Origin of the sequence: Massilia sp. YIM B02769 (assembly GCF_030411995.1) — a bacterium.
Taxonomy (GTDB): domain Bacteria; phylum Pseudomonadota; class Gammaproteobacteria; order Burkholderiales; family Burkholderiaceae_D; genus Telluria.
The window spans coordinates 395767-496602 of sequence record NZ_JASNRC010000003.1 but is presented as its reverse complement, the minus strand read 5'-3'; the positions used below and the strand labels follow the sequence as shown (position 1 = coordinate 496602).

At 60.6% G+C, this 100836-nt stretch carries 78 protein-coding genes and 5 tRNA genes (1 of these 83 only partly in view); 43 read left to right on the top strand and 40 right to left on the bottom strand.

Translation table 11 applies throughout. The features are described 5' to 3' along the window. Positions 1–578: 578 nt before the first annotated feature. Positions 579–2084, bottom strand: coding sequence for a patatin-like phospholipase family protein (locus QPK31_RS07300; protein WP_290422270.1), 1506 nt, complete (start codon positions 2082–2084; stop codon positions 579–581). A gap of 300 nt (positions 2085–2384) precedes the next feature. Between QPK31_RS07300 and QPK31_RS07295 the strand changes: the two genes are divergently transcribed. The 4 genes from QPK31_RS07295 to QPK31_RS07280 all read left to right on the top strand — a co-directional run bounded on the left by QPK31_RS07295 (position 2385) and on the right by QPK31_RS07280 (position 10053). Continuing rightward, positions 2385–5999: an AAA domain-containing protein gene (locus tag QPK31_RS07295; RefSeq protein WP_290422269.1), complete on the top strand. Its 3615-nt coding sequence runs from the start codon at positions 2385–2387 to the stop codon at positions 5997–5999. Between the two features lie 6 nt (positions 6000–6005). Further along, entirely contained in the window at positions 6006–7841 is a 1836-nt protein-coding gene (locus QPK31_RS07290; RefSeq protein ID WP_290422268.1) for a phospholipase D-like domain-containing protein, read from the top strand. 575 nt (positions 7842–8416) lie between these two features. Next, the gene (locus QPK31_RS07285; RefSeq protein ID WP_290422267.1) at positions 8417–9388 is read left to right on the top strand and encodes a tyrosine-type recombinase/integrase; all 972 of its coding nucleotides are present in this window, start codon (positions 8417–8419) and stop codon (positions 9386–9388) included. Between the two features lie 431 nt (positions 9389–9819). Beyond that, the gene (locus QPK31_RS07280) at positions 9820–10053 is read left to right on the top strand and encodes a hypothetical protein (protein ID WP_290422266.1); all 234 of its coding nucleotides are present in this window, start codon (positions 9820–9822) and stop codon (positions 10051–10053) included. Between the two features lie 681 nt (positions 10054–10734). Here the strand turns inward: QPK31_RS07280 and QPK31_RS07270 are convergent. From QPK31_RS07270 to QPK31_RS07260, 3 genes are all read right to left on the bottom strand, one after another. Next, positions 10735–11826: a hypothetical protein gene (locus QPK31_RS07270; protein WP_290422265.1), complete on the bottom strand. Its 1092-nt coding sequence runs from the start codon at positions 11824–11826 to the stop codon at positions 10735–10737. After that, positions 11783–12307 carry a hypothetical protein gene (locus QPK31_RS07265; protein WP_290422264.1) on the bottom strand — a complete coding sequence of 175 codons (525 nt, stop codon included), beginning with the start codon at positions 12305–12307 and terminating at the stop codon, positions 11783–11785. The genes QPK31_RS07270 and QPK31_RS07265 overlap by 44 nt, the downstream gene beginning before the upstream one ends. 1117 nt (positions 12308–13424) lie before the next feature. Then, positions 13425–14660 (bottom strand): site-specific integrase, encoded by a 1236-nt coding sequence (locus QPK31_RS07260; RefSeq protein ID WP_290422263.1) that lies wholly within the window; start codon positions 14658–14660, stop codon positions 13425–13427. Between the two features lie 952 nt (positions 14661–15612). Between QPK31_RS07260 and QPK31_RS07255 the strand changes: the two genes are divergently transcribed. After that, complete coding sequence (locus QPK31_RS07255; protein WP_290422262.1) at positions 15613–16620, top strand: ParM/StbA family protein; 1008 nt, start codon at positions 15613–15615, stop codon at positions 16618–16620. Between the two features lie 13 nt (positions 16621–16633). Continuing rightward, the gene (locus QPK31_RS07250; protein WP_290422261.1) at positions 16634–17077 is read left to right on the top strand and encodes a hypothetical protein; all 444 of its coding nucleotides are present in this window, start codon (positions 16634–16636) and stop codon (positions 17075–17077) included. 295 nt (positions 17078–17372) lie between these two features. Here QPK31_RS07250 and QPK31_RS07245 read toward each other — a convergent pair whose 3' ends face one another. Beyond that, complete coding sequence (locus QPK31_RS07245; protein ID WP_290422260.1) at positions 17373–17876, bottom strand: VUT family protein; 504 nt, start codon at positions 17874–17876, stop codon at positions 17373–17375. A gap of 502 nt (positions 17877–18378) precedes the next feature. Here QPK31_RS07245 and QPK31_RS07240 point away from each other — a divergent pair. From QPK31_RS07240 to QPK31_RS07210, 7 genes are all read left to right on the top strand, one after another. After that, entirely contained in the window at positions 18379–19344 is a 966-nt protein-coding gene (locus QPK31_RS07240) for a hypothetical protein (RefSeq protein WP_290422259.1), read from the top strand. Beyond that, entirely contained in the window at positions 19337–20461 is a 1125-nt protein-coding gene (gene dbpB / locus QPK31_RS07235; RefSeq protein ID WP_290422258.1) for a DGQHR domain-containing protein DpdB, read from the top strand. The genes QPK31_RS07240 and dbpB (QPK31_RS07235) overlap by 8 nt, the downstream gene beginning before the upstream one ends. Continuing rightward, positions 20458–21756, top strand: coding sequence for a tRNA-guanine transglycosylase DpdA (dpdA, locus tag QPK31_RS07230; protein WP_290422257.1), 1299 nt, complete (start codon positions 20458–20460; stop codon positions 21754–21756). Before dbpB (QPK31_RS07235) ends, dpdA begins: the two co-directional genes overlap by 4 nt. Continuing rightward, on the top strand, positions 21753–22865 hold the full coding sequence (gene dbpB, locus QPK31_RS07225; protein WP_290422256.1) for a DGQHR domain-containing protein DpdB: 1113 nt from the start codon (positions 21753–21755) through the stop codon (positions 22863–22865). The genes dpdA and dbpB (QPK31_RS07225) overlap by 4 nt, the downstream gene beginning before the upstream one ends. 7 nt (positions 22866–22872) lie before the next feature. Further along, positions 22873–23580, top strand: a complete 708-nt coding sequence (gene queC / locus QPK31_RS07220) for a 7-cyano-7-deazaguanine synthase QueC (protein WP_290422255.1) — start codon at positions 22873–22875, stop codon at positions 23578–23580. Beyond that, entirely contained in the window at positions 23577–23936 is a 360-nt protein-coding gene (locus tag QPK31_RS07215; RefSeq protein ID WP_290422254.1) for a 6-carboxytetrahydropterin synthase, read from the top strand. The genes queC and QPK31_RS07215 overlap by 4 nt, the downstream gene beginning before the upstream one ends. A gap of 175 nt (positions 23937–24111) precedes the next feature. Next, positions 24112–24522 (top strand): hypothetical protein, encoded by a 411-nt coding sequence (locus tag QPK31_RS07210; protein ID WP_290422253.1) that lies wholly within the window; start codon positions 24112–24114, stop codon positions 24520–24522. A 175-nt stretch (positions 24523–24697) separates the two neighbouring features. Here QPK31_RS07210 and dpdD read toward each other — a convergent pair whose 3' ends face one another. The 15 genes from dpdD to ybiB all read right to left on the bottom strand — a co-directional run bounded on the left by dpdD (position 24698) and on the right by ybiB (position 51711). Then, on the bottom strand, positions 24698–26944 hold the full coding sequence (dpdD, locus tag QPK31_RS07205; protein ID WP_290422252.1) for a protein DpdD: 2247 nt from the start codon (positions 26942–26944) through the stop codon (positions 24698–24700). Next, on the bottom strand, positions 26931–27476 hold the full coding sequence (gene dpdK, locus QPK31_RS07200; RefSeq protein WP_290422251.1) for a phospholipase D-like domain-containing protein DpdK: 546 nt from the start codon (positions 27474–27476) through the stop codon (positions 26931–26933). Before dpdK ends, dpdD begins: the two co-directional genes overlap by 14 nt. After that, positions 27473–32029: a protein DpdJ gene (dpdJ, locus tag QPK31_RS07195; protein ID WP_290422250.1), complete on the bottom strand. Its 4557-nt coding sequence runs from the start codon at positions 32027–32029 to the stop codon at positions 27473–27475. Before dpdJ ends, dpdK begins: the two co-directional genes overlap by 4 nt. Positions 32030–32038: 9 nt before the next feature. Beyond that, on the bottom strand, positions 32039–32746 hold the full coding sequence (locus QPK31_RS07190; RefSeq protein WP_290422249.1) for a hypothetical protein: 708 nt from the start codon (positions 32744–32746) through the stop codon (positions 32039–32041). After that, positions 32737–35868 (bottom strand): protein DpdH, encoded by a 3132-nt coding sequence (gene dpdH, locus QPK31_RS07185; RefSeq protein WP_290422248.1) that lies wholly within the window; start codon positions 35866–35868, stop codon positions 32737–32739. The genes QPK31_RS07190 and dpdH overlap by 10 nt, the downstream gene beginning before the upstream one ends. Positions 35869–35870: 2 nt before the next feature. Beyond that, positions 35871–36761, bottom strand: a complete 891-nt coding sequence (gene dpdG, locus QPK31_RS07180) for a protein DpdG (protein ID WP_290422247.1) — start codon at positions 36759–36761, stop codon at positions 35871–35873. Then, positions 36758–39331: a protein DpdF gene (gene dpdF / locus QPK31_RS07175; protein WP_290422246.1), complete on the bottom strand. Its 2574-nt coding sequence runs from the start codon at positions 39329–39331 to the stop codon at positions 36758–36760. The genes dpdG and dpdF overlap by 4 nt, the downstream gene beginning before the upstream one ends. Continuing rightward, the gene (dpdE, locus tag QPK31_RS07170) at positions 39328–42624 is read right to left on the bottom strand and encodes a protein DpdE (RefSeq protein ID WP_290422245.1); all 3297 of its coding nucleotides are present in this window, start codon (positions 42622–42624) and stop codon (positions 39328–39330) included. Before dpdE ends, dpdF begins: the two co-directional genes overlap by 4 nt. Before the next feature lie 947 nt (positions 42625–43571). Then, positions 43572–43650 (bottom strand) — tRNA-Ile (locus tag QPK31_RS07165). 132 nt (positions 43651–43782) lie between these two features. Then, positions 43783–46038, bottom strand: a complete 2256-nt coding sequence (gene rpoD, locus QPK31_RS07160) for an RNA polymerase sigma factor RpoD (protein WP_374045786.1) — start codon at positions 46036–46038, stop codon at positions 43783–43785. A 240-nt stretch (positions 46039–46278) separates the two neighbouring features. Beyond that, positions 46279–48075, bottom strand: a complete 1797-nt coding sequence (gene dnaG / locus QPK31_RS07155) for a DNA primase (protein ID WP_290422243.1) — start codon at positions 48073–48075, stop codon at positions 46279–46281. A 101-nt stretch (positions 48076–48176) separates the two neighbouring features. After that, on the bottom strand, positions 48177–48626 hold the full coding sequence (locus QPK31_RS07150; RefSeq protein WP_290422242.1) for a GatB/YqeY domain-containing protein: 450 nt from the start codon (positions 48624–48626) through the stop codon (positions 48177–48179). A gap of 133 nt (positions 48627–48759) precedes the next feature. Continuing rightward, positions 48760–48972 carry a 30S ribosomal protein S21 gene (rpsU, locus tag QPK31_RS07145; RefSeq protein WP_005665410.1) on the bottom strand — a complete coding sequence of 71 codons (213 nt, stop codon included), beginning with the start codon at positions 48970–48972 and terminating at the stop codon, positions 48760–48762. A gap of 442 nt (positions 48973–49414) precedes the next feature. Next, positions 49415–50623, bottom strand: coding sequence for an NAD(P)/FAD-dependent oxidoreductase (locus tag QPK31_RS07140; RefSeq protein ID WP_290422241.1), 1209 nt, complete (start codon positions 50621–50623; stop codon positions 49415–49417). A 128-nt stretch (positions 50624–50751) separates the two neighbouring features. Beyond that, on the bottom strand, positions 50752–51711 hold the full coding sequence (gene ybiB / locus QPK31_RS07135; protein ID WP_290422240.1) for a DNA-binding protein YbiB: 960 nt from the start codon (positions 51709–51711) through the stop codon (positions 50752–50754). Positions 51712–51821: 110 nt separating this feature from the next. Between ybiB and QPK31_RS07130 the strand changes: the two genes are divergently transcribed. Beyond that, the gene (locus tag QPK31_RS07130; protein ID WP_290422239.1) at positions 51822–52883 is read left to right on the top strand and encodes a 3-deoxy-7-phosphoheptulonate synthase; all 1062 of its coding nucleotides are present in this window, start codon (positions 51822–51824) and stop codon (positions 52881–52883) included. Between the two features lie 59 nt (positions 52884–52942). On the opposite strand, the gene QPK31_RS07125 is transcribed toward QPK31_RS07130, so the two are convergent. Beyond that, positions 52943–53236: a BrnA antitoxin family protein gene (locus QPK31_RS07125; RefSeq protein WP_290422238.1), complete on the bottom strand. Its 294-nt coding sequence runs from the start codon at positions 53234–53236 to the stop codon at positions 52943–52945. Next, positions 53223–53489, bottom strand: coding sequence for a BrnT family toxin (locus tag QPK31_RS07120; protein ID WP_290422237.1), 267 nt, complete (start codon positions 53487–53489; stop codon positions 53223–53225). The genes QPK31_RS07125 and QPK31_RS07120 overlap by 14 nt, the downstream gene beginning before the upstream one ends. 266 nt (positions 53490–53755) lie before the next feature. Here QPK31_RS07120 and tsaD point away from each other — a divergent pair, with 266 nt between their 5' ends. Then, on the top strand, positions 53756–54796 hold the full coding sequence (tsaD, locus tag QPK31_RS07115; protein WP_290422236.1) for a tRNA (adenosine(37)-N6)-threonylcarbamoyltransferase complex transferase subunit TsaD: 1041 nt from the start codon (positions 53756–53758) through the stop codon (positions 54794–54796). Positions 54797–54905: 109 nt separating this feature from the next. Continuing rightward, positions 54906–55748 carry an endonuclease/exonuclease/phosphatase family protein gene (locus tag QPK31_RS07110; RefSeq protein ID WP_290422235.1) on the top strand — a complete coding sequence of 281 codons (843 nt, stop codon included), beginning with the start codon at positions 54906–54908 and terminating at the stop codon, positions 55746–55748. A gap of 266 nt (positions 55749–56014) precedes the next feature. Here the strand turns inward: QPK31_RS07110 and QPK31_RS07105 are convergent, their stop codons facing one another. The 3 genes from QPK31_RS07105 to QPK31_RS07095 form a co-directional block, all read right to left on the bottom strand. Beyond that, a complete protein-coding gene (locus tag QPK31_RS07105; RefSeq protein ID WP_290422234.1) occupies positions 56015–56677 on the bottom strand; it encodes a DsbA family oxidoreductase in 663 nt (220 codons plus the stop codon). An 85-nt stretch (positions 56678–56762) separates the two neighbouring features. Further along, entirely contained in the window at positions 56763–57383 is a 621-nt protein-coding gene (plsY, locus tag QPK31_RS07100; RefSeq protein WP_290422233.1) for a glycerol-3-phosphate 1-O-acyltransferase PlsY, read from the bottom strand. A 69-nt stretch (positions 57384–57452) separates the two neighbouring features. Then, positions 57453–57944, bottom strand: a complete 492-nt coding sequence (locus QPK31_RS07095) for an aminoacyl-tRNA deacylase (protein ID WP_290422232.1) — start codon at positions 57942–57944, stop codon at positions 57453–57455. 51 nt (positions 57945–57995) lie between these two features. Between QPK31_RS07095 and QPK31_RS07090 the strand changes: the two genes are divergently transcribed. The 3 genes from QPK31_RS07090 (at position 57996) to QPK31_RS07080 (ending at position 63698) form a co-directional block, all read left to right on the top strand. Next, complete coding sequence (locus tag QPK31_RS07090; RefSeq protein ID WP_290422288.1) at positions 57996–58970, top strand: endonuclease/exonuclease/phosphatase family protein; 975 nt, start codon at positions 57996–57998, stop codon at positions 58968–58970. Between the two features lie 366 nt (positions 58971–59336). Continuing rightward, entirely contained in the window at positions 59337–60575 is a 1239-nt protein-coding gene (locus tag QPK31_RS07085; protein ID WP_290422231.1) for an efflux RND transporter periplasmic adaptor subunit, read from the top strand. A gap of 3 nt (positions 60576–60578) precedes the next feature. Further along, positions 60579–63698 (top strand): efflux RND transporter permease subunit, encoded by a 3120-nt coding sequence (locus QPK31_RS07080; RefSeq protein ID WP_290422230.1) that lies wholly within the window; start codon positions 60579–60581, stop codon positions 63696–63698. A 263-nt stretch (positions 63699–63961) separates the two neighbouring features. Here QPK31_RS07080 and QPK31_RS07075 read toward each other — a convergent pair whose 3' ends face one another. From QPK31_RS07075 to QPK31_RS07065, 3 genes are all read right to left on the bottom strand, one after another. Then, complete coding sequence (locus QPK31_RS07075) at positions 63962–64141, bottom strand: hypothetical protein (protein ID WP_290422229.1); 180 nt, start codon at positions 64139–64141, stop codon at positions 63962–63964. Positions 64142–64223: 82 nt separating this feature from the next. Further along, positions 64224–65126, bottom strand: coding sequence for a site-specific tyrosine recombinase XerD (gene xerD / locus QPK31_RS07070; protein WP_290422228.1), 903 nt, complete (start codon positions 65124–65126; stop codon positions 64224–64226). Then, positions 65099–65623, bottom strand: coding sequence for a methylated-DNA--[protein]-cysteine S-methyltransferase (locus tag QPK31_RS07065; protein ID WP_290422227.1), 525 nt, complete (start codon positions 65621–65623; stop codon positions 65099–65101). Before QPK31_RS07065 ends, xerD begins: the two co-directional genes overlap by 28 nt. A 124-nt stretch (positions 65624–65747) precedes the next feature. Here QPK31_RS07065 and QPK31_RS07060 point away from each other — a divergent pair, with 124 nt between their 5' ends. Beyond that, positions 65748–68642 carry an EAL domain-containing protein gene (locus QPK31_RS07060; protein WP_290422226.1) on the top strand — a complete coding sequence of 965 codons (2895 nt, stop codon included), beginning with the start codon at positions 65748–65750 and terminating at the stop codon, positions 68640–68642. Between the two features lie 496 nt (positions 68643–69138). Here the strand turns inward: QPK31_RS07060 and QPK31_RS07055 are convergent, their stop codons facing one another. From QPK31_RS07055 to QPK31_RS07045, 3 genes are all read right to left on the bottom strand, one after another. After that, positions 69139–70419, bottom strand: coding sequence for a TRAP transporter large permease (locus QPK31_RS07055; protein WP_290422225.1), 1281 nt, complete (start codon positions 70417–70419; stop codon positions 69139–69141). Further along, on the bottom strand, positions 70416–70985 hold the full coding sequence (locus tag QPK31_RS07050; RefSeq protein ID WP_290422224.1) for a TRAP transporter small permease: 570 nt from the start codon (positions 70983–70985) through the stop codon (positions 70416–70418). Before QPK31_RS07050 ends, QPK31_RS07055 begins: the two co-directional genes overlap by 4 nt. Before the next feature lie 85 nt (positions 70986–71070). Then, complete coding sequence (locus tag QPK31_RS07045; protein ID WP_290422223.1) at positions 71071–72063, bottom strand: TRAP transporter substrate-binding protein; 993 nt, start codon at positions 72061–72063, stop codon at positions 71071–71073. A 112-nt stretch (positions 72064–72175) separates the two neighbouring features. Between QPK31_RS07045 and QPK31_RS07040 the strand changes: the two genes are divergently transcribed. From QPK31_RS07040 to QPK31_RS07030, 3 genes are all read left to right on the top strand, one after another. Continuing rightward, positions 72176–74203, top strand: coding sequence for a sensor histidine kinase (locus tag QPK31_RS07040; RefSeq protein ID WP_290422222.1), 2028 nt, complete (start codon positions 72176–72178; stop codon positions 74201–74203). A 21-nt stretch (positions 74204–74224) separates the two neighbouring features. Further along, on the top strand, positions 74225–74806 hold the full coding sequence (locus QPK31_RS07035) for a response regulator transcription factor (RefSeq protein ID WP_290422221.1): 582 nt from the start codon (positions 74225–74227) through the stop codon (positions 74804–74806). 384 nt (positions 74807–75190) lie between these two features. Then, the gene (locus QPK31_RS07030) at positions 75191–75544 is read left to right on the top strand and encodes a DUF3052 domain-containing protein (RefSeq protein ID WP_290422287.1); all 354 of its coding nucleotides are present in this window, start codon (positions 75191–75193) and stop codon (positions 75542–75544) included. A 96-nt stretch (positions 75545–75640) separates the two neighbouring features. Here QPK31_RS07030 and queG read toward each other — a convergent pair whose 3' ends face one another. Further along, entirely contained in the window at positions 75641–76741 is a 1101-nt protein-coding gene (gene queG, locus QPK31_RS07025) for a tRNA epoxyqueuosine(34) reductase QueG (protein ID WP_290422220.1), read from the bottom strand. 67 nt (positions 76742–76808) lie between these two features. On the opposite strand from queG, the gene tsaE reads away from it, so the two are divergent. Then, positions 76809–77288, top strand: coding sequence for a tRNA (adenosine(37)-N6)-threonylcarbamoyltransferase complex ATPase subunit type 1 TsaE (gene tsaE / locus QPK31_RS07020; protein WP_290422219.1), 480 nt, complete (start codon positions 76809–76811; stop codon positions 77286–77288). Beyond that, positions 77258–78646 carry an N-acetylmuramoyl-L-alanine amidase gene (locus QPK31_RS07015; protein ID WP_290422218.1) on the top strand — a complete coding sequence of 463 codons (1389 nt, stop codon included), beginning with the start codon at positions 77258–77260 and terminating at the stop codon, positions 78644–78646. The genes tsaE and QPK31_RS07015 overlap by 31 nt, the downstream gene beginning before the upstream one ends. A gap of 18 nt (positions 78647–78664) precedes the next feature. On the opposite strand, the gene QPK31_RS07010 is transcribed toward QPK31_RS07015, so the two are convergent. Next, positions 78665–79411: an SDR family oxidoreductase gene (locus tag QPK31_RS07010; RefSeq protein ID WP_290422217.1), complete on the bottom strand. Its 747-nt coding sequence runs from the start codon at positions 79409–79411 to the stop codon at positions 78665–78667. Between the two features lie 99 nt (positions 79412–79510). On the opposite strand from QPK31_RS07010, the gene QPK31_RS07005 reads away from it, so the two are divergent. Both QPK31_RS07005 and QPK31_RS07000 read left to right on the top strand, forming a co-directional pair. After that, entirely contained in the window at positions 79511–80428 is a 918-nt protein-coding gene (locus QPK31_RS07005; RefSeq protein WP_290422216.1) for an AraC family transcriptional regulator, read from the top strand. A 64-nt stretch (positions 80429–80492) separates the two neighbouring features. Continuing rightward, complete coding sequence (locus QPK31_RS07000; protein WP_290422215.1) at positions 80493–81287, top strand: D-hexose-6-phosphate mutarotase; 795 nt, start codon at positions 80493–80495, stop codon at positions 81285–81287. A gap of 179 nt (positions 81288–81466) precedes the next feature. Here the strand turns inward: QPK31_RS07000 and QPK31_RS06995 are convergent, their stop codons facing one another. Next, positions 81467–82648, bottom strand: coding sequence for a carbonic anhydrase family protein (locus QPK31_RS06995; protein WP_308633695.1), 1182 nt, complete (start codon positions 82646–82648; stop codon positions 81467–81469). Between the two features lie 188 nt (positions 82649–82836). Next, complete coding sequence (locus tag QPK31_RS06990) at positions 82837–83481, bottom strand: VTT domain-containing protein (protein ID WP_290422214.1); 645 nt, start codon at positions 83479–83481, stop codon at positions 82837–82839. 168 nt (positions 83482–83649) lie between these two features. Here QPK31_RS06990 and QPK31_RS06985 point away from each other — a divergent pair, with 168 nt between their 5' ends. The 7 genes from QPK31_RS06985 (at position 83650) to QPK31_RS06955 (ending at position 88125) form a co-directional block, all read left to right on the top strand. After that, positions 83650–84585 (top strand): peptidylprolyl isomerase, encoded by a 936-nt coding sequence (locus QPK31_RS06985; protein WP_290422213.1) that lies wholly within the window; start codon positions 83650–83652, stop codon positions 84583–84585. A gap of 45 nt (positions 84586–84630) precedes the next feature. Beyond that, a complete protein-coding gene (gene mutL, locus QPK31_RS06980; RefSeq protein WP_290422212.1) occupies positions 84631–86550 on the top strand; it encodes a DNA mismatch repair endonuclease MutL in 1920 nt (639 codons plus the stop codon). Positions 86551–86553: 3 nt separating this feature from the next. After that, on the top strand, positions 86554–87516 hold the full coding sequence (gene miaA, locus QPK31_RS06975; RefSeq protein ID WP_290422211.1) for a tRNA (adenosine(37)-N6)-dimethylallyltransferase MiaA: 963 nt from the start codon (positions 86554–86556) through the stop codon (positions 87514–87516). 91 nt (positions 87517–87607) lie between these two features. After that, positions 87608–87684 (top strand) — tRNA-Met (locus QPK31_RS06970). A 70-nt stretch (positions 87685–87754) separates the two neighbouring features. Then, positions 87755–87831: transfer RNA gene (locus QPK31_RS06965), tRNA-Met, on the top strand. A gap of 70 nt (positions 87832–87901) precedes the next feature. Next, positions 87902–87978 (top strand) — tRNA-Met (locus QPK31_RS06960). A 70-nt stretch (positions 87979–88048) separates the two neighbouring features. After that, positions 88049–88125 (top strand) — tRNA-Met (locus QPK31_RS06955). Positions 88126–88443: 318 nt separating this feature from the next. Here QPK31_RS06955 and QPK31_RS06950 read toward each other — a convergent pair. From QPK31_RS06950 to QPK31_RS06930, 5 genes are all read right to left on the bottom strand, one after another. Then, on the bottom strand, positions 88444–88752 hold the full coding sequence (locus tag QPK31_RS06950) for a putative signal transducing protein (RefSeq protein WP_290422210.1): 309 nt from the start codon (positions 88750–88752) through the stop codon (positions 88444–88446). Positions 88753–88826: 74 nt separating this feature from the next. Next, positions 88827–90095 (bottom strand): DUF445 domain-containing protein, encoded by a 1269-nt coding sequence (locus QPK31_RS06945; RefSeq protein WP_290422209.1) that lies wholly within the window; start codon positions 90093–90095, stop codon positions 88827–88829. 33 nt (positions 90096–90128) lie between these two features. After that, complete coding sequence (locus QPK31_RS06940) at positions 90129–91280, bottom strand: CaiB/BaiF CoA-transferase family protein (protein WP_290422208.1); 1152 nt, start codon at positions 91278–91280, stop codon at positions 90129–90131. Positions 91281–91351: 71 nt separating this feature from the next. Further along, complete coding sequence (locus tag QPK31_RS06935; RefSeq protein WP_290422207.1) at positions 91352–92497, bottom strand: acyl-CoA dehydrogenase family protein; 1146 nt, start codon at positions 92495–92497, stop codon at positions 91352–91354. Between the two features lie 10 nt (positions 92498–92507). Continuing rightward, positions 92508–93689: a lipid-transfer protein gene (locus QPK31_RS06930; protein WP_290422206.1), complete on the bottom strand. Its 1182-nt coding sequence runs from the start codon at positions 93687–93689 to the stop codon at positions 92508–92510. Between the two features lie 175 nt (positions 93690–93864). Here QPK31_RS06930 and ybaL point away from each other — a divergent pair, with 175 nt between their 5' ends. The 9 genes from ybaL to QPK31_RS06885 all read left to right on the top strand — a co-directional run. After that, positions 93865–95565, top strand: a complete 1701-nt coding sequence (ybaL, locus tag QPK31_RS06925; RefSeq protein WP_290422205.1) for a YbaL family putative K(+) efflux transporter — start codon at positions 93865–93867, stop codon at positions 95563–95565. 196 nt (positions 95566–95761) lie between these two features. Continuing rightward, on the top strand, positions 95762–95956 hold the full coding sequence (locus QPK31_RS06920; RefSeq protein WP_290422204.1) for a hypothetical protein: 195 nt from the start codon (positions 95762–95764) through the stop codon (positions 95954–95956). A 73-nt stretch (positions 95957–96029) separates the two neighbouring features. Next, complete coding sequence (locus QPK31_RS06915) at positions 96030–96221, top strand: hypothetical protein (RefSeq protein WP_290422203.1); 192 nt, start codon at positions 96030–96032, stop codon at positions 96219–96221. 68 nt (positions 96222–96289) lie between these two features. Continuing rightward, positions 96290–96481 (top strand): hypothetical protein, encoded by a 192-nt coding sequence (locus tag QPK31_RS06910; RefSeq protein WP_290422202.1) that lies wholly within the window; start codon positions 96290–96292, stop codon positions 96479–96481. A gap of 63 nt (positions 96482–96544) precedes the next feature. Next, the gene (locus QPK31_RS06905; protein ID WP_290422201.1) at positions 96545–97552 is read left to right on the top strand and encodes a RimK family alpha-L-glutamate ligase; all 1008 of its coding nucleotides are present in this window, start codon (positions 96545–96547) and stop codon (positions 97550–97552) included. Then, on the top strand, positions 97540–98406 hold the full coding sequence (locus QPK31_RS06900) for a hypothetical protein (protein ID WP_290422200.1): 867 nt from the start codon (positions 97540–97542) through the stop codon (positions 98404–98406). The genes QPK31_RS06905 and QPK31_RS06900 overlap by 13 nt, the downstream gene beginning before the upstream one ends. After that, positions 98403–98915: a MauE/DoxX family redox-associated membrane protein gene (locus tag QPK31_RS06895; RefSeq protein ID WP_290422199.1), complete on the top strand. Its 513-nt coding sequence runs from the start codon at positions 98403–98405 to the stop codon at positions 98913–98915. The genes QPK31_RS06900 and QPK31_RS06895 overlap by 4 nt, the downstream gene beginning before the upstream one ends. Next, positions 98915–99550 (top strand): hypothetical protein, encoded by a 636-nt coding sequence (locus QPK31_RS06890; protein WP_290422198.1) that lies wholly within the window; start codon positions 98915–98917, stop codon positions 99548–99550. The genes QPK31_RS06895 and QPK31_RS06890 overlap by 1 nt, the downstream gene beginning before the upstream one ends. Beyond that, positions 99547–100836, top strand: partial view of an ABC transporter ATP-binding protein gene (locus QPK31_RS06885; RefSeq protein WP_290422197.1) — the 5' portion only. 477 nt of this gene lie beyond the right edge of the window; 1290 of the gene's 1767 nt are visible here — the first part of the coding sequence; the start codon lies at positions 99547–99549; its stop codon lies beyond the right edge, outside the window. The genes QPK31_RS06890 and QPK31_RS06885 overlap by 4 nt, the downstream gene beginning before the upstream one ends.

Here is a 100836-nt window from a genome sequence, read left to right as displayed (position 1 = left end):
GGAACGTAGCGTCATTGTCTCAGGTTGCGGCACCGGCGGGAACCGGAGCGGCCGAATTAATCAGCGTCTCCCTAGCAAATGCTCAAAACATTAACGAATCGCTGCTTGTAACGGAAGCAACTCCAAGTGTGCTCAGTTCTTATCGATACAAGCCATAAGAGTAACGAAACCTGTGCCTCTTTAGCCATACCATATTCCGCCTTCGATTCCATGTACTAACTCGAAAACGCCTTATCGCAACGGAAATCATCGACACAGCCAATAAGCGCCAGCTCGAGCAAACCTGGAGGCACCCAAGGGATCTCACATGCTAAATTTAGGGATTAGGAGCGGCTTTGATATCAACGCCTAATTAGCTATTATGGGCGAACCGAATTCCATAATCAACTACTTACGGCAATGTCAAAATATTCTAAATCGCTCATCGTATTTTAAATTGCCGCGACAAACATATCGCCTAACTCAAGCCCTCTCTATAAAAACCCTCCATTTATAACGCAAAAATCTGAGCAGCCAGTACAACGATCTCTGCGTTGTACTGCTCAGAAAACGTCAACTGGCATAACGCACCAATTATTTTAGATACTAGCATCAAGCAACCAGCTTGAATGTTCAGAGATTTTCGTAATCTGAGATTTGCTCAACACATCATAACCTCGATCACGTATCAATGCTGGAGATGCCCATATCAAATCTTTGCAAAGATTATCAACGTTGAGAGCCTGCAACTCCATTCCTTGTTCAGGAGTAGGTACCAACGAAAACAGCTCAGCAATTAAAACTTCGTAGCATTTGAAGTAATCAGACCAACGTACACCCTCAATCCGAGTACCAATTCGCTCGAAGGCAGGAGCCCTAAATTTCTCTGCCGATAAAATTTTTGTCTCAATTAATTCTTCATAAAATTCTCGCCAAGGCGAGGTTTCTCGACCAGTCCCTTCCAAGTACCACTGTAAGAAGGGCACTGTAGCCTTCCAAGGCACCATTACCCGCAGATCGCCCATGCTGTCGGGATCTATTGGAAATTTTTCGTCGTCCTTGATCCCTAGTTTTTTGAGCTTGGCTTTAGCATCACGATAAATTTTCAAAACGCCGCCAACAGGCTGAAATTGATCAATCCTACGCCCTTTTACCAATAAAAATTTGTCGTCCATTTCTATTCGCACCAATGCTGAAATAGAAAATCTCACATCGACGGCATCGCTCAGACCCTTTGGTATGGAAAGATTAATCTTACTAAGCTCACCAGTTACCGCAAGCTGGGTGCCTTTATCAGCGTTTCCCTCATTAAGGAAAAATTTGCTCGCCGCCGAAACGCCCCTTTCAAAAAGATCGTCTTTTTCTTTCCGGCTAAGGCTGAATTGTGTTGTTGATACTGAGCCAGGATCAATCTCGATCAAACCTCCTACAACACTTGATTCGACGTCATAGTTATCTCGACCATCAAGCATGGCCCCCACCATGCCTGCGATATAATTTTTAAGTCCATCCGGTGCAAAGCTCATCGAATCGGGATTTGATCGAAGCCGAAGTCCAAGCGTCTCACTCACGTCAAACAATGAGATAGGAAAGTTGCTCAAAACACCACCATCTACCATAAGATGCTCCCCAAGCCGCTTAGGCTCGAACAGGAATGGAATGCTCATCGACATTCGAACAGCCTCTGCCACCTCCATTTGAGGATAATTATTAGCATCAAACACAACAAGAGTACGTTCGGTCAAGTCGGTTGCAACTATGCGCAACGTTTTCTTACAATCTTTAAAGAGGCGAACTTTCTTCCTTTTAAGCAGATCATGAATCCAATCTTGAAATTTCTGCCCTCGATAAAGCCCCCTTTTCCGATAGAGCGCCCATGGGCCCCAGCCAGCGCTGTCAAGAAAACTATTAAAGTCAACACTCTCTAAGATGACCCTCATTTCCGAAGCTGAATATCCGGCCGCATATAGAGCGGCCACAATTGCGCCAGCTGATGCGCCGCCAACTGCCTCAAAACCTATCCCCTGCCCTTCTATTACTTCTAGAGCTCCAACAAGCGCAATCCCTTTAACCCCACCACCCTGAAAAACCGCATTGCGATACATAATCATTCCTTTTAACTATTAATCCCGATTGGCATCTCAACAACCAAAAGAATACTTTCAATGGTTTCTCAATCCGTAGGCGTCCAACAGAAAACTTTAGCAATGCTTGCAGAGCCGGTTCCCGGCTACCACCTTCGATTAGACTCACATTGAGAACCAAAGAACCGCCAATTCCTATTTTAACATCGAAGACTCAGAAACTAATTTACGGCGGGAAAAATTTCTGGCTATGAGCACGGCATCCAAGTATCATGCTCCTGTCGCGACTACGAACGTCGCCATGCATACCTGAGAAGAGATATGGCAGAAATTTTCACAACTGGATTACGATTACTAAACTCGCGGTATCGCCTTACAGCACGTGTGGCTGCAAATAAGAGCTGCGAAACCTGGATCGCTCGTGATGAGGATGAACACCCATTCCTGATGAAAGCCTGGTCAGCAGTGCAGCATGACCCACTGCTGAGAGCAGTATGGGACCAAGAGTTGCGGATGTTATATCGAGTTTCGAGCTCACCAGGTGCCGACGAGTGTCTCCTTGTAATTAGGGAAGCACAGCTAGACAGTGACATCGGAGCATTCGTTCTTCTGGCCGAAGGCCCGGGATATGACTTGTTATCCGCCCAAATTCACGCGCGCTCCTCATGCGAATGGCTTAAGCCCTCTGCTATGAAACAGCGAGAGCCCCGACAAGAACTATGGAAAGGTTTCAAGAGAATAGCGCAGGCAATTCATGCACTGCATGCCCAGCAAATTATTCATCGAAACGTCTCGGCGGATAGTATTTTTCTCGCTGCCACTGAAGGACCGGCGACGATGCGCCTTGGTGCATTTGAATGGAGTGTCCGTGTTGGTGCAACACCAAATACCAGCCCAGATCACGGTTGGGCCGTCCCACCCGAAGTGGCCGAAGGCAAGAGCGGATATATTTTCGATAGCGACTGGTATGGTTTTGGTACCCTGCTAGCACGTTCATTTTTAGAGGTAGAAGGTTGGCGCGATCGGTCATCAAAAGAATTGAGCACTCTGCTAGAAACAGAACTATTCAGAACCTCAATTTTGACAGTAAAAGAACGTGAGCTTATTAGGCGATTGCTCACGAAAAAACCAAATGAACGGCTTCGGTTTGGTGAAGAAGTGATTCGCCTTATTGTAGAGATAACACGCGATCTTGCAATGCCAGTTGGATCTGAAAACTTACGATCGCCATTACAACTTGTTGTCTCGCCAACGCACTCATCAGTCATAAACGCCATCTCGGCTCACGGTTTTCGCGCAAATCCGGAAGATCCCTCTCAGGAGTATAGCCCAAGGAATCTTGCTCACGTTGCGCAACTAAAAGATTTTATTCAGAACGATATAGCGGAAGGGTTGCTTTATCCATCTTTAACAAGAGATCACTGCATTTTGATGGGTCGGCAAGTTACGTACCGAATCCGACAATATAAAGACAACGATGCTAGCGCCGCGTCGTGGGATTTTGCGCAGATCTCACAAGTCACATCACTATCTATCGGTGATCAAATGGGGCAACCAAGTTCTTTGCTTGGACGGCCACTTAATGTATTAATACCACGTGATGTAATGCATGCGCGCGGCCATCCAAAACAGTCTTGGGAGAAAATAATTCCGTATCTTGAGGAGGGCTCAAAATTAGCAAAAGGGATATCCAAGTTTCATGATTTCTTGCGCGCAACAAATCAACTTGAACTGTTGTTCCGAGATGGCGAGATTTGCGCCTATGAACTGATAGAGCACTTACCTGCTGCGGCAAATTTCGAAAGAATCGCACTACGGGAGCGCACCCGAGATCGGCCAATTTTACCCTTCTGCAAAGTTGATGGAGGAATGGTAAAAATGCTTCAGCGGGAATTTGACAGCGGAAAAAAGAACAGTAAGCAAGTTATTCTCTCGGACACGGACTCGCTACTTGTACCTGGCGTAAACACTCGTATTGACCCATGGACAATCGAATCGATCGACTTTGACAACAACATCGTTACTTTAGAGCGCGCGAAGGCACCTGATCAGAAGCCATTTGTGTTGCTGGGGTACCTTCGCACATATGGACAATATGCCCAGGTAACGTTGATACGACGTAGAACAGGGGCAATCGAACGTTTACATGAACATTCATATCTTTTGCGCGCGTTAGTTCAGCCGGGCATGGTTTATATGGACACTGCCGCTGCTTCATTGCCATATATGGATGGGGTAAAAGAACTCGACGAAAGTAAGCTTGCAGTTATAAAGGATGTCCTAAGAGTAAGGCCGATATATGCGCTTCAAGGGCCTCCCGGCACAGGAAAAACAACACTCGTTGCTCATCTTCTTCGCCAGATTCTCGAAGACGATCCTGTCGCGCAAATTTTAGTAACTGCGCCGGGGCATAGTGCCGTGGATGTTTTACGAGCAAAAGTGCGTGACGAAGTATTTGGCGGCGATCTGCTACAAGAACGTCCAATCTCTGTTCGCCTTCGGTCGGAGAAGCAAGATGGCAGCGTGCCTGAAGGGTCGGCAAAACAAGTTGCGAATGATATGCTTACTGGACTTGCGGCCCAGTTGGGAGATTTGACATCTCGAACCCAAGTTCAAGACGAGTGGCTCGAGCTTATAAATCGCCTAACATCGATGCCTTTAAACGAAAACGACCAGCGCGCGTTGTCAGATATTGAAGAATTGGTCAAGCGAAGCGCGAGCATTACTTATTGCACAACAAGTGCTGCTGACTTAGAAGCGCTCGCGGACGGCAATCAGTCGTTTGATTGGAGTATTGTAGAAGAAGCCGGCAAGGCGCATGGATTTGACTTAGCTTTACCTCTTAATGCTGGGCATCGTTGGCTCCTGTTAGGCGACCAAAACCAGCTTTTGCCCTATCAATTCAAAACATATTTACTTGGGATTGATCATCTTGCGGATGTGGCGCAAGCATTGAGCAAGTTGCCAAGTAGAGAACTAGTTGATATGGAATGGATACGGAGATGGAGCGACTATCCGGATTCCGAACGTGATGAGTTTCAAAATCTTTGCAAAAGCTGGCTTCCTACCTTTTCCACACTTTTAACACAACTACGCGATCAAATTCACGGGGAACCTCGGCTTACTGTTGCTGAATCCATTGGCGCCTCTGCAGGCCGATTAGCGGTTCAATATCGGATGCACCCAGCTATTGGCAAAATTATTTCTAATGCTTTTTATCCCGACTTCGAAGGCATTCGAAATGCCACGGAAGACGAAGACGGAAAGCCTACCTCCGAAGTAATTCATGACTTAGTTTATCCTGAAGGATTAGCTGGTAAAGCCATTTGCTGGATTGACACCCCCTGGAGTCAAAGGAACGGAGACTATCAAGAGTGCGGACGCGATGATGGCCGCCCACGATATACAAATCCAATGGAAGCACGAGTCATTAGCGCGTTTCTTGAGAGCCTAAAGCCGATTGCACAAGAGGAAATTGCTGTTCTATCTCCGTATAGTGCACAGGTTTCGATATTGAATTCTGATGCAGAAATTCGGAGAATTCGGGACGCTCGTCGCTTAAGATTCCGCCAAAGTATTCGAGAAGAAGATGACGACACGAGAGAAGATCGTGTAGCGCATACTGTCGACTCATTCCAAGGAAACGAATCTGATTTTGTAATTGTTTCCTTGGTCCGCAACAACTCCGATTTGCCTGGACAAGGGTTAGGCTTTCTTGCTGACTCGAACAGGCTGAACGTGCTATTGTCTCGTGCTCAAAAGTTGTTAGTTCTCGTTGGAAGCTGGCAGTTCTTTTACGAACAAGTATCACTCGTTAATGAAGACAATACTTATGATCATCTTTGGCCTTTGCATAAAGCGATTAAATTAATAGAAGAGAGCTTTTCCGATGGGACAGGTATAAAAATAAAAGCCGAAGATATTTTACGAAAGTGAATCGAGATGGACGTTTTAGTTCCCGTTGACCGGTATCGTGTGGATTACGAAGTTGGAAGTGGATCACCATTTTCCGAGCTTGATTTTATTGTACTAAAAGCGATTACTCTTGAAGGTAACCAAGATCTAGAAGGTTTAGCTTCAAAATTATATTTGCCTAAACGCTTACTGATTGAGTCATTAGTGGGGTTAGCGCGCGCCGGAAGGATTGCAATTGGCGGTGCTGGAGCTAGTTTTGTGGCAACTCAACAGGGGATTCAAGCTGTAAAAGATGACTTGTTGCCAACTCCGGAAGAAATTGACTACAGACGTGGATATGTGCTCGTCGATAAGTTAGCAGGGCGGATTTGCTCGACACGCGATGTTACTTATGTTACGGCCAGAAGACTAATGGATGACGGAATTTGGGATCGCGCGATCAGACTCGAGCGGTCCCCGCATCTTCCACGACTTGATGGAGGTCAAGTAAAACATCTGTTGCAGCGCGACAAGAGAAAGGAGTGGATACGATGGGTTGGCGATCCTTTGCCTCAACAGCAGGCGTGGCTTCACATTCATATTGATGAGGTAGAAGGCAGAGCAAGTGGCATACCTGAGATATGGAGAAGTGGCCTAACTCCTTACATTGAAAATATTGCTCGCTCTAAGCTCCCCGCTTGTACTCTTGACGCAACAGGGCAATCATCAAAAGAAAGTGATGGCGAAATAAAATTTGCCTGGCCAGCGAGTCTTAAAGATTTAAAGTTAATAAGGACTCACAGCGAGCACGTCGAACTGCTGTTTACAGCACTGCGCGAAGCAAAAAGCCAAGTCCTAATTGCGTCTGCTTTTGCGAACGCCGCTGTAATATCAGGCGAACTAGCGGAGTCGATTAAGTCTGCTGTTAGTCGAGGTGTCCGAGTGGATTTACTTTGGGGCTACTCCACGGGAAAAACAGCAGACGAACAGAACCGTACTCTTGCTGCGTTAAAGACTCTACGAAAAGAGTGTGCGGGACAAGATTCTTTACGGTTTAATGATACTCCAACTGGATCCCATGCTAAATTGCTTGCTTGGGACGATGATGTTGGATTTAAGGTTTCGATCGGCTCGCACAACTGGCTCTCGAAAAAGATATTGCCGCGAGACGGCGAACCGCCTTCGGCCGAGCTTTCCATTGTTTGCTCACACTCTGGTATCGCTTCTGAAGTTTGTACAACGATTGCAGGACTTTGGTCTGCGCCGCAAAGTTCGTATAGCTCAATCTCCGACTTATGGCATCATACCGCCGCCTCCCTAGAGCGTCAGACAATAACATCTCCGCTTTCGGTAGGCGAGCCTGATCTGCAGAATGAGGGGGCCTCTGTATGCTCATATCTCGAAAATATAGAGAACGTTTACTTACGACAAGTGCGCGATCAGGAACATGAGGTCCTTATGCGGGACCTGATACTTGGAGCAAAAAACCGAATAGCTATTACCTCTCATAAAATTGGAGCCAAAGCAAAGATTCGCATCGAGCCTCTCCCTATTTACTTAGAAACCCCTCTTGAAAAAAACTTAGAAATTTTAGTTATTGGTGACGAGAACTTAATTGAGGATCCTGAGATCCTTAAATCCATTCAAAAACGTGTGGAACTCGCGGGCGGTAAGTTTTTTATAAAATCTAGCATTCACGCAAAGGTTATAGTTGCTGATGATACAGTGATAATTAGCAGCTATAACTTTCTTTCTGCCGATCCTTTTAGCAACGCGTCAGACTCGCGTGAAGTTGGTCTCTATATCAAAAGTAGAGAAATGGCTGACATCATATGGGCTTGGATAGTGCAAGAGTCCGTTCGAGGTGGGAGTGGGCCGATTTAACTTGTCTCGTTTGGTTGCGATCGCTGCGACCTAGCGGTACTCATAAGCAGCTATGCACACCGTACTTCAGCGTAAGGCATAGGTATAAAGCTCCTGCCATAAGATCTTCGTGCCTCTCTTCTCCCCGTGCAGGCGTGTCGTCTCAACGATGTCTTCCTAGAGGCTCTGCTAGCCGTTCATAAGCAAAAATATGGCGGCTAGGCCAAACTGTTTCTGGTGTGGCTGTTTCGCTGTCCCTTTACTATTGATAAAAAGCGTTATCGCTAGTACGGCCGAGCTCGAGACATGCAAAGCGACGCAACTCGAGTCACTGGTCGTGGAAAGGTACAGCCGCAGCGGTCGCGGCCACTACCTGCGGTTGCGTGCCCTTTTCGTTGCTACATACTAGGAACATTGACTCTAGCAGTAGCGGATCTAAACGAGCAAAGGCTACGCAAAGCTAGCAAGCACCTATTGGAGGACATCGGCGGTTGAGCTGAAAGTACGCGTCCCTGTCCTGCAGCACCGCATATCGTTATCTGTCTGCTGTCCCGTCTCGTCCCGGTTGCCTTTAACGGCATATTGAAAGGTGTTCAGTGACATCCAAGCTCCCCCTGACTGCGTGCCAGCCTGCTCCATCGAGTTGCCTTACCCCTGTCCAGTTCCAACAGTTGGCTGAAGTGCCTGCGGCGACTGCCTGGTTCGCTAACATCGACAACGCACGTACGCGTCGTGCATATGAAAGCGACCTGCGCGAGTTCATGACCTTTACCTGCATTGACGATCCGGCACACCTCCGTAGTGTCAGCCGCGGCCATGTGCTGGCTTGGCGTCACGAACTTGAACGACGGGCTCTGAGCGGTGCGACGATCCGCCGCAAGCTGGCTGCTCTATCGTCACTGTTCGACTATCTATGCGATTCCAATGCCGTGACGGTCAATCCGGTCGAGGGCGTAAAACGCCCAAGGATAGAAAGCACGGAAGGAAAGACCCCAGCGATCGGAGATCATCAGGCGCGCGCTTTGTTGAATGTGGCAGATGCATGTACTCTTCGCGGTAAGCGCGATCGCGCGATTCTGGCCACCCTGCTGTACCACGGCCTACGTCGCGCCGAGCTGTGCGCTTTGCGCGTGGGCGACATCCAAGAGCGCCGCGGCGTGAAGCATTTGCAGGTCCGAGGCAAGGGCAGCAAGATTCGTTATGTGCCGCTGCATCCAGGCGCGGCCGGGGCAATCGCGGCATACCTCGAGTTCGCTGGTCATAGCGGTGACGTGAACAGCGCACTATTCCGCTCAATCAGCAACAACACACGTAGCCGGACAGCGTCGATCACACCTGATGGCGTCTACAAGATGCTGGCAAACTATGCGAAGGCGCTGCAGATCGACGTTGCCGGCTTCGGGCCGCACGCACTGCGTGCGACGGCGGCGACCAATGCCCTCGACAACGGGGCGGATATCGCCAAAGTCCAGGAATGGCTGGGTCATGCGAACATCGCAACAACGCGCGTCTACGACAGGCGCCAGAGCCGTCCCGAGGACAGCCCGACGTTCAAAGTTACTTACTAAGGCAGCGCTAGAGCGTGAAATTCAGGCCGCATTCTTCCAGTCATCAACCTCCCAGCGCCTCACCTCGACTGTTAGTATTTCGCTCAAGCCTTACCGCCCACCCACAGTCCTCGACACAAAGACATGACTCACATGACTCGGAAAATCCTTGGGAAGCGCGATTGCTCCTGCGCAATCGGCCAAGGCAGTTGACCGAAACGTCAAGTCCGCAATGCTCCAAGGTTCGGTGCAATACATCGTCCCTGCCTGCCGAATCTGTCCAGTCATCCCATAAACGCCCATTGTTTGAGTCGCCGTCATAGGCAATGCTGGCCACGCTGACTTTGCATCCCAGCTGGAAAGCGCTAAACTGATTTGCGACCGAAACGACCCCACATTGCTTAGTAATAGCTGGCTGCACTTGTGGCACAATGGAACCACTCGAGGAAACTATGACCCTACCCGCCCAACTCAGACGTATTGGACGTCTTGCTATCGCCCCGATTAAAGGCTTTTTCTGCTTGAAGACGAGGACTACTCCTCTTTACTTTGATCCTAAGCGCACCACCTTCTTGGCTCACTTGAAAGAGCTAGCTCGCCAAGATACCATCCTTTATTTTGAGCCCTTCACCAACGCAATCCAGTGCTTTCGTGAAGAGCGCGCCAAAAATTGGGAAATTAAGTAATACTGCTAATCTCTGCTTTCTACTGGATGCATTCCATGCGAGCACCTAGAGGTCGGGAGCGTCCGGCACGGAGATTAGATTTCCTATATTCGTTAACATATTTTATGCGCGAGTTGTAAGGCACATGCCAAGGTGTTGGGGCACTTAAAGTGCCGCCAACTCAGCCAGCTAAAAAATTAGTGGCGGATGATGGCGGCATTCCAATCTACATAAACAGCAATTTCATGATACCTACGCGCCAAGTTCGTGGAATGCTTAAGTTGTAATTTCAAGTTCGCAGAACTCGACGGATTTCTGCTACCGGCCAGGCTAGTCGACCGTTGACCCGCACCGGTCGCAAAGGTCCATTTTCGGAACAGGCCCATGCTCGCAATGTTTGCGGCTTTCGCCCCAAATGATAGGCCGCACATGCAGTATCTACATGGGTTCGTCGCTCGAACTCAAGCGACGTAAAGGCCACCATGTATGAACGTTCATCATACTCATTTTGTGTAGCCCCCTTTTGTTGCTGATTCATTTATTACTCCTGTAATTCACGTGCAGCAACGGTTCCGTAAGGTGAGAACAATGTCGCGCCAATACATGCCTTAAAAGCACCAAGCTGAGGACGTCAACTTCACGATTTGAACATAGAGTCACTTGAAACGATACGCTTCGTGCTCAGCCTGGTCCCGACAGCTTTTACATAACCTGTCTAAGTTGACGCTCCAGCCAACGCTTAAACATAGCGCGCTCCGATACATCGGCAAAATCGTTAGTCGTTACGTTCAAGGATTTGGAAAACAGGACTCCTTCGCCAGCGATGTAAACGCGCCGATACTCTTTTAGCTCCTCCAATGACATGGTTTTAATCTTTTGTTGGATTGCCGCAAATATTTTTGTATCTTTGGGGGCTCGATCCGGATATTGACTCAGATAACCCCTTGTCTCTTCTGTATTGTTTGGCTTTTCAGAATTAATTAATTCTTTATATACTCGCGACGCGAGAGGACGTGCCCCGCGTGCTTCTACCTTATTAGCAGCCAACTTGACTTTCTCCGGTCCCCAGCGGCTCATCATATCGTGCGCCTTTACTCGATCGTTGCCGTCCCAGCATAAAACCCCTCCTTCGTTCGTAGGGCGTGTCAACGCTTCCTCCTGCGGAGCTCCAGCCTGAGCACCCTGCAGCGTTAGAGGCGTAATTTCAACGTTCTCAGAGGTATCTCTGCTTCTACTCTTTTGAAAAGGTATTTGCTTGTTCTTTGCTTTAGGTGGCGAAATTCCGCCATGTTCGTGGCTGAATCTCCCCAAATCAATGGCATTTTCTTGCCATTCAATTGGTTGAAAATCGCCTTTAACTGAGGCCAGCTCCTCTGACCAGTCTTCGACCAGCTTGAGATTGACCCGATAATAAAGTCGTTTTCCCACAAGCTTCTCCTCTATGAAGCCACGCTCACGCATTACAGCTCGAGCAGTTTCTTGAGCCGATCTGGATAAGCCTGCCTCCCATTCGAAACTTTGCTCAGCCCGGCTGCACGGCGGTAGTAATTTACCGTCTGGTCCACGTTTGGCATCTCGACGCTTGTACCACCACTCTCCCGGCCCTTTTATATTTTGCCAATAGGCAGCTACTGCCAAGAAGGTCGCCGCCTGCAACCCAACTTCTCTAATCCAGTTCCCGTAAAGAGGAATAAAGAACCCTTCGATATTTTTTCGAGCGTGACTCCGCTTGCTATCTTTATCTAGCATTTCATTTCTTACCAAAGTTGAGCTGAGTTTGAAGGCGTACGCCATCGTCTTCTCGCAATTTTTGCAAGATTTGGCGGACTCGACGCGGAGTTACGTTCAAACGTTGGGCGAGGTGGGAAACAGACTTTCCACTGACAAAGGCTGCAATATCCAGAAGTTTTTCTGCGCCTGAAGGAGCTAGCACGGATGTTTCATGCTCAAACTCATCCTCAACAGGTACGTGCAAAGCTTCAGCAAGGCGACGCGTTTCCTCACCTACAGCATCGCTGCGGTCGAGGGAAACTGCATAACGATGTGCACCGATCTGTCTACGCATTCGCTTTCGTAGGTGACCGAATACGAATTGGAGGAGTGACGCCCTCGCCTGGTCGTACTCGTTAAATTTCTCTAAAATTATGAGACGTGCTTCTTGGACGATATCGTCCAAAGGCATGCCGACCTGGCTAGCAAGGGCGGCAAGTCGATCCATATGCTCGTCAGGAAATTTGACGGCGAGATCGTTCAGTTCATCTGGTTCAGTGGACATATGTTCCTTCTCGACAAAGGGTAGCTATCGCTAGGAAAACGTAATTACTGGCTCTGCGCGATGAAGCGGACATGCCACTCCGGCCCGGTCGCACGCCGGGTAAAACGATTTGTCGAAGGTGAACGCAGTCGCGGAGCCGATCGCGGATGAGTTGCTGGCAGGGATGGGTCGAGAAAAGGAGACGAGAACGTCCGTAGAAGCACTCTAGAAGCGCTAGCTCTTTGTCGCTGGCGTTATAAGCAGGCTGAGCAAAGCCCAGTAGCCGGCAAATAGGCGACTTACTTGTAGATGCAGACACTCAGCATAAAGTGTCTAATTCCGAAGCTTTGCGGGCAGGCGCCTATGAAACATTAAAGAACCTGCCCGATTGATGGGAACAACAATGCCGCAGAGCGACGGGTAAAGTTTAAAAGAAGGAACCATAAAAAGCAATAGTATTTTTTATCAGGAAATACTCTTTATGCTTTGGGAACCCATTTAATCTACGACTTCGTAAAGTCGGCCTGCATGTCAGTTCATCAAAAGCACGACCGGCAGGCCGAATATCCGTATAGTTACTCCGTTCGATTGGCTGGCTTATAGAACGAAAGCGACGCCGGATCGTTGCCTAAGTACGATCGGTCTTCCAGGAGTGCTTCGAGCGACTCTGGATTCGAGACTCGCGCCCTTCTCTCCATGATGATCTTCATCCCCTCCCGAAGCAGGTCCGGCCAAATTACTGGTATAAAAGTGTCGCCCAGCCAAGTCCTGAGAGAGTAAGTTTCTCGTTCGCCTGCTGCTCTGAAACAAATGGCTGACATAGGAAAAACAATACCGTCACTGTTAGGGACAAATTTATGATGCCTAAGTGGATGATGACAGTACATCCAACTGAACATGTCCGAGATGTGCCAACGACTCGGGAACGCGAAATACACATCGCTTGAGCCAAACTCAAAATCTACCCCCCTCAGCCAAATGTTCCCCACCATTCCCTCATGAAAAGATTCACTCAACAGCCCTTGTGGAATTGCATATGAATCCGTTCGCACTACAGGGCATCGGTTTTTAAAATGCTCTAAAGCAACATGATCGACAGCCGTTTTTTTATTCCAGTCCAATCTACTTCTCCTCTGGTTCACAACAAAACATCGTTTAATAAAGCCTCGGCGGAGGCGCGTAAAACAAGCGGGATTTCATGCTCTGGGGTCATCCACTCCACACCATTACGACGAGAGTTCTTCGCCCACAGCATATGAATCTGCTCTTCGGACATGGCTAAGCCGAACCGGGCCATTGCGACCCGAATTGCTTGACAATCGCTCACCCGTTCAGGGGGAACCGTTGGCAATCCGACAATCTCAAGAAATCGCAGAACTTTTTGGATCGCTTCAAGGTCCAGATCGTCGGTCAGGTCGGACCCATCAGAACTAAAAGATCCAATGTAGGCGCTGGTCACAGAGGGACGGTTGTGTCCCAACGCTTGGGCCACCTTCACCTTCAGGACGCTCTCGTCCGCACTACCCCGTTGCCCCGCTTCGCCACCCATCGTGGGCGGCATCATTCCGAGGAGAAGCGCATAGTTCTCGGCGAACTGAGCGCGCAGCCCGTGTCCGGTTACACCGGCATCCGCCTTGGTGAAGCCAAATGAGGCCATCAGATTCTCGTAACGGCGAATGTTCTGCTCCAGGCTGGCCGCCTCGCCTGCCCGGGTATAGTCCCACCCAAGGGGTTTGTTCTTTGGTACGCGAGCCTTCACGTAGTCCAGTAGCTCGCGCTGAGCGGTTGAGGCGATAGGAATGTTTCGCCAACGGCCGCCCTTCCCCATGCCTGGAAAAATCTGCAAATAGTGGCCATAGTCCTGTGCATGCGGATTACATTTCAAGACCTCTTCGCGTCGAAGTCCGAAGCCGAGCTCAAGGCGTAACATTAGCCCGAGCCGCGGCTGACGCTCGTCGACCTCGCGAAGCTTCGCGACCAGGTCAATTCCGTTCCCGGACCAGGATTTGGTCGTTTTCGTAGCTGAACGTACCGTCAGCAGTTTGGGATCCACATCCGGCAAATATTTTCCGACAGAGTCGACCATGCCGGGCTTGCCGAGCATTTCGCAAACCACGCGCAGCCTCGATAGATCGTTCTGGATGGTCTTAATTTTCTTTTTCCTGCAGTACCACCAGTCTTTCACTAGCACTTGGATATGACGTTCGCCTAAATTCTTTGGATCTTGAATCCTGTAACCGAGCTGGTGCAGTCTGCGGATTGATGCACATAAGACCTCTTTCGTGAGCGTCTTGGTTCGCTCGGACGCTTTCCTGCCGTTGACCCGGAAAGCGCCTTCGGACTTCATAAATTCGTTCACTTTCTGCTGCCACATATGTCCCTCACAAGGAATATCGATACCTCTTATCGCCATAGGCGGAAGCGCGACGTGCTGAACTGGCGAGGGTAAGGCTCCCGTCTTAAATAAACCGGTTTCGCGTCAGTGGGCCTTACTGCCAACCACAGACACGCCGAAACCTCGCGGTGATCGGTCTCTCTTCCGCGGAAGAGAACTGAACGTTAAAGCGGTTTCTCGCTGCACATTTCCGGACTAGTCCGGTCTTGAGGATGTGCGCCTCTACGTTGCGGGGATACCAGTAAAAGCTGGCGTGACGGTCGTAGGCGCCGTGCCAAGAAGCACATGCGGCCTAAGGGGTAACTACCCCGATCACGATGTTTGCAGTCGAGATGTGGATGGAGCGCGCTCAGGAGCAAAAAGCGGCTGTAGAGATGGGCGGACGCACGGAAGGCGCCAACGGCTCAGCTAGGGATTTCGATCTGTGATCGAGTTTTCCCTGCCAATTCGCTGGAACAACGATGGCGGCATGCTTGTGGGATCACTCTGTACCTGTCTGTGGAGCCTCGTAAGGAGACTTCAGCCACGTAAGAGCTAGATTTTTTAATGGGATGGGTATCCGCTATTGAGAACAATGGCGAATGGTGCCAAAAACTGGCTTTTCAAAAGCTGTTCTCTCTTAGGAGACAGAACAATTACTATTGGCGGGTACAAAAATGCCGGTGACCGACGAGTGACGACCGACAAGTGACGACCGACGGCCGAAATATACACAAGAAAACTAGTCGTGTCAAACGGCAACGCTAGCTGAAGATTTGTCACGATTTCCGCCCTTCGTGATAGGTAGTGACGGCGCAATTTGAAACCTGATTTTCCGACACGGACGAAATCCAGGTCCAGATTGCAGCTCGGTGTCGCAAAACCAGACCTGATTTGCGCACGCCGACTTCGTCGTTACCGTTGAATCTTTAACCTACACCTGGAGTCATCAGTGGAAAACCTCTCGATCGCAATTGACGGCGGCCATTCAATGTTCAAAGTGCGCGCCGCCTCGCTGGCTTCGCCCGACAAGCGCTTCTCTTCCCATATCCCGACCGTCGTGATGCCGGCCATCGTGCTGACGAACGAGCAGACCCGACAAAAAGCCGAGCTCGAGACTGTCGAGTTGGACGGTCGTCGATACTTCTTCGGAGAGACCGCTCTTCGACAGGGCCGATCCGAAGTCTATACGGGGCAAAACGCGGACTGGATTGAGAGTCCTCAGCACGACGCACTGGTACTGGGCGCATGGAGGAAGGCCATGCAAGCGTTTGGCAATCCCCCCGCCCGGGTTCATTTAGTGATGGGCTTGCCGGCGAAATTCGTCGGGCCGCAGCGCGACACGCTTCGCAGTCGCATCGAGCACTTGCTCACGCCGCGTCTCCTGCCAGGCCAAACACTCAGAGTGATGGTGCAGAGCCAGGCAGACGCGCCGCTGCAGTGGCTTTCGATCCAAAGTAATGGTAGCCCGCATCCGCAGCGAGACCTCGACAACGAGGCCTGGGGCGTAATTGAGATTGGGCATTACACTACCGACTTTGCCCTGTCCGATCGGGGTGCGATGATGGAATACGCGGCCGTTTCGTGCGCGGGAATGCATCTGGTCTACGATGGCATGTCTAGCGCACTGGCGCAGGCCAAGCTGCCGACGTCCCTGGACGTGGTGGAGGCAGCAGTACACAGCGGCGGCATCAAGCACTTCGGCGAACGAGTCGATGTGTCGCATCTGCTGCGGCAAGCGAAAGCTGGCTTTGAAGCAGTGGTGATGGACGAGGCCAATCGGGTGTTTGGCCAGAAGGCTGCGGCCCTCGACGGGATCATCGTTGGCGGTGGCGGCGCCGATCTACTGCTCAACGGGCTGAAACAGCGGTACCCCAATGCTGTTTCCAGCGACGAGCCGCGGATGATAGTGGCGGAAGGCTTCTGCCGCCTTGGCTTACTGTCCCTGCTCCAGTCCTGATACCAGAAGCTCCATGACGGAACAAGCGGACAAGCCGTTGAAAATCGGTACCGAGATCACCATTCGAATCAGCCTAACTTTTCAGGAGGCGCCAGACGTTCATACGCTATTGGCGATGACGCCGGTACGCGAGCGAGGGAAGCTCGTGCGTCTGGCGCTTGAACGATACATCGTTGAAACAGGCCATCCTGCTGGTGACGTAGAACAGCAGATTATCGCGATCTCGGCTTGGCTGAGATCGCGGACTGCGCCTACAGAAATAACTATGAATGTTACTAGCCGACTTGAAGTGGATCGTGCCACAGATGATGGGCGCGCGCTGTGGTTCCACAACGTCCAAGCTCCCCTGCGGACGAGCAGTGATTCTGCTCCTGCGGGAGTGCTGGGTGGAAGCGGCTCTGTTTCCGAAGAGGTAAAGGCTCCGTCGTCACCCATCAAGCGGTGGCTCCAGACGTAAGATGAGACGACCCGGTGGTACGAGCCTTCATGCTCATTACCACCGGCTATTCAGACGTTGGGTTTCCCTGCGCACCGCTTGCATCTTGCTCGACCGGTACTGCGTTCCATTTATCAACTTCTTCTGGCTCAGATGCCTAACAAATCTCGCCCATATGCCGGAGCAACGACATCGTGCACAAAGAAATTTTGATCATTTTCTGTAGGCTCTTGATCAGTTCAAAGTTCGTGCACTGTCACTAATTTGTACTTCCAATTTACCCACCAACGCGGAACGGGAGATTACTACCAGACGCTCACGCTGCGCGCGACTTTAGCAAGCTCCTAACCCTGACAATGAGCAGCGCCCAAAACATGCCACCCACGACCTTCGCCACCAGTTGCCCCAGCACGATGGATGGAAACGCGAACCCAAATGCCATTACGGGAAAAACCAGTGAATCGACTGTAGCACCGATTAGGTTGGAGCCATTGGCACGTATAGACCAAGAGCGCCCTGCCAACAAATGATAGACAGCAGCGTCTGCGAGCGACGCCAGGCTGAACGCGACTACCGATGCGACGGCAATGGGACCACTGACGGGGTTAAGAAGATAGGACACCACACCTGCAGCGACGATTAAACCGAACATACGTGGCCAAAGCTGGCGCCCACGCCAGAGGTCGTGCAAGCGGTCGCGCAACGTTAAATCGAGCCCGATGAGCAGGAACGCGATGATCGGCATCGCCTCCGGCCCGAGCCAAGCGACGGCTAAGTTGGCACCGACCAGAGTAGCAATGTAGATTGTAACGTACAGCAAAACAACTCCTTCGTTTGATGGTTAGTGAGTGCCGCCAACGGTTTGAACCCGGCGTGTCCGGCCGCAATCTCCTACTCTTTGCAGTCCGAGTCCGCCGCGCCGCTTGTATGCCTATCATGGCCGGCCACTCCTTTGGACAAGCCATCCGTCAGAACAGGACATACGTGCGCAGCGACTTGACGGCGCGCAAATGTGCAGAGTAACAGACTGACGAGCTTGGCACACGGGCCTGGAACCCTTCACGCGGTTAGCCACTACAAACCGTCACAACTCGGCACTAGCTCCCTTACGTCGTCAGATGCCGCACGTACCGCACTTTCGTCAGTATTCTATAGTGCCCCCTCCTTGCTGCTGGGCTCAGTTGTTAAGTTGCTTCTTTCAAGAATCCGAAAATAACTGCACAGGATGGCGAAGCCAACCTAGCAATTAACTGCAGTAGATGCGAAAATACCGTTGTGCTCTTAGTACACAATTTTGCAAATTCCCGCTTATCGGCTCTCGGATGAACCCAGTACACGACGTGATCGTCATTACAAGTTGCACAAGCCGAAAAAAGAAGGTTGGCACCGTTCTGCAACTCGAAACTGCGCACGACACGGACTCGCTCAGTAACTTGGCGCACCAGTGGTGGCAGAAAGTACAGGCTATCCCCGAAAGCGACTTGCTGGCGGCGAGTGATCTCTACGCTGGGCGCTCAATTAGTGAAGCCAAACAAACGGCCAGCACGCTCTCCTCTCCCCTGTACATTGTGTCTGCTGGACATGGTGTCCTACGCGCAGACGAACTGGTTCCAGCTTATGACGTGACGGTGTCACCAGCACCCGACAACAAGTTGCACTGCTGTTTGCTGCGCTTAGGAAAATCGCCGGCCGATTGGTGGCAAGCCCTCATCGAGGCATTTGGACCACAGCGCTCGCTCGCCGAACTGATCACCGGATCGACTCACGCCATCGTCCTGCTGGCTGTACCATCGGTATACTTACGGTTGTTGGAACCAGATCTGGTCTGCCTGAGCGATACAGACATCCAACGCTTACGTGTGCTGACCTCTTGTCATGGCGCCACGCGCCTTGCCCCACGTTTACAGCACCTTGTCATGCCCTATGACGAGCGCCTGGAAGGGTTACCGACCTATGCCGGAACACGTAGCGACTTTCCTCAGCGTGCGTTACGTCATTTCACGACGGTCCTACAAGGACATGAACTGTCGTTAGAGAGTGCGCGTGAACAAGTATTGCAAGCCATGTCAGCCTTACGGAAACCGGTCTTGCCTGACCGTCAGCGCAAGACTGATGACGACATCGTGTCGCTGCTGTGTCAGAACTGGGAGCGCCTACAAGGCTCTTCCACTGCTCTACTACGCTACCTGCGCGACGACGCGTTGATTGCTTGTGAACAATCGCGTTTTCGGACGCTACACCGGCGCGCCCTCTCTGAACTCAACAAAGACCTTGATCACCATGGATAAGCAAGAACTCGTGGTGCGAGCTTTACACACGACCCAAGGGCCGGGGCTGGATGTCTACGCCTTCTTTATTCGTGGCGGCGACGTCATGAAGATCGCCGACATCTCGCGCGTGGAACGTGACGAACGTGATGCCCTTAAAGGGTTCCAGCGTCCCGAAATTCAGCAGCACGTCAAGGAAATCGTCGAATACCTCGACCAGGGCAACGTACTGTTCCCGAATTCACTGATCCTCGCGATGGCGCCTGATGTGCGTTTCACAGCCTCACGCGGCACCCGTCCAGCCAACGACGAAGGCGTTGGGCAGACCGGTACACTGACTATTCCAGTTTTTGAGGTCGGGAACCGGGTCGCTTGGATCGTGGATGGACAGCAGCGCTCGCTTGCTCTGTCACGCTCGACGAATCAATCCTTCCCCGTACCGGTAGTAGCGTTCGTTTCAGACAACCTCGAAGTGCAACGCGAGCAGTTTGTCTTAGTCAACAAGGCAAAACCGCTGCCGCGCCGACTCATCGACGAATTGCTCCCAGAGACCCGTAACGTCCTGCTGCCACGCGACCTGCGCAAGCGAAAAGTGCCGAGCGAACTGTGCAACTGGCTCAACCGCAACAATAAATCGCCGTTCTATAACCTAATCAAGCGTCCGTCTGACAAGAAGGATAACGCGACGGCCGTGATCACGGACACTGCTGTGGTTGAGATGATCCGACAGAGTTTATCGAATCCACTAGGAGCGCTAGCGCCCTATAAACCGTCGGATACCGACCCTGGTGATGTTGACGCCATGTGCACAATTCTCGTCACCTATTGGTCCGCGGTGCGCGACGTGTTTCCAGAGGCGTGGGGAAAAGACCCGCGGCAAAGCCGCCTTATGCATTCGGCCGGGATCTTGGCCATGGGCATGCTGATGGACCGAATCTATGCGCGCCTCTCTGGCGCCAATGAATCGTACACGGCAGTGCGTAAGGAAGTGGAAAAAGTGGCGCCGTTGTGTCGTTGGACCTCAGGGGTATGGGAATCCATCGGCGTGCGCTGGAACGACATCGAAAGTACGCCCCAAGACAAAAAGCGTCTGCAAGAAGCATTGATCCGCGCCTACATTACTGAAGCAAGAAAATGAAGTTTCTTTACTCTGACACTCAGGACTACGTTGATCCTGAGTATGACTTTATCAACGATCGGAACGCACCGACGCGGCAGCGCTACTGGGATGACCGGTATGCGCATGAGATCATGCAGCCAACGCCGTATGACGGCTTACTGGTCGCGATGAGCGCAGTAGTCCCGGCGCCCGGTGTGGCTTCGTCCAAGGTTCGTTACTCGATCGCAGAGCGGCGTAGCATGTTGCGCGATGGCGGCGGTGGTGTCCGCGAATTCTTGCGCTTGGATGGTCCGCAATACAAGAACGCGATGGTCATGGGCGATTGCGGTGCGTTTGCGTACGTCCAGCAAGAAAAGCCGGCGTACTCGCCGCAGGAGGTATTCGAGTTTTACGCTGCCGCCCGATTTACGCATGGAGTGTCACCCGACCATATTATTTTCGCGTGCGACACTGACAACCCACCTCGCGAAGCGGTGGAGGAAGATATTCGCTTCCGATTTGACTTGACCTTGGAAAATGCACGCGAGTTCATGCGTGTTTGCAAGGCTAACAGCATGCCCTTCGAACCTATGGGAGCTGTGCAAGGGTGGTCGCCGAAGAGCATTGCTCAAGCAGCGAAACAACTCGAGGACATGGATTACCGCTACCTCGCGATCGGTGGCCTTGTGCCGCTGAAAGTCGATGTGATCCACAAGGTACTGCGTGCGCTGCGCGACACGATCAAACCAGAGACGAAGATTCACTTGCTAGGCTTTGCCAAAGCCGACTCTATCCAGCATTTCACGGGCTACGGCATCACCAGTTTTGACTCGACCTCGCCTTTGATCCGGGCGTTTATGGACGAGAAGGCGAATTATTATGTACCGAAACTCGATGGCAGCCTGGAGTACTACGCGGCCATCCGCATTCCGCAAGCCATCGAAAACAGCCGCTTGATGCATGGGATTAAAGAAGGGATTTTCAATGCAGAGGATTTGGTCAAGCGCGAAGAACGCGCACTGACGGCCTTGCGCAGTTTTGATAAGGGTCAAGAAACGCTGGAGGCAACAGTTGAAGCGGTCATGGATTACCAGCAGTTCTTGACGCTGGGCGGGGATAGCGACAAGCACACGAAAAGCTTAATTAAAACCCGACTCCAGATAGAGCGGACATTGGCAGCAGCGCCTTGGAAGCACTGCGGCTGTGATATCTGTGCTCACATCGGCGTCGAAGTCATCATTTTCCGGTCGGCCAACCGCAATCGCCGCCGTGGCTTCCATAACCTCGGCGTGTATCACCAACACGTTCAACGCATCCTGGAGAAGTCCGAGTGAAAACTTTCCAATTCAAAGCCATCCGTGCTAAACAAGCCGAGGGGCACGACATCTTTTGCTTCGCTGCCGAACCAGCCGATGTGCTGGGCTTCTCCGAAATCGACCGCGTTGGGCGCCAAGATAACGGCGAACTGAAAGGTTTTCAGCGCCATCAAGTAGCGCCACACATCAAAGAAATTCGTGATTATCTGGGACGCGAAGATGCGCTGCTGCCGAACGCCGTCATCGTAGCCTTCCTGGACAATGTCGAGGTCCGCGACCTGGGCAATGGGATTGCCGATGTCAGCATTAGCGTACCGGACGGTCAGAATCGACCGGGCTTCGTGGTCGATGGACAACAGCGCTTAACGGCCCTGTCCGGGATTCGAAAGCCTGGTTTTCAAGTCTTTGTTTCAGCCTTGGTGTGCAAGGACTATAACGAATTGCGCCAGCAGTTCGTCTTGATCAACAACACGCGTCCGCTGCCCAAGGCACTGATCTATGAACTGCTACCGACCGTCGAAGGGTTGCCCGAGCGGTTTACTGCGCGTAAATTTGCCGCGCGCCTAGTCGATCGCCTGAACTTCCGTAAGGACTCGGCCTTGCGAGGAGAGATCCGCCAACATACGAATCCAAAGGGAGTGTTGAGCGACACCGCGATGCAAAAGATGGTTATGAATTCGGCGTCCCACGGTGCGGTACGCCGTCTAATGCAGGAGTGCGGCCGCGCCCCTGAGGGGCTGGTGGCAGTCGAAGAAAATGCATTTAAGCTCTTCAATGATTACTTCCGTGCCATCAAGTATGTGTTTGGTGTCGAATGGGAAGGAATGAATCCGAAAACTTCGCGCTTGCGTCATGGTGCCGGACTGGTTGCAATGGGTTTCGTTATGGAGGAACTGTGTTCAACGAACTTAACGGATTGCGCGAGCGACTATGACAAGTTCGTTGTTGGACTTGAAGCATTGAAACCGCATACCGCCTGGACACGCGGCAGTTGGCAACTGAACGACGTATTGGTAACGCCCTGGAACGGCATCCAAAACACGCCGACCGATATCAATTTCTTAACCGAATACTTGGTAAGTACGCTCAATCGAAGTTTACGCGCTCTCGAGAAAGCCGCGGCATAAGGAGACGATGATGACGACTGCATTGGTGCTGTTTTCGGGCGGCCAGGATTCGGCCACTTGCTTGGCATGGGCGCTGCAGCGCTACAACCACGTCGAGACGATCGGGTTCGATTATGGCCAGCGCCACGCCGTGGAACTCGCCTGTCGCCAAGATATTCTGACGGCGTTGCGCGCGCAGTTCCCAGCGTGGGGTGCTAAGTTGGGCGAGGACCACATGCTCGATATGCGACTGCTGTCGACGATCAGCGAAACGGCGATGACGTCGGGTCGCGCCGTTGAGATGGAGAAGAATGGCTTACCAAATACGTTCGTACCCGGCCGCAATCTGCTGTTTTTCACGTATGCAGCCGCCGTGGCTTACCGGCGTGAACTCAAGGTACTGGTCGGCGGCATGTGTGAGACTGACTATTCGGGCTATCCAGATTGCCGTGATAACACCCTTAAAGCCCTGCAGGTGGCGCTCAGCTTAGGAATGGAGCACCCACTGGTGATCGAGACGCCGCTCATGTGGTTAGACAAGCGCCAGACCTGGGCCTTGGCGCAAGAGCTTGGGGGCGCGGCCTTACTCGAGATTGTGCGTGAAAAGAGCCATACCTGTTACCTCGGCGATCGCCAGACTTGGCATGACTGGGGCTATGGTTGCGGTCACTGCCCCGCATGCGAGTTGCGTCGTAGCGGTTACGAGGGTTTTGTGAAGACTGCGGTGCCGCAGTGAAGTACGAGCTCAGCCAGAAGTTCTTCTTTGAAGCGGCCCATACTTTAGAACGTACCGTCGACGCTGAGGGCAGTCGCCGCATTCATGGGCACACCTACCATGCGGAGATCACGCTTGCCGGTACGCCTGACGCGAACGGGATGGTGGCGGACTTGGGCTTCGTGCGCCGAGAGATCGCGCGCGTGCGCGATTTGCTTGATCACCGATTTCTCGATGAGGTGGCGGGCTTGGGTCCAGCGACGCTGGAAAATTTGTGCCGGTTCATCTTTGTCCAGTTGGCCGACTTTCTGCCCGCCTTGACGAAAGTGTCGGTGGAGCGCCAGGCAAGTGGGGACCGCTGCTCTCTGTCGAAGTAGCGGCGGCGCTCGAGGATCAAGCGCGTCGAGTAGGCGCTGACGAACCGGTTAGAGGCTCAGCTTGAGCTACAATGGCGACCGGTTTCGTAGCACGATTCGATCGTTGCTGCCCGCTTGGCCAGGCTGATTGGTTGGTCAGATTCTTTTACTAATGACTTTTCCGAACGGAGCATCGATGCAGCACACTATGGCAACCCAAGCGTTCTCTTCTGATGAGTCCGTTCGCGAAATTGCGCTGCAAGTCATACGGATGTCGGAAGCTATCCACCACGTTTTGCGCAAATACACGTCGGCATCGCCTGCAGACCCTAATACGACCTCCGCGTATGCACTGCTTACGGAAGAGTACGCTCTGCGGGCTCGGGCTAGCATGCTGCTGATCGAAGCGAAACGCTTGGCACGGCCGGATTTTCCGGTGAGCCAGACGGACGTACTCGCGACGCTGACGCAGGTTGAAACAAAGCTATTGCAGTCGTCTTCGCTCAATGAGTTGGGCGAACTGATCACGGGCCTGCTGCTATTCACCAGTTCGGTCATATCGCGCAATAATCAAGTAATCTTGATGTTGTTCAAGAACTTGGAGTGATGTCCAGCAATGGCACGAATTTGATGGGGCGCGTGAGTATGGCTGCTACCGTAATTAATCAGATGAAATGAGGTGGACGAACATCTTTATCGATAACCTCGAGAAACTTGCTTACGCTCACAGGTTGCCATTATGAAGATGATGAGTCGCTTGAGAGCAAATGATTTCACTAATGTTAGTTAAGTAGGAGCGCTGCAATCACTACCAATGCGGCGTGGACGATGCTTGCTGCACCTTTACCGGCGGGCATACTCAATGAGCGATTTCCGCGGTTCTCCTTTACGCAATAATAGGCTTGGTGCTTGCTGCTGCGCCAGGCGAAGACAAACACATCGGCTTTGGACGATAAGTGACGCAGGCGGTCGGTCGCCACAGTGTCGGACGTAATCTCGATTTGGGCGTTGGGTGCGATACTGCGCAGAACCTCGCGCGCGCGCTGTGCGGCGGGTTCGGTGAGCGTGTACAGGGCGATGAGGCCGGCGAAGGTAGCGAGCTGGGTCGTTTCAGCCGTTGCCGGCTCTGGCAACCCAATGAGTAGGTTCTCGCAGCCGTAGTCGTGTGCAAGCAGTTGCAGTACGCGACGTTGCGCTACGCTGATGCGGTGACTATTGGCGCGCACTAGGTCCAGCGCCAACACGAAAAAGCGCAAGCGCGCTTCCGGGTCGGGCGTGGGGTAAATCGCAAGGAGTTCAGCGATGTTGAGCGTCCAGTCGATTTGTGTAGCAGCCCGGTTTGCGGCAAGGATCTCACCGAGGTCATCCACTGTGTCGACGTAGGTCTGCTTGTCTGGCACTGCGCCCAGGAAGTTGAGCGCCAGGGCGGCTACCAGTTCGAGTTCGTCGGCGGAGGCGCCGCCATTCCACGCTACCATTTTGATGAGCATAGCGTACAGCGGGACGAAGCCGCGTACGGGGCTCGCCGTACGGTTGACGAAGAACTCGACAAATGGCGCAAACGCGTGTCTGAAGACCATATCGGCCTTACCGTCCGCATTGGTGACGATCGCGGCTAGGTCCTCGCACTTTACGGGGTCGTGGACGTAATCTTCGATGGTCCAACGCGATACTGAATCGTTGAGCACGGCGAGATCTTTGCCGGCGTAGCGATGGGCGGCCACATCCTGCGCCCACTCCAGCCAGCCAGGCGCTGACGTCCGCACAGGCGCAGGGGACCGCGAAGATGCAAGCCGCTTGCGGTCACGCTCACTCAGTTGCTCGGCGAGTGATTTCGGCATAGCGTCCAACTGGCCACGCACGGTCTCGGCGAGTGCGAGATCGTCTAATTGGGGGAAGCAGCGCAGCAGCCCGCTGTAGGCCGATAGTGCCGGCAACATCTGCAGGTAGAGCATTGCAGCTGTCTCGTATTCGTCGTCCAAAATCGCTTTGCTTGCCGCTGCTGTACGGTCAAGCGTGAATGGCTCTGGTTGGGCTGATTGTAGGAGTTGTTCGCGCCACTGCTGCAGTAGCAGTTTTCCTTGCGAATCGTCGGGGTAGGCCGATTCGATCACGTTTAGGCGCGTCTGGTCGGGATCTTCGCGCGTCGCTTCGTACAGGAAGAAGGCCTTTAGTACGTTCGGCTGACGCACACCTTTGCGTTCTTCAAACAGTGCGCCGAAGTGCTGGCCGATGTGGCGTTGGAAGGTTGCTGCGACCTCATGCGGCGGCGCGGTCTCGATCGCGGCTACAAAGGTCTCGTAGACCGCACCGATCAAGTCAGCAATGGTCTGCGGCGGCAAGGACAAGTCCATGACCACTTTGAGCAGGGACGAGTTGTGGGCCAATTCTTGTTGACGACCCAAGCCAGCGAGTAAGCGAATCTCAAGGAATTTGCGCTGCTCGGCATTGACACGTCCGCTGGCGCACAGGGCTTCCAGCAACTGCGACGCCGTGGCTTCGTTCCCCGCCAACAACGCACGGTCGAAATCGGCGCGTAACTTACCAAATGGCTGCTGGGTGCGGTCTGGCGTGGGGGGACGGCGGCGCAGCAGTCCCAAGTACAAGTTCAGCGCGCGCGTAATCTGCGCGCGCGCTGGCTCGTCCTGGGGCGCGAGGCGGTACACATGTTCGCCAAAGCGTTCTCGTAGTGCCGCTTCGATCGGGTTGTTCGGGTCGCAGCGATGGGGGTGACCGAGAAAATCGCTGTAGCTCGGTCCAATGAAGCTGGCCAGTTCTTCGCCCAGGGCCGCGGCCTGATGGGCGCTGTTCGCGGCCGCGTACCACATACAAGGGCCCTGCTCGTCAAACACCGGCAGCACGATCGGCACGCGGTTGGCGCGCTGCACGAACAAGTCTAACCATGGCGTGACCTGGGCGAGCCAGGCGGGCGGAGCCGACCGGTGGTTGAGGGCATCCCAGGTCAAGGCATTGGGCGCCGCAAAATAGCGCTCTAACCAGGCGCGTTCCGCTGCCTCAATACCCTGCATGTGAACTCCTCAGATACTGGTCAAATTCGAGTTTGGTGCGCGCTAGGTCTTCGGTGTCCAACGAAAATTCGATCCACTCGTCATTGATTTCCATGCCGTTATAGGTCAGGTTCATTGAGCCCATCAACAGACTGTTTGAAAGCAGCACACCTTTGGTGTGCAGTTTTTCGCGAAGCGTCATCGACAACTGGTCCTCTAAGCCGAGTTGCTCGGCCACTTCGTCCATCTTGTTGATGAAAGGACGGTTGGTTTCGTCGTTGCGGGTGACGATGCGCACCGTGGTTCCGCGCGTCATGAGCGCAACCAGAACGTCTACCAACCTGACTTCGCGGCGTCCCCACTCGGGGTTGAGGGCGTCGAAGTTGCCGGAGCGGTTGTCGATCAGAACCACGTTGCTGATCCAAGGGGAAACGAGCCACAACTCCCCCTTCGAGATCAACATCTCCGCCACGAACATCGATTGCAACAGTTCCTGGATGGTGACGACACCAGTCGCCTGGGTCTTAAAAATGCGTCGGTACAGCTGGGTCACTGGGTCGCCTCAATGAGTTCAATGTCGGCCTCAATGTGGTCGCCGCTTTGCCGTACGCCTTGTAAGCGTGCGTAGGCGCGTAAATAGCCGGCGTCGATCGGGTTGGTGATCAAGCTATTTAAAGCTTGGCCGAGGCTGTCGCGGCGCGTCTCCGGGCAAGCCAGGGTCACCAACTGGCCGCGAGAGAGGTGCTCGGCGGTGCGGGCGAGCCAATCGGCATCGAGCACCGAAATCCGCACCCGATCGTCAGCCAAGACCTCCGCCACGAGCAGGCGTTCGACAGGCGGAAGTTCACAGAAGGGATTACGCACTTGTAGACCGGACTGCCTTAGGGCGGGGCCCCGCGCCCAGAGCAGGCCGTAGACGGCGCTCATGCGCCACACTTGGCGGTCGCTGGCAACGGCGGCGCTCAGTTCCGGGATGACCCGGTCGATGTCGCTCGATTGGCTCAAGAAATAGCTCATCACGCGCAAGTCGATTTCGATGCCGAGCGTGCGCTCGAGCGCGTCCCAGCGCCGTAAGGCTTGACTGAGGTATTGGTCGCTAGCAGGTCCCGAGCCATACCGAATGATGCGGTTACCCATCGACGCCAGGAAGCCGTGGAAGGGGGCAAAACCCGCTTTGACCAGTTCGGCGCGCACTTGGCGGATCCGTACCGCCATCTCTTGCTGACTGCGGGCGGCGCGAAACGCGCGCACGTGCTCGCCGAGTTCGGAGTCGGGATCATCCGCTAAACCGTGGACCAGCGATTGCAGTTGGTGGTCGATCAGTTCGAATTCACCCATCTGCAAGTTGGCACGCACGATCGAGAAGAAGCGCCGCGGATCTTCGGCGTAGCGGCGCATGAACTCCTCAATCAGGCCACTGCCGCCTGGACCACGTTCGCTGATCCACACTTCGTCGCACTCGGGGTGCACGCCAACCACGCCAGCGGCATCGATCGGTCCGCGCCCCAAATCGACGTGCAAGTCGTCTGGATCGATGGTGGGGCATAGGTCGGTGATCGAGCGCAGCAAAGCGGCGGCGCTCGTCGACTGGTACACGCCGCGCAGCCACGGCTCCCACTCTTCATTGACGTCTTCCCACAGCACAGTGGCCATGCGGTAGAGTTCTTCGAGCACATCTTCGCGCTGCAGACAAGCTTCTAGGTCTTCCCGTAAACGGTCTTGCGGGACATCCTCGGTCTCTTCGCCCTGCGCTTCCACCAGGTTTGAGTGGAACAAGAAGCGCAGCACATCGAGCAAGGAAATGCTGGCCGTGCCGGCGATCAAGCGCTGCGCAGCACTTTCTAAATTCGTGTTGCGATCGATGGCGTCGAAGGAAACGGCGGACAGGAAGATTTGCGCCAACCACTCGCGCATAAACGGGCTAGCTACCATCGCCAAGGCGTGACCACGCCAGGCGGTATCCAAAAAGCGCGTCGTGCGCAGCGCTTGCCACTTCGGTTCGCTGCCAGGTCCGCCGCGCGTCCACAAACGCTGCGGGATGCGCAATTGGATCAGGACGGCGTCGGCCATAAAACTTGCGCCCAAGCCGGCAGGTGCGCCTTCCGAGGCGAATTCGGTGTCGATTCGAATTCGCTCTTGGCCGACGCCGATCTCGGCGCTGGCGCCCACCGCGAAGCGCCGCACTTCGAGCGGCGCGTGACGGGCGTGCATAAAGAAGCCGAGCTGTTCGACCAGTTCGCGCCACACACCTCCCTCGGGTGGGCGCAGCCAGATGGGTTCGACGCTGGCGACAAATTGGCTGTGCCAGTGCAGCGACGCATTCGACGAATCTTTGACGGTGGCGGGCGGTTCGGTCGGCTGCAAGGCAAGGGGGCGCCACACTGGTAAGCTGCGCACCGTCTCGCCATCCTGCAGCAAAAACTGGCCGATGGGGACGTGGGTGCCGATCCCGCTAATCTCGAGCTTGGTCGCGCCCGCGAGGATGTTGCTGGCTTCTTGCATCTGTGGCGCGGGTAGCAACCAGTGGCGCTCGCCTTTATGCCGGATGCCATAGCGGCGGCTGACGCGCCCTGGGGCGAACTCGCGCAAGGCCGAGAACACGGACATGGCTTGGCGCTCACGCAACTGATTGGCCCGTGCGCCGGGTAGGCGAATCTCGACTTCGGCCAAACTCAAGTCGGCAAACAGGGTCGCAGGCACAAAGTCCGGCAAGGGATTGTTGGCGATCGCGTAGTCCGCGTTGGTCTCGCCATTGGCGCGCCAGTTGGTGTCGATCCGGCGCAGCGCGGTGGGCAGCACCATCGTCATCAAGGGCCGCGGGAATTCCCACAGAAGCGTAGTGAGTTCCTCCGCTTTCAGACGTAACGCCTGTTGCAAATAGTCTGCCAAGCGAGTCGTCGCATTCTCGGATTCGAGGATAGCACGCAATTCTTGCAGCAAGTGGGTACGGCGCTGCGTGTTGGACACAGGGCCGCTCAAATCTGTCCAGACACTGCCGGCTGGGGCATCTTGTAAGCGACCACCGAGGTAATCCAGGGTCGCGTAGACAGCCTGCATACGGGTCAGGTAGCGATTCGAGAGGGGCAGCGTGCGCACTGGCAGCGCCGGGTCGAACAGTAGATCGTAAGATTGGTAGGCGGCGCGATCGCGACCATAGTCAGACAGCACCACGGCGGTCCAAGGACGCATGCCCCGCGTACGGCCGGCACGGCCCTTGCGCTGCAGGAAGCTGGCCATACCGCGCGGCGCTTTGTGCTGGATCACGGCGCCCACCCAGGGGTCGTCGAAGCCGACCTCGAGCACGGCGGTGGCGACGACCACGTCGGCTTCCGGATCAACGCCGCGGTCTTGGGAACTGACGCGTTTAATGGCGAGCCGTTCGCGCAAGCTGTCGGGACGGATCGCTTCAGCGAAGCGCCAGTCCTGTCCATTCACATAGCGCAGTTGCGAGGTGCCCGTGGCGCGCAGCAGCGCCAAACCACCGTCTGGTGCGCTGCGGGTCGCGGGGGCACCAGAACTAGTGCGCCCTTCGGCGCTCAGTAAATCGAAGTACAGTCGGTTGATGACGTCGAGGTTGTCCGTGAAGACGAAGGTCTTGCGGCCAAAGGCGCCGTGACTGACAGCGTCGCCACTGGTCACCCTCGGGTCCAGGGTGCGCTGCAGCAGCATCGTGGTCTGAATCGTGGTCGACAACAAGGCAGTGCGCGAGACCGGGTCGCCACGTAGTGCGATCAGGTATTCGGCGCCTTCGGCCTCGATTTCATGCGCGTGTGGTGAGACCTCGTCGACCAGGGTGCGACGGCTTCCCGTAAGCGTGGCGAAGAATTCGCTGGCTTCGCGCAGGGTCGCGGACAAACCCACAAAGCGCAAAGGGCGATTCAGGAGGCGCTGCCAGCGACGCATGAGGTAGGCGACTTGAGCGCCGTGTCGGCCTTCATAGGTATGGACTTCGTCCATCAACACCAGTTCGGGTGGCCGAATGGCGGATGGCCCAATGCCGAACAAGTGCGCCATGCTGTTGTCCGCCATGCGCTGGTTGAGCATTTCCGTGGTCGTAAACAGCAAGTCCGGCGGGCGCTTTTTGATCGACTGGCGCGTCAACGGGAATATGTCGCCGTCGAGTTCAAATGCACAGTTGGCGCAGACTAAACGCTCGCGGCCAGCGCTGCGGTCCGCTTCACGCCAGCGCAGTTCGCCTGCGCATTTGAGACAAGACACGGTCGGGCAGACGCAATCGCCGCCCACCATCGGCCACTCGCAATACCGTGCCGACGAGGGGGTATCGCCGTACAGGGCAGCGACGCGGACCGTCACCCGGGCTGCCGGCGGCAGCGCTTGCGCCAGTGCCAAGGAGCGCCCCAAGACTTCACGCAATTGGTCTTTGAGCAGTTCGGTGCGCGGGTAGAGCGCCACCGCCTTGACCCAGGGGCCGTCGCTGGCGGCCGTCATCAAGTGGCGGGCGATCGATGCCAAGGCAGGCAAATAAAACGCCAAGGTTTTACCGCTGCCGGTACCAGCGCAGACGATGGTGCTTAGGGCGAGGTCTTGTTCGATGGCGCGCAGAATGCGCTGCGCAGCGCGTAACTGAAACCCAGACAAGGTCAAGGGTTTGCCGGGCGGGAGTAACAGCGCTTGGGCTGCGGTGAGCACTGCCTCGTTCGAGGTCACCTCACGCAATTCTTGCAGGGCGTATTGGGCGGCGAGGTCGCGCCGTGGATACTCGCGACGGCGGCGCAGGAAGCGAAAGTCTGCGACCAGGGTCGGGGCTTGCTGCCAGGCCGATGGGCCAGCGTGCTTGGGGAACAGTTGGCGCAGGCGCTGCAACAGGCGGACGGTCTCGGCCATCCGTGAGCGGTAAGCGATCGTCCCATCCTCGCGTTCCACCTGCGCCAGCCAACAACGCTTGAGCATCACCGCGATGACCTCTTGCGAGTCCAAAAAGGCATCGACACCATTGTCGATGGCGTCTTCCAGCAGTGGTTCGATCAAGGCGTCGATTTCGCGCTGCTCGAGGGCGCCATCGACGATGCCCCAAGTCAGTAAGCGTGCTTCACCCTGCTCGATCTGATCGAGTACTTTGAATAGAAACTGTTCGCTTTGGTCCACCATTTTGTCCTACAAAACGCGTGCGCGTACCACGTAACTATCGAGGAGGTCGTGCATGCGCAGCCATTCCAGGACCTCGGGGGTCAATAGGCGCAAGCTGGCACCATTGTTGATTGCGTTGACGAAGGCCTCGACGGGCTTGGGCACGTTTTCTTCAAACTTGATTTGACTGAGGTCCTCAGACAGAGCGTGTACGTCGTCGATCGCTTCTTGGGTCGCGGGCACGGTATGCCGATAGCGAGCGAATTTTTCGTACAGGCGTGTGTACTTCTCGAGAGCGATCTTGTTGTCGGGGATTTGCGCGAGCCCGATGCGGCGCCGCTCAGGTGGTAAGCCTGGGAATAGGTGATCCGCGAAATACCGGCTCCAGTCTTGGCGCAGCGTGGTCTCCAAGGTCGCAATCGCGCCTTCTAAAGCCTCGAGCAGTCCATTCCAATGCTTACCGTGGGTAAGGGTATTGGCCTTCGGTTGCGCATCAAATCGGCCACGCAAGTGCCCGATGAGTTTGCGAGCCGTTTGGAAATCAGGACTGTCTGAGAGCGGCACCCCAGCGTTGCGCAGCATGACGCCGCGCGCGGTCAAAGCGTGCAATTTGAGCTGCTTGTCGGCCAAGGACTTATGCAGGTCGATCAAACGGCGCACTTCGTCCACGTTGGCCTGGGCGTCTTGTGCGATTTGCAGGCGCTCAAGCGCTACTTTGGCGTCGATTAGCAGCATTCCTGCTCTCCTTTCGCTTCCAATACATTCATATCACCGAGTAAGCTGTCGAAAGCGGCGCGGATCCTGTTCGCCTCGGCTTCCACATCGATTTCTTTCGTCGCCCCGTGCAAACTGTCGGCCCGCACCTTGACGACCGTGACCACCTTGCGCGCCATGAGGACGAAGCGATGCGCCACAATCAATGGGTTGATGTCCAGTTGCGCGATACGGCTGAGGCCCTTGCCATCAGCTTTATCGCCATCTAGCTGTGCCGCGGCCTGCTGGAGCGTGATCTGCGCTTCCCTCACGGCACTCTCGCGGAACTCATCAGCCAAGCGTTTAAACGCGGCGCTGGTCATGCCCATCTGTTCATTCGACCACGTGCCGCCCATGCCATCGACCAGATCTTTGAGGGCCGTGACGACTTGATTTTTGTCGTAGTTGTCGCCCAAGTCCTTCTGAAGCACTTCCTGCAGGCGTGCTGCTTCGGTGAGCACGCGTTTTGCTCGCATACCTAGGCTGCCTTCGGACATCTTTGACAACACGCTGCTAACATCCGCATCAATGTTTTCTAAACTGCTGGAACTGGCCTTTTCCCCATCGGCTGGCGCGTTCTCGAGCAAGCGCGCGATATCGACGCCGTAAGCGGTGTTGCCGTCGCTTTGGAAGCAGCCACTGTGCTCCAACAAGATGTTAGTGAGCTTGGCACGGATGGCCAGAGCGCTTTCTTGGAGTTGGCGCCATTCTTGCAGCGGCAGCGTCGCGTCGGGCGGCAAGGCGCTTGGTAAGTTCGGTTCGGCGAACAGGAAACTCGATAGGCCAAGCGGGGTCTGGCCACGATCAAGGACCCCGAGCAAGCGACTATTGGTACTGAGCAGCTTGCTGGCGGTACGCGCGCGTGTTTTGACCAGATTGCGGATGGTCGCCAGCGCTTGTGGCATCAGGCGTTGCACCAGATTGGCGATGCGTGCCAGGTCGTCGTCTACTTCCTCGTAATCGGTTTTTCGCTTATAAAACTGGTAGAACCGTAACAAGGCGATCAACTCAGTGCGTAGGCGCCCGTCTTGGTCACGGTGGTCCGGCGCGATCTTGATCGCGTCAGACAATATCGTGGTCTCGCCGCCCGCGTGTGGAATCGAGATCCGACTGCTGCCAAAAGCAAAGCTCGTGCAACGCTCGGCGTTCCAATCGATACGGTCGCTGATGGCCTGGTCCAGCGCTTTGCGAATCAGATTGGCGACACCTTGGTCTAGGCGGACACTGTTTTGCACCCAGTTTTCGAGGGTAGCGCGCAGGTCGGCGACTAACTTGTCTTCCGGTCGTGCCGCGGGTACCGTGGTGCGAGCGACGTCGGCGCCCGTGTCGAGCGGTTCGGTGCGGGCACGCGCACCGGGCGCTGGGCTTGGCGCAGGCGTGGGTCGTGGTGCCGGTGCAGCGATGCCAGGTGACTCTAAGCCAAACGCGTGATAGACCTGCGCGGGAATGCGGCCCAAGTCGGCACGGGTTGCCGGCGAATCGCCCCAAATTGTCACGAGGCGGGCGTAGCGCTGGCGCTGGTCGGCAGACACGGGCAAGGTAGATAGCCACTCTGCCACTTCTGCCGAGGCCGATGGCGCGAGCAGGCTCGGTGGCGGAAACTGCTGGCTTGCATAGGCGTCGCGGCCAATTAACAGCAGGTTACGCAGCACATGGTCGATCACGAAACGGGGGGTAAACCGCAGGGTGCCAGCCCGCGTCAAGGCCGAGCGTGCGAGACGCTCGATGGCCAATTCGGTAAACGGGAACAGCGGGATACCGTCGATGTGGCCGAACGCCGACAAATCGGCATCGGTGCTGTCCTGATCGATGAAAGTGTCGATCCACGCTTGCTGACTCGACCAATCGCGGGTGCGCTGTTTGTAACGGCGCACTAATTCTTCATAGCCCCAACGCGCAGCGTTCAGGTAAGAGGCGACCAGCCGCTTAGTACGCAGCAAGACTTCCTCTTCGCTGTTTAGATCGCTCTCGACGATCCACTGGCGCTTGGCGCGGGTCGCGATCGTGTCTTGGCCGGCGAGGTAGCCGTCGGTGACGGCGATCGCCGAACGCATGGTCGCATACTTGCGCTCGTTGTCACGCACACCCTCTTGGATGAGCACGTGTAGCAGCGTTTCTTGAATACCCGTGAGGGCCTTGAAGTCTTCGACGAGGATCACCAATTCACGACCGTCGATGAGTAGCAAGCGGCGGATTTCGAGGATGACGTCTTGCAGCGTCATGCCACCGATTGCTTCGTGCAACTTGAACAACTGGCGCACGGCTTGGTCGACGACTTTACCGTTGAGCACGTCAACGGCAACCTGGATGCCCGCCTTGTTGTTGGTGAGCAGGACCGATTCGAAATAGCTCTGGGTCGACTCTGCCGCCTTGCCCAACTCGATCGAATCGGGCAATTCAAAATCTGCTGGCGTAAAATCGTCGACTGGCTCGGCCCCCTCCAGCGCATGTTGGCCGGCGACGGCGCGTTTAACGATGCGCGGGAATACATGCTCACGAAAATGTTCGACCACGATCGGGTCGCCCATGAAGCGTGACAGTTTTTCGGCGTGGCCCAGGCGCTGCCTGAGCACGCTATTACTTGGGTTGGCTTTGGCTTGCTGTCGCAATTCGCTTGCCAGCGCTTTCAGCGCGATCTCGAGTTGTCCTTGGAAACTGATGGTGGCATCGGCGATGTCGACACCGGTCATCGCTTTCTTGAACTCTTCCTTGACCTTGGCGTAGCGCTCGTCGGGAAGTGGCTCGAGGATCAGTTCGACGACACTGCGTAAGCTCGCTGACTTGGGGATGCGGATGACAAGGTATTTGCCTTCGCTATCCTCTGCTTGCAGGCGGGCGGCGAGCATGCGCACCATGTGCGACTTACCGACGCCGGATGCGCCGGTGATCGGCATCACGTGCACACCCATCGGCACGTCCGGCGTCACGAAGTAGCGATACAACTCGTCTTCGGTGGTGGCCACTTTCGGCCCATTCTCGGTCCGGTAGCTGAGGGGCGACGGTTGGTGGACAGCCAGCAGCACGGCATCGTGCGCGCCTTCGGCTTCCGGTTTGATACAGTCGTTAACGGCCTCTTTGGAGGGCCAGTATTTCATCAGATTCATGCTTACGCTCCGACCATACGCACGTGGGTGAACGACGTCCAAGTACGGTAATTTCGTCCCGTCAGTTTGGCGACACTACCGGCGTCGGCCTTGGTCTCCAAGACGATGGCGCCACTCAATTCCAGGCGTCGCAGGGCGATCGACAAGGACATCGACAAATGGCCTTCAGCAGGCTTACGCCATGTGTCGAGGCGCAGGTTGGCCTCGACTTCTTTTCGATAGATGCCGCCATCCAAAACCGGAATTTTCGTGCTCAGTTCGTCGAGGAATACGGTGGCGGCCATGGTTTCACCGGCGCCCAGGATCGATGACAATTCGCCGCGCACGGCTTCGGTCGGATCGAACAAAAAATCTTTTTCCCCGGTCGCAAAGCCCAGGTAGCGGGCCCAGGATCGCAAACCAGGCCAACGCGTGTAGTTCTTGAAAATGGTGAGTTGGCCGTTGACCTGCGAACCCTCGAGGGTTTCGATGGCGTTGGCGCTGTCGGGCAAGTTATAGATGTCTTGGGCGAGCGCCCAGGACAAGCCGCGTGCGAAGTCGGACGCGCGACCACCGCCCTTTTCGGTATTCTCTTCAGCCGTCACCGTGAGGGGAAGGCAATGCTGCTCTTGCAGCACCAAACGCCGGCACACGCTTGGTAAGGTGTCGAGCGCCGCTTCCAACGGTGCGCCACGTTTGCGCTCGAGATTCACTTTGATCTTACCGGCCTCTTCAGTGAACAGGCCAAATTCCAGCCAACGCGCAAGCGCAGCGCGCAATCGGCCCATATTCCCAGGCACCGAACAGGCGCTAAGCAACTCGTCTTTGTCGATCGGTCCGTACTTGGCGGCGACGGCGGCAAGAGTGACGACTTGCCCATGCAGGCCATCACTTGCCAGGTTTAAGATTGTCATTGGCTAATAATTGGTAGCAGCTGTTGAAGGAAGGCGGCGTGTTCGGTGACGTCAGCCAATTTGCGTAAGGGGTTGCTTGGGTCCGACTGGCTACGCGGCAAAAGCACGATGTGGTAAGGCCGCTCGAGCAAGTGCATTTGGTCGAGCATGGTGGTGGCCGATGCCCCGTCGAGCACGCTCACGCGCGCGAGCGGCGTATAGGGTTCGAGTTCGTCCAAGCGCCGATGGAGTACGACACCATCCGGGGCGCGGCGGTAGAGTCGCTGCCACTCTGGCAGTTGTACGAGCGGGCTGTGCGCAGCGGTGTCAACCTCACGCACGCCGCACTCGTGGACAAGCCAACTGACGAAGCGGATCACATCACGGGAGACTTCGGCGGCCGGCGCGTCATCTTCATAAAAGACGTAGACAAAGGCGGGATCGACCCAAGGAAAGCGCAGCCTCCATTGGCTGAAATTGGCCTGGTCGACGTTTTGTATGAAGGTCGGGGTCGGCATGCGATAACGACGGCGCACATCGGGGTCAAACCGGTCTTGATGGCAGCCACCGCATACGCGCGTCACTGACACCGGCCACGGCCCGCTGTTGATCCTGTAGAGTTGCGCCAGGGTCTTACCAACTTCGTGCTTGTCCTTGAGCAGCCCGCGCATCAAGTTTAAATTGCGATTGGCTGCTTGCAGCGTGGCGCTACGCGAAGCGGTGACGTGTTCTGCCCACACCTCTGGTAATAAGTGGCCATTGTTCAAGATCCGTACGCGGATCTTCGCCAGCGCAGCCAGCAAGGACGAGGCCTCGTCTGGCTCGGGGTGGCTGGCTGGTGATAGGCCTGCGGCGACCCCCACGTCCAGTGCGATCAAGCCGGCGCGCGCCATTAAGATTAAGGTGCGCATATTCCAGTCGACGTTGTATTCGCTGGTGCCGCTCAGTTTGGCGCGTCGCGCTTCGATGTCGATCTCGTAGACGTCTTCTTGGTCGGTTGGGCGACGCCCTTCGTACATCGCGGTCCAGCGACTGATACCGAGTTCCTGCGAGATGATCATGGGACGCGCCAAGCGCTCTGGCAGTTTCCAGTCGCGGTCGTCGTACACGAGCAGAGAGACGCAGGGGCGGCCATCGCGACCACCACGCCCGACTTCTTGGTAATACCGGTCCAGAGTCTCGGGGATCGTCGCGTGAATGACGGTGCGGACATCGCTTTTGTCGATGCCAACCCCGAACGCCGATGTGGCAATGATGCCGTCGAGGCGGTTGTCGACCCAGTCTTTGATGATCGTGGCACGGTCCTGGGTCGAGGTTGAGCCGTCAAAACTCGCGAGACGGCGCAAACCTGCGTTGTATTTGAGGACGTGCTCCCACTGGCGGATTTCCGCGCGGGTCGTGACATACAAAATGAAGGGGCGCGGTGCGTGACGCAGCGCTTCGAGTACGCGCTCTTGCTTGTCCTGTGCGTCGGCAGCGTAATACGACCAGTATTGCGGCTCGGGCCGCAAGTGGACGGCAGACACCATCTGCACTTTGTCGGCAGGTCCAAACAGGGTCGCTAAGGTCTCGATCGTCTCTTGTGTGTAGGTCGCGCTCAGTAACACGGTGCGAAAGCCGCGCGGCGCCACCTGCAATAAAGCGTGGCGCAAGCCTGCCAGCAGTTGGAAGGCGGGACGGAAGGCATCCCCCCAGCCGGTGACGAGGTGGGCTTCATCGATCACTAGGTAGTGCAACATGCCAGCCTGAGCCGCGTCGGTGACGGCGCTCAGAAGCGAGGTGGTTAACGCCTCGGGGGACGTAAACAAAATGCGCTGGGTACCGTCGCGCAGTCGTGCACGGATCTCGGCGCGCTTGGTGTCGTCCAAGCCGCTATGCCAAGCCAGCGGCCAATCCTTGCTACCCCCTTCCGCTTTGTGGATAAAGCCGCGCATGGCGCGCTCTTGGTCGAGCGCCAGCGCCACGGTGGGCACGACGAAAATCGTGAGGGCTCCGGCGAGCTTACGGACCAAGGCTGGCGCTTGTCCGACCAAACTTTTGCCTGAGCCGGTCGGCAAGTTCACCAGCAAGGTCTCACCTGGTTTCATCAGGAACACGGCGCGCACGGCGTCACGCTGGCCGGCCGATGAATAGGCGTTAAAGCCAGTGGCGTCCGTGATAAACGGATCCGCTGGGCACGCGCCCTCGGTGCGCACCTTTTTGTCAGTAAAAGCGTCGTGAAACACGCCGCCAACGACGCTACTCAGCCAAGTCGGGTCCCAGTCTTGCGCGGAAAGGACAAAGGCGCCGTCTTTGGTGGGCAGTGCCTGTACCGCATGCAGGTCCCAATCTTGGGCGCTAGGCCAGCCGCTGCCTGCTGGTACGCGTAACACCTCGGTTTGACCGGTGCGTGCACTCTCGGCGAGCAAGCAATGACGGATCAAGGGTGGCAAATCGGCGCGTCGCGATGCCATCGTTCTCTGCTGGCGCGCCAGACCGATGATTTGACAGAGACGATCATAAATCCCGTCGTAAGAATCCTTATCGGCGACCGCCGTGCTACCGTCCCAATCGCTGATGAGCGCTTGTAGGTCGGTGAAACCAAACTTCATGTACCGGTCCCCATCAAGCTATCCAGCACCGACACAGGACGGTCAGACAGGAACACGACGCCAGCGACATCGGATTTCAGTTCGGGGTTGGCAATGCCCTCATATAAAGCGTCGTTGAGTCGCTGTTCCCACTTGAACTGATCGCTTTCGGATTGCGCCTCCACGCCGACCAAAGACTGGATCCGGCTACGCCACTGCGCGTGGCGCACCTCGTCCTCAGCGCGGGAACGCTCGAGCGCTGCCTGTTTGCGGGCGGCGAGTTCGGGGCGCGCGAGCACCAGCGCGCGGGCACGTTCGTGCATTTGCAGACAGCGCGCGTGCCAGTTACCAAAGTCGTCAGGCGCGAAGCGCTTGAGCGCTCGGAAGTGTTCGATGCCCAGGTTTTTGTCGACGTAACCGGCGCCGCCCTCCTTCGCGTAGCGCATGGCGAGGGCTTCGTCCACGAACTCGGCCGGGATCTCGTCACCCTCTTCGTCCAGCCAAATGTGGATGATGAATGGCGCCAGCAGGGCGTCGCCGCGGCGACCAAGGACAGCGCGTGTGGCTTCGCTGTTTTCGCTGCGCATGCTGCGTAGGACCACCTCCGCCTTGTCCAGACGCGCTTCAACCAGGAAATCAAAGCGGAAGCATGGTTTGAATTGGTCCGGAGTCAGACCGGTCTCGAGTTGGCGCCACATGGCAAAACTGCGGCCACGGTCGTCCAGGTCCGAGAAGGCGCGCACCGCTTCCACAAATTCGTCCCCGTAGCGTAGTGGTTGCACGCTGCGCTTGACCGCACTGGTGCGATGCGCCAGGTGCGGGAACGACCTTGGTTCGCTCGCGCGACTGCCCGGCGCATCGTAATCAATCGCGCCTAAAAAGTCGTCCAGGAAGCCGGCCATGGGAATCAGGGTGGCCCTGCCGTTCGAGTCGGGCGGATGATAGTGAAAGCGCACTGGGTGTTCGATGGCGTTGGCGGCGCCATTGTTGGCCACTGGCACGGGGCTAAACAGCAGTGTGTCCGCGATCCAGTACAACATCGCCTTGCGAATGTTGCGCCAATCGTCGTCGACGTCGAACAATTGATCGAGTTCAGACTCGGGCAGCGGCGACAACTCGTCCAGCGCGTCTTGCTGGTCGATCAGTTTGAGTTCGCGCGCAACGAGGCCCTTGGGTCCACTCAAGCGCGCCGTCAACTCTTGAAGCGCCTCCGCGCCACCGGCAAATAAGCTCGTCTTTAAGCGGCCCAGTTCGTCCTCGACTAGGTATTGCAAGCTGGAGATCGATTGATTGAAAACGCCCAAGCCCTCTTGCAGCAGAGCGGCCCAGGCTTGCTGTAAGGGGGCGCCTTCGTCGAGCAGCACGAACGAGCGAATTTGGCTGCCGGCGCCATAGCGGTCGACCCGGCCCATACGCTGTTCGATCCGATTCGGCGCGATCGGCAAGTCGAAGTGGATGACGGTCTTGTTCCCACCTTGCAGATTCAATCCCTCTTCGGTGCGGCGATCGCAGACCAACACATTGATGGCGGGGTCGGTGAGAAAGACCGCCCAAGACTCAGCCTTCTCGAGGTCGTCCTCTTCATCGAGTTCGATCACATGGCGCACTGCATTAAGATGCGCCCGTTTAAGTTGGTGCACCACGGCATCGGCGACCTCGGGCTGCGAGCAGAAGACGACGGCCTTCGTCGAGGCCGACAAGGCACGCAAGACATCGATCAGCTTATCGCAGCGCGTCTCGCGCCAACGGTCGCCATCACACAGTCGGGCGACATGTTCGAGTAAGGCATCTTCCTCTTCAAAACGCCCATATGCTTGGCCTTCAGGCCAGGCAGGCAAGGCACGCCGACGCGCGCACAACTGCGCCAACTCGCTCGGGTCCTCGAGGTAAGCCGACGCGAATTCCCAGTAGAAGCGCGCGAGCGCCTCGACCGCCGGTGCCGCCAAATCGGTGCTCGACGCCGCGCCAGCGGCGATGCGCCACGCTTCGAGGGCAGACTCGAGCCGCGGCAAGGACGAACTTGTGATCAAACCGCGTTGTGCGCCACTGCGGTTGGGCGTCAGGCCAATCACGCGCTTGCGTCGGTTGCGCAGGATGCGCCGATTCAAGCGATAGGTTTCAGAGATGTGCGCACGCAGTTGCTGGATGCCGGCGATCAGATCTTCGTCGTCTTCGTCAGGCATCTCCAGTAACTGGGCTTTCAGGTCGCTCACCAAGCGCTGCAAGCGCTCGTCGTCGAGCAGGCGCGCGGCCAGGTCGTCTAAAGGCTCGTCGAGGAATAAGGCGTTATCGGGCGTGAGCATGGCCGCCACTTCGGCCAGTGCTTGGCGATGCGCGATCTTGCGCTTAAATCCTTCCGAGTCCTCGAGCAGGTAGACCACCGGATCGATCAGGTGCAGCATGCGCAAGAAACCTTCTTCGTTGCGCAGGATCGGTGTGGCCGACAAGAGCAGCAAGCGCTCGGCGTGGCGCGCAGCCTTGCGCAGCATCTCGTACATCTTGCGGCTTGTGGCGTCGCTCGTCGGTGCTGCCACGTGATGGGCCTCGTCGACAACCAGCATGGTGACGCCCTCGAGCGCCTCGGCTTGTTTGTTGCCTGGCTGTTGCGGTAGCACGAACACAGATTCGCCGAGGTAGACCTGGAGCCCGAAACGCTGTGCCAGTTCGCGGCGCCATTGCAGCACCAAAGCCTCGGGTACCAAGATCACCACGCGGTGATGCGGATCGTCGAGCACGGCCTGACGAATGATGATGCCAGCTTCGATGGTTTTGCCTAAACCGACTTCGTCGGCGAGCAGATAGCGCTGCGCGGGGTCCTTAAGGACACGCCTGACGACGTCGATCTGGTGCGCATTCAGTTCGACCGAGGACGATAGCAAGGATTGGATACCGAACGCGGCACCGCGCTGGTCGGTGTAGGTTTGCAGGAAACCAGAACGTGCTTCGGCGTATTGTGGGGTTTCGGTGATGAAGCGGGCGAGATATTGGGCGGGATTGTCGATCGGGCGTTTCCAACGCACGAAGGCGTCGCTGTAAGCTACGTAGCTGTCTTCCTTGTGGCTGAAGCGGACGTATAAACCTTCGCCATCGTCTTCTTGCACACGACCGACCCGCCAGCGGTTGTCCAGTTCACGGTAGACGTAGACCCGGGTATTGCGGCCGAGGCGCTTACGGACGAGCGCCGCTTTGGGCACTTGGATAATCTCGAGTCCGCCTTCGGCTGGGGAGTCGAAATATTCAACGAGGCACTCTGCGCCTACGCGCACCAGTTTGCCGAAGCCGTCGCGCTCACGCCCTTTTACCTCGCAAAACATCTTCAATCCCTTCAGCTCACATTGATGCTACGGCATGCAGGTCAGGCTAGCGGCGCCATGTTGTGCAGACCATCCGGCACACGTCGTCGGCGAATATTCTACGCAGCAACCTGACAAAATTTTAATAAATCAGGTTCCGTCCAGCAAGTAAATTTTCGTTGAATTAAAGAATTAAATGGGGCCGTTGTTTTTCAATTCTTTTCGACGCAGAGTGGCTTTCTCCCAAGTTAGGTCGGACTGTCTAGTAATCGCAAATTTCGTGCTGATCAGACGCTCAGGTCCTTTGAACTGAGCCTATGCCGGCGCCTCAAACGTCGCACGTCAAGGCACCAGTCGGCATCCTCCTTGTTCACCAACCCCGACCATGAAAGCTAGGAATTTGTAGACACTTTCCAGAACTACACACCGATTTAAAACTCAACTCAAATTTACACATAGCACGACTTGCATCAGAAGACTGCACCCTACAATCAAAGAATTACTTACTATAAAGGATGCATCTATGTCATTCCACTTAGCTAACGTGAGCGACAACATATTCGACGACTGGCTGCGCGGAATGAGTGACCGGATTTCAGGCGAGGACTTATGCGACGAGCGCTTGATAGAACTTGTGGGGACAACTCTCCGAGAAACCGCTCCGGAAGCACGGGCACGATGCTTAGTCGACTTGGCGAACTTGTGCTATGCCATGGCCGACAAGACGTTGGGCTCACGGACGCCTTCCGCTAAATGCTTAAAGATTGTGGTAAACGTCGGGCAACGCCAGTAGACACCAACTGATGGGCCTGCAGGGGCAGCGGCGGCCGACCGACTTGTCGAGCCGCGAGTTGCATAGCTGAAGGAATTTACTTACACAGCCGTTACACGGCTCGGCTGGTTACACACAAAAGAGATCAGGAGCCAGAGAGGGCATTGTTTAAGCCCCTGATTTTTTAGAGATATTTTGGTAGGCCTCCCCGGAGTCGAACCGGGCACCAACGGATTATGAGTCCGCTGCTCTAACCAGGCATGAGCTAGAGGCCCAGAAATCGGGACAGTGGCTGAAAGAAGATCTCGCCACCCGCTCCAGCGGCGCGGAACCGTGAAGCAGAGTGGCGAGAGGATATTGCTTTTACACTAGAGCCGTCAAGCTTTCAGTGGATCGGCAGCCAACAATCAGCTGCTCCCCTCCAGGAAGCTCTTCAGCTTGTCCGAGCGCGACGGATGCCGCAGCTTGCGCAGCGCCTTCGCCTCGATCTGGCGAATCCGCTCACGGGTCACATCGAACTGCTTGCCCACCTCTTCCAGCGTGTGGTCGGTCGACATCTCGATACCGAAGCGCATGCGCAGTACCTTGGCTTCGCGTGGGGTCAGCGAGTCCAGCACGTCCTTCACCACACCGCGCATTGAGGCATGCAGGGCCGCATCCGACGGCGCCAGCGTGTTGTTGTCCTCGATGAAGTCACCCAGATGCGAATCATCGTCGTCGCCGATCGGCGTTTCCATCGAAATCGGCTCTTTCGCGATCTTCATGATCTTCCGGATTTTGTCTTCCGGCATTTCCATTTTGATCGCGAGCGTTGCCGGGTCCGGCTCGGCGCCCGTTTCCTGCAGGATCTGGCGCGAGATACGGTTCATCTTGTTGATGGTTTCGATCATGTGCACCGGAATACGGATGGTGCGCGCCTGGTCGGCGATCGAGCGGGTAATGGCCTGGCGGATCCACCACGTCGCATACGTCGAGAATTTATAACCGCGGCGGTATTCGAACTTGTCCACCGCCTTCATCAGGCCGATGTTGCCTTCCTGGATCAGGTCGAGGAATTGCAGGCCGCGGTTAGTGTACTTTTTCGCAATCGAAATCACCAGGCGCAAGTTCGCCTCGGTCATTTCGCGCTTGGCCTTGCGGGCCTTCATTTCACCGGCCGCCATCTGGCGGTTGATGTTGCGCAGGTCCGGCAGCGGCAGCACGACGCGTGCCTGCAGGTCGATCAGGCGTTGCTGCAATTCCTTGATCGTCGGGATATTGCGGCCCAGGATGGCGCTGTAGGCGTGGCCGGCGTTCACTTCGCCGTCGACCCATTCCAGGTTCGTTTCGTTGCCCGGGAAGACCTTGATGAAGTGGGCGCGCGGCATGCCGCAGCGGTTCACGGCCACGTCCAGGATCTGCTTCTCGATGTGGCGCACTTCGTCGACCTGGCCGCGCAGGGTGTCGCACAGCTTTTCGACGACTTTCGCCGTGAAGCGGATGCCCAGCAGTTCGTTCGAGATGGCTTCCTGCGCCTTGACGTAGGCCTTGGAGTTGTAGCCATCCTTCTCGTAGGCCTTGCGCATCTTGTCGAACTGCTGTTCGATGTGGCCGAATTTTTCCAGGGCCGATGCTTTCAGGGCTTCGAGCTGCTCGGCGGAATAGCCGGCCGCGCCGGTGCTGGCGGAGGCCTCTTCTTCCTCGCCCTCTTCCTCGTCCTCGGCTTCTTCTTCCTCGTCCTCGTCGCTATCGCTGTTGCTCGGGCCGACGGCGCTCGGGGAGGTTTCTTCCGGATCTTCCGGGTCGACCATGCCGTCGACGATTTCGTCGATCTTGATCTCGTCGGCTTCGATGCGGTTGGCGGCGGAGATGATTTCGGCGATCGTCACCGGGCAGGCGGAAATTGCCTGGATCATGTCGCGCAGGCCGTCTTCGATGCGCTTGGCGATTTCGATCTCGCCTTCGCGCGTCAGCAGCTCGACCGAACCCATTTCGCGCATGTACATGCGGACCGGGTCGGTGGTGCGGCCGAAGTCGGAGTCGACGGTCGACAGCGCCGCTTCGGCGGCAGCCTCGGCTTCGTCGTCGCTGGTGACGGTGGCGACGTTATCGGACAGCAGCAGCGTTTCGGCATCCGGCGCGTGTTCGTACACGGCAATGCCCATGTCGTTGAATGTGCCAATGATGCCTTCGATCGCTTCCGGGTCGACGATGTTGTCGGGCAGGTGGTCGTTGATTTCCGAGTAGGTCAGGAAGCCGCGTTCCTTGCCGGACTTGATCAGCGCCTTCAGCTTCTGGCGGCGGATCTCGAGCTCTTCTTCGCTCGCTTCGGTGTCGGAGGAGAAGGCGTCTTTCAGCAAGGCTTTTTCTTTGGCCTTGCGGTCCTTGGCCTTGGCCTTGTCGACGGCCTTCATTTCGGCGCGTTCGACGGCGTTCAGCGCGGCGACCTCATCGTTCTCGGGCGTGAATTCCTTCGGCTTGCGTCCGCGCCGCCCAGGGACCTTGACGGTCGGCAGCACGTAGCCCGACGTATCGATGGCGGCCAGGGTGGCGGCATCGGTGGTCTGACTGACGACAGGCGCGGTGCTCGTACGAACGTCCGCCTTGTCTTGCGCGTTGTCCGCCTTGGCGGACGCTCTGGTGGGTTTGGCAGCCACTTTGGGTTCGGGTTTCTTGGTTGGCACAGGCGCTTTCGATGTCACGACGACGAACTTTACGATGGTTAAAGATAAAGTTTTATTACCTTACAACACCCTGCAAACAGCGTACAACACTGCTTCGCTAACGGAAACTCCACGCGCCTTTTGACACGAAAATCGTTTCAAAGGTTGCAATAGTTAGCGTTTTATTATAGCACGCACCCCTTATTTTTCCAGATACAAACCGTGCCATTGAGGCAACAGTCGGCGGCGGGCTTGCCAGCCTCAGCGCGGCGACATCGCTGCTTCCGCCTCCTTGGCCAAGACGTGCTGCTGTGCTGTGATTTCGCGATAGCGGGTACTTACTTGATCTGGGGTCAGACCAGAAGAAAACAACTGGTTCAACTCCTGTTTCAAGGCATCCATCTTGATTTGCCTCACAGCGCTTACAACAAATACACGGTCCGCTTCACTGTCCGATTCGGGTTCCGACGCAATTTCGGCGATGATCCGGTCGTACTCGCCCGTCACTTCTTTCAGCTGCTGCGACAGCGCGGCAAAGGTGCCGTATTCCCCTAAAGCCTGGGCCATTTCCACCAGGTGGCGCAAGGCTGCAGCGTTGTCGGAACCGAAGTATTCGAACGCCTGCAACGAGGATTCGTCCAGGCTAAGCGAGATCGACGGGTGCGCCACCAGGATGCGCAGGATCTGCAATTCCAGGCCCACCGGCTCCGGACGCCCCTGGCGCGGCGGCGCCTTGCGTGCCACCGATACCGGCTTGGACAGTTCGAACAGGGTTTCGATCTCGGCTGGCGTCGATTCCGTAAGGCTGGCCAGCATGCGCACGATCTGCAGGCGCAGGCTCGACGGCGTCATGGCTTGCAGCATCGGTTTCGCATCGAACTGGGTCTTGGCGCGCCCTTCCGGCGTGGACAAATCGTGCTCGCCCGTCACTTCGCGGATCAGGAATTGCGATAGCGGCATTGCCTCGGAAATTTCCTGCGCAAAGGCGTCGGCGCCGAATTCGCGCACGTAGCTATCCGGGTCGTGCTCTTGCGGCAGGAACAGGAACTGGATGGTCTTGTTATCGCTCACTTGCGGCAGGCAGGCTTCCAACGCGCGGCGGGCGGCGCGTCGGCCGGCCTTGTCGCCGTCGAAGCTGAAGATGACGTTGTCGGTCTGGCGCAGCAGCTTTTGCACGTGGGTACTGGTGCAGGCGGTGCCGAGGGTGGCAACGGCTTGCGGGAAGCCGAGCTGGGCCAGCGCGACGACGTCCATGTAGCCTTCCGTCACCAGCACATAGCCGGCGTCGCGGATCGCCTGGCGTGCTTCGAACAGGCCATACAGTTCCAGGCCTTTCTGGAACAGCGGCGTTTCCGGCGAGTTCAGGTATTTCGGTTCGCCACCGTCGAGCACGCGGCCGCCGAAGCCGATCACCTGCCCCTTGGTGTTCCGGATCGGGAACATGATGCGCTCGCGGAAGCGGTCGTAGCGTTTCTTGTTGCTGCCGTCTTCGTCGACCTTGTCAATGACCAGGCCGGACTCGACCAGGGCCAGCGCGTCGTAATCCTTGAACACGCTCCGCAGGCTATCCCAGCCGGAAGGGGCGTAGCCCATGCCGAAACGGGCGGCCACCTCCCCGGTCAAGCCGCGATTCTTCAGGTAGGCGATCGCGTTCGGGGCCTGGCGCAATTGCGCGCGGTAATAGTCGCAGGCTTGGGTCAGGGCGTCGGTCATCGCCAGCGATTGCGCCTGCTGGGCGGCGCGCTGCATCGGCGGGATCTTGTCGTCGGCTTCGGGCACGATCATGCCGACGTTCTGCGCCAGGTCTTTCACCGCATCGACGAAGCCCATGCCCGAGTATTCGATCAGGAAGCCGATGGCGGTGCCGTGGGCGCCGCAGCCGAAGCAGTGGTAGAACTGCTTGGTGGGGCTGACGGTGAAACTGGGGGACTTTTCGCTATGGAAAGGACACAGCCCCATGAAATTGGCGCCGCCCTTTTTCAGCTGGACGTAACGCCCAACGACGTCGACGATGTCGACGCGGTTGAGCAAATCGGTAATGAATGATTGCGGGATCACTTGGTGGTCACAGTGTTTGTCTCAGGTCAGACTATACCGCAGCGCTTGCTACAAATTGATTTGCAACAAGCAGGGGCCGCTCAGGGCCCCTTTGTGGCACATCAGGCGCCGGACAGCGCTTTTTTGACGAGGTTCGATACAACAGTCATGTCGGCGCGACCGGCCAGCTTCGGCTTGACGATGCCCATGACCTTGCCCATGTCTTGCGGACCGGCGGCGCCGGATGCGGCCACGGCAGCGGCGACTTCGGCGGCGATCTCGTCATCCGACAGGCCGGCAGGCATGTAGGCGGCCAGCACTTCCAGCTCGGCCTTTTCGATGTCGGCCAGGTCGGGGCGGTTGCCGGCTTCGAACTGGGTGATCGAATCCTTGCGCTGCTTGATCATCTTTTCGACGATGGCGACGGTTTGCTGTTCGTTTACTTCGATCTGCTCGTCGACTTCCTTGCGCTTGATTTCGGCCAGGATCAGGCGGATGGTGGCCAGCTTGCCGGCTTCCTTGGCGCGCATCGCGGCTTTCATGTCGTTGGTGATTTGTTCTTTCAGGCTCATGGCATCCTCGAATAGTGTGCGGTGCAAACAACAAAACCCGCCGCGGTCACAACCAGGGCGGGTTCAAGAGACTTCTCGCGGCTACCGGGACGGGCATTGCCCACGTCGCCGGATCATGGCCAGCTGGAGAGTCTTAGTACAGCTTCTTAGGCAGTTGCTGGCTGCGGATGCGCTTGTAGTGACGCTTCACGGCAGCTGCCAGCTTGCGCTTGCGCTCTGCAGTTGGCTTTTCGTAGAACTCGCGTGCGCGCAGTTCCGTCAGCAGACCGGTTTTTTCGATAGTGCGCTTGAAGCGACGCATAGCGACTTCGAACGGCTCGTTTTCTTTAAGGCGGATAGTGGTCATGTAAAAATCAAACCGTTGGATTTAGGGAAGAACGAAAGTCTAGCAGGTTTTGACAAGTTGGGGAAGAGTTTACCTTCTTGTGCTGAATTTGCTACATCGGGTGGATGAGCATACGGCAATGGGGCTGTTGCCTGTTCTGTTATTGGTATGTTTGATCCGCGTGGGCACTTTGTGGGGCTGGCTAAATGCCAGCCCCACAAAGTGCCCACCCTACGGGAGAGGTTCCGGGCCCTTGTCGAATGAACCCGGAAAACGTTCCGGGCCATTGTCGGATGAAGCCGGGGGCGACGCTGGCAAACGCCTTTTTCCGTCTNCCCCCCCCCAAAATGGCCCCACCCTACGGGAGAGGTTCCGGGCCCTTGTCGAATGAACCCGGAAAACGTTCCGGGCCATTGTCGGATGAAGCCGGGGGCGACGCTGGCAAACGCCTTTTTCCGTCTAGTTAAACGCTCTGGCCGGCGGCGAAGCCGGAGGCCCAGGCCCACTGGAAGTTGTAGCCGCCGAGCCAGCCGGTGACGTCGACGGATTCGCCGATGAAGTACAGGCCCGGCACCTTGTTCGCCATCATCGTTTGCTGGGACAGTTCGCGCGTGTCGACGCCGCCCAGGGTGACTTCGGCCTTGCGGTAGCCTTCCGAGCCGGTCGGGACGATGGCCCAGCGGTTGATGGCGTCGCCGAGTTTACGCAGCTTGGCGTCGGCCATGTCGGCCAGGCGCGCATCGGGCGCGAAGCCGTTGGCAACGAGCAGGCCTTCGGCCAGGCGCCCGGGCAGCCATTGCGACAGGACGTTGCCGAGCTGTTTTTTCACCGTGGTCTTCGAGCCGATCAGTTCTTCGGCGACGTCCATTTCCGGCAGCAGGTTCAGCACGATCGGGGTGCCCGGTTGCCAGTAACTGGAAATCTGCAGGATCGCCGGACCGGACAGGCCGCGGTGGGTGAACAGCAGGTCTTCGCGGAAGAAGCCTTTCTTGCCCCCCTTCCCTTTGCCGGAGCTGGTCGACACTTCCACTTCCAGCGCGATGCCGGCCAGCGGTGCGAATGCTTCCCAGCTCGGGCCGTCGAAAGTCAGCGGCACCAGGCCGGGACGCGGCTCGATGACCTTCAGGTCGAACTGGGTGGCAATGCGGTAGCCGAAATCGGTGGCGCCGATCTTTGGAATCGACAGGCCGCCGGTGGCAATCACCACGCTGGCCGCTTCGATGTCGCCGTGGTCGGTGGCGATAAAGAAGCCGTCTTCAAATTTCTCGATCGATTCGATCTTGCACGGCATGCGCCAGGCGACTTCGCCTTTCAGGCATTCCGATTTCAGCATATCGATGATCTGCTCGGCCGATTCGGTGCAGAACAGTTGGCCGCGGTGCTTTTCGTGATGGGCGATGCGGTATTTCTTGACCAGCACGACGAAATCCTGGGCCGTATAACGCGACAGCGCGCTTTTGCAGAAGTGCGGGTTCTCGGACAGATAATTCTGGTGCGAGGCATTCACGTTGGTGAAATTGCAGCGCCCGCCGCCGGAAATGCGGATCTTTTCCGCGAGTTTTTCGGCGTGGTCGATCAGCACCACGCGCTTGCCGCGCTGCCCTGCCACGGCCGCAGCCATCATCCCGGCCGCGCCTGCGCCGATTACCGCTACATCGAATTGTTTTGCCATGCTGCTGCCGTGCCCTTCGAACCGAATCGCCAAACCGGCCATTTTAACCCGTCGCAGCGACAATGCCGAGGGCAGGCGGCAAAAACGCCGCGGCGATGCGACGTTCTTGTCAAGCCATCATGATCAACTCAGGTCCGCAAAGCGCGGGCAGCACGCACGCATTCCGCCACCTGGTTCAGGATCGAACGCGGCACCGGCACCTCGCCGCGCAGGGCGGCTGCGATCCAGCTTGCGGTGGCGGCCGCATCGCGCGCTTCCGGGACCTGGGACAAATCGTCGGTCGGCGCATCGCGTTCGACCAGCAACGTGCGCGCGCCGGCATGGAACCAGTCGATCTGCTGGGCGCGGTGCGGATTGGCGACGGTTTCGCCCTCGGTGCCGCGCATCAGGAAGGCGTCGCCGCGTTCGTGCGGCGCGGCCGTGGTGAAGTACGTGGCCAAGGTTTCCAGGTACTCGGGATGGGTGTACGAGACCAGGCGCAGCGCCGGGCCTTCGAATGGCTGCAGGATCTTCACCAGGGTGTGGGTCGAGTTGCGCACGCCCAGGATGCGGCGCAGCGACAATTGGTGGGCCAGCGCCGGCGCCAGGGACTCGATCGGCATGAAGGCCGGGCGGCGCGCGGCAAAGGCGTCCTGCAGGTCGGCGCTGGAGCCGGCTGCGGCCAGGCCCATCTCGCCGAGGATTTCGGCGGTGGTGACGCGGCCCGGGTCGGTGCGCACGCCGTGCACCAGCGTCGGCACGCCTTCGCGCGCCAGCAGCAGCGCCAGCAGGGGCGTCAGGTTGGCCAGCTTGCGCGCGCCGTTGTAGCTGGGGATGAGTACCGGGGCGTATTCTCCGGCGGGGCTGGGCAGCGGCGCGAAGGAGCGCTCGGCGGCGTCCATGAAGCCGGCCAGCTCATCGACGGATTCGCCCTTGATGCGCATGGCGAGCAAAATGCCGCCGAGTTCGAGGTCGGAAACGCGGCCATCGAGCATGGCGCCATACAGGGAAGCTGCGTCTTCGCGCGACATGCTGCGCGCGCCTTTGACGCCGCGGCCGATCTCCTTGATGAAGCGGGCGGCGGGGAATGGGTCGTGGTGGGTTTGCATACGCGCTAGCTTACACCGGAGTGATGACAACCCGCTTTTGACCTGTCTGGTGCAAATTAGCATTTTTGGCGCTACACTGGCCGATCCGACTTTTGCCCCACGGACGCATCATGCAGATCACACCAGATATCGAAAATACCAACGTCACCTCGTTCGGGCGCATGCCTACCCCGACCGAGCTGCACGCCAAGCTGCCGCTCACCGAGCGTGCTTTCACCACCGTCATGGCCGGCCGCGCCGCCCTGCGCGACATCCTCGACCGCAAGGACAAGCGTTTGTTCGTGGTCGTCGGCCCCTGCTCGATACACGATCCGGAAGCGGGCCTGGATTATGCGCGCCGCCTGAAAGCCCTGCAGGAAGAAGTGGCCGACACGATGCTGCTGGTGATGCGCGTGTATTTCGAAAAGCCGCGCACGACTACCGGCTGGAAGGGGTATATCAACGATCCGTTCATGGACGATTCCTTCCAGGTCGATGTCGGCATGGAGCGTGCGCGCCAATTCCTGCTGGACGTGTGCGAACTCGGTTTGCCGACCGCCACCGAGGCGCTCGATCCGATTTCGCCGCAATACCTGGGCGACTTGATCGCCTGGACCGCGATCGGCGCCCGGACCACCGAATCGCAGACCCACCGCGAAATGTCGTCGGGCCTGTCGACGCCGGTCGGTTTCAAGAATGGCACCGATGGCGATGTGAGCATCGCGATCAATGCGGTGCTGTCGTCGGCCAATCCGCATGCGTTTTTGGGTATCAACGACAAGGGCACGGTGTCGATCGTGCGTACCCGTGGCAACGCCTATGGGCACGTGGTGCTGCGCGGGGGCGGCGACCGGCCGAATTACGATTCGGTGTCGGTGACGATTGCCGAGCAGGCGCTGACCAAGGCCAAGCTGCCGGCCAACCTGGTGGTCGATTGCTCGCATGCGAACAGCTATAAAAAGCCGGAATTGCAGCCGCTGGTGATGTCGGACGTGATCCAGCAGATCAAACACGGCAACCGCTCGCTGGTGGGCGTGATGATCGAGTCGAATATCGTGGCGGGGAACCAGCCGATTCCGTCGGATTTGTCGCAGCTGAAGTATGGCTGCTCGGTGACCGACGGCTGCATCGGCTGGGACGATACGGTGGCGATGCTGCGTAGCGCGCATAAAGAGCTGCTGCAGCGTCCTTGATCGCCAATAGCGGGCGCGCGGCGCCCGCTATTGGCAGCGCTGTCCGCATGACGCCGGTTTCACCCGGCTACCATGCGATGGTCCTTGGCCCACTCCCGCAAGGCATCGTTCAGGCGCGTCTGCCAGCCATCACCGGTATCCTTGAAAGCCTGCAGCAGATCACGGTCGAGCCGGAGACTGGTCGCGACCTTGGTCCCGCTTCCTGCCGGTCGCCCGCGGCCTCGGACCGGTTTGACGGCGGCCCACTCGGCATCGGTATAGGGCCGCGCGTCCGGATCCTGCATTGCCGACTGGGTGATCGCGACATCTTCCTGGGCAGTGGGGAGAACCGTTCCCGGTTTAAGCTTCGGCATAGCGTTTTACCTCTCTTAAGTTGGCCTTGTGCAGGCTGATGATCCGGCGCGCTTCGGCGCGGTCCACATACACAACGTAGTGCAGACGGTCGCCGATATAGGCGATTGCGCACATGCGCGCCTCGCCGTAGTGGTGGCGGTCGTCCGTCCACGTCAGGGCATCTTCCCATTCGATCATTGCGGCCGCTGCCAGCGAAACGCCGTGCTTCCCAAGGTTGACAGCGTCCTTGGTGGTGTCGAATGCGATTTCCACACAAATTATTGTAGATACAAAAAACATTCGGGTCAATGAATTATTGTATCTACAAATATTAGAGGAAAGGAACCGAGGCCGGCTACTGTCCGTGCGCACGTGGTGGAGGATGGTGGCGCTGTTCGCATACCGCAAGTCCAGCTAGTTCGCCGATGATCAATCGGTCATACCGCGTGGACACGGGTGTCCACGCTACAACGGCCGATACGCTTCCCTTCCGGCTGATTTACAATACCGGATTCCGCTTTCCCCTCCCCTCTGTTCCCATGATTGTTCTCGGCGTCGAATCCTCCTGCGATGAAACCGGCCTGGCTCTGTACGATACCGAGCGCGGCCTGCTGTCCCATGCCCTGCATTCGCAGGTGGCCATGCACGAAGAATATGGCGGCGTGGTGCCGGAATTGGCGTCGCGCGACCATATCCGCCGCGCCCTGCCCCTGCTGGAACAGACGCTGGATCAAGCCGGCATCGCCAAGGCCGACATCGACGCCATCGCCTACACTCAGGGCCCCGGACTGGCCGGCGCGCTGCTGGTGGGTTCCTCGGTGGCCTGCAGCCTGGGCCTGGCGCTGGACAAGCCCGTGCTGGGCGTGCACCACCTCGAAGGCCATCTGCTGTCGCCGCTGCTGGCGAGCGAGCGTCCCGACTTTCCCTTCATCGCCCTGCTGGTGTCGGGCGGCCACACCCAGCTGATGCGCGTCGACGGCGTCGGCCGCTACACGCTGCTGGGCGAAACCCTGGACGACGCCGCCGGCGAAGCCTTTGATAAATCGGCCAAGCTGCTCGGCCTGGGTTACCCGGGCGGGCCGGCAATTTCGCGCCTGGCAGAATTCGGCGATCCGACCGCCTATACGCTGCCGCGCCCGATGCTGCACTCGAAGGATTTCAATTTCAGCTTCTCGGGTCTGAAGACGGCGGTGCTGACCGTGGTGAAGAACCACGACGAAAAGGTGATCGCGAATATCTGCGAGCAGGACAAGGCGAATATCGCGCGCGGTTTCGTGGATGCGATCGTCGACGTGCTGGTGGCAAAGTGCGTGAACGCGCTGCGCCACACGGGTCTAAAGCGGCTGGTGATCGCCGGCGGCGTCGGCGCCAACAAGCAGTTGCGCGAAGCCCTGAATGCGGCCGCGGCCAAGCGCAAGTTCCGCGTGTTCTATCCGGAGCTGGAATTTTGCACCGACAATGGTGCGATGATCGCCTTTGCCGGCGCCATGCGCCTGGAGAAAAACCCGGCGCTGGCCGTGCGCGACTATGCCTTCAACGTGCGCCCGCGCTGGCCGCTCGACGAGCTGGAAGCGGCCTGATTCGTTACCGTGTCCGGGTGAACTTGCAACGCTGACATCGATCCTACCGTGTGACCGCCGTGCGCCAAAGAATGGCACACTTTGACGGTTCAGTCTTCGGAGGTCCTACATGCGCGTTGTGAGTTGGAACATCCATTGGGGCTGTGGAAGAGACGGGCGCATCCGCATCCACGCAATCATCGATGTACTGCGCAAGTTAAATCCGGACGTCATCTGCCTGCAGGAAGTAGCAGCCAACCACCCCGAACTCGAGGGAAGCGCGACGGCGAACCAGTTCAAGCAGCTGGCCGGCGCGTTTGGCGGCTACCACGCCATCGACTACGCCCCGAGCGAAATCTACCGCAACAATGTTCCCCGCCTGTTCGGCAACCTGATCCTTTCCAAATACCGCATTACCCAGGCCCACCGGCATTCGCTGCCCTGGCCGTTTGACCCTGTGTCGCCGGGCATGCCGCGCGGCGCCATCGAAGTCGTGCTCGATACGCCGCGCGGCAAGCTGCGGGTGGTGACCACCCACCTTGAATATTATTCGCGCTTGCAGCGTGCGGCACAGGTCGGGCGGCTGCGCGAATTGCATGCGCAGGCCTGTGCGCGTTCTCGTGCGTTCCAGCCGAATCCGGAGATGGATGCGCCGTTCCAGCTGGGCGAATTGCCGGCAGCGGCGATTTATTGTGGGGACTTCAATTTGCAGCCGGGGTCGGAGGAATACGAGGCGCTGCTGGCGCCGCCCTTGTCGGGCGAACTGGCGCTGGTGGATGCGTGGCGGGCCAGGCATCCGGATCATGCGCGGGCGCCGACGGCGGGGCTGCATGGGTTTGCGTGGCCGGAGAAGCCGGATTGCTATGACTATTTCTTTGTGACCGAGGATTTACTGCCGAGGATTGGGGAGGTGGAGGTGCAGTCGGAGACGGGGGTGTCGGATCATCAGCCGATTGTATTGGATTTGGTGTGAGGCGGTGGGAGTGATCTTTTGGATGCGGTGGCAAGATGCTGGCGGTTCGATCACATCGGAGGCCAACACGATGCGGGCTTCCGCGTGGGCACGGGGTGCCCACCGTACCGTCAACGATGCAGGTAAGGCTGGCCACAGCGGTTCTTTGAGTTGGCAAAAACCGTACGGTGGGCACCCCGTGCCCACGCGGAACGCGCCGCCATGTTGGCCTGATTCCCACCGCACCGCCAACCGGCCCGCGGCACATCCAGTAGATCAGCCGAACATCACCCCAGCGCCTGCTCCCCCTGCGCCGCAATCTCGCGCAAGGCCCGCTCGAACACCTCCGGCGGCTGCCCACCCGAAATCAGATGCCGCTGGTTGATGATGATCGCCGGCACCGAACGAATCCCCGCCTTCTGGAAGAAGTGTTCCGTCTCGCGCACCTCGTCGGCATACTCGCCCGACTCCAGCACGCGTTGCGCCTCGGTCGTGTCCAGCCCGACCTGTCCCGCCACGCGCACCAGCAGTTCGCGCGAGCTCGGGTCTTCGCAGTGGGTGAAATAGGCTTCGAACAGCGCCAGCTTCAGCGCGTGCTGGCGGCCCTGCTCTTCGGCCCAATGCAGCAGGCGGTGGGCGTCGAAGGTGTTGTAGATGCGGCCGCGGCGCGCCATGTCGAAGGTGAAACCGACCGCTTCGCCGCGCTGGCGGATCTGTTCGCGCGACTGGATCTGCTGCTCGAGCGGAGCGCCATACTTTTCGGTAATGTGCTCGACGATGTCCTGGCCCTCGGGCCCCATGTCCGGGTTCAGCTCGAACGGCTGGAAGTGCAAATCGACGGCGACGTCCGGCGCCACGCGCTCGATGGCCTGCTCCAGCGACTTGAGGCCGATCGCGCACCACGGGCACGACACGTCCGATACGAAATCAATCCTCAATTGCTTGCTCACGCGACACCGCCTTCCTGAAATGAATACCGGCGCAGGATGCGCCGGCTGTCCACCCATATGGGCATGCTTGCGAGAGAATCAAGCTTTACTTCTTCTTCGCCCCCGCCGCCTTGCTGCCGATGCGCGACTCCTTGCCGGCGATCAGGTTGCCGATATTCGTGCTGTGGCGGTACAGCAGCAAGGAACTCATGGCGACCACGGCAAACAGGATCGGATCGACACCGAACAGCAGGCCGTAGTAGAACGGCGCGAACACCGCCGCGATCAGCGCCGCCAGCGAGGAATAGCGGAAGGCATAGGCCACCACCAGCCAGGTGACCAGGGTCGCCAGGCCGAGCCAGACGTTCAGGCCCAGCAGCACGCCCAACGCCGTCGCCACGCCCTTGCCGCCGACGAAGCGGAAGAACACCGGCCACAGGTGGCCGAGGAAGACGGCGATCGACACCAGCGCGATACCGGTCTCGTCGATGCCGAAGTCAGGCCCGAACTGCACCGCAAGGAACACGGCCAGCCAGCCCTTGGCGCCGTCGCCGACCAGGGTGGCGATCGCCGCCTTCTTGCTGCCGCTGCGCAGCACATTGGTGGCGCCCGGGTTCTTCGAGCCATAGGTGCGCGGGTCGGACAGGCCGAACACGCGGCTCATCACCACGGCAAAGGAAATCGAGCCGATCAGGTAGGCCGCAACGACGGCGATCAGTGTATTCATGTTGTCTCTCTGTTATTTCCTACAAGTAAAGCGAGCGTGAATATACACTAGCCGGCCGGGCGAAGATAGTCAGTCGGCCAGCGCACATTGCACCGGCTTCGCGCCGAGCACATCCACCAGCACCTGCGGCGCGATGCCGACCAGGTAGCCGCGCCGGCCGCCGTTGATATAGATCTTTTCCAGCGCCAGGATGCTCTCCTCGACGTAGACCGGCATCGCCTTCTTGGTGCCGAAGGGCGAGGTGCCGCCCACCAGGAAGCCCGAATGGCGCTGCGCCACCTCCGGCTTGCACGGTTCGACCGCCTTGCAGCCGATGGCGCGCGCCAGGTTCTTGGTCGATACTTTCCGGTCGCCGTGCATCAGGACGATCAGCGGGCGCGCCGCTTCGTCCTGCATCACCAGGGTCTTGACCACGTCGTGTTCGGGCACGCCCAGTTCGCGCGAGGATACCGCCGTGCCGCCATGTTCTTCATAGGCGTAGGGATGCTCGGAAAACACCACGGCGTGCTTGCGCAGCCAGGCGGTGGCGGGCGTTTCTGAGACGTGCTCTTTCTTGGCCATGCGTGATACGCTAAACACTGGAATAAAGGGGTTTCTATTATGCAGCAACTGATACAGCAAGAGCTACGTTTTGCGACCTTCAACGTCTGCAACCTGGCGCCGCCGGGCGTGAAGCTCTACGACAATCTGTTGCCGACGACCAGGAAAGAATACGAAGCCAAGCTGGACTGGACAGCACACCAGATCGACCTGCTCGACGCCGACGTCATCGGCTTCCAGGAAATCTTCTCGCAGGCCACCTTGCGCGAAGTGCTGGCGCGCACGCGGCGCTACCGCGAAGCCTTCCATGCCGGCTTCGACCCCGACCCGGCCGCCCTGCGCCTGACCCCGAGCGTGGCCCTGGTCTCGCGCCTGCCGCTGGTGGTGCCGGCCCAGCCGATGAAGGATTTCCCGCATGGGATCGAACTGCCCCAGGGCAGCCGCGACGCCGCCCGGTTTACGCGCGCGCCGCTGCATGCCATCGTGCAGGTCTCGCCCGACGTCGCGGTCGACGTGATCGTGGTGCACCTGAAGTCGCGCAGGCCCGACTACCGCACCGGCGACACCGGCGAAGACCCGGCCCTGTATGCCCTCGCCTGCCTGCGCTCGCTGATCCGGCGCGGCACCGAGGCCGCCGCCCTGCGCGTACTGCTCACCGAGATGGGCCGCGCCAACCGCCGCCCGCGCGTGGTGCTGGGCGACTTCAACGACGTGGCCGATTCGGTTACCACCGGCATCGTGCTCGGCGCCGGGGCGCCGATGGCCGACCGCCTGTACGACGCCAGCGAAGTACAGCGCCGCGCCGACCACGTGCGCCACCTCGGCTTTTCCTGCGTCCATGAGGGGCATTACTCGACCATCGACCATATTTTGGTGTCGGAAGAATTCAATGCCGCCCTGCCCAGCGCGATTGGCGAAGTGGTCGAGGTGCTCTACCTGAACGACCACCTCGACCTGGCCCTGCCCGAAGCCTCGGACCACGGCCAGGTGCTGGCGCGCATCCGCCTGTTCGACGAAAGCCACGGCCTGCGCGACGGCGGAGTCTAGACGCCCTCCGAGCGTTCACACAACGCATGAACAGGTAGGGTGGGCGCCCCGTGCCCACGCGTGAAGTATGCGCAGTGGAGCACCGAAATCAGGCCAACAATGCTCGCCGTTCACGCGTGGGCACGGGGCGCCCACCCTACCATTGTCATGCGCCGGCATTTCATCAGAGACCCTCCGACGCGCTACGTTCCGTCCCGCTTTTCTGCATTTCATCGTCCGGATTCGGCTGCTTGTCGCATTCCGATGGCGGTCGATGTTGCCAATTTCTATAGTCTCGACCATGCGCAAGTAGCTCCGTCTTCCCGGGAAGGTGGAGCACGGGCGCTACCGCTCATCCGCTTCCCAACAAGACAAATAACGGCCGCCATGAAAATCGAGACCTTGCCGCTTACGCCCGCGATCCCCCTCTCCACCAAGCGCCGCTGGCGCACACCGGCGATCGCGCTGGCCGTGGCGGTCGCCGTTGCTGGCGTCGCCGGCGGCTGGTTCGCTTTCAAGGGCACATCGGCTCCGCCCGCGCCCGCAGCAAAGGCCGAAGCCAAGCCCACCGTGTTCGAGCTCTCCCACAGCGACGTGGTCACGGTCGAGTCGCGCGAACTGGCGCGCCGCCTGCCGCTCTCGGGTTCGCTGGCGCCCCTATCCCAGGCCACGGTGAAATCCAAGGTCTCGGGCGTGGTGCTGGAAACCGGCCTGCGCGAAGGCATGAACGTCAGTGCCGGCCAGGTGATCGCGCGCCTGGACGACGCCGACGCGCGCGCCCGCGTGGCCCAGTACGCGGCGGCGCTGAAGGAAGCCAACGCGCGCCTGGCGCTGGCTACCAAGAACGAAGCCAACAGCCAGGCCCTGCTCAAACAGAACTACATCTCGCAGAATTCCTTCGACACCACGCGCAACAGCGTCGAGCTGGCCCAGGCAGCGGTGGACGCCGCGCGCGCCCAGCTCGACCTGGCGCGCATCGCCCTGAACGACACCGTGATCCGCGCACCGTTGTCGGGCGTGGTCAGCAAGCGCTTCGTGCAGGCCGGCGAAAAGCTGTCGCCCGACAGCCCGGTGATGGCCATCGTCGACCTGCAGCACCTGACGCTCGACGCCCAGGTGCCGGCCTCCGACATCCCGCGCATCCAGGTCGGCCAGGACGTGCACTTCCGCGTCGACGGCTTCGATGCGCGCGACTTCAGCGGCAAGGTGGCGCGCATCAATCCGGCCACCGAAGCCGGCTCGCGTGCGATGCTGGTGTACATCAGCGTGGCGAATACCGACGGGCTGCTGCGCGCCGGGATGTTTGCGAAGGGCCAGATCACCACCGACAAATCCGAAGCGCGCCCGATCGTGCCGCTGGCGGCCCTGCGCAAGGACGGCGAGCGCGACGTGGTCTACCGCGTCGACAACGGCAAGGTGGTCGCGCAGCCGGTCCAGCTGGGCATGCGCAACGAGGACGAAGGCATGGCCGAAGTGACCCACGGCGTCGATGCCGGCGCCGTGCTGCTGAACGTGCCGCTCGACGGCGTGAAGCCGGGTGCGCAGGTGAAACTGGCCGGCGCCGCAGGGCCGAAGCCGGATGCGAAGTCCGCCGACAAGCCTGTCGTCGTCGCGAAAAAGGACTGAGCCATGTGGATCACCAAAGTCAGTATCCGCCACCCCGTATTCGCGACCATGGTCATGGTCGGCCTGATGGTGCTCGGCCTGTTCTCCTACCGCACCCTGGGCGTGGAAAGCATGCCGAACGTCGACCTGCCGTTCGCCTGGGTCGAGACCCAGTATCCGGGCGCCTCGCCCGAGCAGGTGGAGAACGACGTCACCCGGCCGATCGAGGAAGTCATCAACACGGTCAGCGGCATCAAGACCATCCGCAGCAATTCCTGGGAAGGCCGCAGCGGCGTCTCGGTCGAATTCCACATCGCCACCAACATGGACAAGGCGATGCAGGACCTGCGCGACAAGGTGGCGCGCGTGCGTCCCGGCTTCCCGAAGGAAGTGAAGGAACCCTTCATCATCCGCGCCGACGGCGAGAACCAGCAGCCGGTGGTGCGCCTCTCGGTCACCTCAAACGAACGCGACATGCGCGCGCTCTCGACCCTCGCTGAACAAGTCATCGTGAAACGCCTGCAAAGCGTGGCCGGCGTCGGCGAAGTGCGCACCGGCGGCGTGGCGACGCGCCAGATCCTGATCCACGTGAAGCCCGAGCAGCTGCGCAGCCAGAACATCGGCATCGACGAGGTGCTGCGCGCGATCCAGGCGACGAATGCGAATCTCCCGGCCGGCAATTTGCAGTACGGCGCCGCCGAACGCCTGGTGCGCGTGGAAGGCAAGATGCGCGAGGCGCGCGAGTTCAACAACATCATCGTGGCGCGCCGCGCCAGCGGGCCGGTGTATCTGTCGCAGGTGGCCGACGTGGTCGACGGCGAGCGCGAAGAGACCTCGATCTCGCGCGTGAATGGCCAGCGCGCCATCTCGCTCGACATCACCAAGGTGCAGGACGCGAACACCGTGCAGGTGGGTACCGGCATCATCAAGATGGTCGAGGAAATGCGCAAGACCCTGCCCGCCGACGTGCACTTCCGCGTGATGGACGACCAGTCGACCACGGTCCAGCAGCAGCTCGACAACGTCAAGCGCACCATCATCGAAGGCGCGATCCTGACGATGGTGATCGTGTTCCTGTTCCTGCATTCCTGGCGCAGCACGGTCATTACCGGCCTGACGCTGCCGATCTCGGTGCTGGCTTCCTTCATCGCGATGCGCTACTTCGGCTTCACGCTGAACTTCCTGACGCTGATGGCGCTCTCGCTGTGCGTTGGCCTGCTGATCGATGACGCCATCGTGGTGCGCGAGAACATCGTGCGCCACCTGGGCATGGGCAAGTCGCACCACGCGGCGGCCGAAGACGGCACCAACGAGATCGGCCTGGCGGTGATGGCCACGACGTTCGCGATTGTCGCCGTGTTCGTGCCGATCGCTTTCATGGACGGCATCATTGGCCGCTTCTTCCTGCAGTTCGGCGTGACGGTGGCCGTAGCCGTGCTGGTGTCGCTGTTCGTGAGCTTCACGCTCGACCCGATGCTGTCGTCGGTGTGGCCGGATCCGGTGAAGGACCGCTTCAAGTACCTGCCGTGGCTGGGCCGCGCGATGGCGCGCATCGAGCACGGCATCGAACACGTGCACGTCTGGTACGGCAAGGTGCTGGCGCTGGCCCTGCGCTGGCGGAAGTCGACCCTGGCGCTGGCGCTGGCGGTGTTCGTCGGCAGCCTGGCCCTGGTGCCGATGATCGGCGGCGAGTTCGCGCCGAAGACCGACAACGGCTTCATCGAGATGCGTTTCAAGACGCCGGTGGGTTCGAGCCTGGCCTATACCGACGCCAAGGTGAAGCAGGTCGAGGACATCCTGCGCGAGTACAAGGAAGTCGACGCGATCAGCAGCGCCATCGGCGTGTACGAAGGCCACAACAGCGCCCAGGTGGTGCTGAAGCTGACCGATGCGAAAAAGACCGGGCGCCGCTCGCAGGAAACGATGGAGACGGTGTTCCGCGAACGCCTGTCCTCGATTGCCGGCATCACGATGTCGGTCGGTAACAAGCCGATCTTCATCGCGATCCTGGGCCGCGATGAAGCCAAGCTCGATGCGGTCGCCCACAAGCTGATGGACAAGATGCGCACCATCAAGGGCGTGGCTGACCTTGAGTACAGCCAGGAAGGCGCGAACCCGGCGACCGTCATCCGCATCAACAACGAGCTGGCCAGCGACCTCGGTTTGTCGGTGCAGCAAGTGGGCGCGGCGCTGCGTCCCTTCGTGGCCGGCGACGAGATCAGCCAGTGGCTGGCGCCGGACGGACAGAACTACCAGGTGAATGTGCAGCTGCCGCGGAATGGCCGCCAGAAGGTGGCGGATCTCGCCGACCTGTCGCTGGCTTCCTCGCGCCTGGATGCGTCAGGTAACCCGATCATGGTGCCGCTGCGCCAGGTGGTCGAGTTCGTGCCCTCGTTCAGCCCGCAGGTGCTGAAGCGCCAGGCGCTGGAGCGGCGCGTGGCGATCTATGCCGGTGTCGAGGGCCGTCCGTCGGGCGACGTGAACGGCGACATCGACAAGGCGATGAAGGAAATCGAGTTGCCGGAAGGCGTGCGCTTCGACGTCGGCGGCGACGCCCAGCAGATGGCTGAAACGATGGGCAATTTCCTGTCGGCGATCGTGATTGCGATTATCTTCATCTACCTGGTGCTGGCTTCGCAGTTCGGCAGCTTCCTGCAGCCGATCGCCATCATGATGTCGCTGCCGATGTCGCTGATCGGGGTGCTGGTCGCCTTACTGGTGACGGGCAGCACGCTGAACGTGTTCTCGGTGATCGGCGTGGTGATGCTGATGGGGCTGGTGACCAAGAATGCGATCTTGCTGGTGGACTTTGCGAACCATGGGCAGCGTGCGGGCCTGGCGCAATTCGCGGCGATCCTGGAGGCGGGGCAAGTGCGCTTGCGACCGATCCTGATGACGACGCTGGCGATGATCTTCGGCATGCTGCCGATGGCGATTGGCGCGGGGGATGGCGGCGAAACCCAGGCGCCGATGGGGCGGGCGGTGATCGGCGGGGTAATTACCTCGACCTTGCTGACGCTGGTGGTGGTGCCGGTGGCGTACAGCTACCTCGACAATATCGGCAAGCGGGCGAAGCGGTGGTTTGCCAAGGGGCATGAGGAAGTAGTGGACGCAGCACCCTTGATCGCCAAGGAACCTGTGTAAGAGCCGAAGCCTGCGGCGTCGACCGTAGGGTGGGCCGGGCCGCGCTAGGCACGCTGTGCCCACGCGGAACGCGCCGCAGTGTTAGCGGTGTTTGTGACGATAAATAAGCCTGACGTTAGCGGCTTCGGAACGAGTCACTAACTTAATCGAAGCCACGGATGTGCTTCTGGATGCCGCGCATTTGGTCGGGCGGCAACGAAATAATTCGGCCAACAATGGGGCACGTTCCGCGTGGGCACAGCGTGCCCACCGTACGGTTGAGACTACGATTGCTCTTGCGTTTCCCTTGCTTCGGCTTCTACCGGCTCTCCAACCTCCCCCTCTGAACCTTCCGGCTTCGGATGATTCTTCGCCTCCAGCTTGCGCTTGGCCTTTTCCTCCGCCTTGCGCTTCTTTTCCAGTTCCCGTTGCCGCTTTTCGTATTGGAAGTTGGTCTTTGCCATGATTTCCTCGTATGCAAGCTGACATGTAAGAAGGGTGCCGAACCCGAACCATTATGCGCCAGTTAAGCCACACGGGTTTGCATTACCCACGTGGGTGATGCTGAGCATGCAGGTGCTTCAGACGCTCGCGCGCAACATGGGTATAAATTTGTGTGGTTGAAATATCCGAGTGCCCCAGCAGAAGTTGCACAACACGCAAGTCGGCGCCGTGGTTCAACAAATGGGTGGCAAACGCATGGCGCAGCGTGTGCGGCGACAAGGGCGCGCGGATTCCCGCCTTCAAGGCATGCTTCTTGATCAATATCCAGAACATCTGCCGCGTCATCGGCCCGCCGCGCCCCGTCACGAACAGCGCATCGTCCATCTGCCCGTTAAGAATGATCCCGCGCGCATCCTTCAGGTAACGCTCGACCCAGATCCGCGCCTGCTGGCCGAACGGCACCAGGCGCGTCTTGCTGCCCTTGCCCGTAATGCGCAGCACGCCATCGTTCAAGCTCAGTTCGACCAGTTTCAAGGCCACCAGTTCCGACACCCGCAGGCCGCTGGCATACATCAGCTCCAGCATCGTGCGCTCGCGCAAACCCAGCGCCGTGGACACGTCGGGCGCGTTCAACAGCGCCTCGACCTGCTCTTCGGTCAGCGTGTGCACGAAGCGCTGCGGCTGGCGCGCCGTGGCCATCTTCAGGCAAGGGTCTTCCGCTACCTGGTTGCGCCGCAGCGCCAGCTGATAAAAACGCTTCAGTACCGACAGGCGCCGGTTGGCCGTGCTCGGCTTGGTGTCCGCGTGACGCTCGGCGAAATAGCCGGCCAGGTCCTCGGAGCGCACGCCCAGCAGCCCGCGCCCCGGCTGCTTCAGATGCAGCCAGCCAGCGAACAAACGCAGGTCGCGCCGGTAGGCGTCGAGCGAGTTCTTCGCCAGGCCGTGTTCCAGCCACAGCGTGTCGCAGAACTCGTCGATCAGTCCCAGATCGACTGCTGCTGCCATGGCGATGCGGTGGCGCCTTCGTGGCGCAGCAGCCAGCGCTTGACCGACAAATGGAAGCCGTTTTCCTCGTCGTGGCTGGCAAAGCCGCCGAGGCCGCGCGCAGCGGTCACGCGGTGGCAGGGAATCACCAGCGGGAACCAGTTGGCGCCGCAGGCTTGCCCCACCGCGCGCGGCGCCGAGCCGAGTTCCTTGGCCAGGATGCCGTAGGTGCGCACGCTGCCGCGCGGAATCGCGCTGATCGCGCCCCAGACGCGGCGCTGGAAATCGCTGCCCGCTTCCATCAGCGGCAAATCGAAAACGAAATCGGGATCGAGCAGGTACTGTTCGACCTGGCGCGCGGCCAGCTCGGCGGTGGCATCCTGCGCCGCCTTGTCGCCGAAACGCGGCTCGAGGTAGACCAGTTCGCGCACGCGCTCGCCTTCGGTGCGGATGCCGATGGCGCCAAACGGCGCCGGCACGATGGCGGAAAACAGCTCGCTGCCTTGTGGAGTATTCATGGGCGCTAGTTTACTCCTCGCTCCCACCGTCCACCAACTTTTTCGTAAGTGCAATTTCTCGTACGTGGCGTCCGTTTATTGTAAAAAAGACTATGCTTAACCTAAACATCGACACCTGACGAATATGCCGCGCGTACTCCGCTTACTGGTTTTCGTTTCACTGCTCGGCTGCCTCGGCCAGGCCGGCGCGCAAGGCGCCGCGCCGCTGCGTGTCGGCGTGTCGAACAATGCGCCGAACCTGTTCATGAACGAGCAGGGCCAGGCGTCCGGCATCCTGATCGACCTGCTGCGCGACATTGCCAGCGCGGAACGCTGGACGCTCGAATTCGTTCCCTGCGAATGGGCCGCCTGCGTCGACCTGCTCGCCGCGGGCCGCATCGACCTGCTGCCCGATGTCGCCTGGTCCGAAGACCGTGCCCGCGTGCTGGCCCTGCACCGCATTCCCGTCCTGCACAGCTGGTCGCAGGTGTATGCCAGGCCGGGCAGCGGCATCCGCGCCCTGCCCGACCTGAAGGGCAAGCGCATCGCGGTGCTGGGCAGTTCGATCCAGTCGCAGATACTGCCCGAGATTCTGGCCAGCTATGGCGCCTCCGCGGTCCTGGTCCCGGCCGCGTCGCTGGAACGGGCGTTTGCCCTGGCCGGCGAGGGCGAAGCGGATGCCGTGGCCGCGAACCACTTCTTCGGCGACCTGCAGGCAGCCGGCCAGGGCCTGCAGGCGACCGGCGTCGTCTTCAACCCGACCCGCGTGTACTACGCCGCCCTGCCCGGCCGCCAGCAAGCCGTGCTCGATGCCATCGACCGCCAGCTCGAGGCCTGGCGCGCCGATCCGCAGTCCGTCTACTTCGCCACCCTGCGCCAGTGGCAGGGAAGCGAGAAGGGCCAGGCCATGCCGTCCAGCCTGTGGTGGGCACTGGCGACCGCGGTCGGGCTGCTACTCTCGGCGCTGGCGGTGGCCAGCTGGCTGCGCAGCGAGGTCGCCGTACGCACGCGCGAACTGCGCGAGAACGAGGAAAAGCTCACCACCATCCTCGACAGCGTGGAAAGCCTCATCTACATCAAGGATACGCAGTCGCGCTACCAGTACGTGAACGGCGCCATGTGCCGCCTGCTGAACCGCCCGGCCGCCGCCATCGTCGGCCAGGACGACGAGACCCTGTTCGGCGTGGTAGAGGCCCGCATCACGCGCGCCGGCGACCATGTGGTGCTCAGCGAGCAGCGCCGCTACGAAACCGAGGAGCACCTGTCGGGCAAGGTCTTCCTGACCGCCAAGATGCCGCTGGCGCGCGACGGCGTCGTGTATGCGCTGTGCGGCATTTCCACCGACATCACGCCCAACAAGCAGGCCGAGGAATCGCTGCGCATCGCCGCCATCGTGTTTCAGTCGGGCGAGGGCATGTGCGTGCTGAATCCCGAGGCCATGATGATCGAGGCCAACGAAGCCTGGGGCATCCTGGTCGGCACGCCCGCCGCCGAGCTGCCCGGCACCGCCTTCCCGCCCTTCTCGCTCGAGCCGGACGGCGACGATTACCGCGAGCGCATGTGGAACACGGTGCGGCGCGAGCAGACCTGGCAGGGCGAAGTCTGGACCCGGCGTCGCAACGGCCAGGCCTACCCGGCCTGGCTGACGGTCAGCGCGGTGCGCGACGCCGACGGCGTGCTGACCAACTTCGTCTGCACCCAGTCCGACATCAGCGCGCGCAAGCAGGCCGACGAGAAGATCGTCCAGCTGGCCTATTACGACCCGCTCACCGGCCTGCCGAACCGGCGCCTGCTCTACGAGCGGGTCGACCACTGCCTCGGCCAGCACGGGCGCAACCGCCGCGTCGGCGCCCTGCTCTTCCTCGACATGGACAACTTCAAGGACCTGAACGACAGCCGCGGCCACGTGGTGGGCGACCACCTGCTGCAGCAGGTCGCGGCGCGCCTGCTGCAGTGCGCGCGCGACAGCGACACCGTGGCGCGCCTCGGCGGCGACGAATTCGTGATCCTGCTGGAGTCGGTCGGCGCCAGCGAAGAAGAAGCACTGCGCCACGCCGACACGGTCGGCCACAAGATCCTCACCGCCCTGCGCGTGCCCTTCGAGGTCGGCGGCGCCGTGCACCATGCCAGCTGCAGCATCGGCGTCACCCTGTGCACCGGCCACGAGCAGCAGCTCGACGACCTGATGCGGCGCGGCGACCTCGCCATGTACGAGGCCAAGCGCCAGGGCCGCAACACGCTGCGCTTCTTCCACGTGTCGATGGAGCAGGAAGTCACCTACCGCACCGCCATCGAGACCGAGCTGCGCGAAGCCCTGCGCGAATCGCAGTTCGTGCTGCACTACCAGGGCCAGGTCGACGGCGACGGCCTGCTGACCGGCGCCGAGGCCCTGGTGCGCTGGCAGCATCCGCAGCGCGGCCTGATCGGGCCGGGCGGCTTCATCGCGATTGCCGAGACCTCGGGCCTGATCGTGCCGCTCGGGCGCTGGGTGCTGCGCACCGCCTGCGAGCAGCTGGCCGCTTGGGCCGACACGCCCAGCACCGCCCACCTGACGCTGGCGGTGAACGTCAGCGTGCGCCAGTTCCTGCAAGACGATTTCGTCGAGGAGACGCTGGCCATTTTGCGCGAGAGCGGCGCCGACCCGACGCGCCTGAAGCTGGAGCTGACCGAGACCCTGATGATCGAAGGGGTCGAGGAAACCATCGAGAAGATGCGCGCCTTGCGCGAGCACGGCATCTGCTTCTCGCTCGACGATTTCGGCACCGGGTATTCGTCGCTGAGCTACCTGAAGCGGCTGCCGCTCGACCAGCTGAAGATCGACCAGAGCTTCGTGCGCGACGTGCTGGACGACCCGAACGACGCATCGATCGCGCGCAGCGTGGTGGCGCTCGGTAAATCGCTGGGGCTGGGGATCATTGCGGAAGGGGTGGAGACCGAGGCGCAGCGCTCGTTCCTGGCGGAGATCGGGTGCGATAACTGGCAGGGGTTCCTGTTCAGCAGGCCGGTGGATGCAAGGACGCTGGAGGAACTGGCGGCCTAGCGTTTGCGCCAGTTGCATGCGGTGCGAGCGACACCTCGCCGTACGTGTCCGCAAGGAGGCGTACGTACCGCGTGGGCACGGAGTGCCCACCGTACGGTCGACAGATCGTCCGAGGCATGTAGTACGATCCGCACCGTTTCACGTACGGTGGGCACGGAGTGCCCACGCGGTTACGTGCTCATCCTTTGGCCTGCGACTGCGAACGATCGCCCGCGCCACCCGCAAACGACCACGAAAAAACCAAAAAAAAAGCGCACCAGCGGTGCGCTCTGAATCATGGTCACGTCCCGGCCACTAGGCGTACCCGCGGCTTCTGTCGAACGTGTGTCTCCTCACATGATCTCCGGTATGGACTACCGGGTTTTTCTCTCACTCCCCAAGACTTGTGTCCGGTACTGACCGCACCAAGGTGGCGCACCACATTGGTGCCGGCAGCGCTCCATCATAACGCAACTGTGGCAGCAAAAGAATAGTTTTTTATAACGATATTCGCGAATCAACCATAGACGAGGTTTGGCAGCCACAGCGAGATCGCCGGCACGTAGGTCACCAGCAGCAGGAAGCCCAGCATGGTCAGCAGCCAGGGCAGCACCGCCACCGTCAGTTCCGAAATCCCCATCTTGGTAATCCCCGAAGCCACGTACAGGTTCAAGCCCACCGGCGGGTGGCACATGCCCACTTCCATGTTCACCACGATCAGGATGCCGAAGTGGATCGGGTCGATCCCCAGCGCCACCGCCACCGGGAACAGGATCGGCGCCATGATCAGCACGATCGACGACGGCTCCATCACGTTCCCGGCCAGCAGCAGCAGGATGTTCACCACCAGCAGGAAGCTGACCACGCCCAGGCCCTGGCCGGTGAGCCAGGCCGCCATCTGCTGCGGGATGTTCTCGCTGGTCATCAGGAACGAGAACAGCACCGCGTTCGTGATGATGTACAGCAGCATGGCCGACAGCGAGGCCGAATCCAGCAGCACTTTTCCCACCTGGTCCAGCCGTAAATCCTTGTAGACGAAGACGGCGATGATGAAGGCGTACACGGCGGCAATCGCCGCGGCCTCGGTCGGCGTGAAGATGCCGCTATAGATCCCGCCCATCACGATCACGATCAGGAACAGGCCCCAGGCGCTTTTCCGGAAGGCCTGCCAGCGCTCGCCCCAGCTGGCTTTCGCCATGCGCGGGTAGCCGTGCTTTTTCGCCAGCACCCAGGTCGTCAGGCCGAGCAAAAAGGCGAGCATCAGGCCCGGGATCACGCCGGCCATGAACAGCTTGCCGACCGAGGTGTTGGTGGTCACCGAATACATCACCATCACGATGGAAGGCGGAATCAGGATGCCGAGCGCGCCCGAGGTCGTGATCACGCCGGCGCCGAAGCGCTTCGGATAGCCCTGCTTGACCATCCCCGGCAGGATGATCGAGCCGATCGCCACCACGGTGGCCGGGCTGGAACCCGACACCGCCGCGAACAGGGCGCAGGCCACCACCCCGGCCAGCGCCAGGCCGCCGTGCCAATGACCGACCATCGAGGTGGCGAAGCGGATCATGCGCCGCGCCACCCCGCCGTGGGTCAGGAAATTCCCGGCCAAAATAAAGAAGGGAATCGCCATGATCTCGAACTTCTCGATGCCGGTGAACAGCTTCAGCGCCACCGATTCGATCGGCACCGTGGTCATGGTGAAGAGAAAAGTCAGGACCGTCAGGCCGAGCGAGATCGAGATCGGCATCCCGGTCAGCATCAGGAGCAGCAGCAGGATGAAGATGATGGCGGCGTTCATGCGGCACCTTTCGAGATCGGCAGGTCTTCGTCGTCCAGGCCTTCCACCTGGGCCGGGTCATGGTGCGGCACTTCGCCGGTGCGGATGAAGGTCACCATCACCTGCAGGAAGCGGAAGCACATCAAATACGAGCCGAGCGGCACGGCGAGATACACGATCCACATCGGCCATTCGAGGTCGGCCGAGGTCTGGTCGGTTTCCGACATGTGCCAGACGAAGTAGGCGCCCAGCGTGCCGACGATGCCGGTGAAGACGGCCCCGGCCAGCAGGCCGAAGACGATGAATTTGGCACGCCAGCGCGGACTCAGGCGATTGACGATCACGTCGACGCCGACGTGGATACCGGTGCGCACGCCATAGGCCGCGCCGAACTTGGCCATCCACACGAACATGTAGATGCACAGTTCCTGGGCCCAGCTGGTGTTGATCTGGATGAGATAGTCCTGCAGCACCGGAATCGGCAGCCCGGACAGGTAGCGATGCACCACCGCGATGAAGATGACGACGGTGGCCGCCGCCATCAGGGTCGCGATGATCCATTCTTCGAGTCGATCGAGGAATTTCATGGGTGTCTTTCAGAAGGACAGGCGAGCGCAGGCACGGCGCAAGCCGTCCCGCCCCGCTACACTGAATTTCTTACTTCTTCGCGCTTTATTTTTTTGCCGTTTCGCGCGTGATCGACTGGATCAGGTCCTTGCCGATCCGGCTTTCCATCTGGCGCTGCACCGGCTGCAGGGCCGTGCGCCAGGCCGCCTGTTCCTGCGGCGTCAGGTTGTAGATGGTGGTCTTGCCGGCCTTGCGGATGGCTTCCAGCGCCAGGTCGTTGTCGCGCTGGGCGATGGCCTTTTCGAAGGTGGTGGCGTCGCGCATGGCCTGCTCGAGCTGGGCGCGCACGGCGGCCGGCAACCCATCCCAGAATTTCTTGTTGACGATGACGGCGTAGCCCAGGTAGCCGTGGTTCGACACCGTCAGGTGCTTCTGCACCTCGTGCATCTTTTGCGTGTACATGTTCGACGGCGGGTTCTCGGTGCCGTCCACCACGCCGGTCTGCAAGGCCTGATAGACTTCCGAGAAGGCCAGCACCTGCGGGTTGGCGCCGAGCGCGCGCATCTGGGCGTCCAGCACTTTCGAGGACTGGATACGCATCTTCAGGCCGCGGAAGTCGCCTGGGGCATGCAGCGGCTTGTTGGCCGACATGATCTTGAAGCCGTTATCCCAGTAGGCGAGCCCCGTGATGCCCTTCGGTTCCAGCTTTTTCAGCAAGCCCTTGCCGATCGGGCCTTCGGTGACGGCGTACAGCGCCGCCTTCGACGGGAAGATGTACGGCAAATCGAAGGCTTCGAATTCCTTTACGCCGAGCGGGCCGAATTTCGCCAGCGAGGGCGCCAGCATCTGCACCGCGCCCAGCTGCAGGGCTTCGAGCTCTTCCTTGTCCTTGTACAGCTGGCTGTTCGGATACACTTCGACCTTGACCCGGCCCTTGGTCAGCTTTTCGGCCTGCTCCTTGAAGCGTTCGGCGGCCTGGCCTTTCGGCGTATCGGTCGCGACCACGTGGCTGAACTTGATGACGATGGGCGCCTGGGCCCAGGCTACGTTCATTGAAAGGGCAACGGCGAAGGCCGCGGCCAGGGCTTTGATCTGCATGATGTCTCCTCGGTGTGTCGATTATTGTTACCGCTCGAACCAGTTTATCCCGCATGATTTTGCATTGCATTTCCACAATAACATCACTACGTAAAAGCTTCTACGGTCTCGCATGAAAAATCCCTTCCGGCTGCCGCGCCGCGCCGCCCTCTCCCGCCCCTGGCGCTGGCTGGTGCCGGTGCTGCTGGTGCTGCTGTTCCTGGCGGTGCTGCTCTGGCTGCCCTGGCAGGCGCGCCAGATGGAGGCCAACGAGCGCCAGGAGCAGCTCATTGCCGACACCCTCTGGGTCGAGCAGACCCTGCGCTTCGAACTGGCGCGCAGCGAGGAAGCCCTGGCCGTGCTCGGCGCCGACCTGGTGGTCAAGCCGCCGCCGCCCGAACAGTTGCAGGCGCGCCTGGACCAGATGTTCAAGAACGGCCACGAACTGCGCCGCGTGCTCTGGCTCGGCCCGGACGGCACGACCCTGGCCCACCACGGCCTGGAATTGCCGCCCGGCGGCCTGGCGTCGGTGGGCGCCGAAGCCATGGAGATGGCGCGCCTGACCCGCGCCGGACGCTACACCGAGCCCTATGGCGCCAGCACCCATGCACCCGGCATGATCGACTACTACCTGCCGCTGTTCAAACGCGGCGAATATGCCGGCGCCCTGGTCGCCACCTATAGCCTGAAGATCCTGCTCGACGAAACCGTGCCCTGGTGGTTCGCCCAGGACAACGCCCTGTCCCTGCTCGACCGCGACGACGAAGCGGTGGCGGCGCGTGCCGACGGCGGGCCGGGGCGCGGGGTCTACACCCACCTGCGCGCCCTCGATCTGCCCGGCAGCTCGATCGTGCTGGCCACCGACAGCGTGAAGGGCGCGCCGCGCCTGCTGCCGAATTTGCTGGTCGGCTCGGTGATCGTGCTGGCCCTGGGCCTGTTGATCAGTTTGATGACGCTGTGGCGCCACATCTCGCGCACACTGGCGGCCGAAGCCGCGCTGCGCCAGCAGATGGCCTTCCGCACCGCGATGGAAAATTCCCTGCTGACCGGCTTGCGCGCGCGCGACCTGGAGGGCCGGGTCACCTACGTGAACAAGGCCTTTTGCCAGATCGTCGGCCTCTCGCCGGAAGACCTGCTGGGCAAGAAGCCGCCGATGCCCTACTGGGCGCCGGAAGCGACCTCCGACTACGAGGAACGCTTCGCCAGGATCCTGGCCGGCGAAGCGACGCCGCAATTCGAGACCGTGTTCCAGCGCTCGGACGGCGTGCGCGTGCCGGTGCTGGTGTCCGAAGCGCCGCTGGTCGACAGCCGCGGCAAGCAGACCGGCTGGATGAGCTCCGTCCTCGACATCACCGGCCGCAAGAAGGCCGAGGAACTGAACCGCCAGCAGCAGGAAAAACTGGAATCGGGTGCGCGCCTGGCGACGATGGGCGAGATCTCGTCGATGCTGGCGCACGAACTGAACCAGCCGCTGGCGGCGATCTCCAGTTACACGGCCGGCGCCCTGAACGTGCTGGAACGCGCCGACAAGGGTGTGCCGATCGAACCGACCCTGCTGCGCCGCGCGCTGGAGCAGGCGCGCCAGCAGGCCCAGCGCGCCGGCCAGATCATCAAGAGCGTGCACGAATTCGTGAAGAAGAGCGAACCGCAGCGGGAAGAAGTGGCGATCAAGAGCGTGGTCGACGGCGTGCGCGCCCTGGTCGAGCTGCAGGCACGCAAGGCCTACGTGACGCTGCTGTTCGACGTGCCGTCGCAACTGCCGACCGTGCTGGCCGACCGCCTGATGCTGGAGCAGGTGCTGCTGAACCTGACCCGTAACGGCGTCGAGGCGATGGCCGAGGTGCCGCCCGAGCGCCGCATCCTGCGCGTTGCCGCCAGCTGCGATGCGGCCCAGGTGTCGGTGTCGGTGATCGACAACGGCCACGGCATCCCGCCCGACGTCGCCGAGCGCCTGTTCTCGCCCTTCTTCTCGACCAAGGCCGAAGGCATGGGCATGGGGCTGTCGATCTGCCGCACGGCGATCGAATTCCATGGCGGTACGCTGACCCATGCGCCGAACCCCGGGGGCGGCACGGTGTTTACCTTCAGCCTGCCGCGGCGGGATGCATCGGCAGCGGCTGCACCGGCGGTGGAACCGACACCCGCGCCTGAGCTAAAATAGTGCACCTGAGGAGATAACCGCATGCTGCACATCGTCGACGACGAAGAAGTCATCCGTGACGCCCTCGCCTGGCTGGCACAGTCACGCGGGCTGGCGGCGCGCGGCTATGCGGGCGGCCAGGCCTTCCTCGACAGCGTGGGCGAGCCCGACCTCGAGGGCGACTGCGTGCTGCTCGACGTGCGCATGCCCGACATGAACGGCGTGGCCGTGTTCGACCAGCTGATCGGGCGCGGCCTGCTGCCGCGTTTGCCAGTGATTTTCCTGACCGGGCATGGCGATGTGCCGATGGCGGTGGATTCCTTGAAACGTGGCGCCTTCGATTTCTTCGAGAAGCCGTTCAACGACAACCAGCTGATGGACCGGGTCGACCAGGCGCTGGCCGCCTCGCGTGCGGCGGCCGTGTCGGACCAGGTGCGCATGCGGCTGGCCACGCTGTCGGCGCGCGAGCGCGAGGTGCTGGATCTGATTTTGGCGGGGAAGATGAACAAGGTCGTCGCGGACGAATTGGGCATCAGCATGCGTACGGTGGAGGTGCATCGGGCGCATATCTTCGACAAGATGCAGGTGAAGACGGCGGTGGAGTTGGCGGGGTTGTTGAAGTAGGGTTTATCGGGGTTCGTGGCGCTGTTGCGTGCGCCGTTATCGGTGTGTTGAATCCGCGTGGGCACAGGTGCCCACCCTACGGTCACCGATATCAGCGAGATCATACGAACCCCGGATACGCAGCGTGTCCCGTACGGTGGGCACTCCGTGCCCACGCGGATCATGCACAGCGATACATCAACAGGCAACAGCCCCGATAACATCAACATCTTTATTTAACTCAACAACAACTCCCGGTCATTCCCCCGCCGCGCACCGGACACCCGCCCCTCTTCGCCATTCCCCAATCGCTTGTAAAATCAATTTGAACGCGTCGCCCCTCACGCCACGCGACGCCAACTTCTTTAGGGAAAGCAGATGAACGAAAAGACAGTTGCAGACAGGATGTTTTTGCGTAACGCGAAATCGATGCAGGTCATCAACGGCGCCACCCACCCCTCGGTCGTATCGCAGTTTCCGCAAGAACTCATGAAAGAAGGTGACGGCCCCTTCGACGTGATCATGGCGTTTTGCCTGAACCGCAAGGAGCTCGAGGAAGTCGTGCCGTCCGCCAGGGAACGCCTGAGCGACAAGGGCTCGCTATGGATCGCCTACCTGAAGCAGACCGCCTCGAAAGCGACCGACATCAACCGCGACACGATCAGCGCCTACCTCAAGGAACAGGGCATCACCTCGGTAGCGATGATCTCGATCGACGGCGACTGGTCGGCCCTGCGCGCGAAACGCATCGAGGCCTGATCATCGAGCGCCTAAGAAAAGCCTCGGGGCAAGGCGCACCGCCGAAGACAGTACGCTTGTACGGCGAGGCGGTGCAACGCCGCCATGGGGGTTTTTTTATGCGCTCGCGTGCCGCTCCAGCGCCCAGCTTACGTGCTCGCGCACCAGCTCGGACGGATGCGCCGCACGCGCACGCAAGGCCGCCACGATAATCGGATCCCCGGCGCGCCCAGCCGCCGCATTGCCCAGCCCCACCGCCAGGTTGCGCAGCCAGCGCTCGTGGCCGATGCGCCGGATCGGACTGCCCTCGGTGCGGCGGTTGAATTCCTCCTCTTCCCAGGCAAACAATTCCACCAGCGAAGACTCGCCCAAGCCATTGCGCTCGTCGAAATCGGGCAATACCGCGCGCTGGGCGAACTTGTTCCATGGGCAAGCCAACTGGCAATCGTCGCAGCCGTAGATGCGGTTGCCGATCAGCGGGCGTAGCTCCAGCGGAATGCTGCCCTTCAGCTCGATGGTGAGATAGGAAATGCAGCGCCGCGCATCCAGCCGCCCCGGGCCGAGGATGGCCTGCGTCGGGCACTTGTCGATGCAGCTGCTGCACTGCCCGCAGTGGCCGCTGGTCGCCTCGTCAACCGGCAGCGGCAAGTCCACCAGGATCTCGCCGATGAAAAAGGTCGAGCCGGCTTCGCGCGACAGCAGCAGCGTGTGCTTGCCGCGCCAGCCGAGGCCGGCCTTGGCCGCGAGCGGCAGTTCCATCACCGGCGCCGAATCGGTGAAGGCGCGGTAGCCATATTCGCCGATCTCGCGCTTCACGCGCTCGGCCAGCTGGGCCAGCCGGTTGCGCAGCACCTTGTGGTAGTCGCGGCCGCGCGCATACACCGACACCACGGCCGCGCCGGGGTCCAGTTGCCGCGCCGCCTCACGGGCGCGCCAATGGGAAGCGTCAGACGCGGCATCCTTGGGCAGATAATCCATGCGCGCGACGATGGCGCGCACCGTGCCCGGCACCAGCTCGGCCGGCCGGGCGCGCTTCATCCCGTGGCTTGCCATATAATCCATCTCGCCATGGTGCCCGGCCGCCAGCCAGGCCTGCAGGCCTTCCTCGGCGTGCGCGAGGTCGACGTCGGCAATGCGCACGTCGGCAAAGCCGAGTTCCCGCCCCCACGCCTTGATGGCGCGTGCGAGTTCGTGCAGGTCGGGGGAAGATGAAGACATGGCAAACAAGACAATTTTCGGCGCGGATGGCAAACGCTACGCGCCGCTGAACACGACATTCTAATTGATGCAGCACTTCACAGCCTACCTGCCGGACGAAACGGCCACCGCCGCCCTGGGCGCCGCCCTGGCGCGCGCCATCGTTCCCGGCCTGGTCATCTACCTGCACGGCGACCTCGGCGCCGGCAAGACCGCGCTCACCCGTTCCCTGATCCAGGCAGCCGGCCACAAGGGCACCGTCAAGAGCCCGACCTACACCCTGTCGGAACCCTACCGCGTGCAGCTGGGCGGCCAGCCGGCGAACATCATCCACTACGATTTGTACCGCATGTCCAGCCCGGAAGAATTCCTGGACGCGGGCTTCCGCGAAGACTTCGACGGCAAGAATATCTGCATCGTCGAATGGCCGGAAAAGGGCGAACCGGTGTTGCCATTGCCCGACGTTAAAGTCTTGCTTAATGTTAGCGGCCTCGGGCGTACTGTAGAATTGCAGGCGTTGTCCGAATTAGGCCTGCTATGCCTCGACCGTCTCTCCTTCCCTCCCTGACGTCCGGCGTACGCCGACGTACCTTGCTGAAAGCCGGCGGCACCCTGCTGCTGTCGGTGGTCGCGCCCCTGCCTGCCAGTGCGGCGCAGATCCTGGCCGTGCGCGTCTGGCCGGCCGACGACTACACCCGCGTGACGCTGGAAAACGACAGCGACCTGAAGACCGAGCACTTCCTGGTGCCCGATCCGCCGCGCCTGGTGGTCGACATCGACGGCCTCGACCTGAACAACACGCTGAAAAGCCTGGTCGCCAAGGTCGAGCCGAACGACCCCTACATCAAGCAGGTGCGCGTCGGCCAGAACCGCCCGAAGGTGGTGCGCCTGGTGTTCGACCTGAAGGAAGAGATCAAGCCGCAGGTATTCACGCTGGCGCCGGTCGGCACCTATAAGCACCGCCTGATCTTCGATTTGTATCCGGTGCGCGAGGCGGACCCGATTGCCGCCCTGATCGCCAAAGGCGAATGGTCGCCCGGCGACGGCACCACGACCGCCGTGCCGGCCGCGCCGACGCCGGTACAGCAGCCAGTGCCCGATCCGGTCGCCCGCATCGAAGCCGAGATCGCCGCCATGAACGGCACGCCGCCGGTGGCGCCGCCGCCGGCGCCGGGTAAATCCCTGATCAAGCCCAAGCCGCCGGTCAGCAACGTGGTGCGCATGGTGACGATCGCCCTCGACCCCGGCCATGGCGGCGAAGACCCGGGCGCGATCGGCGCCACCGGCACCCGCGAAAAAGACATCGTGCTGGCCGTGGCGAAGCGCCTGAAAACGAAACTCGAAGCGCTGCCGAACACGCGCGTGATGCTGACCCGTGACGGCGATTATTTTGTTCCGCTCGGCACCCGGGTGGAAAAGGCGCGCAAGGTGCAGGCCGACTTGTTCGTGTCGATCCACGCCGACGCCTTTACGGTGCCGACCGCGCGTGGCTCCTCGGTCTTCGTGCTGTCGGAAAAAGGCGCGACCTCGACCGCCGCGCGCTGGCTGGCGAACGACCAGAACAAGGCCGACATGATCGGCGGCGTCAACCTGGGCAAGCACGACAGGCAGCTCGCCAGCGTGCTGTTCGACCTCTCGACCACGGCCCAGATCAACGACAGCCTGAAGCTTGGCAAGGCCGTACTGGGCGAGATCGGCGGCATCAACCGCCTGCACAAGGCGGCGGTCGAGCAGGCCGGGTTTGCTGTGCTAAAGGCGCCGGACATTCCGTCGATCCTGGTGGAAACCGCGTTCATCTCGAACCCGGAAGAAGAAGCCAAGCTGAAGGACGACGGCTACCAGGACCAGCTGGCGAATGCCATCACCAAGGGCATCAAGCGCTACTTCTCGGCGAATCCGCCGATGGCGAAGAGCCGCACGACTTGAACCTGGGTCCGGGCCTTTTCAGGCCAGCGACGCGGCCAGCTCTTCGGCATCGGCGCCGGCCGGAATGCGCATCGGGGCCGCCGGATCGGTCACCGCGCGCCAGACGGCGCGCGCCACATCTTCCCCGTGGGTCACGGGTCCGCCTCCGCGCACCGCGCCGAACACCTTTTCCATCAACGGAGCATACGCGGCGGGCGTGCCGGCCTGCATGCGCGGGCGCGCGTTCTCCCCGAAGCGTGTCGTCGGCGCGCGTCCCGGCAGCACCAGGCGAGGACGGATGCCGAGCGGGGCCAGCTCCAGCGCCAGCGATTCGGTAAAGGCATTCACCGCCGCCTTGCTTGCGGTGTAGACCGACAGCAGCGGCAAGGGCACCAGGGTCACGGTCGAGGTAACGTTGACGATCACGCCGGCCCCACGCTCGCGCATGCCGGGCAATACCGCCTGGGTCATGGCGATCGTGCCGAGGGTGTTCGTCTCGAACACGCTGCGCGTCGTCTCCATCGACGTGCCTTCGAGCGGGAACAGCATGCCGATACCGGCATTGTTGACCAGTGCGTCGATCGGCCCCGCCGCTTCCAGCGCGGCATGAATGCTGGCGGCGTCGGTCACGTCGAGCGCCAGCACGCGCAGGCGTTCGGACGCCGGCAGCAGGCCTTCCTGCGGCGTGCGCATGGTGGCGACCACTTTCCAGTCGTGGGCGAGGAAGTGGCGGGCGATTTCCAGGCCGAAGCCGGACGAGCAGCCGGTGATCAGGACGGTTTTCATGGCAGGGTTTCCTTTCGTGGTTGGGTAACGTTACGATAGGCGCTTGTGGCCAGACGATCTACAATCATCAGTCCATATTCCATTTGCGAGAGTCCAGAAATGACCGATCCCTTGGCGGAAGTCGTCGCCATGCTGCAGCCGGGCGTGCGCTACATGAAGCTGGTCGAAGCAGCCGGGCAATGGCGCGTACGGCGCGCCGAAACCGGCCAGCCTTCGTTTTGCGTGGTGCTCGACGGCGCTTGCCGCCTGGCCGTCGAAGGCCAGGCCGCGCTCGTGCTGGCGCCCGGCGACTTTGTCCTGATCCCCGCTACCTACGACTTCGCGATGTCGAGCATGGAAGCCCCCGCCGCGCATGCGCCCCTCTCCCTGCCAGTGGCGCTGCGGCCGGGCGAATTCCGGCTCGGCGCTCCCGACGGTGCGCCCGAAGCGCGCTACATCATCGGCCACTGCGCCTTCGGCTCGCCGGACGCGGCGCTGCTGGTGTCCCTGCTGCCGCGCCTGGTCTACGTACGTGGCGAACAGCGCCTGGCCACGCTGGTGGAGCTGGTACGCGACGAGTCGCGCGCGCAACGGCCGGCGCGCGAGGTCGTCATGGCGCGCCTGCTGGAAGTGCTGCTGATCGAAGCACTGCGCTCGAGCGTCGGGACGGCAGCCTCGCCCGGCCTGGTGCGCGGATTGGCCGATGCGCGCCTGGGGAATGCGCTGCGCAAGATCCACGAAGCGCCGCAGCATGCCTGGAGCGTAACCGAACTGGCGCAGGAAGCCGCACTGTCGCGCTCCAGCTTCTTCGAACGCTTCAGCGCCGCGGTCGGCATGACGCCGATGGCGTATTTGCTGGCCTGGCGCATGGCGCTGGCCAAGGACTTGCTGCGCGCCGGCGCGGCCAGCATCGCCGAGGTGGCCGAGCGCACCGGCTACAGTTCGGCCAGCACCTTCACCGTGGCCTTTGCGCGCCACATCGGCGTGCCGCCGGCGCGCTACGTGCGCGAACGCGAGCGGGCCGCCGCCCTGTCCTGAAGCTTGCCGCCACGGCTGGCCGTGGCATACTACCGGCCCGACGTAACGAATCGACAAGCCACCCATGGAAGCCGCGATCCAGACCACCTACGGCCAGCTGCCGGCCCTGCTCCTCACCGCGCCCGACGGCGCCCAAGCCTGCGTCACCCTGTACGGCGCCCACCTGATTTCCTGGCGCGGCGCCGACGGACTCGAACGCCTGTTCTGCAGCGCGCAATCGGCGCTCGACGGCAGCCGGGCGATCCGTGGCGGCGTGCCGGTGATCTTCCCGCAATTCGCGGAGCGCGGCGAGGGCATGCGCCATGGTTTTGCGCGCGTGAGCAACTGGCGCGTGGCCGATACCGGCGTTGAGAACGGCTGGGCCTTTGCCGTGCTGGCGCTGGAGCCGGGCGACCTGGCGCCGGAACACGCCGCCGCCTGGCCGCATGGCTTTGCGCTGGCGCTGCGGGTGGCGATTCACGCCAACGAAGTATCGATGCGGCTTGACGTGCGCAATGCCGGCAACGACGCGTTTGCGTTCGCGGCGGCCCTGCACACTTACCACCTGGTGGGCGATATCGGCACTGTCCGCATCAACGGCGTCGAGCGCGAGGAGCTGGCCATCACGGGCAAGTTCGACCGTGTGTACGAAGGCGTCACGCCGCCGCTGGCGCTGATCGATGGCGGCATCATGCTGACTGTGCGCCAGGAAGGGTTCACGGATGCGGTGGTGTGGAATCCGGGCGCGGAGGATGCGGCGGCGCTGTCGGACATGGCGGATGAGGAGTACCGGCGCTTCGTGTGCGTCGAGCCGGCGCTGTTGAACGGGCCGACGCTGCAGCCGGGCGAGCGCTGGGTGGGCGAGTACCACGTCAGTTGAGAAGGCCGCGGTGCTTGCAAATGTAGGGTGGGCGCCCCGTGCCCACGCGTGACGTATGCGCCACGTTGGCGTGATCGAACGCCGCGTCTGCTCACCGTTTTCGCGTGGGCACAGGAGCGCCCACCCTACCAGGCACGCGTCAACGAATATGAAAAAGCCGGCTCGCGCCGGCTTTCGTTTTAATGCGATTCCTTCACCATCCGCCCTTCGCTTTCCTGCACCGGCCGCGCATTGAGCGGATACAGGCGCGAGAACAGGGCCATCTGCGCCGGCGAGGCCGTCATCGGCTGCTTCATCACCAGCCACAGCACGTTTTCGGTGCAGGGCGGCGTGGTCTGCGAGCCCATGTAGGTGTAGTACTCGCGGCGATCCGGCAGCAGCTCCAGCGGGTCGAGCGGCTCGCTGGACGCCACCTGCTGGTTCTTCTCCAGCGGGATGTTGTTCCACACGGTCTGGATCGCGTCGTTGGCCCTGCCGCGTTCGAGCAGCACGGCGACGATGGCCAGCTTGCCGCCCGGGCCGCGGTGCTCGAGGTGGATCACCATCTCGGTGCCCTTGCCGTTGATCTTTTCTTCCGACGGACGATGGAAATGGAACTGGACCAGCTCGTAGCTCTGGTTCCCGATGGTCATGAAGTTGCCGCGCGCGAGATTCACCTGCACGGTCTTGCCGTTGTCGACTTCGGTATAGTCCGACGGGCGGTAGTTGAAGTCGATCTCGTCCAGGTTGACCTTCATGCCGTCGCGGATGTCGATCGGCGACTGGCGCTTGCCGGCGCCGCATTGCGACCAGGCCGGGTTGATCTTGCCCCAGTTCTCGGGGCCGAACTCGCCTTCGTAGTCCCAGTGGTTGCTGATCTTCGGCGCGGCGGCAGCAGCGGCAACGACTGCGGCGGCTGCCGCTTCCTTCTTGCGCCTGGCCTCGGCGGCCTTTTTCGCCTTGGCGGCGGCAGCCACGCGCGCGGCCTGCTTGGCGCGCATCTCGGCCAGGCGCTCGGCGATGCGCACCGACAGGTCGACCTGGGCATCTTCCTCGCTCTGCGCCGAGATGGCCGAGGCGGCCTTGTCGGCGGTGACGGCGCTGGCCTTGCCCTGCTTGGCGACGGCTTTCTCGCCCTTCTCTTCCTTGTCGGCAGGCGCAGCCTTCTCGGCAACGGCCTTGTCGGCCGCCCGCGCAATCGCCAATGCGGCGGCCTTGTCGGCTGCGGCCTTGTCAGCGGCCTTGTCAGCGGTCTTGTCGGCAGCTTTGTCGGCGGCCGGCTTGGCGCTGGCCGGCTTGGCGATGTCGGCCGCGAGCTTCTTGGCCGCGTCCGCTTCCGGCTTGGCGGCGTGGGCAGGTTCGTTGGCGCTTGCGTGGAGCATGACGAGGCTGCAAGCGAACAGGGCAATGAAGTGGCGCATGGGGTTGGTGGAAGTTATCTACCCACCTTTAACGACGCTTCCATACGGAAACTTGAGCGTTTTTGCCGATTTAAACGGGGCGCGCAACGAAAAAGGCGCCGGAAAAACCGGCGCCCTGAGCATTCGAACAAGTTCGTTGTCGATACGTCTTATCGGCTCAACATCCTGCGGCCGAACTTCCACAAGCCGCCCAGCATCAGCGGCACGATCGCCGCGCTCACGCCCACCAGCACGATCTCGGTCAGGTGGTCGCGGATGATAGGAATATTGCCGAAGAAGTAGCCGGCAGTCACCAGGCTAGCCACCCACAGCACGGCGCCGGTGATGTTGTACAGCTGGAAGCGGGTATGGGTCATGTCCGACACGCCGGCCACGAACGGCGCAAAGGTACGCACCACCGGCACGAAGCGCGCCAGGATGATGGTCTTGCCGCCATGTTTTTCGAAGAAATCGTGGGTGCGGTGCAAGGCGTCCTTGTTGATCCAGCGGTAGTCGTGGGTGAACATGCGCTGGCCGACGGCTTCGCCGATGTAGTAATTCAGGGTGTTGCCTGTGACGGCGGCGATGATCAGCAGCGCCATCAGCAGCGGATAACTCATCTGGCCGGTGGCGCAGAAGGCGCCGGCGATGAAGAGCAAGGTGTCGCCCGGGAAGAAAAACAGGACCACGAGACCGGTCTCGCAGAATACGATGGCAAACAGGACGATGTAGACATACACGCCGTATTGCGCCAGCAGGACGCCCAACGTCTTATCGACATGAAGAATCATGTCGAAAAATTGCATCAGATCCATAATTTTCCTAAACGGTAACGCCGCATCATACCATCACTGAGCCTGCCAAAACCTCCGACAGGACAAGCAGACTTGTCGTCGCTTGCGGTATTTAAGGCAGTGTTAAGTTTCCGAAATGCTCATTTTCAGGTCTACAATTACTTCATACAAACAACAAAGGTGGCGGAGATGAATGCAGGAATGATGGGTGTGGGCGCGGCCCTGGTGTTGGCCAGCACACTGGCGCAGGCGGCCGAACCGAAACCCTTGCCGCCGAAGGCGAGCGTGGGCGAGATCGTCAAGGAATCGAAGGCCGCCGACTGGCGCCCGCTCGACCTCGAGAATACGCTCTACATGGATTTGCCGGGCGGACGCGTGGTCATCGAACTGGCCCCGCCCTTCGCGCCGAACCACGCCGCCAACATCAAGGCACTGGCGCGCGAACATTATTTCGATGGCCTGGTCATCCTGCGCTCGCAGGACAACTTCGTGGTGCAGTGGGGCGATCCGGACGAAAAGAATCCGCGCCAGGCCAAGACCGCGAAGATGAAGCTGAAGGCCGAGTTCACCGCCCCCCTCAAGAACGACCGCCACTTCACGCGCCTGAAGGATGTCGACGGCTACGCGCCGCAAGTCGGCCACTCGAACGGCTTCCCGGTCGGACGCGATCCGAAGAAGGGCGAAACCTGGCTGGCCCACTGCTACGCCATGGTCGGGGTCGGGCGCGACAACGAGGCCGACAGCGGCGGCGGCACCGCGCTGTACGTGGTCACCGGCCAGGCGCCGCGCCAGCTGGACCGGAATATCACCGTGGTCGGGCGCGTCGTGTCCGGCATGCCGCTGCTGTCGAGCATGCCGCGCGGTCCGGCGCCGATGGGCTTCTACGACAAAGCGGAGATGCAGGTGCCGATCAACGCCTTCCGCGTCGCGGCCGACGTGCCGAAGGAAGAGCGCAGCAACATCGAGGTGATGCGCACCGACAGCGCCACCTACCAGAAGGTGGTGGAGGCCCAGCGCAACCGCGGCGGCCCCTGGAACGTATTCGCGGCCGGGCATGTCGACCTGTGCAATGCGCCGATTCCGGTGCGTGAGCAAAACGGCGAACAAAGCGGCGCGCAAAAATAAGACAACACGGGACCGGCGATTTCGGCGCGCGATATAATCTGAACGATGAACGCGCCCGTCCCCACCCACCGCCCCATCCAGCAACTTCCCGACCAGCTGATCTCGCAGATCGCCGCTGGCGAGGTCGTCGAGCGGCCCTCGGCTGTCGTCAAGGAGCTGCTGGAAAATGCGCTGGACGCCGGCGCTACCCAGATCACGATCCGCCTGGAAGAAGGCGGCGTCAAGCGCATCGCGATTACCGACAACGGCCGCGGCATCGAGCCCGACCAGATGCCGCTGGCGCTGGCGCGCCACGCCACCTCGAAAATCGCCTCGCTGACCGACCTCGAGAACGTGGCGACGCTGGGCTTCCGTGGCGAGGCGCTGGCCTCGATCGCCTCGGTGGCGGCGGTGGCGATCACTTCGCGCACCAAGGACGCGCCGCATGCCTGGGAAATCGTCGGCTCGCACCTGGGCCAGGTCGTGCCCTCCTCCGGCCCGCTCGGCACCACCATCGACGTGCAGGACCTGTATTTCAACACGCCGGCGCGCCGCAAGTTCCTCAAATCCGAGCAGACCGAATACGGCCACTGCGCCGAGGTCGTGCGCCGCATCGCGCTGGCGCGGCCCGACGTGTCCTTCAGCCTGACCCACAACGGCCGCACCATCGACCACTGGAACGTGTGCGAGATGGCCCGGCGCAGCAGCCAGATCCTGGGCAACGATTTCGCCGAGGCGCGCATCGCCATCGATGAAGTCGCCGGCCCCTTGCGCCTGTTCGGCTATGCCGGCCTGCCCACCGCCTCGAAGGCGCGTGCCGACGGCCAGTTCTTCTACGTGAACGGGCGTTTTGTGCGCGACAAGGTGCTGGTGCACGCGGTGCGCGCCGCCTACCAGGACGTGCTGCACGGCGACCGCTTCCCGTCGTACGTGCTGGCGCTGGACCTCGACCCGGCCCTGGTCGACGTCAACGTGCACCCATCGAAAACCGAAGTGCGCTTCCGCGACAGCCGCGCCGTGCACCAGTTCGTGTTCCACGCGGTGCAGCGCGCGCTGGCGCAGACCTCGGCCACGGCGCACGGCAGCGTGCCCGCGCCGCTCACCGCCGCCGAGATCACGCCGACGGCCTCGAACGCCAGCGCCAACTGGCGCCGGCCGCACGAGCAGACCTCGTTCGGCGCGCAACTGGCGCCGACCTTCTCGCCGTCGCCGTATCCGCCGGGCAGCCGCTGGGATGCCCCAGGCACGCAGGGCGTCGCCCAGACCACGGCAAACTACGGCGCGCTGTTTGCCGATAACGAACGCACTGGCGCAGCGGCGCCATCGTCACCATCGGCGCCGCTGCAGGTGGGGCCGATGCCGGCCGTATCAAGCGCCCCGAGCAACGACGACTTCCCGCTCGGCTTCGCCCTGGCCCAGCTGCACGGCATCTACATCCTGGCCCAGAACACGCGCGGCCTGGTGCTGGTCGACATGCACGCGGCGCACGAACGCATCCTGTACGAGCAACTGAAGAATGCGCTCGACGCCCAGGTCGAGGGCCAGGACATGCAGGTGCAGTCGCTGCTGATCCCGGTGACCTTCTTTGCCGACGCCATCGAGGTGGCCACCGCCAACGACCACCAGGACACCCTGAAGGCGCTGGGCTTCGACATCGCCGCGCTGTCGCCGACCACGCTGGCCGTGCGCGCGGTGCCGACGCTGCTGAAGAACGCCGACGCGCAAACGCTGGCGCGCGACGTGCTGCGCGACGTGCGCGAATTCGGCGGCTCGCGCGTGCTGATCGAGCGCCGCAACGAACTGCTCGGGACGCTCGCCTGCCACACGGCGGTGCGCGCCAACCGCATCCTCACCATCCCCGAAATGAACGCGCTGCTGCGCCAGATGGAAAGCACCGAGCGCGCCGACCAGTGCAACCACGGCCGTCCGACCTGGGTCCAGCTCGACATCGCGGCCCTCGACAAACTGTTCCTGCGCGGTCAATAAACAATGGTTGAACACGTCAACAACGCCCGGCCGCTGGCCGTGGCGATCATGGGCCCGACCGCGTCGGGCAAGACCGCTGCCGCCCTCGCCATTGCGCGCGAACGCCCGGTCGAGATCATCTCGGTCGACTCGGCCCTGGTGTACCGCGAGATGGACATCGGCACCGCCAAGCCGACGCTTGAGGAACTGGCGGCCGTGCCGCACCACCTGATCGACATCATCGACCCGCTCGACGCCTATTCGGTGATGCAGTTCAGGAACGACACCCTGCGCCTGGTGGAAGAGATCGGCGCGCGCGGCAAGCTGCCGCTGCTCGTGGGCGGTACGATGATGTATTTCAAGGGCCTGACCGATGGCCTGGACGATTTGCCGACGGCGGACGCCGAGGTACGCGCGCGCATCGATGCGGAAGCGGCGCGGATCGGCTGGCCGGGCATGCACGCCAGGCTGCGCGCACTCGATCCGGTGACGGCCGAGCGCCTGGCGCCCGCTGACGCCCAGCGCATCAACCGCGCGCTGGAAATCATCGAGCTCACCGGCAAGCCGATGTCGGAACTGCTGGCGCGGCGCGCCAAGCCGGTATTGCCTTTCGAGCTGGCGTCGTTTGCGCTGGAGACGCCGGACCGCGCCATCCTGCACAAGCGCATCGCGCTGCGTTTCGAGCAGATGCTGGGCACGTCGGACGATAGCGGCATCGTGGCCGAGGTGGCGCGCCTGCGTGCGCGTGGCGATCTGTCGCCGAATTTGCCCTCGATGCGCTGCGTCGGCTACCGCCAATCCTGGGATTACCTGGACGGCAAGATCGACCGCGCCGTCCTGCGCGAGACCGGCATCATTGCCACGCGCCAGTTGGCCAAGCGCCAGCTGACCTGGCTGCGCGCGATGCCGGACCGGATCGTGATCGACTTCATGGGGCGCGACCCGGCGGGCGAGATCCTGGGCCATCTGGAGGGCTTGCAAAAATAGCAGTGCAGCAACAACGGCTTGCTGTTTCGCGTCGTTTCGCTGAGGCAGCCTTGACAGAGCGCGTTCTGCCTTGGATAATATCGTTCTCTTTGGTGATATAGCTCAGTTGGTTAGAGCACAGCACTCATAATGCTGGGGTCGGTGGTTCAAGTCCACCTATCACCACCAGAATTCCAAGCGATGGCTTGGCTCATGCGAGTCAAGCCATTTGCTTATCAGGTTTCAGTACGCAGCTTTCGGTGATATAGCTCAGTTGGTTAGAGCACAGCACTCATAATGCTGGGGTCGGTGGTTCAAGTCCACCTATCACCACCAGAATTCCAAGCGATGGCTTGGCTCATGCGAGTCAAGCCATTTGCTTATCAGGTTTCAGTACGCAGCTTTCGGTGATATAGCTCAGTTGGTTAGAGCACAGCACTCATAATGCTGGGGTCGGTGGTTCAAGTCCACCTATCACCACCAGAAAACCAAGCGATGGCTTGGCTCATGCGAGTCAAGCCATTTGCTTATCAGGTTTCATTACGCAGCTTTCGGTGATAGAGCTCAGTTGGTTAGAGCACAGCACTCATAATGCTGGGGTCGGTGGTTCAAGTCCACCTATCACCACCAGATACGACAAGCCGCCGGTTCGCAAGAATCGGCGGCTTTTTGGTTTATGGGTCGGCTTTAATTCATGCGCTGACATTTTGTTCATGCGACAACGACCGTAGGGTGGGCACTCCGTGCCCACGCGGAAGCATGCGCCGTGTTAGCGATATTCGAATCGTACAGATGTCATTCGTTGGCGCTTCCAAATGATCATCCTGATACGTTTCGATAGGGTTGAGGCACGGGTAAAACCATGCCAACCATATTCATCGTTCCGCGTGGGCACAGCGTGCCCACCGTACGGGGATACGTCGGCGATGACATTCGGCGCCGGCACCATCAGACCTCGGCATCCTCATCCAACGCGAATTCGCCGCGGCCATAGGCCTCGATCACCGATTGCGCCTGCTGCAAATAACTTGCCGGGACCAGGATGCGCACGCCGCCCAAGGCCGGCGCCAATAAAAGATCGGTTTGCATCAGGTGGGCATCGGCCAATACCGCCGGAATGCCCGAGGCTTCCAGGCAGCCTTGCATCATGGCCGCCTCCATCGGCACCAGGTAACGCGCGACGATGAACAGGTCGCGTCCGGGGACGGCTTCGATTTCCGGGTGCGCGGCCAGCCACGCGTCCAGCGCTTGTTCCATGACCTTCCCCTGCCGTGTTGGTGGATGAGCACATACTACCGCGTCCCGTCATGGGATGACGCCGGATTGCACGCTTATCGCAGCAGAGCCGGGAGCGACGACAGCAGGTACAGCGTCACCCCGATCAAGCCGCCGACGATCGTGCCATTTATGCGAATAAATTGTAAATCCTTGCCGATATTCAGTTCGATTTGTTCTGACATCTCGGCGCTGTCCCAGTTTTTCACGGTGTCGGCGATATGGCGGGTCAGGAAGACCGCGAATTCCGGCGCCGCCGCGCGCGACGCCAGTTCCAGGTTGTCGTTCAAGGATTGGCGCAGCTGCGGGTCGTCGGCCAGGGTCTGGCCCAGCCAGGCGCCAGTGGCTTCGATACGGCCGCGCAGCATTGAGGTATCGCCCTGCAAATCGCGTTTCAGCCAGTCGCGCAGCTCGTTCCAGAGCGAAGCCAGGTAATTGTTCAGCGCTTCGTCGTTCAGCAGGTAGTTCTTGATTTCCTCACTGCGCTCGGAAAACGCGGGGTCGGCTTTCAAACGCTCGATGAATTCGGCGGTGAAGACGTCGAAACGCTGGCGCAGCGGGTGGTGCGGATCGGCGCTCACCTTGTTCAGGATCCCCGATGCCAGGCGCACGGCGATATCGGCGCCTTTACGGCCGATCAGTTCCGACGGCAGCATCTTTTCGATGAAGGCATATTCCTCCTTCAGCCAGTCGACGATGCCCTGCGAAATATACGACTGCGTTTCCTCGTTATCCAGCAGCCGCGCCAATTGGTGGATGCCTTCGTTCAGGAGTTCCTGGTGGCGCCCTCCCCGCGTCAGGCTTTCCAGGATGGTGCCGGCGGATTTCGATAGATCCACGCTTTTGACCATCGAATGCACGGCCTTGCGCAGGAAGTTCTGCACGGCCGTGTCTTCGGTGAAGTCGAGCATCCAGGTCGCGACTTTCACCAAATATTGCCCCATGCGGCCGGTGTTTTCCGGCTTCACCAGCCAGTCGGCGACCTTTTGCGCCGGATCGTGCTTGCGGATCAGGCCGACAATGGATTCGGTATCCAGGAATTTCTCGCGCACGAACAGCGCCAGGTTATCGGCGATCTTGGCCTTGTTGTTCGGGATGATGTTCGTATGCCGCGACACCACCGGAATCGGCACGCGCTTGAACAGCGCCACCACCGCGAACCAGTCGGCCAGGGCGCCCACCATCGCCGCTTCGGAAAAGGCTTTCAGTAATCCTGTCCACCAGGTCTGGGGCAGGAAAAAGCTCAGCACGAACAGCGCGGCCGCGCCGATGAAGAAGGCCAGCGCCAGCCGTTTCGATTGATCGAGTTCGCGTTCTTTCGTCATGGGGCCACGGATGAGTTGTCTACATCGGCAATCCTATATGACCTGGGCGGTTTTCAGCTGCGCGATTGCGTCCTGGTTCCAGCCCCAGTCGGCCAGGATCTCGGCGCTGTGCTGGCCGGGCGTGGCGGGTGCGGCGGCCACTTCCGGCGCGGTGCGGCTGAAGCGCGGGGCCGGGGCGGGCTGGGTGACGCCGTCGATGTCCACAAAAGCACCGCGCGCGCGGTTGTGCGGGTGGTGCGGCGCTTCGGCCATGTCGAGCACGGGGGCGACGCAGGCGTCGCTTCCCTCCAGCAGCGCGCACCATTCGTCGCGCGTGCGGGTGGCGAACAGGGCGGCGAACTTCGCTTTCAGTTCGGGCCAGCGCTTCTGGCTCCACTGTTTCAGGAAGTCCGGGTCGGTCGCGCCGGCGAGGTCCAGCAGCTGGGCGTAGAACTGCGGTTCGATGGCGCCGACCGACAGGTATTTGCCGTCGCGGCAGGCGTAGGTGTCGTAGAACGGTGCGCCGCCATCGAGCATGTTGGCGGCGCGCGCATCAACCCAGGAACCGTGGGCGCGCAGGCCGTACATCATCGCGCCCAGCAGCGCCGAGCCGTCGGTCATGGCGGCGTCGACCACTTGGCCCCTGCCGGAGCTGCGTGCCTCCAGGGCGGCGCAGACCACGCCGAAGGCGAGCATCATGGCGCCGCCGCCGAAGTCGCCGACCAGGTTCAGGGGTGGCGCTGGCGGTGAATCGGCACGGCCCATGGCGTGCAGCATGCCGGACAGGGCGATGTAGTTCAGGTCGTGGCCGGCGGCTTGCGACAAGGGACCGGTCTGGCCCCAGCCGGTGATGCGGCCGTAGACCAGTCTCCGGTTGCGCGCCAGGCAGGTGTCGGGACCGAGGCCGAGGCGTTCCATCACGCCGGGGCGGAAGCCTTCGAGCAGGATGTCGGCTTGCTCCAGCAGTGTCAGGACCACCTCCTTGGCCTCGGGGTGCTTCAGGTCGAGGGCGAGGGAGCGGCGGCCGCGGGCCATGACGTCGTATCTGGTGCCGAGGCTGGGGAAAGGCGTGGCGGCGCCGGGGACGGGCTTGCGGTCGATGCGGATCACCTCGGCGCCCATGTCGGCCAGCATCATGGCGGCGAAGGGGCAAGGGCCGATGCCGACCATTTCGATGATCTTGATACCGTGGAGGGGACCGGGCATTTTTTACGGTTTCGAATGAGCGGGCGGTGTCGTGGTGGGTTCGAGAACCCACCCTACGAAAAACCCAGCGTTTACAAGGAGCGGGCGATGATCTCTTTCATGATCTCGTTGGCGCCGCCGTAGATGCGCTGGACGCGGGCGTCGACGTACATCTGGGCAATCGGGTAGTCGAGCATGTAGCCGTAGCCGCCGAACAGCTGCACGCATTGGTCGACCACCTTGCATTGCAGGTCGGAGAGCCAGTACTTGGCCATCGAGGCGCGCACCGTGTCCATGCGCCCGGCCAGCATGTCCTCGACGCAGCGGTCGATGAAGATGCGCGCCACCGTGGCTTCGGTCTTGATTTCGGCGAGCACGAAGCGGGTGTTCTGCATCTCGATGAGCGCCTGGCCGAAGGCGCGGCGTTCCTTTGCATGCTCCACCGTCAGGTGCAGGGCGCGTTCGATGGCGGCCACGCCGGCCACGCCGATGATGGTGCGCTCGTAGGGCAGCTCGGTCATCAGCTGGACGAAGCCCCTGCCCTCCTCGCCACCGAGCACGTTCGCCAGCGGCACGTGCGCATCGTCGAAGAACAGCTCGCAGGTATCCTGGCCCTTTTGCCCGACCTTTTCCAGGATGCGGCCGACACGGAAGCCCGGATTGTCGCGGGTTTCGAGCAGCATCAGGGAGATGCCTTTCGCGCCGCCAGCCGGGTCGGTTTTCGCCACCACCAGGACCAGGTCGGCCAGGTAGCCGTTCGAGATGAAGGTCTTCGAGCCGTTCAGGCGGTAGCCATCCGCGCCACGCACGGCAGTGGTGCGGATGGCTTTCAGGTCCGAGCCGGCGTCCGGTTCCGACATGGCGATGGCCGCGACCATCTCGCCGCTGGCCAGCTGCGGCAGGTAGCGGCGCTTCTGTTCCTCGGTGCCTTGATTGAGCAGGTAGTGGGCGACGATGGCGTGCACGTGCAGGCCGAAGGCCATGTCGCCGGCGTAGCCCAGCTCCTCGAACACCACGGCCATGTGGGCGAAGTTGCCGCCGGCGCCGCCGTATTCCTCGGGGATGTCGGCAGCGAGCAGGCCCATCTCGCCCGCCTTGTTCCACAGCGCCCGGTCGACGTGCTGCTGGTCGCGCCAGCGCTGCCCGTGCGGGGCGATTTCGCTGGCGACGAAACGGCGCACGGCATCGCGGAACGATGCGAGTTCTGGATTGCTCCAGGAAGGCGTCATCAACTCCATGGCGTCCTCCTCAAGCCGCGCGGTACATGGTGACGACGCAGGCGCCGCCCAGGCCCAGGTTGTGCTGCAGCGCCGTACGCGCACCCTCGACCTGGCGCGCGCCGGCGCTGCCGCGCAGCTGGTGGGTCAGCTCGAAGCATTGCGCCAGGCCGGTGGCGCCGAGCGGGTGGCCTTTCGACAGCAGCCCGCCCGACGGATTGGTGACGACCTTGCCGCCGTAGGTGTTGTCGCCCGCGCGGATGAATTTGTCCGCGCCGCCTTCCGGGCACAGGCCCAGGGCTTCGTAGGTGATCAGTTCGTTGTGGGCGAAGCAGTCGTGCAGCTCGATCACGTCGAGGTCATTCGGGCCGATGCCGGCCTGCTCGTAAACCTTGGCGGCCGCCTCGCGGCTCATCTCGTAGCCGACCAGGCGCATCATGTCGTTCGCGTCGAAGGTGCTGGCGCGGTCGGTGGTCATGGCCTGGGCCGCGATGTGCACATCCGCGCGCAGGCCGCGCTTCTTTGCAAATTCTTCCGACACCAGCACGGCGGCCGCGGCGCCGCAGGTTGGCGGACAAGCCATCAGGCGCGTCATCACGCCGGGCCAGATGGCGGGGGCGTCGAGCACGTCCTGCTCCGTGACTTCCTTGCGGAACAGCGCCAGCGGATTGTTGACGGCGTGGCGGCTGGCCTTGGCGCGGATGCGCGCGAACGCTGCCAGAGGCGTGCCGAATTTTTCCATGTGCGCCAGGCCCGCGCCGCCGAAGTAGCGCAGCGCCAGCGGGATTTCGGGCTTGCCGACCAGGCGGTCGGTGACGGCGTCGAAGTCGTCGAAGGGCGCCGGACGGTCGGTGAAGACGGAGCCGAGGGCGCCGGGGCTCATCTGCTCGAAGCCCAGCACCAGTACGCAGTCGGCGGCGCCGCTGGCGATCGCCTGGCGCGCCAGGAACAGGGCGGTGGAGCCGGTCGAGCAGTTGTTGTTGACGTTGACGATGGGGATGCCGGTCATGCCGACGCCGTACAGGGCCTTCTGGCCGCAGGTGGAATCGCCGTAGACGTAGCCGGCGTAGGCCTGCTCGATGTCGTCGTAACCGAGGCCGGCGTCCTGCAGGGCGGCGCGGGCGGCGTCCGCCCCCATCTGGTGGTAAGGCGCGCTTGCGCCGGGCTTGGCGAACGGGATCATCCCGACGCCGGTCACGTAGACCTTGTTCATGCCTGTCTCCTTGTTTTTGTAGGCGGACTGTCTGTCCTTTTTGTCGTTCGATTATAGACAGATCGCACGGCGATTGACGCGGCCGGCGCCCGAGGCCCCTCTCTATTTTTTTCCCGGCCTGATGGCTACGTCGCTTATACTGCTTTGATTCAACCTTGATAAGGAGCTGTACTGCATGCATCATGAACTCAGTCTGATCACCACCATTGCCGCCGCGCTGGGCTTCGGCCTCATTTTCGGGATGATCGCCATCCGCCTGAAATTGCCCGCGCTGGTCGGCTATCTCGCCGCCGGCGTCCTGATCGGTCCCGCAACACCGGGTTTTGTGGCCGACATGTCGCTGGCATCGCAATTGGCGGAGATCGGGGTGATGCTGCTGATGTTCGGCGTCGGCTTGCACTTCTCGCTGCGCGACCTGCTCGACGTACGCAGGATCGCCCTGCCCGGCGCGGTGCTGCAGATCGCCGTGGCCACGGCCATGGGCATGGTCATGTCGCACTTCTGGGGCTGGAGCTGGGGCGCCGGCCTGGTGTTCGGCCTGGCGCTGTCGGTGGCCAGTACCGTGGTGCTGCTGCGCGCACTCGAAAGCCGCGGCGTGCTCGACTCCATGAATGGCCGCATCGCGGTCGGCTGGCTGGTGGTCGAGGACCTGGTGACGGTGCTGGTGCTGGTGCTGCTGCCGGCGCTCGCCGGTCCGCTTGGCGGCAAGGGCGCGGGCGGCGACGAATCGATCTGGTACGCCCTCGGTAAAACCCTGCTGCAGGTGGGCGCCTTTGTCGCCTTCATGCTGATCGTCGGACGCAAGCTCTTCCCCTGGTTCCTGTGGCGCGTGGCCAAGACCAATTCGCGCGAGCTGTTCACGCTGTCGGTGATCGCCGCGGCGGTCGGCATCGCCTTCGGCTCCTCGCACCTGTTCGGCGTGTCGTTCGCGCTGGGCGCCTTCTTCGCCGGCATGGTGCTGCGCGAATCCGAACTGTCGCACCGCGCCGCCGAAGAGTCCCTGCCGCTGCGCGACGCGTTCTCGGTGCTGTTCTTCGTCTCGGTCGGCATGCTGTTCGACCCGATGGTGATCGTCGAAAGCCCGTTCAAGGTGCTGGCGGTCGTGGCCGTCATCATCTTCGGCAAGTCGATCGCGGCGATGCTGCTGGTGCTGGCGCTGCGCTATCCGCTGAACACCGCGATCACGGTGTCGGCCAGCCTGGCCCAGATCGGCGAGTTCTCCTTCATCCTGGCGGCGCTGGGCATTTCGCTGGGCCTGATGCCGCAGGAAGGGCAAAGCCTGATCCTGGCCGGCGCCATCATCTCGATCGCGGTGAACCCGCTGCTGTTCACGGCCATCGAGCCGCTGCAGCGCTGGCTGCGCAAGAATTCGGACATGGTGCGCAAACTCGAAAGCTCGCCCGATCCGCTGGCCGAACTGCCGATGAGCGTGCCGCACGAGCGCCTCACCGGCCAGGTGGTGCTGGTCGGTTACGGCCGCGTCGGCCGTCGCATTGCCGATGGTCTCACCGCGCAAGGCATCCACTACGTGGTGGCGGAACAGAACCGCGAAATCGTCGACGCCCTGCGCAAGCGCGAGCAGCCGGCGGTGGTGGGGAATGCGGCGGAACCGGCGGTGCTGATCCAGGCGCACATCGCGCGTGCGGCGGTGCTCGTCATCGCCACGCCGGACACCTTCCATGTGCGCACCATGATCGAGACGGCCAAGGCGCTCAACCCGGGGATTCGCGTCGTGGTGCGCACGCATAACGAGCAGGAAGCGGAATTGCTGCGCGAGGACACCGGCGGCAAGGTGTTCCTGGGCGAGCACGAACTGGCCGGCAGCATGACACGCTATGTGCTCGATACCCTGAAGGATGTGCAGCACGCGCATTGACGCTGCGGCCCCTTTGCCATCGAAAGCCTCGCGTATCGCGGGGCTTTTTTTCGTCCTTGCACCACCCATTATGCATACCCATATTGCATGAATAACAATTTTGTTGACTTTCCTCATATCTGCTTTTAACCTTTATTCGCGGCAACAATGTGTCCGCATGCAGCTTCATCCTTAACACCCAAGAAAGGATTGTGAAATGCAGAATCAAACGCAAAGCAAACTGTTCGCCTTCAAACTCGCCGGCAAGGCAGAGCAAAAGGTCCAGCCGGCGCAGCAATGGCAAGTGCGCGACGGCGTTGCCGTTGCCGGTTGCTCGCTGGTCGATCCCGACAGCCTCGACTACCGCAATACCGACCGCTACGTCGGCACCGACGGCGGCATCTACTGCTGATCCATCCCTGAAAAGCCTTGCACCCGCAGGGCTTTTTGCTATTTGCACAAGAACGTTTTCAAAGGAACAGGACATGCAGAACCAGGAACCGAAAAAACTGTTTGCCTTCCAGCTGGCCGAGAAACGCGCCCAGGCCAAGCCGGCCCAGCAATGGAAAGTGCGTGATGGCGTTGCCGTTGCCGGCTGCAGCGTGCTCGACGAAGAATTCGCGCCTTTGCGCGAAACCACGCCGCGCCTCGGCACCGACGGTGGCGACTACTGCTGATGCGCTCGGGAGTCCTGGCTCCGCAGGGCTCTCCACTGGACACCATGACGTTTCCAAAGGAAAAGACAATGCAAAACCAGGAACCAAAGAAACTGTTTGCCTTCCAGCTCGCCCAGAAACAGAACCAGGCCCAGCCGGCCCAGCAATGGAAAGTGCGCGAAGGCGTGGCCGTGGCAGGCTGCACCGACGTGCCGAGCAAGCACAACGACATGTACCGCATGTCGACCAACTGGAGCGAAGACGGCGGCATTTACTGCTGAGTTAGCTGTACAGGAAGCCCTGCCCGCCAGGGCTTTTTCATCACCACAGTAAAACGGTGCCCCATGCCTCATACGATCCTGTTCGTCACCAACAGCGCCGACCTCCATGCCGACCTGGTCGCGCCCCTGATCGGCGCCAAAGGCCACCGCCTGTTCCGCATCGACCTCGACGCCTTCCCGCGCGACTACCAGTGCACGCAGACCTTCGACAATGGACGCGTGCGCCAGCGCATCCGCCGCCTGGGCGACGACAGCTGGCTCGACCTGGACGAGGTCGGCGCCGTCTGGCTGCGCAAGGCGGCCGAATTCGCCTACCGCAGCGAAGACCTGGCACCGCAGGAGCGCGCCTTTGCCGGGCTCGAAACCGAGCAGGCCCTGTTCGGCCTCCTCTACAACCTCGACTGCTACTGGATCAGCCATCCGCGCGCACTGCGCGCGGCGCAGTGGAAAGGCGAGCAGCTGAAACGCGCGATGCGCCTCGGCTTCCGGGTGCCGGCCTCGATCGTCACCAATTCGGCCGCCGAAGCGCGCCAGTTCCTGCAAGGCCTGGAAGGCCGCAAGATCTTCAAGACCCTGTCCAGCCCGACCCTGGCCCGCGAAAAACTGGAACCCGAGCAGCGCATCAGCGGCGGCCTGGGCACGGTGCTGGTGGAAGACGCCATGCTGGACGACCTGGCGGCCGTGGACGAACTGTTCTGCCACTTCCAGGAATACGTGCCCAAGCGGGTCGAATTGCGCGTCACCGTGATCGGCGAGCGCGTATTCGCGGCCAAAATCCATTCCCAGCTGGATGCCCGCACCATGATCGACTCGCGCGACATGTCGGCCGAGATTCCCTACGAAGCGACGCGCCTGCCGCCGGAGGTGGAAGTGCGCTGCGTCGATTTCGTCCACAGCTACGGGCTGGAATACGGGGCGCTCGACCTGATCCTGACGCCCGAAGGCGAATACGTTTTCCTGGAAAATAACCCGGGCGGCCAGTTCCTCTACGTCGAACAATTGATCCCGGAATTCAAGATGCTGGAAGCCATGGCGGACCAATTGATCATGGGGGCCGCATGCCAGCGCTGAGCGCCTCCCTGCAGCATGCCATCACGATGCTGGAACACCGGCGCGACAGCACGGTCCTGGTGCTGGCCGCGTCCCACCTCGACTTCGAATTGCTGCCGGCCCTGTACGAGCAATGTCGCCTGCTGGGCCAGGTCGAGCGCCTGGACGTGGTGCTGCATGGGCGCGGCGGGGTCGTGAACGCGGCGCGCCGCATCGCCCTGCTGCTGCGCAGGCACGCCCGCCACCTGGCCTTCATCGTGCCGTATCACTGCCAGTCGTCCGCGACCCTGCTCACCCTCTGCGCCGACGAGATCGTGGCCGGCGAACTGGCCCTGTTTTCGCCGGTCGACCCGCAGCTCAGCGGCGCCGACGGCAGCACTTTCAGCGGCCTCGACATCAAGCTGTTCGGCGACATGGCCGCGTCCTGGTTCGGCCTGGACGCGGAACAAGCGCGCAACGAATCGGTCGCGCTGCTGTGCAACAGCATCTTCCCGCCTTCGCTCACCGCGTTTTACCGCAGCAACCTCGAGATCGAGCAGATCGCCAGGGAGCTGCTGGCCACCCGCCAGGGAGGCAGCGGCGACAGCGACGACCGGCTGGTACGCCAGCTGATGGCTGGCTTCCACTCGCACAATTATGCGATCACCGGCGACGAGCTGGCCGCGCTCGGCCTGCCGATCCGGCGCGACACCACGACCGAAGACTTGGCCTGGACGATCTCGACCCTGCTGCAGGAAACGGTGGGCGGCGCCCAGCGCGCATCCGAGGACGCACCCTGGTTCGATGCCCTGCTCGCGACGCGCGAGGCTGTGAAACGGCGGCGCCGCCATGCCGAGGCGCTGGCGCCGCTGTGGATCGACGGAGACGCGGCATGACGGTCCAACAATTCGCCGGCGAGATGCTGCGCTGGTTCGCCGCCTGGTGGTGGCTGGCCGCGGCACTCGGAAAACTGCGTACCTGGCCCGGCTTTCGCAGCGAGCTCGGCACCTCCTTCGGCCTGGCACCAGGGACAGCCGCCATCGCGGCGCCGGTACTGGTCGTGGCCGAGCTGGCAGCGGCAAGCCTGCTGCTCGCGGCGCCGGGCCGTGCCGGGATGGCGCTCTCCTTTCTCCTGATGCTCACCTTTACCATGGTGCTGGGCTACCAGTTCTTCACGCGCGGCGTGGTGCGCTGCAGCTGCTTCGGCGAATCGGCGCGTCCGCTGTCGGGCTATGACCTGCTGCGCAACCTGCTGGTGCTGGGCGCGATGGGGAGCGCGCTCGGCCTGGCGCCCGCGCAGCCGCCGCTGGCCGGCGAAGCCCTGGTGGCCGCCGGCATCGGCGCCTGGCTGTGCGTGGCCGCCGTCAATTTCCACGACCTGGTCGTGCTCACGAGGACGCGCTGATGGACCGCCCACTCCTGCTCCTGGTCCTGGCCATCCTCGCCTTCGGCCTGGCCTTCAACCTGCACCTGAGCCTGGGTGTAATGCGGCGCCTGCGCAAGGAGCGCGACACCCCGGCACTGCCGGTCCCCGCGGTCGGCGAGCCCGCATCCCGCATCGCGGCACGCCGCCTCGGCAGCCGCCGCGGCGAAGACTTGCTGCCGCCGGGCCAGGCCTGCGCCCTGGTGTTCTTGACCAGCAAGTGCGACAAGTGCCGCGCACGGGTGCCGGAAGTGGCGGCCCTGCTCTCGCCCGCCGCGCACGCCGGGCTGGCCCTGCGCGTCGTCAGCGTGGAGCCGGCGTTCCGCCTGCGCCGCTTCCTGGCCGGCACGCCGCTGCTCGATGCCGTCTGGCAGGCGCGCCTGGACGACTACAAGACCCTGAATCCGCGCCTGGCCGCGCCGGCCTACCTGTTCGTGAACCACGCAGGCATCATCGAGGCCGCCGGGCTGATCGGTGACGGGAACTGGCTGGGGTTGACCGAACAGCTGCTCAGTCAGCTGAATGAGCAGCTGACCGAGCAGCTGACTGAGCAGCTGACCGCGCAGCCGGGCCAGGCCGGTGACTTCGCGGGCGGCCCCGTGCCGGCAGCCGCATGAACGTCGCCCCGCACCTCGAACGCCTGCGCCTGCTGCGCCCGGTCAAGGGTCGGCTGGCGGCCGCCCTGCTGTGCATGGGCGCGGGCGTCCTGATCCAGCTCGGCTTCCCGCGCGCGATCGCCTGGTTCATCGACCATGCGGCCCAGTTGCAACAGCACGGCATTCCGCCGCACCTGGTGCTGGGGATGCTGGGCGCCGCCGTCCTGCTGGCCGCCGCGTCCTCGCTGCGCTTCTATCTGTTCCAGTCGGCCAGCCAGCACATCGTGCTGCGCCTGCGCAGGCAATTGTTCGACGTCCTGATCCGCCAGCCGATCGGCTTCTTCGACCAGCACCATGTCGGCGAGCTGACCAGCCGCCTGCATGCCGACGTGCTGGCCGTGCACGAAAGCCTGACCGTGGGCGCCGCCAACGTGCTGCGCTCGCTCTGCGTGTTCGGCGGCGGCGTCGCCATGCTGCTCGCGCTGTCTCCCCTGCTCAGCCTGCCGCTGGCGCTGTTCATCCCGGTCAGCCTGTATCTCGGCAAACGTTCCGGCAACAGCTACCGCCAGCGGGCGCGCGAGGTGCAGAGCAGCGTGGCCGAGAGCGGCAAGGTGGCGCAGGAGCATTTCGCCAACGTGCGCCTGGTGCATGCCTTCAACCAGCAGACCGGCGCCAGCGGCCGCTATGGCCGGGCGGCCGGGCGCGCGCTCGGGGCGGCGCTGGCGAACGTGCGGCTGGCGGCGCTATTCCAGGGCTCCCTGCAGCTGCTGCTGTATCTGGCCCTGCTGTGCACGCTGTGCTTCGGCGCCTGGCTGATCGGCCGCGGCGAGCTGACGGTCGGCCAGCTGACCGCCTTCATCCTCTACGCCACCATGGTCACCGAATCAGCCAGTTCGCTGGCCGAATTCTGGAGCAGCTGGATGCGCACCCTGGGCGCCACCGACCGCATCTTCGAGCTGCTGCGCCTGGCGCCGTGCGCGGAAGATGGCCTGCAGCCGGCCACGCTGTCGGGCCGGCTGCGGTTCGAGGACGTGGGTTTCCGTTATCCGCAGCGCCCGGCCCAGGCCGCGCTCGATGGCGTCAGCCTGCAGGTGGCGCCGGGCGAGACGGTGGCCCTGGTCGGCTCCTCGGGCGCCGGCAAGTCGACCATTGCAAACCTGCTGCTGGGCCACTACCCGCCCGGCGCCGGACGCATCCTGTTCGACGCCTTCGATGCCACCGCCCTGGCCCCGGCCGCCCTGCGCCGCCACGTGGCGCTGGTGGAGCAGGAACCGTCGCTGTTTTCCGGCACGATTGCCGAGAATATC

Bases quoted from the DNA above. Each gene is read 5' to 3' on its own strand.
- QPK31_RS07300 (WP_290422270.1), bottom strand. From the start codon at position 2,084: ATGTATCGCAATGCGGTTTTTCAGGGTGGTGGGGTTAAAGGGATTGCG.
- QPK31_RS07295 (WP_290422269.1), top strand. From the start codon at position 2,385: ATGGCAGAAATTTTCACAACTGGATTACGATTACTAAACTCGCGGTAT.
- QPK31_RS07290 (WP_290422268.1), top strand. From the start codon at position 6,006: ATGGACGTTTTAGTTCCCGTTGACCGGTATCGTGTGGATTACGAAGTT.
- QPK31_RS07280 (WP_290422266.1), top strand. From the start codon at position 9,820: ATGACCCTACCCGCCCAACTCAGACGTATTGGACGTCTTGCTATCGCC.
- QPK31_RS07270 (WP_290422265.1), bottom strand. From the start codon at position 11,826: ATGGCGTACGCCTTCAAACTCAGCTCAACTTTGGTAAGAAATGAAATG.
- QPK31_RS07265 (WP_290422264.1), bottom strand. From the start codon at position 12,307: ATGTCCACTGAACCAGATGAACTGAACGATCTCGCCGTCAAATTTCCT.
- QPK31_RS07260 (WP_290422263.1), bottom strand. From the start codon at position 14,660: ATGTGGCAGCAGAAAGTGAACGAATTTATGAAGTCCGAAGGCGCTTTC.
- QPK31_RS07250 (WP_290422261.1), top strand. From the start codon at position 16,634: ATGACGGAACAAGCGGACAAGCCGTTGAAAATCGGTACCGAGATCACC.
- QPK31_RS07240 (WP_290422259.1), top strand. From the start codon at position 18,379: ATGAACCCAGTACACGACGTGATCGTCATTACAAGTTGCACAAGCCGA.
- dbpB (WP_290422258.1), top strand. From the start codon at position 19,337: ATGGATAAGCAAGAACTCGTGGTGCGAGCTTTACACACGACCCAAGGG.
- dpdA (WP_290422257.1), top strand. From the start codon at position 20,458: ATGAAGTTTCTTTACTCTGACACTCAGGACTACGTTGATCCTGAGTAT.
- queC (WP_290422255.1), top strand. From the start codon at position 22,873: ATGATGACGACTGCATTGGTGCTGTTTTCGGGCGGCCAGGATTCGGCC.
- QPK31_RS07210 (WP_290422253.1), top strand. From the start codon at position 24,112: ATGCAGCACACTATGGCAACCCAAGCGTTCTCTTCTGATGAGTCCGTT.
- dpdD (WP_290422252.1), bottom strand. From the start codon at position 26,944: ATGCAGGGTATTGAGGCAGCGGAACGCGCCTGGTTAGAGCGCTATTTT.
- QPK31_RS07190 (WP_290422249.1), bottom strand. From the start codon at position 32,746: ATGCTGCTAATCGACGCCAAAGTAGCGCTTGAGCGCCTGCAAATCGCA.
- dpdH (WP_290422248.1), bottom strand. From the start codon at position 35,868: ATGAATCTGATGAAATACTGGCCCTCCAAAGAGGCCGTTAACGACTGT.
- dpdG (WP_290422247.1), bottom strand. From the start codon at position 36,761: ATGACAATCTTAAACCTGGCAAGTGATGGCCTGCATGGGCAAGTCGTC.
- dpdF (WP_290422246.1), bottom strand. From the start codon at position 39,331: ATGAAGTTTGGTTTCACCGACCTACAAGCGCTCATCAGCGATTGGGAC.
- dpdE (WP_290422245.1), bottom strand. From the start codon at position 42,624: ATGTTTTGCGAGGTAAAAGGGCGTGAGCGCGACGGCTTCGGCAAACTG.
- QPK31_RS07150 (WP_290422242.1), bottom strand. From the start codon at position 48,626: ATGAGCCTGAAAGAACAAATCACCAACGACATGAAAGCCGCGATGCGC.
- rpsU (WP_005665410.1), bottom strand. From the start codon at position 48,972: ATGACCACTATCCGCCTTAAAGAAAACGAGCCGTTCGAAGTCGCTATG.
- QPK31_RS07140 (WP_290422241.1), bottom strand. From the start codon at position 50,623: ATGGCAAAACAATTCGATGTAGCGGTAATCGGCGCAGGCGCGGCCGGG.
- ybiB (WP_290422240.1), bottom strand. From the start codon at position 51,711: ATGCAAACCCACCACGACCCATTCCCCGCCGCCCGCTTCATCAAGGAG.
- QPK31_RS07130 (WP_290422239.1), top strand. From the start codon at position 51,822: ATGCAGATCACACCAGATATCGAAAATACCAACGTCACCTCGTTCGGG.
- QPK31_RS07125 (WP_290422238.1), bottom strand. From the start codon at position 53,236: ATGCCGAAGCTTAAACCGGGAACGGTTCTCCCCACTGCCCAGGAAGAT.
- tsaD (WP_290422236.1), top strand. From the start codon at position 53,756: ATGATTGTTCTCGGCGTCGAATCCTCCTGCGATGAAACCGGCCTGGCT.
- QPK31_RS07110 (WP_290422235.1), top strand. From the start codon at position 54,906: ATGCGCGTTGTGAGTTGGAACATCCATTGGGGCTGTGGAAGAGACGGG.
- plsY (WP_290422233.1), bottom strand. From the start codon at position 57,383: ATGAATACACTGATCGCCGTCGTTGCGGCCTACCTGATCGGCTCGATT.
- QPK31_RS07095 (WP_290422232.1), bottom strand. From the start codon at position 57,944: ATGGCCAAGAAAGAGCACGTCTCAGAAACGCCCGCCACCGCCTGGCTG.
- QPK31_RS07085 (WP_290422231.1), top strand. From the start codon at position 59,337: ATGAAAATCGAGACCTTGCCGCTTACGCCCGCGATCCCCCTCTCCACC.
- QPK31_RS07080 (WP_290422230.1), top strand. From the start codon at position 60,579: ATGTGGATCACCAAAGTCAGTATCCGCCACCCCGTATTCGCGACCATG.
- QPK31_RS07075 (WP_290422229.1), bottom strand. From the start codon at position 64,141: ATGGCAAAGACCAACTTCCAATACGAAAAGCGGCAACGGGAACTGGAA.
- xerD (WP_290422228.1), bottom strand. From the start codon at position 65,126: ATGGCAGCAGCAGTCGATCTGGGACTGATCGACGAGTTCTGCGACACG.
- QPK31_RS07065 (WP_290422227.1), bottom strand. From the start codon at position 65,623: ATGAATACTCCACAAGGCAGCGAGCTGTTTTCCGCCATCGTGCCGGCG.
- QPK31_RS07060 (WP_290422226.1), top strand. From the start codon at position 65,748: ATGCCGCGCGTACTCCGCTTACTGGTTTTCGTTTCACTGCTCGGCTGC.
- QPK31_RS07055 (WP_290422225.1), bottom strand. From the start codon at position 70,419: ATGAACGCCGCCATCATCTTCATCCTGCTGCTGCTCCTGATGCTGACC.
- QPK31_RS07050 (WP_290422224.1), bottom strand. From the start codon at position 70,985: ATGAAATTCCTCGATCGACTCGAAGAATGGATCATCGCGACCCTGATG.
- QPK31_RS07045 (WP_290422223.1), bottom strand. From the start codon at position 72,063: ATGCAGATCAAAGCCCTGGCCGCGGCCTTCGCCGTTGCCCTTTCAATG.
- QPK31_RS07040 (WP_290422222.1), top strand. From the start codon at position 72,176: ATGAAAAATCCCTTCCGGCTGCCGCGCCGCGCCGCCCTCTCCCGCCCC.
- QPK31_RS07035 (WP_290422221.1), top strand. From the start codon at position 74,225: ATGCTGCACATCGTCGACGACGAAGAAGTCATCCGTGACGCCCTCGCC.
- QPK31_RS07030 (WP_290422287.1), top strand. From the start codon at position 75,191: ATGTTTTTGCGTAACGCGAAATCGATGCAGGTCATCAACGGCGCCACC.
- queG (WP_290422220.1), bottom strand. From the start codon at position 76,741: ATGTCTTCATCTTCCCCCGACCTGCACGAACTCGCACGCGCCATCAAG.
- tsaE (WP_290422219.1), top strand. From the start codon at position 76,809: ATGCAGCACTTCACAGCCTACCTGCCGGACGAAACGGCCACCGCCGCC.
- QPK31_RS07015 (WP_290422218.1), top strand. From the start codon at position 77,258: ATGCCTCGACCGTCTCTCCTTCCCTCCCTGACGTCCGGCGTACGCCGA.
- QPK31_RS07010 (WP_290422217.1), bottom strand. From the start codon at position 79,411: ATGAAAACCGTCCTGATCACCGGCTGCTCGTCCGGCTTCGGCCTGGAA.
- QPK31_RS07005 (WP_290422216.1), top strand. From the start codon at position 79,511: ATGACCGATCCCTTGGCGGAAGTCGTCGCCATGCTGCAGCCGGGCGTG.
- QPK31_RS07000 (WP_290422215.1), top strand. From the start codon at position 80,493: ATGGAAGCCGCGATCCAGACCACCTACGGCCAGCTGCCGGCCCTGCTC.
- QPK31_RS06995 (WP_308633695.1), bottom strand. From the start codon at position 82,648: ATGCTCCACGCAAGCGCCAACGAACCTGCCCACGCCGCCAAGCCGGAA.
- QPK31_RS06990 (WP_290422214.1), bottom strand. From the start codon at position 83,481: ATGGATCTGATGCAATTTTTCGACATGATTCTTCATGTCGATAAGACG.
- QPK31_RS06985 (WP_290422213.1), top strand. From the start codon at position 83,650: ATGAATGCAGGAATGATGGGTGTGGGCGCGGCCCTGGTGTTGGCCAGC.
- mutL (WP_290422212.1), top strand. From the start codon at position 84,631: ATGAACGCGCCCGTCCCCACCCACCGCCCCATCCAGCAACTTCCCGAC.
- miaA (WP_290422211.1), top strand. From the start codon at position 86,554: ATGGTTGAACACGTCAACAACGCCCGGCCGCTGGCCGTGGCGATCATG.
- QPK31_RS06950 (WP_290422210.1), bottom strand. From the start codon at position 88,752: ATGGAACAAGCGCTGGACGCGTGGCTGGCCGCGCACCCGGAAATCGAA.
- QPK31_RS06945 (WP_290422209.1), bottom strand. From the start codon at position 90,095: ATGACGAAAGAACGCGAACTCGATCAATCGAAACGGCTGGCGCTGGCC.
- QPK31_RS06940 (WP_290422208.1), bottom strand. From the start codon at position 91,280: ATGCCCGGTCCCCTCCACGGTATCAAGATCATCGAAATGGTCGGCATC.
- QPK31_RS06935 (WP_290422207.1), bottom strand. From the start codon at position 92,497: ATGGAGTTGATGACGCCTTCCTGGAGCAATCCAGAACTCGCATCGTTC.
- QPK31_RS06930 (WP_290422206.1), bottom strand. From the start codon at position 93,689: ATGAACAAGGTCTACGTGACCGGCGTCGGGATGATCCCGTTCGCCAAG.
- ybaL (WP_290422205.1), top strand. From the start codon at position 93,865: ATGCATCATGAACTCAGTCTGATCACCACCATTGCCGCCGCGCTGGGC.
- QPK31_RS06920 (WP_290422204.1), top strand. From the start codon at position 95,762: ATGCAGAATCAAACGCAAAGCAAACTGTTCGCCTTCAAACTCGCCGGC.
- QPK31_RS06915 (WP_290422203.1), top strand. From the start codon at position 96,030: ATGCAGAACCAGGAACCGAAAAAACTGTTTGCCTTCCAGCTGGCCGAG.
- QPK31_RS06910 (WP_290422202.1), top strand. From the start codon at position 96,290: ATGCAAAACCAGGAACCAAAGAAACTGTTTGCCTTCCAGCTCGCCCAG.
- QPK31_RS06905 (WP_290422201.1), top strand. From the start codon at position 96,545: ATGCCTCATACGATCCTGTTCGTCACCAACAGCGCCGACCTCCATGCC.
- QPK31_RS06900 (WP_290422200.1), top strand. From the start codon at position 97,540: ATGCCAGCGCTGAGCGCCTCCCTGCAGCATGCCATCACGATGCTGGAA.
- QPK31_RS06895 (WP_290422199.1), top strand. From the start codon at position 98,403: ATGACGGTCCAACAATTCGCCGGCGAGATGCTGCGCTGGTTCGCCGCC.
- QPK31_RS06890 (WP_290422198.1), top strand. From the start codon at position 98,915: ATGGACCGCCCACTCCTGCTCCTGGTCCTGGCCATCCTCGCCTTCGGC.